The organism is Rhizorhabdus phycosphaerae (genome assembly GCF_011044255.1).
Taxonomy (GTDB): Bacteria; Pseudomonadota; Alphaproteobacteria; order Sphingomonadales; family Sphingomonadaceae; genus Rhizorhabdus; species Rhizorhabdus phycosphaerae.
This window is the reverse complement of record NZ_CP049107.1, coordinates 111,355-225,328: the sequence shown is the minus strand read 5'-3', so window position 1 is coordinate 225,328 and position 113,974 is coordinate 111,355. Positions and strand designations below refer to the sequence as shown.

The following is a 113,974-nucleotide window of genomic DNA, read 5'->3' as shown; positions in this document are numbered from 1 at the left end:
GCGACAAGAAGCCTGTGGGGACCGTCGTCTTCGGCCGTGCGATCAAAGGTGCCGATCCCGAGGACATCGCCGCCGACAAACGCCATTTCGGCGATCTCGGGCGCGGCGGGGTCCGGCTTCAGGCGGCGCTGTGTGCGCTTGAATTGCTTATGCCGGGGGCTTCGCTCGAAGGGGCCCCGTAAAGCTTTGCGGCACGCTCCTCGAAGGCACCGATCATCATCCGCAGCGCCCGATCGAACACCTGGCCTGCGACCATCTCGAACAGTCGCGACTTGAACTCGAACTCGATCGAGAAGTCGACCACCGTCCCGCCCTTGCCGTCGGACGCGAAGGCCCAATCGTTGCGCAGATATTTGAGCGGTCCGTCGAGATAGTCGACGTGGATGCTCTCGGGGCGCTGCTTGGTGACCTTCGACGTGAATTTCTCGCGCAGCGCCTTGAACCCCACCATCAGGTCGGCGACCATCTCGGTCTCGTCATCCGACCGGACGCGGACCGCCGACACCCACGGCAGGAACTGCGAATAGGAGGCTACGTCGGCGACCAGATCGTAGATCTGCTCCGGCCGATAGGGCAGCGTGCGGACTTCGTGATGCCTCGGCACGTCAGGCCGCCGGCTGCGCCTTGCGCGCGAGTTCCGCATTGCGGGCGTCGCGCATCTTCGCGAAATCCTCTCCGGCATGGTAGCTGGACCGCGTGAGCGGCGTTGCCGCGACCAGCAGGAAGCCCTTGGCGCGCGCGATCGCCGCATAAGCCTCGAAGGTCTTGGGCGGCACGAACTCCGCCACCTTGGCATGCTTCGGCGTCGGCTGCAGATATTGGCCCATGGTAATGAAGTCGATGTCGGCCGAGCGCATGTCGTCCATCACCTGATGGACCTCCAGCCGCTCCTCGCCCAGCCCGACCATGATGCCTGACTTGGTGAAGATGGTGGGATCGAGCCGCTTGACGGATTCGAGGAGGCGCAGCGACGCATAATAGCGCGCACCCGGGCGGATCGTCGGATAGAGCCTCGGCACCGTTTCCAGATTATGATTGTAGACGTCGGGCCGCGCCGCCACGATCATCTCGATCGCCGCATCCGCCTTGTTGCGGAAATCGGGGGTCAATATCTCGATCGTCGTGCTCGGCGTGGTGCGGCGAAGCGCCTCGATAACCTTCACGAAATGCCGCGCGCCGCCATCGGGCAGATCGTCGCGATCGACCGAGGTCACCACGATATGCTCGAGGCCGAGTTCGGCCGCTGCGTCGGCGACATGCTGCGGCTCGAGCGGGTCGACCGCGCGGGGCATGCCGGTCTTCACATTGCAGAAGGCGCAGGCCCGGGTGCAGGTATCGCCCAGGATCATCACGGTCGCGTGCTTCTTGGTCCAGCACTCGCCGATGTTCGGGCAGGCGGCCTCTTCGCACACCGTCGCGAGGTTGAGGCGGCGCATCAGCGCCTTGGTGTCCGCGAAAGCCTTCCCCATGGGCGCTTTCACGCGGATCCAGTCAGGCTTGCGTTGCTTGGCGGCAGGCGGCGTAGGCAGAGGTTCGCTCATGCCCGCTCAGATAGGCGATGAGTCGGCTACTTGCCAGCCCCCTTCACCGCGACTAGGCCATTGGCCATGACTGACTTCACCGGATTGATCGACGGCTATCGCCGCTTCAAGAACAATGGCTGGACACAGCAACGCGAGCGGTGGAGCCAGTTGGCCGACGGGCAAAGCCCCAAGCTGATGGTGATCGCCTGTTCCGACAGCCGGGTCGATCCCACGATCATCTTCGACACTTCGCCGGGCGAAATCTTCGTCGTGCGTAACGTCGCCAACATGGTCCCGCCCTTCGAGACCTCGCCCGGCCACCATGGTGTGTCGGCGGCACTCGAATTCGCCGTGACCCAGCTGGAAGTCCCCGAGATCGTCGTGCTCGGCCATCAGAGCTGCGGCGGGTGCGCCGCGGCATTGAGCCAGCGCTTCCTCGATTCCGAGCCGGGCAAGGGCGGCTTCATCGCCGACTGGGTATCGCTGCTCGACGACGCACGCGAACGTGTGCTGGCGGAACATGGCGATAGCGATTCCGCGCAGAAGGCCATGGAGTTCGAAGCCGTGAAGGTGTCGATCGCCAATCTCCGGACCTTTCCCTTCGTGCCCAGTCGCGAACAGGCGGGCAAGCTGGTGATCCACGGCGCCTATTTCGCAGTAGCCGATGGAGTCCTGCATCTGCTCGACGAAACGACCGGAGAGTTCGCTCCAGCCTGAAGCCGACCGCCGGAACGGCGCCGCGAGCCAGACGTTTAGCCTTCAGCATATCGTTCATGTTGAGGAGAGTTCCGATGAGCCTTCGTATCTTGCTCGCCACGGCGGCAATTGCCGCCCTCATTCCCGCAGCCGGCCAGGCGCAGCAGAGCCAGACCGCGGTGGCAGCGACAGCGGAAGTGCCGCAGACGCAGGCGCTCAACAACGGCGTCAACGAGGCGATCGTGGAGACCAAGACCGCCAATGCGGTGGCCGTGGCGCAAGCCGACATCAACCAGCAGGACTATGAGGCGGACAAGGCAGCCTATGCCAGGGCGATGCGTCAATATCGCCGCGATGTCGTCGCTACCGACGCGACCTATGTTCGCCAGCAGGACGCCTATGCGATGGCGATGCGCGACTGGCGGGCGCAGGTCGTGATGTGCAAGAAGGGCCATCAGAGCGCCTGCAAGCTGCCGACCCCGGATCCCCGCAACTATATGTGATCCCGGCGACGCCGGATGAAGAAAGGGCCGGTCCCGGCGGGATCGGCCCTTTCTCTGTTCAGCGTGTGAGCTTCTTGTAGGCGCCGGATCCGGGCCGGTCGGCAGCGTCACCGAGGCGGCGACGCTTGTCCTCCTCATAGCTCTCGAAATTGCCCTCGAACCACTCGACATGCCCATTGCCCTCGAAGGCGAGGATGTGGGTGGCGAGACGGTCGAGGAAGAAGCGATCGTGGCTGATCACCACGGCGCAGCCCGCGAAATTCTCCAGAGCATCCTCGAGCGCGCGCAGCGTCTCGACGTCGAGGTCGTTGGTCGGTTCGTCGAGCAGCAGGACATTGCCGCCCTTGCGCAGCATCTTGGCCATGTGGACGCGGTTGCGTTCACCGCCCGACAGCTGGCCGACCTTCTTCTGCTGGTCGGCGCCCTTGAAGTTGAACGCGCCGACATAGGCACGGGTCGACATCTCGAACTTTCCGACGGTCATGATGTCATGCCCCTCGGAGACTTCCTCCCAGACATTCTTGTTGGCGTCGAGCGCGTCGCGGCTCTGGTCGACGAAACCGAGCTTGACCGTCGGGCCGATGTCGATCGAGCCGGCATCCGGAGTCTCCTGGCCCGTGATCAGACGGAACAATGTGGTCTTGCCGGCGCCGTTCGGACCGATGACGCCGACGATGCCGCCCGGCGGCAGCGTGAAGTCGAGCCCCTCGAACAGCTTCTTGTCGCCATAGGATTTGGTCAGGCCCTTCGCCTCGATCACCTTGCCGCCCAGGCGCTCGGGGGTCTGGATGACGATCTGGGCCTTGCCGGGGGCACGGTTGTTCTGCTTCTCGACCAGTTCGTCGAACGCCCGGATACGGGCCTTCGACTTAGTCTGGCGTGCCTTCGGGCTCTGCCGGATCCACTCCAGCTCTTCCTTGATCGCCTTCTGGCGACCGGCATCCTCGCGCTCTTCCTGCTCCATGCGCTTCGACTTGGCGTCGAGCCAGGAGGAGTAGTTGCCCTCATAAGGAATACCGCGACCGCGATCGAGTTCGAGCACCCAGCCGACGACATTGTCGAGGAAGTAGCGATCGTGGGTAACGAGGATCACGTTGCCGGGATAATCGATCAGATGCTGTTCGAGCCAGGCGACGCTTTCGGCATCGAGGTGGTTGGTCGGTTCGTCGAGCAGCAGGATGTCGGGCTTCTCGAGCAGCAGGCGGCACAGCGCGACGCGGCGCTTCTCACCACCCGACAGGCCGGTGACGGGCAGGTCGCCGGGCGGACAGCGCAGCGCTTCCATCGCGATTTCGAGCTGGTTGTCGAGCGTCCAGCCATCGGCGGCGTCGATCTTCTCCTGAAGGACGCCCATCTCTTCCATCAGAGCGTCGAAGTCGGTGTCGTCCTTCGGATCGCCCATTTCGGCCGAGATCGCGTTGAAGCGGTCGATCATGTCCGCGACCTCGCGGACGCCGTCCATGACGTTCTGCTTGACCGTCTTGTCCGGATCGAGCTGCGGTTCCTGCGCCAGGTAACCGACCCGCAGGCCGTCAGCGGCCCAGGCCTCGCCCGAATATTCGGTATCGATGCCTGCCATCACCTTCATCAGGGTCGACTTACCTGCACCATTGACGCCGATGATGGCGATCTTGGTTCCCGGCAGGAACTGCAGGTGGATATTGTTGAACAGCGGCTTGTTGGCGCCGGGGAAGGTCTTCGTCAGACCCTTCATCACGAAACTATATTGCACGGCCATCGGTCGCGGACCTCGTTGGGCTGTATCAGGCAGGAAAATGTCGGTCGCCCCTAACCGACGCAGGCCCGATTGGCAAATGGGGAGCGGCTCGTTAGCCTCCGCGACCATGAAGATTCTCCACCGCATCGCGCTGCTCTCCGCCGTCCTCCCATCCCTGCCCGCCCTGGCCCAGGCGGTAGCGCCGGTCGAGGATGTCGCACCGTTGCGCGCCGCCGCGCTGGGTGATTCGCTCGCCTGGGACATCACCGAACAGCTGACGACCGAGATAGGCCCGCGGCAGGCCGGCAGCGACGCCGAAGCCCGCGCGCGGGACTGGGCGGTGGCCAAGCTGAAGGCGCTCGGCTTCGCCAATGTCCGGATCGAGACGTTCGAAGTGCCATGGTGGGAGCGCGGGACGGCCAAGGCGCGTGTCGTGGCGCCCTTCCCCCAACCGCTTACGCTGACTGCGCTGGGCAACAGCGCGGCAACCCCGTCCAAAGGCCTCACCGCGGAAGTCATCGCGTTCGACAGCCTCGACGCGTTGCGCGCCGCGGCGCCGGCCTCGATCAAGGGCAAGATCGTCTTCGTTACGCATCGCATGGCCGCGACGCAGGACGGCTCGCATTATGGCGTGGTCGGCGCGATCCGACGGAGCGGCCCCTCGGTTGCATCGAAGCTCGGCGCGGCTGCGATCATGATCCGGTCGATAGGAACGGACAACCACCGCGTGCCCCACACCGGCTCTCAGAGCTGGGCCGATGGGGCGACGCCGATCCCTGCGCTTGCGCTCGCCAACCCGGACGCCGACCAGCTCGAACGGATACTCAAGCGCGGCAAGCCGGTCATGGTCTCGCTGGAGGTGACCGCCAAGACCGCAGGAAAGCGTATGTCCGGCAATGTCATCGCCGAAGTTCCCGGCCGCGATCCGGCTGCGGGCCTTGTTGTGATCGGCGGACATCTCGACAGCTGGGACGAGGGTACCGGCGCGATCGACGATGCCTCGGGCGTCGCCATAACCACCGCCGCAGCCAAGCGGATCATGGATGCGGGCCAGCCCTTGCGAACCATTCGTCTGGTCTGGTTCGGATCGGAAGAGATCGGCCTGTTCGGTGGAGCGGCCTATCGCGAGGCGCATCGGAGCGAAAAGCATCATGTCCTGGCCGAATCCGATTTCGGCGCGGATCGCGTCTGGCGCTATCAGACCACCGTGTCGCCGGAAGCGCTACCTTCCATGAAGCGGCTCGGCGCGGCGCTCGCTCCGCTCGGCATCGTGGCTGGGGGCAAGAATGGCGATGCATCGGGTTCGGATATCTCCGAAATCCAGAAGCTCGGCATTCCGGTGATCGAACTTGCACAGGACGGGACGCGCTATTTCGATCTCCATCACACCGCCGACGACACGCTCGACAAGATCGATCCCGCCCAGCTTCGCCAGAATGTCGCCGCCTGGACTACCATGCTCTCGGTCGTCGCGAACGACCCGGTCGATTATGGCCCGGTTGCGCCCCGTTGACTTCCGCTCACCAAGGTTAATTGTTGCGCCCGGGCAAAGGGCCCGAAACAATCGCTTCATAGCTGTGCTCTTGCGATCGCAAAAAAAATGCGACGCTCGCAGGAGAAAAACCATGTCCATGATCATTGCACTGGGGATGATGGCCTTGTCCGCTCCCGCCACCGATGCAGCGCATCACCATGCCACCACGATCGAACATCGGGGCGTGCCGATGGACGTGCGCTATCGTGCGTCGGTCGACCTCGCCACCAAGCCGATGGGCGTTTCCCCGCCGACACGGGCGGGCATCGGCCGCTGCGCCTGGGTCGCCACGATCGCCGTCGAACGACAGATGGCGCCCGCCGGCACCACCGCCAGCGGACTGACGCGCATCGTTTCGTCCGATTACAAGATCAAGGGCAGCCGCGCCGGCAGCTGCATGACGAGCAAGTCGGCGATCGCGCAGGAGGTCGCTGCGCGTGATGCCGAAATCCGCTCGCATGTGCTGGCTGTTGCCGAACGCGACAAATCGACCCTGCTGGCAGAGCTGGAAAGCGGCTTCGCTGCCACGCGCGAACTGAGGTGAGACACGGCCGGATCGTGCTTGCAGCCGCCTTGGCCCTTGGCGGTCATTCCGTCGGGGCTCCGGCCGCCGGCCTCGATCCGGCCCTTTCCGTCACCGCGACGACGGACGAGCGGCGGCGCGGGCTGGGCTGGAGCGACGGCAGGCCGAGCGTCACGGCGCGCGGCACGATATCGCCGATCGAAGGCACCAGCCTGACGGCCAGCGCCACCAGCCTGCGCCGCAGCGCGCGGCATGACCAAGCGGCGTGGCTTGTCGATGCCACGCTAGGTTACAGGCATAGTCTGGGCAGCGTCGATTTCGACGGCCAACTGACCTACCACGCCTTCCCCGGCCGGTCGGCGCTCGATTATGTCGAGCTTGGCGGCGGCGCTGCGACACTCGTCGGTCCCGTCCAGCTCGAAGGCTTCGCCCTGTACGCACCCAAACAGCAGGCGATCGGTGGCGACAATCTCTATCTCGCCGGTGCAGCCTCCATGGCCATCATCGGAACGCCGTTCAGCCTGCGCGCGCAGGTCGGGCGTTCGAGCGGCAGCACTGATGATCCGGTCCGAGCACAACGCCTTCGCCCGCGAGGCCGCTATTGGGACGCATCGCTGCGGCTCGATCATGTCCAGGGGCCGCTGCGCCTGTCGATCGGCTACACCGACAGCTTCGGCTTCGCGCGTCCCGCCCTTCCCGGGCCGCTGGGCCGCAACATGGGTGCGCGCGTTCTGGTTTCGGCAGGCTTCGACCTGGGCGGCTGACGCCCTTCGTTCATTGCGGCCCGACGAGGAGGTCGGGCGATCCCTCGCTGGCGCGCGTCTCGACGACCGGCAGCTCTTCTATATCCTTGTCGCCCGTCTCGATGTTGAGATCGCGGAACTTCCGCCCGGTCACGAGCACCCGGCCCTCGAAGCTAGCGACGAACTTGTTGTAATTCTCCACCGCGCTGTTGAGGCCGCCACCGACCCGGCGCAGATGCTGCGCGGCAGTGTACAACCGCTCGTGCATCTCCTTGCCGAGCCGACCGATCGCGCGAGCCTCCTCGGCCATCTTCTCCTGTCGCCAGACGCTGGCGATGGTGCGCGCCAGCGCGACGAGGTTGATCGGCGTGGCGATCAGGACGCGGCGCTGATGCGCCCAGTCCCACAGCTCGGGGTCCTGCTCCATCGCGGCGGACAGGAAATGCTCTCCGGGAATGTACATCACGACATAGTCGGCGGCCTCGCCGAAGCGATCCCAATAGCTCTTCTGTCCCAACTGGCTGGCATGGGTGCGCAGGGCCGCAGCATGGGCCTTGAGGGACGCAGTGCGCGCGACCTCGTCGACCTGCTCGGCCGCGTCCATATAGGCGTTGAACGAGCATTTGGCGTCGATGATCAGCTTGCGCCCACCCGGCAGCCGCACGACGACGTCGGGGCGCAAGCGGCCATCCTCGGTATCGACCGAAACCTCGGTCGCGAAATCGGCATAGGGTGACAGGCCGGACTGTTCGAGCACGTTGCGCAGCGACTGCTCTCCCCAACGGCCCCGCGCCTTGGGGCTGGCGCGCAGGGCATTGACGAGCTTCGCGGCCTCATCGCGGACCTGACCCTGCCCTACCCGCACCTGCTCGACGGCCTCGCGCAGCCCGGCATAGCTGTCGACCCGCTCCTTCTCGACGCGCTGTAGCCCCTCCTCATAGCGCTTCAGCGTGGTTTCGACCGGCGTCAGCAGCGCCTTGAGCTGTGCCTCGCTCTTCTCGCCCGCCTGATGGAAGCGTTGATCCGCGCGCTCGAGAAACTGCCGCTGCGCCTGATCGAGCAGCCGGCTGCCGACCTCGGCGAACTGGGCCGACAGTTGATCCTTGGCCTCCTTCATCTGCGCGATCTGTGCCTCGAACGCCTCGGCGCGCGCGCTCCTCTCGGCGGCGAGCGCCGCCGCCTCGCGTTCGGACCGCGCAAGCGCCTCGCGCGCCGCGTCGAGTTCGCGCCGAAGGGTCGCAATATCGCCCGCCTGACTGGCAGCCATTCTTCCACGCACCACCCAGCCCAGGGCGAGACCGAGGAGCAGGAACAGGGGCAGAGCAAGCAGAAGATCGAGCGATGACATGGATTTTTCCCTGGAACAGAAAGCGAACCGTGCCGCCGCGCCATTCGGAATGCAAGAGCAACTGCGCTCTTTCCATTGGCGCAGCAGGGGCTAATATCGCCGCGGGGATTTAACGGGGGTCATTGCATGGCTGAACAAGGCCGGAAGGCGTCGCTTGGCGCGCGGGTTGCGGCATTCTGGCCGACGGCGCGCAAGACGCTGCGGCAGATCGGCACGACGCGCCTGATCGTGACGGCGATCTTCCTGGTGCTCGGCCTTATGTTCGCGCGCTACAGCTGGAACATCATGCTGGCCCGCGACGCCGAGCGCGCGCTTTACGACGTGCGCGCTCTCCTCGCCGCACCGCATGTCGAAACCGACCAGCGCATCGTGATGGTGACCTTCAACGAGGAGACGCTGCGGCTGACCGGACGGCGATCGCCGCTCGATCGTGCCATGCTGGCCAACGCTCTCGTCCAGCTCGACAAGATGAAGCCCAAGGCGATCGGCATCGATATTCTGATCGACCAGCCGACACCCGAAGACCAGACACTGATCGACGGCTTCCGGACGATGAAGACGCCGACCTATCTGGGGCTCGCGACGAACAAGAGCAACCCGGCCTTCATGACCTATGACCAGGAGATCTTCCTGCGGGATTTCCAGAAGAAGACCGCCCCCGGCAACGTCCATTTCACCAGCATCCGGCTGGAGGCCGACCAGGATGGCGTGATGCGCAGCTGGCCCGGCCAGCCTGCCGACCTTCCGCCGCTGATGGCCAATTCGCTGACACAGGGTTTTCCCGAATATCGCGACCATCAGGGCTCGATCCGTTATCGCCTGCCCGTCAATTACGAACGCCCCGTGTTCGACAAGCTTCCGGTCGAGTTGATCGCCAATCCCGATCTGCTCGAAGCTTTCAGGCCCCAGATCGAGGGGCGTTACGTCCTCATCGGCGGCAACATCCCCGACGTCGACCAGTTCACCACGCCCGCCTCACGTATGAAGGACCCGCAGACGGGCCGTGTCGGCGAGACGACGATCGGCCTCGAAATCCACGCCACCCTGCTCGGGCAAATGCTCGACCGCTTCATGTTCAAGCCGATCCCCCAATGGGGCCTTTGGCTGATCGCGATCGGCGTCGTCCTGCTCGGCGCGCTGACGGCCATGGGAAATCTCCGCCTTTGGAAGCTCGCACTGCTGTTGATCGTCCAGGCCGGCGCCGTCGTCGCCCTGCCCTTCTTCTGGCAGTTCCATGGCATCGACACGCAGGGGCTTCCGGTGTTCGGCTGGCTGCTCGGCTGGATCTTCTCCTTCTCGGCCGTTGGCACGGCAGCGCGCGGCATCGGTTCGGAGCAGCGCAACTTCGCCCAGTCGGCGCTCGGCAAATATCTGCCGGGCGACATCGCCAAGGACATCATGAAGAATCCCGAGCGGCTCCAGCTGCACGGCGAGAAGCGTGAAATCTATGCGCTGTTCAGCGATCTCGAGGGCTTCACCAAGCTGAGCCACCAGATCGAGCCGGAGATGGTCGCCTTCCTGCTCAACAAATATCTCGACGTCCTGTCGGAAACCGTCCTTCAGCATGGCGGCACGATCGACAAATTCGTCGGCGACGCGATCGTCGCCTTCTGGGGCGCGCCGATCAGCCGGCCCGACGATTGCGAGCGCGCCGTGCGCTGCGCCGTTGCGATGTACGAGGCCGGCGAGCAGTTCCGGCGCGAGGCGCCCGAGGGGGTGCCGCCGATCGGCGTAACCCGCGTCGGCGTCCATTTCGGCGAGGCAATCGTCGGCAATTTCGGCGGCGAGGGCCGCATCCAGTACACCGCGCTCGGCGACTCGATGAACACAGCGTCTCGCCTCGAGGGCGCCAACAAATATCTGAAGACCAAAACACTGGTCAGCGACACCGTCGTCGAACGCTCTACGCTGAAGAGCTTCCGTCCGGTGGGGCGCATCACCGTCTCGGGCCGCTCGACCCCGATGGAGGTTTTCGAGCCCGTGCTCGATTATTCCGAAACGGCTGTGCAACAGTTCACAGACATCTTCCGTAGGTTCGATACAGGGGATGAAAGTGCGCTGGCGGATTTCGAAGCGCTGGCCGAACAGAATCCCGAGGATAAGGCGCTCAGAAATCTGATAGAGCGGCTTCGTGAAGTAGGACCAGGAGGGTATAGTGCTCTGGACAAATAATCGCCGGTCGCAGGCAGCTGTTGCGACACTCATGGCCGTGCTGCTCGCGGGGACTGCCGCAGCCGCACCGCTCGTCGTGCGTTCGTCCGGCCCGTCGGCCAAGACCTATCCCGCCGGCAAGGCCCTCGCGGACAATGCAAAGCTCACCTTGAAGGCGGGCGATACCATCGTGCTGCTCGACGGCAAGGGCACGCGCACCCTGTCCGGCCCCGGCACGTTCAGCGCCAGCGCCTCGACCGTAGCCGCGGCCAGCACCGGCTCGACCCTCAACGCGCTCGTCTCGGGCGGCGGCGAGAAGCGGGCCCGGATCGGAGCCGTGCGCAGCGCCAGCGGGATCGACAAGGGCGGCAAGGTGCCCAACCCCTGGTATGTCGACGTGACGCGCAGCTCGAACATGTGCATCGCCGACCCGGCTAATGTGACCGTCTGGCGCCCCGATGCGTCCAAGGCGACCACGCTCACCATCGCCGGTCCCAATGGCAGCACCACGCTTGATCTGGCCGCCGGTCAGGCGATGGCCAGCTGGCCGGCCGCCGCCGCGATCAGCAGCGGCAGCCAGTATAAGCTCAGCTGGGACGGCGCCAAGGCCCCGACCAATGTTAAGTTCATCGTCGTCCGCCCGGCCACGACCGACATGACGGGCATCGCCCAGTCGCTGATCGAGGGCGGCTGCAAGGAACAGCTCGACCTCGTCATCGAAGCCGCGTCGGGCAACGCCTCGCACGGCTGATCGCCCGATCAGTGCTCGAAAAGGCCGGGGCGATCTTCGCTCCGGCCTTTTTTCATGCCTGCCCGCCGGCAACAAGGGTCTGCCAGACGGATTGCGCAGCGGGGGACGCTTGATCTAGAGCCGCGCCACACATTCTGCTGGAATTGACATGACGCACCCCGCACCGTTCGGCGCCCCACTCTCCCTGTTCGACAGCCTGAGCCGCTCGCTGCGCGTCTTCGAGCCGATCGACCCGACGATGGTACGGCTCTACAGCTGCGGCCCGACGGTTTATAACTTCGCCCACCTCGGCAATCTGCGCGCCTATGTCTTTACCGACACGCTGCGGCGGACCCTCAACTGGAAGGGCTGGCCGGTCAACCACGTCATCAACATCACCGATGTGGGGCATCTGACGTCCGACGCCGACGAAGGCGACGACAAGATGGAGGCCGCTGCACGAAAAGCGGCCAAGACGATCTGGGAGGTCGCTGCCTTCTACACAGAAGCTTTCAAGGCCGATCTTGCCGCACTCAACATCGTCTCGCCGACGATCTGGAGCGTGGCAACCGACCACATCCAGGACATGATCGACTTCGCCCGCGTCATCGAGCGCGGCGGCGCAACCTATGAGCTGCCCAGCGGCCTCTATTTCGATACGTCGAAGGTGTCCGACTACGGGCGGCTCGCAGGAAGCCGGGGACCCGAGACGGTCGGCCGCATCGCCGAGGTCGAAGGCAAGCGCAACGCTGCCGACTTCGCGCTGTGGCGACGCTCGGCCGACGGCGAGCGGCGGCAGATGGAGTGGATGTCGCCCTGGGGCCCGGGCGCGCCGGGCTGGCACCTCGAATGCTCCGTGATGAGCATGAAATATCTTGGCCGCCAGTTCGACATTCACACCGGCGGCATCGATCATCGCGAGATACATCACTGCAATGAGATCGCCCAGAACCAGGCCTTCACCTGCAGCGATGCCTCAGGTGCCAATTTCTGGATGCACAATAATTTCCTGGTCGATCGCGGCGGCAAGATGTCGAAATCGAAGGGCGGCTTCGCGACGCTGTCCAGCGTCACGAGCAAGGGCGTGCACCCCCTCGCCTATCGGCTGCTCTGCCTGTCGGCGCATTATCGGTCCGAGCTCGAATTCTCGCCCGAGGCCCTGTCCGCCGCGCTGACGCGCCTCGGCCGCCTGATCCTCGCCGCCGAAGCCCTGCGGGAGAAGGCGGGGAGCCCCGACTGGCTGCGCGTCATCGAAGAGATCGGTGCTACCAAGGGCGCGCCATTCGCCTACCAGCGCGCGATCGTGGAAGAGGGCCTTGGCGCCAAAGCGCGCGATCTGCTCATCAAGTTCGACGAGGCGCTTTCGGGGGATCTGATGGTTCCGCAAGCCCTCCCACTGCTCGAGACCGCGCTGACCGAAAAAAGCATTCCGGCGGAGGAGCGGTTGCGCGTCGTCGCCAGCATGGATCTGGCTCTCGGCCTGAGCCTCCTGCGGATGCGTCGCATCGACCTACGCCTGAAGCCGGATGGCGCGACCATCGAGGAAGAAGAGATCGAGCGGCTGCTCGACCAGCGCCAAGCGGCCCGGGCCGCCAAGGATTATGCCGAATCCGATCGCCTCCGCGATCTTCTGGCCGAGTCCGGCGTGGTGGCGATGGACGGCGCCGGCACCATGCGCTGGGACTGGCGGATCGAGCTCTGAATTTCCGTTGCGGAATCAATTGGCCTGGGCGCTCAAAAAGAGCCTGTTCGGCGTCGTGGAAATGCAATAGCAATCCTCCATTCTTCGGTCGCAGCAGGGGCGCGACGCGCAAGAGGGGGCACATATGGCGACCAAGGCATCCGATCTCTTCATCCAATGTCTGGAGGAAGAGGGCTGTGAATATATCTTCGGCGTTCCCGGCGAAGAAAATCTCGACATGCTGGACAGCCTGTCCCGCTCCAAGAAGATCAAGCTGATCCTCACGCGGCACGAACAGGGTGCCGGCTTCATGGCAGCCACCTATGGGCGCCACACCGGCAAGACCGGGGTTTGCATGGCGACGCTCGGGCCGGGTGCGACCAATTTCGTGACCGCGGCGGCCTATGCCCAGCTCGGCGGCATGCCGATCCTGATGGTGACCGGCCAGAAGCCGATCAAGAAGTCCAAGCAGGGCCGCTTCCAGATACTCGAAGTCGTCGAGATGATGAAGCCGATCACCAAATTCACGCATCAGCTCGCCTCGGCCGACAATATTCCGAGCCGCATCCGCGAGGCCTATCGCCTGGCCGAAGAAGAAAAGCCGGGCGCGACCCATATCGAGTTTCCCGAGGACATCGCCGACGAGCATACCGACTCGCGTCCGTTGAAGGCCTCGCTCGCGCGGCGCCCTGAGGCCGAGGACAAGGCCGTGCGCGCTGCGGTGAAGATGATCGAGGACGCGAAATCGCCGATCCTCGTCATCGGCGCCGGTGGCAACCGCAAACAGACCGGCCGGATGCTGCTCCAGTTCATCGAGAAGACCGGAATCCCCTTCGTCACCACCCAGCTGGGCAAGGGCGTGATTGACGAATGCCATCCGAAGTTCCTCGGCTGCGCGGCGCTGTCCGCCGGCGACTTCGTCCACCGGTCGATCGAGCATGCCGACCTGATCATCAATGTCGGCCATGACGTGATCGAAAAACCGCCCTTCTTCATGCAGAATGGCGGAACTCCGGTCATCCATGTCAGCTCGAAGACCGCAGAGGTAGACCCCGTCTATTTCCCGCAGGTCGAGGTGATCGGCGACATCGCCAACGCGATCTGGAAGATGCAGAAGGACATCGTCCCCTCGGGCCGGTGGAATTTCGACTTCATGCATAAGGCCCGCCAGGCCGAGGTCGCCCACACCGAGTCGCTCGAAGACGACACCCGCTTCCCGATCTTCCCGCCCCATCTGGTGCGCGAAGTGCGCAAGGCGATGCCCGCCGACGGCATCATCTGCCTCGACAATGGCGTCTACAAGATCTGGTTCGCCCGCAACTATCCGGCACGCCAGCAGAACACCGTGCTGCTCGACAATGCGCTGGCGACGATGGGCGCGGGTCTGCCGTCGGCCATGGCTTCGGCGATGGTCTATCCCGACCGCAAGATCATGGCGATCTGCGGCGACGGCGGCTTCATGATGAACAGCCAGGAGATGGAGACGGCGGTCCGGCTCGGGCTGAACCTCACCGTCCTGATCCTCAACGACAACAGCTACGGCATGATCCGCTGGAAGCAGGCGAATATGGGCTTCAAGGATTGGGGCCTGACCTACAACAACCCGGATTTCGTCAAATATGCCGAAAGCTACGGTGCCGACGGCTATCGCGTCGAGAGCGCCGAGCATCTGACGCAATTGCTCAAGAAATGTCTCGATACGCCAGGCGTGCATCTGATCGATTGTCCGGTGGACTATTCGGAGAACGACCAGATTCTCAACAAGGACATCAAGACGTTGAGCAAGCAGCTTTCCTGACGGCCGGCCCCGTCATCGCCGCAGGCGATGGGCGGGGCGCCCGATGACCCGAATGGACGGACCACTGCGATGAAGCTCAAGGACACCTACCCCCTGTACCTCGCCAACGAGGCGCAGCAGCCGAACACCGACCTGAAGGTGACCGACAAGTTCACCGGCGAGGTCGCGACGCGGGTTGCGCTGGCCGACGCCAAGACGATCGACGCGGCGATCGGCTGGGCGGTGAAGGCCGCCGAGCCTATGGCGAAGATGGCGAGCTATGAGCGCCAGGCCGTGTTGCAGCACTGCGTCGACCGCTTCACCGAACGGAAGGACGAACTGGCCTATGCGCTGTGCATCGAGGCCGGCAAGCCGATCAACGACTCGCGCGGCGAAGTCGGACGGCTGATCGACACCTTCCGGATCGCGGCCGAGGAATCGGTCCGCATGACCGGCGAGGTCCAGCCGCTCGACATCAGCCCACGCGCCAAGGGCTATCAGGGCATCTGGAAGCGCGTGCCGATCGGCCCCTGCTCCTTCATCTCGCCGTTCAACTTCCCGCTGAACCTGGCCGCGCACAAGGTGGCGCCAGCCATCGCGGTCGGCTGCCCCTTCGTCATGAAGCCGGCAAGCCGGACGCCGCTCGGCGCGATCATCATGGGCGAGGTGCTCGCCGAGACCGACCTGCCCAAGGGCGCTTTCTCGATCCTGCCTGCATCGCGCGACGGGGCCGATCTTTTCACCACCGACGATCGCCTGAAACTGCTGTCCTTCACCGGATCGCCCGATGTGGGCTGGGACCTGAAGGCCCGCGCCGGCAAGAAGAAGGTCGTGCTGGAACTCGGCGGCAATGCTGCCGTCGTCATCGATTCCGATGCCGATCTCGATGACGCCGTAGCGCGCGTGGTCTTCGGCGCTTTCTACCAGTCGGGTCAGTCGTGCATCGGCGTGCAGCGCATCCTGGTCCACGACGCTATCTATGACGCGTTCAAGGAGAAGCTGGTCGCCAAGACGAAGACGCTGATCGCCGGCAATCCGCACGACGAGAAGACCTTCGTTGGACCGATGATCGACGTCAAGGAAGCCGAACGGCTCGATGGATGGGTTCAGGAGGCGACCGCCAAGGGTGCGACCCTGCTCTGCGGCGGCGGTCGCGACGGCGCGATGCTCGAGGCGACCTTGCTCGAAGGCGTGTCGCCGGACACCAAACTCAACCGCGAAGAAGCTTTCGGGCCGGTCGCCTTCCTGATCCGCTTCAGCGAATGGAGGGAAGCGCTCGACATCGTCAACGACTCCAAATTCGGGCTGCAGGCAGGCATCTTCACCCGCGACATCTTCAAGATCCTCGACGCCTGGGACGACCTCGACGTGGGCGGTGTCGTGGTCAACGACGTGCCTAGCTACCGGGTCGACAACATGCCCTATGGCGGGGTCAAGGATTCGGGTCTCGGACGCGAGGGCGTGCGCTTCGCGATGGAGGACATGACCGAGATCCGGAACCTCGTCATCCGGCGGCGACCGCACTGACAAGCGTTTGAATGATTGCACTTTGAACGCGAAAGAGAGATACGTCACGGCATCGTGATCGCCCAGGGGCAAATGGTGGCGTAACGAAGGGGCATCGGCAGTTAGGGAGCGCCGAATTGGGGGGTAAAGTCTCGAGCAGACTGTCCGTCATGTACGGACTGGTCGTGGCGGGTATCCTCGCCGTGGCGGCGCTTGCCTTCGGCATAAGCGGTGCAGCAGAGCGTGCCGTTGCCGCTTCCGCGTCCCCCGCTACTGCCACCGTTCACATGGGCGTGGCGTCCTGCTCCGGCTCGACCTGCCATGGCCGCAGCGAGCCGACGGGCAAGGTCGTCCGCCAGGACGAGATCCTTATCTGGCAGAACAGTTCGAGCAGCACCGGCGCGCACAGCCGTGCCTTCGCCGTGCTCGCCTCTTCGCGCGGCCAGGCCATTGCCGCGAAGATGGGGATAGGCTCCGCGACCTCCGCCGCCGAATGCCTTGGTTGCCATGCCGACCCTGCCCCCGCCGGTGCGCGCGGTCCGCGCTGGCAGGTCAGCGACGGCGTCGGCTGCGAGGGCTGTCATGGAGCGTCGCAAAACTGGCTCTCCAGCCATTATGCCGTCGGCCAGACCCATGCTTCGAATGTCGCCAAGGGGCTCTACCCGCTTGATCAGCCCCGCGCACGCGCCGAAAAGTGCCTGGACTGCCATCTCGGCAGCGACCGTCCCGGCCAGTTCGTCTCGCACCGGATCATGGCAGCGGGACATCCGCGCGTGTCCTTCGAGGTCGATCTCTTCTCGGCGCTCCAGCAGCATCATGACGAAGACGCAGACTATGTCCGGCGCAAGTCGCGCATGGACAATGTCCAGCTCTGGGCCGTCGGCCAGGCGTCTGCAGTCAGCCGTATCACCAGCCTGTTCGCCAATCCGCGCCTCGGCAGCGACGGCGTCTTCCCGGAAATCTATTTCTTCGACTGCCACAGCTGCCACCGGCAGATCGTCGACGGGCCAAATGGAAAGGCCAATTGGGTCGCCAACCCCGGGCGCCCCATCCCGTCGGGCATGCCGCCGTTCAACGACGAGAACATGATCATGCTCTCGGCAGCTTCGAAGGTGCTGTCGCCGGGAGCGGCGGGCAAGTTCGATGCGGCATCGCGGAGCTTCCATGCCGCGCTCGCGAAGGACCGGACGAGCGCCGTCGCTGCGGCGCGCACGCTCGGCAGCGCGGCGTCTGCGCTGGCCGACAGCCTGTCGCGCAGCCCGATCTCTTCCTCGCAGACTTTCGCGATCGTCGATGCCATCGCGGGAGAGACCGTGGCCCCGCGCTTCACCGACTATGAGGGCTCCGCGCAGGCGGTGATGGCGCTCGACACGCTGCTGAACGGGCTGGTCCGCCAGGGCCATGTCAGCGAAGCCCGGGCCAAGTCGGCCCGTGGCGCCATCGACCGGGCATATAAGGCTGTCGGCAACAGCAATGCCTATAAGCCGGCAGAATTCCGCGCCGCTCTCGGCCAGGCCGCTGCGGCGATCAGGGCTCTCAAATGATGCTTCGTTCCCGTTCGGTAGCCGCTCTCACCAGCCTCGCCTTCGTCCTTGCTTCCTGCGGCGGTGGCGGCGGTGGCAGCGCCCCGACACCCACGCCGACCCCGACGCCCACGGACAGCCGCCTTTACGCCGCGCCCGTCCAGGAATCGCTCACGGCGGCCGATGTGCAGAAGGTGCTGGCCCAGGCGATCGAGGAAGCGCTCGCCCGCAACAAGCCTTCGGTGATCGCGATCACCGATCGCGTCGGCAATGTCCTCGCGGTCTATCAGATGACCGGCGCGCCGACGGTATTTATGGCCAAGACGACCCACCGCGTCGTGACGCCGACCGACGTCGAAGGGCTTGTGATCAATGGCTCCCCAGCCGCCAATCCGCTGGCGGCCGGTGCGATCGCCAAGGCCATCACCGGCGCTTATCTATCCTCGTCGGGCAATGCCTTTTCGACCCGCACCGCGAGCTTCATCGTTCAGGAACATTACCCGCCAGGAAACAATCAGTTGGCGGCCGGCCCGCTGTTTGGCGTGCAGTTCAGCCAGCTCCCCTGCTCCGATTTTGCCAGCCGCTACAAGGCCGCAGGCGGTGCTGCCGCACTGATCGGCCCCAAACGTTCGCCGCTTGGCCTTGCCGCCGATCCCGGCGGTTTCCCGCTCTATAAGAATGGCGTCGTGGTCGGCGGCATCGGCGTGATGTCCGACGGGCTCTATGGCTATGACCCCAATGTCGATGACATCGACACCGACGACGACGAGTATATCGCGACGGCGGGCACTATCGGCTTCGAGGCGCCCGAGGCGATCCGCGCCAATAATATCCAGGCGGTGGTACAGCTTCGCTACAGCGATGCATCGACCCCGAATTTGAAATCGAACCCCAGTGCCGCCCGCGCCTTCTCCGCCTTCGCCGGAACGGCAACCGGGTCGCTCGTTTCCATCCCGGGCTACTATGCGCAGGGGGTGACCCCGACGATTCTCGCCGGCGTCGCTTATGGCTCGGAAGCGTCGGGCTATCGGCCGGTTACCGCCGCCGAGCGCAGCGCCGGCACCACGGTCGACAATGTCGACGCCTATATCCTGACGGACGGGAACGGCAGCAATCGCTACCCCGTGCGCGGCGGTACCGATGGTGCGGAAGTCTCAAATCCGCTCACCACTGCCGAAGTAAAGGCGGTGATCGAAGAAGCCTTCAAGGTGATGAGCCGGGCCCGGGCGCAGATCCGCAAGCCGCTCGACAGCCGGGCACAGGTCACCATCTCCATCGTGGATACGCGCGGGTCGATCCTCGCCATGGCACGGTCGCCCGACGCGCCCGTGTTCGGCACCGATGTCTCGCTGCAAAAGGCACGAACGGCGGCCTTCTTCTCGGGTTCGCATGCGGCGCCGGACCTGCTGGGCAATCCCAGCAGCGATGTGCAGTCCTTCGTGCAGAAGGTCCGCACCTTCCTCAACGATCCGCAGGCTTTGACCGGCAAGACGGCCTTTGCCGACCGGTCCGGCGGCAATCTGTCGCGCCCCTTCTTCCCGGACGGCGAAGTCGATCGCCCCAACGGCCCGCTGTCTCGCCCCCTCAATCAGTGGAGCCCCTTCTCGACCGGGCTTCAGAGCGCGCTGATCTTCACCAATCTGGCGCAACATCTCGGCTTCGTGCTGGGCGCATCGGCTCAGGACACGCGGCAGCGCTGCACCTTTTCGCCCGACGTCTCCGGCGCGTCGCAGAACCGCCTCCAGAACGGCATCCAGATCTTTCCGGGCTCGGTGCCGATCTATCGCGGCAACACGCTGGTCGGCGCGATCGGCGTTTCGGGCGACGGCATCGATCAGGACGACATGATCTCCTTCCTGGGCCTCCACAATGGCGGCGCACGCGTGGGCAGCGTCGGTAACGCGCCCAAGGACATTCGCGCGGACCAGATCGTCGTGGCGATCGGCGCCGGCGTCAGGCTGCGCTATGTGAACTGCCCGTTCGCCCCCTTCCTCGACACGTCCGATCAGGACGTCTGCGGCGGCAAATGATGGCAGCGGCGCTATCCACCCTCCTGCTTCAGGCCGCGGCGCTGGCTTCGGCAGCGCCGGACAGCGGCAACACCATGGCCCCCGCTTCGACGACGGAGGGGACCAGCGGCGCCAGCGACGAACGCCTTCTGGCAACACCCTCGGCCGTTTCGCCCGACCAGCCCGGCACGACCGTCGATGACGCGCTGATCGATGGGCGCCGCCGCCCCGGCTATGTCCAGACGCTCCCGCCCGCAGTGAAGCAGGAGAATGTCGGCGCGGTGGCAGCGCCCCCGCCCGAGGCCTTCCCGACCGACCAGTTCCCGATCCCCGACCGCTGGCGTCTGGTGAAGGCGCTGTGCCCGGACAAGAATTTCGTTGGGTTGCAGGCGACCTGCCATTCACCCTTCGATCCCTATCACCAGAATGGCCTGAAAGGCGACCGGCCGGTCCAGCTCGACAAGAAGCCCTTCTTCCTGCCGATCACCGGAGACGACTGGTTCTTCGGCCTCAACGGCGTGTCGGACACGGTCGTCGAGCCCCGCTCCTTCCCTACCCCGGTCGCAGACCAGACCAGCTCCTATCCGGGTGCGATCGACACATTCGGTCGTCAGAAGAGCCTGGTCCTGGCGCAGACCTTCATCCTCGGCGCCGGCCTGACCAAGGGGTCTACCGCCTACAAGCCACCGGACGTCGAGTACCGCATCGCGCTCGCCTATCAGGTCAATTACGTCAACGTGGAGGAACGGCGCGTCCTGCACGTCGAATCCACTCGGCCATCGCACCGCACCGACAGCTTCCTCGGCCTGCAGGAACTGTTCGTCGACAAGCATCTGGGCAACCGCTCGGACCGCTTCGACTTCGACTCGATCCGCATCGGCATCCAACCGTTCAACTTCGACTTCCGCGGTTTCCTGTTCCAGGACAACCAGTTGGGCGTGCGCCTGTTCGGCAACCGCGACAACAACCGCTACCAATATAATGTCGCGCTGCTCTGGCGGCTCGAGAAGGACACGAACAGCGGCCTGAACGACATCACGCGCCGCCCGCGCAACGATTATGTCTTTCACAGCAACCTGTTCGTCCAGGATTTCCCGATACCGGGCCTGACCTCGCTTGCCTCGTTCACCGCCAACTGGAACCGGGACACGCGCCGTGTGACCGACCATAATGGCTTTCCGACGCGCCCGGCCCTGCTGGGGGACCAGCGTCCGCGCGAATATGACGTCTATTATGTGGGCTACAGCCTCGACGGACGGCTGAAGCGGTTCAACCTGTCGAGCACGATCTATGGCGCGTTCGGCAAGGACCGGAACAGCTTCTTCACCTCGCGCCCGGCCAAGATCCGTTCGCTCTTCGCAGCGGCCGAGCTCAGCTATGATCTCGACTGGATCCGCATCCGCGGCTCCGGCCTGTTCACCTTGGGCGACGGCGATCCCAAGGACAATACCGAGAACGGCTTCTCGGCGATCTTCGAAAATCCGATCTTCGCCGGCGCCGATACCAGCTACTGGATCCGCCAGGCGGTCCCCTTCGCGGGCGGCGGCGTCAATGTCTCGATCTCGCCGCGCAACGGCCTGATCAACGACTTGCGCACGACGAAGGAAGAGGGCCAGTCCAATTTCAACAATCCGGGCACGATGCTGCTCGGCGTCGGCGCGGATTTCGACCTCGCACCGCAACTGCGCCTGTCGACCAATCTCAACCGGCTTTGGTTCGAGAATACGGCGACGCTGCGTGAGCTGCGCAACGAGGGCAGCATTCCAAAGTCGATCGGATGGGACCTTTCCGGCGCGCTCATCTGGCGCCCGTCGATGATCCAGAACGTGGTCTTCCGCCTGTCGGGCGCGGTTCTCGATCCGTCGAAGGGCTTTGCGGACCTGTTCACCAATTCACGCGGGGACAACCGATATTATTCGGTGCTGTTCAACGCGATCCTGACCTACTGAGGACGTACATGGGGGCTTTGGGATCGATGGTCACGATGCGATGGGCGGCTCGCGGCGCATTGGCGCTGGCGGCGGCGGTCGCCGCGATGGTCTCGCTCCCCTCAGTGGCGCCCGCTTCGGAAGGCGAAAAGCCCGTCGCGCGGGTCTATCCCAAATTCGGAGACGCCCCGCGCACGCAGGACTGGACCCAGGCCGATGCCAAGAGCGACGGCTGCATTTCCTGTCACACGGCGAGCGATCGCAAGACGATGCACCAGACCGAGGCGGTCGTGCTCGGTTGCGTCGACTGCCATGGCGGCGATGCTTCGGTACGGGTGCAGCCGGGACTGCAGGTGGCCGATTCGGCCTATGTCCAGGCGCGCGACAAGGCGCACGTCCTGCCCAAATATCCCAAGGGCTGGCATTGGCCTTCGTCCGCCAATCCCAAGCGCAGCTACACGCTGCTGAACAAGGAAGCGCCCGAATATATCCGCTTCGTCAATCCGTCGGACTATCGCGTCGCGCGTCAGGCCTGTGGCGCCTGCCATAACGAGATCATCCAGGCGGCCGAACGCTCGCTGATGTCCACCGGCGCGATGCTGTGGGGCGGCGGCGCCTATAACAACGGCATCGTTCCCTATAAGAACTACCTGTTCGGCGAGGCCTATACCTCGGACGGCCAGCCCGCGCAGATCAAGTCGCCCGGCAGCCCGGTCGGCACGGTGACGCCCGAGCAGAAGGCGCGCGGCGCCCTGCCGGTCATGTATCCGCTGCCCACCTGGCACGTGATCCCACCCGGCGACATCTTCCGCGTGTTCGAGCGGGGCGGACGGACGATCAACAGCACATTCGCCGAAATCGGCCTGCCGAACATCAGCGGCAACATCCAGCGGCTCGAGGAACCGGGCCGGCCCGACCTCAAACAGTCGAACCGTGGCCCGGGCACCGGCCTGCGCGTCGCGATCCCGGTCCTCAACATCCACAAGACGCGCCTCAACGACCCCTTCATGTGGTTCATGGGCACCAACGATCAGCCTGGCGATTATCGCAATTCGGGCTGCGCCGGTTGCCACGTCGTCTATGCGAACGACCGCGAACCGAAGCACAGCCTGATCTATGCCAAATATGGTCGGGACGGGCAGACCGCGACGGTCGACCCGACGATCAAGGACAAGCTCGAACCGGCAGGCGACGGTCATGGCGAAGAGCATGGCGGCGGCGGCCATCATGGTGCCCCCTCGCCCGATCATGACCGGGACGGGCATGGCGACGGCGCCTCGCACGATGCCAAGGGCATTGCGGGCCATCCGGTGGGCCCGATGAAGGAAAAGGGCCACCCGATCCAGCACGCCTTCACCAAGGCGATCCCAACCGCCCAGTGCATGAACTGCCACATGCACCAGCCGAACATCTTCCTGAACAGCTATCTCGGCTACACGATGTGGGACTATGAGTCCGACGCGCCGCTGATGTGGCCGGAGAAGCAGAAGAATCCGACCATCGCCGAGCGCCATGCGGTGCACGAGCGCAATCCAGAGGCTGCGGCCGCGATCGGCAAATGGGGCGATCTCGACTTCCTGCGCAACGTCTATGACGACGTGAACCCGAAGGCGAAGGACACCCAGTTCGCCGACTATCACGGCCATGGCTGGAACTTCCGCGCGATCTACAAACGCGACCGCGAGGGCAATCTGCTCGACGCCGACGGCAAGATCGTGTCGCCCGACGACCCCGAGAAGTTCCGGAAGAACGGCACCGGCATGTTCGCCGAGATCGGCGAACAGAAGGGCAAGGCGGTCCACATGATGGACATCCACGCCGAAAAGGGCCTGCAGTGCGCCGACTGCCACTTCGCGCAGGACAGCCATGGCAATGGGCTGATCTATGGCGAAGTGGCCAATGCGGTCGAGATCGGCTGCAAGGACTGCCATGGCACCCCCGACGCCTTCCCCACCCTGCGGACGTCCGGCCCTGCGGCGCCTCCGGGCGGCACCGACCTGTCGCTGCTGCGCAACCAGGATGGCAAGCGCCGCTTTGAATGGACGGTCGACGCCAATGGCGAACGCGTCCTGATCCAGCGGTCGATCGTCGATCCCAAGCTCGAGTGGAAGGTCTCGCTGGTCCGGGAGTCGGTCGACCGGTCGAGCGCCTATTTCAATCCCCTCGCGGCCCGCTCCAAGCTGATGGGCAAGGCCGGCGTCGAGACCGGCAAGTTCAGCTGGGGCCCCGGCATCGCGCCCGAGGACCGCGCACACAACGCCGACAATATGGCCTGCTTCACCTGCCATCTGTCCTGGACGACGTCGTGCGGCGGCTGCCACCTGCCGATCGAGGCCAACTGGAAGACGACCACGCACAAATATGAGGGCGTCGAGACGCGCAACTTCGCAACCTACAACCCACAGGTGGCGCGCGACGAGATGTTCCAGCTGGGCATCCACCAGACCACCAAGGGCAACATCATCGCCCCGATCCGGTCGACATCCGCGCTGGTCCTCTCCTCGACCAACCTGAACCGCGAGCGGATCTACATCCAGCAGCCGCCGATCTCCTCGGCCGGCTATTCGAGCCAGGCCTTCGCGCCGCATTTCCCGCACACGGTCCGCAAGACCGAGACGAAGCGCTGCACCGACTGCCACCTGTCGCAGGACGACGATAACAATGCGATCATGGCGCAGCTCAACCTGCTCGGAACGAACTTCGTCAATTTCGTCGGCATGAACGCCTGGACCGGTCTGGAAAAGGGCATCGAGGCGATCCGCGTCACCGAATGGAGCGAGCCGCAGGCGGTGATCGGCTCCTATCTCCACAAATATGCCTATCCCGACTGGTACAAGCAGCATCTGTCGCATGATCGCGAGCTGATCGAGTGGGTTCGCGGGACGCGCTTCGGCAAGAAGCTGTCGGGCGAACCCGACGCGGTCGAGGAATTTGCCAACACGCACCATCCGACCGGCGGCGCGGCCCGCTGTGTCCAGCTTCGCGGCGAATATTTCTTCGTAGCCGAGGGCAAGGGCGGTTTCCGCGTCTATGACGTCGCCTCGATCGCCAACAAGGGCACCTCGCAGCGCATCCTGACCGCGCCCTTCTCGCCGCTCGGGCAGGACACGCATGTCGCCAGCAACAACGCGACCTGCATGGCGCTGCCCACCGGCCAGCCCATCTCGACCGAGCGCAACGATCACATCGTCAAATATTACCCCGAGAACCAGGAACAGAAGATGGGCGAGATTTATCGCTACGCCTTCGTGACGGACTCGGTGGAAGGCCTGATCGTCGTCAATGTCGAGACGCTGGCCGACGGCGAACCGCGCAACAACTTCCTGAAGCGTACGGTGACCTGGAACGCCAACAACGTCCTGGCCGGCGCGCGCCACATCACGCTGGGCGGCAACTATGCCTATATCACCGCCAATGTCGGCCTGGTCGTCGTCGACCTGAATGATCCCAAGGCGCCCAAGCTGGCCACGACCATCCCGCTGCGAGACGCGCGGGCTTCGGCGCTGCAGTTCCGCTATCTGTGGGTCACCACCGCCGACGGCCTGCAACTGGTCGACGTCACCCATCTCGAACGGCCGGTGCTGGTGCCCGACGCGACCGTGCCGCTGGCGAACGCGCAGCGTGTCTATCTGGCGCGCACTTACGCCTATGTGGCCGCCAAGCAGGATGGTCTCGTGATCGTAGACATCACCCGTCCTCTCAAGCCGAAGATCTACCAGAAGGTCAGCTTCGACGGACGCCTGAACGACGCCGAGGACGTCATCGTCGGTACGACCAATGCGTCGCTCTTCGCCTATGTCGCCGACGGGCGGAACGGTCTGAAGGTGCTGCAGCTGACTTCTCCGGACAGCCAACCGAATTTCTACGGCTTCTCGCCCGCGCCGAAGCCCGAGTTGATTGCCTGGGCAAAGACGCCGACCCCGGCCCTGTCGCTGTCCAAGGGTCTCGACCGCGACCGCGGCGTCGACGAGAGCGGCAACCAGATTGCGATCTTCGGCCGCATCGGATCGCGCCCGTTCAAGCGCAACGAGATGGAGAAGCTCTATCTCAACTCGAAGGGCGTCCCCTGGAAGGTCAGCGATGTCGCCGATCTGAACGATTATGTTCCGAACAGGACGCTGGCGAAGCGCTGAGGTTTCGCGCCCCTATCGCCTGAACGCCCAGCCGCCGCCTCGAGAGACTCAGGCGCGCGGATGGGCGTTGCGATAGACGTCCATCAGATGTGCGGTGTCGACGCCCGTATAGACCTGCGTCGAAGACAGGCTTGCATGGCCCAGCAACTCCTGCAGCGACCGCAGATCGGCGCCGCGGCCAAGCAGATGCGTGGCGAAGCTGTGGCGCAGTGCATGCGGCGTGGTCTTCTCGTCGAGGCCGAGCCGCACGCGAGCGGCCCTCACCGCGCGGCGGATGAGTTCGGGGGCCAGCGGCCCTCCCCTCGCGCCACGAAAAAGCGGTGCGTCCCGGCTGATCCCATGGGGGCATAGCCGGACATAGAGCTCGATCGCCTCGCACACCGGAGGCAGCAGCGGCACGACGCGGGTCTTGCCGCGCTTGCCGGTGACCTGAATAGCGTCGCCAATGGGCAGGATCGAGCCGGTCAGGCCGACCGCCTCTCCGATGCGCAGTCCGGCCCCGTAGAGCAACAGCAGCACCGCCTGGTCGCGCGCAGCGATCCAGGGCGCCGACGCAGAGTCCGCCGCATCTTCGACGATGTCCTGTACGTCGCCGGGGGCGATCGGGCGGGGCAGCCCCTTCTTCGTCCGGGGGCCGCGTATGTTCACCCGCTTCGACGAGCCCGAGACCTCGCCCACATAAGCGAGGAAGGCGCGAACGGCCGAGAGTTCCCGTGCGGCAGAGATATTGGCAAGCCCATCCGAACGGCGCTCGGCAAGAAAGCCCCGCAGGTCGCCACGCTCGAGCCCGGCCAGCGCGCTCGCGTCGACCGGCCGGCCGAAATGCTGCCCGAGAAAAGCGATCAGCCGATGCGCCGTCGCGACATAGGCGCGAACCGTATGCACAGAGCGGCGGCGATCGCGCAAAAGATGCTCACCCCATTGGGCCGCGAGCAACCGCGCGGGATGATCCTCGAGGGAAGCGAATGTCCGCATGTGCCGAGCATAGGCCCAGCCGGGACGTCAGGGAAGCAGCCAGCGTGCAACCAGGCGTGACAGCATCGCGCCGAGGAAACCGAGAAGCTCCGACCCAGCACGGTTGTCGAATCCCATCGGCCGGCGCTGACCGAGTGCAAGAATGCCGCCCGGCAAAGGGCCGTCTCCCGGCAGCCGGATCAACGCTTCGGCGCGAATGAGCTCGGACGCCGGCCCGAACAGGGGATGTCCCCGGTCGACGCCGCGCATGACGACCGCATCCACGCCCTCGATCGACCGCTCGATGAGGCGCCGTTCGACGAACTGGACACCCGAAGCATCGGCCCGCACGCCGGCGTCCTCGACGAACAAGGCCATGGAAACCGCGTCCAAGCCCAATATGTCGGGCCAGTTCTGCGTGACGATGTGAATGAGGTGATCGAGGCTTCCCGCCTCGGTCGCTGCCAGCACGGCTGCATGGATCGAGGAAACCGCGCCGGAATGGCCGCGGGCAAAGGCGATGAGGTCCTGATTGGCCTCTTCGACCTCGGCTACCCGCCTTTTGAGCGACGCCATCGCGCCGACTTCGAAGTCGATCACGCTTCCCATGGCCGCAGTCTAACCGACAATGGTTAACGCACAATGGCGATAGCGCGATTTCGCATGTCCGTAAGGGAAGTGCTGCTTTTGAAAGACTGGCAGCACGTTGCTCAATGCCCGGCCTTCTGCTGCTCCCACTGCCGGAATTTCTGTACCATGCAACCGGTCATCCCGCCGGCACCGGAGGCGGAACAGGAGCCGATGCCGCTGGCGCCCGCGTCGAGAAGGCGGTGCCGCTCACGCGAAACGCCTTCGACCGACATGTCCGAAAAATCGAAGCCGGGATCGCGCAACGCCTCGGGGATACGGTAGCGCTCGCTCCCCTGCCCGCGCCGACAGACCAGTATCTCACCGGCCTTGCCCCGCTGGCAGTCGGTCGCGGCGGCGATGGCCTTGTCGAGCGGCATCGCCGCCGGCGCGTCCGCCAGCAGAAGCAGGAGAGCGATCAGAGGATGCTCTGTCCGGTCTTCGCCCAGTCGGCCATGAAGCCCTGGATGCCCTTCTCGGTCAGCGGATGATTGAACAGCGCGCGGATGACCGAGGCAGGCGCGGTCATGACGTCGGCGCCGATCTTCGCGGATTCGAGCACATGCACGGGATGGCGGACGCTGGCGACGAGGATCTCGGTACCGAAATCATAATTGTCGTAGATCTGGCGGATGTCGGCGATCAGCTGCATGCCGTCGAAACCGATATCGTCATGGCGACCGACGAAGGGCGAGATGAATGCTGCGCCCGCCTTGCCGGCCAGCAGCGCCTGATTGGCCGAGAAGCAGAGCGTGACGTTGACCATCGTCCCGTCATCCGACAGCGCCTTGCAGGTCTTCAGGCCGTCGATCGTCAGCGGCACCTTGATGCAGACATTGTCCGCAATCTTCCGCAGGATCTCGGCTTCCTTCATCATCGTCGCATGGTCGAGCGCGACGACCTCGGCGGAAACGGGACCATCGACGATCTCGCAGATCTCGGCGATCACGTCGACGAACTGCTTGCCGGACTTGGCGATCAGCGACGGATTGGTGGTGACGCCATCGAGCAGTCCGGTCGCGGCCATCTCGGCAATGTCGGCGGTGTCTGCGGTATCGACGAAGAACTTCATGAAGTGCGGTCCCTTTGGATGAGCGGCTGTTGCCGACGCCTATAGCGATGCGGCCCGCCGCCGACTAGCTCTTCCCCGGCGTCCGGCTTCCCATTGCAGGGCCCGCCCGACCTCCCTATCCACGCGGGGATGGCCCGTGCCCATGTCCTCCTGCTCAATCCCGCCCTGGGCCCGCTCGATTATCGCACGGACCGCGAGCATCCGGTCGAACCGGGGAGCGTCGTACTTGCGCCGCTGGGCCCACGCCAGCTGGTGGGTGTGGTCTGGGAAGAGGAGACGCTGCCGTCGCACGACCAGGTCGGCGACAACCGGCTGCGGCCGCTGCTCGGCGTCTATGACGTGCCCCCGATCGCAGCACCGCTTCGGCGGCTCATCGAGTGGACCTCGAGCTATTATCTAGCCCCGCCCGGCGCCGTCCTCCGCATGGCGCTGCCCTCGTCGAGCGCGCTGGACGGTGCGCGGACGATCACCGAATATCGGGCGACGGGCGAGCGCCCCGGCCGGATGACGCCGCAGCGCGAACAGGCGCTCGACCGCATCGGTCAGCGCCAGGGATTGATCCGCGAGTTGGCGACGATCGCCGATGTCTCGGACGCCGTCATCCGCGGGCTCGTCAAGACGGGTGCGATCGAGGCGGTCGAGGTTTCGATCGACACGCCTTGGCCGGTTCCCGATCCCGATCATGCGCCACCGCATCTTTCCGACGAACAGCAGCTGGCAGCGGGCATGCTAGCCGATGCGGTCGTCGCGCGCGATTTCCATCCCTTCCTGCTCGACGGGATCACGGGGTCGGGCAAGACCGAGGTCTATTTCGAGGCGATTGCAGCGGCCCTGCGCGAGGATCGACAAACGCTTGTCCTGTTGCCCGAGATCGCTCTGACCGAACCCTTCCTCAAAAGGTTCGAGGCGCGCTTCGGGCATCTTCCGGTGGCCTGGCACAGCGAGCTGCGGCAATCCCAGCGGCGGCGCGCCTGGCGCGCCATCGCCAGGGGAGAGGCGCGCGTCGTGGTCGGCGCGCGCTCGGCGCTGTTCCTGCCCTATCGCAACCTGGGTCTGATCGTCGTCGACGAGGCGCACGAGACCAGCTTCAAGCAGGAGGACGGCGTCCTCTACCATGCACGCGATGTGGCCGTGATGCGCGCAAAGCTCGAGGCGATTCCGATCGTCCTCGCTTCGGCGACGCCCGCGATCGAGACGCGCCAGCAGGCGGCGATCGGCCGCTACACCGAGCTCAGGCTTACCTCGCGCCACGGCGTCGCGGAACTCCCGACGATCGAGGCGATCGACCTGCTGAGCGACCCGCCACCGCGCGGCCGCTGGATCGCACCGTCGCTGGTCCGCGCGCTGTCGGAACGGTTGGAACGCAAGGAACAGAGCCTCCTTTTCCTTAACCGCCGGGGCTATGCGCCGCTGACCCTGTGCCGTACCTGCGGGCACCGTTTCCAATGCCCCAACTGCACCGCGTGGATGGTCGAGCACCGTCTTCTCGGGCGCCTGCAATGCCATCATTGCGGCCATGTGATGGCGCCCCCGGCGGAATGCCCCGAGTGCAAGGACGAGGACAGCCTCGTCGCATGTGGGCCCGGCGTCGAGCGCATCGCCGACGAGGTGGCGATGCTCTTTCCCGAGGCCCGGATCGCCATCGCTACTTCCGACACGCTGTCGACGCCGGCGAAGGCGGCGGAGTTCGTCGAGCGGATGGAGGCGGGCGACATCGACGTCGTCGTCGGTACCCAGCTCGTGACCAAGGGCTATCATTTTCCGGAGCTGACCCTTGTCGGGGTCATCGACGCCGATCTGGGCTTGTCCGGCGGAGACCTCCGCGCCGCCGAGCGCAGCTTCCAGCAGATCGCGCAGGTCGCCGGCCGGGCAGGCCGCGGCGAGAAGCCCGGCCATGTCTATATCCAGACGCACTCGCCCAAGGCGCCGGTCATCCAGGCGCTGCTATCGGGCGACCCGCAAAGCTTTTACGAAGCCGAGACGGAGGCCCGCCGCATGGCAGAGGCGCCACCCTTCGGACGCTATGCCGCGATCATCATCTCATCGGAGAAGCTCGACGAAGCCACCGTGACCGCGCGATTGATCGGGCGCACCGCACCTGCTGTCGACGGGATGCATGTCTACGGCCCTGCGCCGGCGCCGCTGGCCATGCTGCGCGGACGCCACCGACAGCGCCTGCTCGTTCATGCCCGCCGCTCGCTCGACGTCCAGCAGGTCATTCGCGACTGGCTGGGCAACCTCGAATGGCCGCGCGGCGTGCGTGTGGCGGTCGATGTCGATCCCTACAGCTTCCTGTGAACAGCGCCGCCGGACGCCCCTTGAAGTTAGGGCCGCCAAGTGCTGAAACCCGTCCATGAAAGCCGGGGGCCTTTTCACCATTAGAATGATTCTGGCTGCGGCCGCTCTGATCGGGGCCGGCGTGCTGCTCGGCGATCCTGCCTTGGCCTCGACGGCGGGGCCGGCGCAAAGCGGCGCGCTCGACCGCGCGATGACGACGATCGCCAGCGACGGCCGCCCGCTGTCGCTGTCGCTCCAGATTCTCGTGCTGATGAGCCTGCTCACGGTTCTGCCGTCGCTGGTGCTGATGATGACGAGCTTCACCCGCATCATCATCGTGCTCTCTCTCCTCCGCCAGGCGCTGGGCCTTCAGCAGACACCGCCCAATCAGGTGCTGGTCGGGCTGTCGCTGTTCCTGTCGCTGTTCATCATGAAGCCTTCGATCGACCAGATGAATGCCACCGCCTTCAAGCCCTATGGCGCAGGTCAGATCACCATCGAGGAGGCGATCACCCGCAGCGGTTCGGTCCTGCACCGCTTCATGGTGCTGCAGACGCGCCAGACGGACCTGAAGCTGTTTGCCGACCTGGCCCGGGCGCCGCGTTTCGCCCGTCCGGCGGACATCCCTTTCTCGATCCTCCTGCCCGCCTTCGTGACCAGCGAATTGAAGACCGCGTTCCAGATCGGCTTCCTCATCTTTCTGCCATTTCTGATTATCGATCTCGTCGTGGCGTCGACGCTGATGTCGCTCGGCATGATGATGTTGTCACCCGCAATAATTTCGATGCCATTCAAGCTGTTGCTGTTCGTTCTTGTCGACGGATGGGCACTTACCATGGGCTCGCTCGCGGCGAGTTTCGCGACGTGACGGCGACGATCCACATGTTCGGGAGCGATCATGGATAGCGCTGCCTCCCCCGAATATTTCATCGGCGTCGCACAGCAGGCGATGTGGGTGCTGGCGCTGATTTCAACCCCCGTGCTGATCCCGGCGCTGATCGTCGGCATCCTGCTGGGCATGATCCAGGCCGCCACCTCGATCAACGAACAGACGTTGAGCTTCGTCCCCAAGTTGATCGTCGTCGGTGCGGCGCTTGCCATCTTCGGCGGTGCGATGCTGATGCTGCTGGCCGATTTCACCCGCGAGCTGTTCGCGCGGATACCGGACATGCTGCGGTGATACCCCAGGGCCTGGCCGGGGTCGAAACCCAGCTGTGGCTGTGGATGATCGCCATGATCCGCCCGGGTGCGGCATTCATCGCGGCGCCGGTTTTCGGCGCGCCGCAGGTGCCGGTCCAGATTCGCGCAGTAGTCGCGCTGGCGCTGGGCATCCCCGCCTTCGCGAGCACGCCCTTCGTGCTGCCTCTGGGCGGGATCGTCAGCATCGACGGCGTCTTCCTGGTCGCGGGTGAGGCCCTGATCGGGCTGGCCCTGGGCTTCGCGGTTCAGATCGGTTTCTCGACGGCGCTGCTCGCCGGGGAGGTCGTCAGCAATGCGATGGGCCTCGGCTTCGCGGCGATGATGGATCCCGCGACCGGCGCGACCTCGCCGGCCGTCTCGCAATATCTGTCCCTTCTCGCGATGTTCCTCTTCCTCGCCACCGGCGGTCATCTCCAACTGGCGGCGATTATCGTCGAGAGCTACCAGGCCCTGCCCCCGGGCCAGGGTGGCCTGGGCGGAAGCAGCATCCAGGGCCTCGTCCTGTTCGGTGGAGAGCTCTTCTCGGCGGGGCTGGCGATCGCCCTGCCCGTCGGCTTCGCGATCATCCTGGTCCAGCTCGTCATGGCGATGCTCGCACGCTCGGCACCGCAGATGAACATCTTCGCGGTGGGCCTCCCCGCGACGCTCATGGCGGGGATCGTCCTGATCGCAATCGCCTCCCCGGTGATGGCCGACGGCATCGCCTCCTCGCTCCAGCGCGGCCTCGCTGAGGCGCGCCTGCTCGCCGCCGGGAAATAGGCGATGGCAGAGGGTCCCGAGGACGACGAAAAGACAGAAGCCCCGACCGCCAAGCGGCAGAAGGACGCTGCGGACAAGGGTGACGTTCTCCAGTCCCGCGAGCTCGGTACAGCGCTGGTGATGATCGTCGGCGCGGCTTGGATCGCCATGGCGGGTCCGTGGATGCTCGGCTCGCTGCGACAGATGCTCACCAATGGGCTATCCTTCGACGCAGCCTCGCTCGAGCGCTTCGATCCGGTCTCGGCCTTCCTGTCGCTCGTCGTGACCGTCGCCCTTCCCCTGATCGTGCTGCTCGGGCTCACCTTGGCGGCAGCGATCGCCGCTCCGGCGCTGCTGGGCTCGCTGGGGTTCCGCTGGTCGGCGATCGGTTTCAAGGCGAACAAGCTTAACCCGGCAGCGGGATTGAAGCGGATGTTCGGAACCCAGGGCCTGATCGAGCTCGGCAAGTCCCTGCTCAAGATCCTGGTCCTCGGCGCAGTCGGCTACTGGCTGCTGATGGACCAGATCGCCAGCATCGTGACGCTTGGACGCCAGGATCTCAGGACCGCGCTCGACGAGTTGGGTTCGTCCTTCACCTTCGCCGTGCTGATCATGACGCTTGCTCTGGCGGTCGTCGCCGGAGCCGACATTCCGGCGCAGATCTTCCAGCGCGCCAAAAGACTGCGCATGTCGAAGCAGGAAATCAAGGAAGAGGGTAAGCAGACCGAAGGCTCGCCCGAAGCGAAGGCGGCGATCCGGTCGAAGCAGTTGCAGGCTGCCAAGGGATCGGCCCGCAAGGCGGTTCTCGATTCGACCGTAGTGCTCACGAACCCGACCCATTTCGCGGTCGCGCTGCGCTATCGCCCCGGATTCGACGCCGCGCCGGTGGTGCTCGCACGCGGACGTGGCGCGACCGCGCAGGCCATCCGCGAACTCGCGGTCGAGAATTCGGTCCCCCTCCTTTCCTACCCCCAGCTGGCACGCGCCATTTACTACACCAGCCGGTCGGGCCAGATGATCCGCGAGGACCTGTTCATCGCGGTCGCCGCCATCCTGGCCTTCGTCTTCAATCTCGACCGGGCGATGGCCGAGGGCATCGTCCAGCCCGACGTCGACGTCCCCGCCGGCGCCCGCTTCGACGAAGAAGGCCGCAAGATCGGCTGATCACGGGCCAACGGCCGAATCCACCGCAACATGGTTAGCGCGCGTTAGGAAAATTAAAGGGATTGAACGGCTAAATCCTCCGCCCGACAGGTCGTTACCGGCCATAGCGAGGTGGTGAAGAAAAATGGTTAGCTCGGTCGGTTCATCGATCCTTACCTCGCTGGGCGCATCCAGCATCGACACCGCATCGCTTGTCGATCAGCTGGCGCAGGCCGCGATTTCCGACAAGCAGAAGGCACTGACGACCCGCGAGACCGCCAACACGGCGAAGATCTCCGATCTCGCCAGCGCTATCAGCTCGATCAACGCCTTTTCCAGCTCGCTCTCGACCCTCATTTCGGGTGGCACCCTCTATACCCAGCCGACCAGTTCCAACAGCTCGGTGCTGCAGGCCTCGGCGTTGGCCGGAGCACGTCTCAACGGGCTTTCTGCATCGGTACGGGTGGAAAAGCTCGCCATGGCGCAGACTATGACGGCAGCGCCCCTCGCTGGCGTATCGAGCACCGTCGGGACCGGCACGCTGGAACTCAAGGTCGGCAGCCAGACAAAGACGATCACGATTGGTTCGACCAACAACACGCTGGCCGGGCTCGCGCAGGCGATCAAGGACAGCGGGCTCGGCGTCACCGCCAGCATCGTCAGCGACGCGACCGGCGCGCGGCTGGTCGTCAAGGGCTCGACGGGCGCAGCCAATGCCTTCTCGCTCAAGATGACAAGCGGAACCGCAGGCGAACTCGACCGCTTCGCTTATGATCCGGCAACCTATGATCCCGATGCCATCACCGGCCTGACGCTGCAGCAGGGCGCGCAAAATGCCGAACTGATCGTCGATGGCGTGACCGTCAGCAAGGCGACAAACAGCATCACCGACGTGATCGACGGTGTGAAGCTGGACCTTCTGTCGGCGTCGCCCGGCACCACGATCACGATCGGCTCGACACAGCCCGTCGACGCGATCAAGCAGGCAGTGGGCGACTTCGTAGACGCTTTCAACGAGTTGCGAACGACCCTGCGGACCATGACCGGTACAGACGGATCGCTGCGCAGCGATACCGGCATCCGCACGCTCGTCCAGCGGCTAAGTTCGCTGACCTCGACCCGCCTGACCTATGCCACCGATGGCAGCCCGACGACGCTGGCGGAGATCGGCGTCTCGACCAATCGCGACGGCAGCCTGACGCTCGACAGCGGGCGTCTTTCTTCGATCATGGCCAGCAATCCATCGGCGGTGGAGGCCATGTTCAACCCCGGCCAGCGCAGCGACAATCCGCTGATCCAGATCACGAGCGCCGTCGGCAAGACCAAGGGCGGCGTGTACACCGTGACCAATGCAACGCCGGGAACCAGCTCGTCGGCCGCATCGGCGACGCTGAACGGCGGTTTCACCCTGCCGCTGGGCGCCACCGGCGTCCAGGCTTCGTTCACGTCGGCGGCCTCGGGCCTGTCCTTCGACGTCCTCGGCTCGGTCAGCAGCGCAACCATTACCATCGATACCGGCCTGCAGGGGGCGCTCGACGCGATCAAGAGCGAGCTCACTGCGTCCTCGGGACAGCTCACCGCCTCACAGAGCCGGCTCGAAACGGAAAAGGCCGCAATCAGCGAGGACAAGGAGAAGCTGACCGCGAAAGACACGGCTTACCGGGCCCAGCTGACGGCGCAATATACCCGCATGCAGTCGTCGCTGTTCGCCCTGACCTCGACCCAGAGCTACCTGACGCAGCAGATCAAGCTGTGGACCAACGACAGTTCAAGTTAAGCCAAACCCCGCGATCAAGAGGGCTGATGCATGTATATGAGTAACGGTTACGGCGCCACGGGCGGCGCGAAGATGGCCTATCAGAACGTCGATATTGAAGCCCGTGTCCTCGCGGCCACACCCCACCAGCTGATCGGCATATTGTTCGAAGAGCTGACCAAGGCGCTGGAAATCATGGTCGCAGCGCAGCGCGTCGGCAATCGCGCCAAGATCATCGATAAACAGGCCCGCGCCTCCAACATCCTGCTGGCGCTCGAAACCAGCCTCGACTTCCGCAATGGCGGTGAGATCGCGGTCAATCTCGCCCGCATCTATCGCGAGGCGCGTCGGCTGGTGCAGCTTGGCGGCCGCAGCCATGACCCGGAAGCAGTCGAACGCGCAGGCGCGCTGCTGAAGGACATTGTCGAAGCCTGGGAACAGATCGGCTGATCTTTACCCCGCATTAACCCCGACGGAGGCATCCTGCCTCCGTCAGGAGACCGAGATGGCATTGTTCGACCGCAAGACCGTGCAGGACGCCGCGCCCTTCAAGGAGCGGCGCGTCAAGGGCAAGGTCGTGCGCTTCTCCGCCGATGCGACGGCCGAACATGTCCCTTCGCCCGCCCATGCGCTGCAAAAGATGCTGGCGGAACGTACCGCCGACGGCTTCATCACCGATCCGGCAGCACGTCACCGCGCCCTGGCGAAGTTCGTCGGAACCGCTGTGCTGCTGTGGGGGGGCATGGCGGCAGCGCTCGTCTCTATGATGGCGGTGACCCGCTGACCGCCGGTCACGCGTCGTCGAGTTTTGCGCCGTCCACAATCTGAACCAGGCGATCCCTCTCCGCTTCGTCGCGGCGACGCTCGGCCTTCGTCCGGCTGAAGCGTGCGCGATTGGCTTCGGCCCGCGCCTTCGCCTCGATCCGTGCCTTCGCCTTGCGTGCCTTGTTGAGATTGACGACGTCGCCCATGGCAGGATTGTGCCCCGGCGGCGGAAATGAAGCAATCCCGGCGGCGGCTTCCACAGCGGATCGCGCGTAAAGCGCTTCCACCGCCGACGATCAGCGCTTAAGGCGCCCCTGATGCATGACGACGAACTTCGCCGCTGGGTGGAAAGCGCTCTCGGCCATGTCCCCCGGGACCTGCCGATGTTCCGGCGCGCCCTGACCCATGGCAGCTATGGTCCGGTCCATTATGAGCGCCTCGAATTTCTCGGCGATCGCGTGCTTGGCCTGATTACCGCCACCTGGCTCTACGAAATCTATGGCGACGAGCCCGAGGGCAAGCTGTCGCGCCGCTTCAACACGCTCGTCAGCCGCGAGGTCTGCGCCGAGGTCGGCCGCGAGATCGGGGTCAGCACCTATATGCTGCTCGGCAAGCAGGCGCGCGACGATGGTGCGGCGCAGAGCGACAATGTCGTCGGCGACGTGGTCGAGGCGCTGATCGGCGCGCTCTATCTCGAAGGCGGGCTCGAAACGGCACAACGCTTCGTGCGCAAGGCCTGGGCCAGCCATGTCACCGGCCAGGCGCAGGCCCCGAAACATCCCAAATCCGCTCTGCAGGAATGGGCCGCCGCCCATCGCTGCAAGCCGCCCGTCTATACGATGGGCAGTCGGATCGGGCCGCACCATGCGCCCCGCTTCACCGTCACCGTTTCGATTGCGGGCAAGGCCGAGGCCAGCGCCGAAGGCAGCTCGAAACAGGAAGCCGAAACCGCCGCCGCCAAGGCGCTGCTGGAGAAATTGTCATGACCGAGCGCTGCGGCTTCGTCGCCGTCGTCGGCGCCCCCAATGCGGGCAAGTCCACCCTCGTCAACGCGCTGGTCGGCCAGAAGGTCGCGATCGTCAGCCCCAAGGCGCAGACGACGCGCACCCGGCTGATCGGCGTCGCGATCGCCGGCGAGAGCCAGATGCTGCTGGTCGACACGCCCGGCATCTTCGCGCCGCGCCGCCGGCTCGACCGCGCGATGGTCGCGGCCGCCTGGGGCGGTGCGCAGGACGCCGACCTGATCGCCTTCGTGATCGATGCCAAGACGGGCATCACCCACCGCATCGCCGACCTGCTCGACACGCTTGCCCAGCGACGCGAGCCCAAACTGGTGATCCTCAACAAGGTCGACATCTGTACCAAGGAAAGCCTGCTCGATCTTGCCGTGCGGCTGCAGGACAAGCTGGCGCCTGAGGCGATCTACATGGTGTCGGCCGCGACTGGCGACGGCATCGAGGATCTGCGCGCGGCGCTGGCGGCGCGTGTGCCCGAGGGGCCATGGCATTTTCCCGAAGAGCAGGTGTCCGACGCCACCGACCGCATGCTCGCCGCCGAAGTCACCCGCGAGCAGCTGTTCCTCCAACTGCACGCCGAACTCCCCTATGACTCGGCGGTCGAGACCGAGAAATATGAGGAGCGCAAGGACGGGTCTGTCGCGATCCACCAGCAGATCCTGATCGCACGCGACAGCCAGAAGGCGATCATCCTCGGCAAGCGCGGCACGCGCCTCAAGGAGATCGGCTCGCGCTCCCGCGAGGAGCTGGAAAAACTGCTCGACCGCAAGGTCCACCTGTTCCTGCACGTCAAGGTCGCCGAGAAATGGGGCGAGGATCGCGGTCTCTACCGCGAGATCGGGCTGGACTGGGTCGACTGAGCGAGCGGCGCGCTCTTAGACTTCGCGGTCCGATCGCCCCAGGCGATGATGCACTCCATCGGCGGCTTGCGACGCAACAGTCGCTCGATCCGGGTGGCTGGGCGTATCGGCACCCATAAACCATCCGACCGCGCATGGTCGGCTAGACTGGCGCTCCACACCGGTTCGAATCCTGCCGCGCGCGCCTGTTCGTCGGGCCATGCATCCCAGCGAACCTGGTGCATGACGATGACCGCCCGGCGCCAAGCGACCTGGCCGCCTCCACTGCTTCGCGGGCGGCCTTCTTGGTCACGACGCGCCGCTTATGGCCATCGCACCGCACGAACAGACGCGTGTCGCCCCGCGTGACCAGCAGGTCGACGACGGAGAGATCATCGTTCTCGACCCGCTCGACATCGCAGCAGCGCTCCGTAAAAAAGCGCGCAGCCTCGTCGCCCAGATCGCGATCTCGCTTCCGCTCCCAATAGCCTACGCCGGTTTCGAGGTATCGATCCTCCCACTCCCACCAGTCGCGCTCATAGGCCTGCTCGCGCCGCCGCCTGCGCTGCCCGGTCAGGCGGCCTATGATGCCGCCGATCATGGAAGCGCCGAAGGCGGCCGGTATCATCAGCGCGAAGAAGAGGATAACCACCACCACGCCTGTCCCTACGCCCGATGCGCTGCCAACGACCCCGGGGAAGAACGACGTTGCGAGAACTGCGGCGACCAACAGCAGAAGCAGCCAGAGGCTCACCATCAAAATCCAGTCGAGCGTGTCCGCAACAAGCCCCGTGATCGCTACGAAGCGCTGGCGCTCGGGCGTCAGCCTGTAATCGGCAGGCAAGCCATAATCCGCAGGGATCGGCTCGCGGAAGTCGTCCTCGTCTTCGATGTCGTCCATGCCCCTCTCCGAACAGAGAGAGAACAACCTTACATGGGCGGTGGGCTATCGCAAGCCATCCGCTGACGTGGCGGATGTTCACCCGCCCAGAATCTGATCCACCCATAAAGGAACGAGCAGACTCGCCTTGCCCAGCCGCGTCTCGTCAAACCAGCCACTGCCGGCCGAGCGCTCCAGATTGAGCTCCAGCGTCTCGATCCCCGCATGGCGCGCCATCTGCACGAAGCCCGCCGCCGGATAGACCGCGCCCGACGTCCCGATCGAGACGAACAGATCGGCCTCGGCCAAGGCCGCCTCGATCCGCTCCATGGCGTAGGGCATCTCTCCGAAGAAGACGATATCGGGCCGCAGCCTGTCCTGCGCGCCGCACTGGCCGCAGACCGTACCGTCGAGCATTGCCCCGCCAAACCGCGCCCGCCCGCCGCATTCCTCGCACAGCGCCGACATCAGTTCGCCGTGCATGTGCAGCAGCCGCGTCGCCCCGGCCCGTTCGTGCAGATCGTCGACATTCTGCGTGACGATCAGCAAATCCCCCCGCCACTCCCGATCAAGCCGCGCCAGAGCCAGATGCGCGGCATTCGGCTCCACCGCCCGCAACGCCGCCCGCCGCTGGTCGTAGAAATCGAGCACGAGCGCCCGATTGGCGGCCAGCGCTTCGGGCGTGCATATGTCCTCGACCCGATGGTTCTCCCACAGACCGTCCGAGGCGCGGAAGGTGTTGAGGCCACTCTCGGCAGAGATGCCCGCTCCGGTCAGGATGACGATATTTCCGACTTTTCTCATCGACAGCACATTCAATGGTCAAAACCCGTGAGCAGATCGCGGTCCATATTACCTTTCATCAAGATTTAAGAAAAGTCTATAACTTACGGAAGTAGCTTGACTATCCCACATCTTCACGTTCTCGGAATCTGGTCGATCCCATGCCGCGTGCGGCGGTCATAGGCTTCCTGCAGCGCCTCGATCCGCTTCTGCGTCCGCTTGGCGACGTCCTTGATGCTGCCGCAAGTCGCCTTCGCGGCGGCCTGGACGAAGTCGTTACGGTGGTCGAAGGCGATGCGGGCATGGCCGGCTTCGTGGGTTTCGAGTCCCTTGATCGTGCGGTACCAGAAGGAGGCCGCCTCCACTGTGACGCCTTCGGTGGTGACGAGGCGCGGCAGGGTGACCTTGATGGTGAGGCGCGTCACCGGATCGGCGACGATACAGTCGTTACCTCGCCGAGTCTGGCGCCAGCCGACGCGGATGTGCCAGGCGGTGTGGGCCACCGCATCGCCGGTCTGCGGCGCACGGCTGCGCATCGATCGGTAGATTTCCTCCGGGGTGCGGCCCTCTACGTCATAATAGTCGAAGCTGACATTGGGGATGCCGGCGAAAGCCGAGGTGATCGGCGCACCGCGCAAGGGCATATCTGTCGCGCTCGCCAACAACAATGCGGCACTGGCCGCGATCGCGCACCTCATTCGCCGCCCTTGGGTCCCCAGAAAATCACCCAGGTGACGAAATCGTCGCTGAAATCCTCGAAACGATGGAAGGCATGCGCCTCGACGAAGATCGCGTCCTGTGCCTTGACCGGCCGGCGCTCACCATTCTTCACGAACCAGCCCGAACCCGAAGCGACGATATAGAGTTCGTCCTGTTCGTGCGGCGCCTGATCATCTTCGCCCCGCGGCGCATAGACGCCGATGCGCATCGACCCGTGCCGGAAGGGATAGGTGAAGAGGCGCCCCTGATCGTCCGGCAGCGTGGCCAGCGCGGCGTCGAGTGAGAATTGCCAGTCCTGCGATGTCATGATCGGTCCTCGCCAGCGCCCTCCGCCACATCAGTTGAGCATGTCCCGGCCTGTGAGGCCAGAGCTATCGACCGCGCTGCGCTCGCGGAGCGCTTGCGTCCTGCGCGGACGGACGCCATGAAGCGCGCGGATCGAAAAGGGACAGGGCATGGCCGCAATCGGAATCTTGGGCGCGCAGGGACGGATGGGCCAGGCGATCGCCGCCGCCGCGCCGGCGATGGGCGCGACGCTGGCAGGCGGGGTCGACGTCGGCGGAGCGGTGTTCGGCGACCATGGCGACGTCGCGACGCTCGCCAGCCATTGCGACGTGCTGGTCGATTTCTCCGCTCCCGTGGCGCTTGCCGGCCATCTCGCCGCCGCCCGCGCCGCCGGGGTTCCGATCGTGATCGGTACCACCGGCCTTCAGCCCGAGCATCATGCGCTGGTTAATGAGGCCGCCGCAGCAGGGCTGGCCGTGCTCCAGTCGGCGAACACCTCACTCGGCGTGAACCTGCTCGCGCATCTGGTACGCGAGGCGACCGCGCGGCTCGGCTCCGACTGGGACATCGAGATTGTCGAGATGCACCACCGCCACAAGGTCGACGCGCCCTCGGGCACGGCGCTGCTGCTTGGCGAGGCAGCGGCGGCGGGACGCGGGTCGAACGCGGCGACGCTCAACCGCTTCGACCGGATCGGCCACGGCAACGACCGTCCGCGCGAAGAGGGCACGATCGGCTATGCGTCATTGCGCGGCGGTTCGGTCGCGGGGGACCATATGGTGGTCCTCGCCAGCGACAATGAGCGGATCGAACTGGGCCACCGCGCCGAGAACCGAACGATCTTCGCGCGCGGGGCGGTCAAGGCCTGCCTGTGGATGGTCGGTCAGGCGCCCGGCCGCTATTCGATGAACGACGTGCTGGGCCTGTGAAGAAGGCCGACGTCTTCGAATTCTATCGGCGGCTGGCGGAAAATGATCCCGCGCCGGTGACCGAGCTCCACTACGTCAATCCCTATACGCTGCTGGTCGCGGTCGCCCTGTCGGCGCAGGCGACCGATGTCGGGGTGAACAAGGCGACCGGCCCGCTCTTCGCCAAGGTCACCACGCCGGAGCAGATGCTCGAACTCGGCGAAGAGGGGCTCAAGCAGCACATCAAGACGATCGGCCTGTTCAACACGAAGGCGAAGAACGCCATCGCCGCGGCCCGCATCCTCGTCGACCAGCATGGCGGCGAGGTACCGCAGGATCGCGAGGCGCTCGAGGCGCTGCCGGGCGTCGGCCGCAAGACCGCGAACGTCGTCCTGAACACCGCCTTCGGCGCCGAGACGATCGCGGTCGACACGCATATCTTCCGCGTCTCCAACCGCACCGGCCTCGCACCGGGCAAAAATGTCCTCCAGGTCGAACTCAAGCTGGAGAAGGTCACGCCCAAGCCCTTCCTGCAGGGCGCGCATCACTGGCTGATCCTGCACGGCCGCTATATCTGCAAGGCGCGCAAGCCCGAATGCTGGCGCTGCCCAGTCGAGGATCTATGCCGGTTCAAGCCGAAGACTCCGGCGCCGCCTGCGCCCAAGGCCTGAACGAAGGGCGGCATTTTCAAGGCGCGGCGCGGACGATATCGTCTTATGATCATGGACCGAAGGATCGATGATCTGGGAAAGGATGTTCCGATGCGTGGTCGAACGAAGCGTGCCCTGGCCCTTGCCGTCGCCCTGCTCTGCGCCGCCGGATCGGCCGGCCAGAGCCGCCCGCTGAAGCCAGAGCAGGAAGCGAAGATCAAGCCCGACGGCAAGGTCGAGGACTGCATCCCCCTCCGCTCGATCCGCAACACGCGCGTCCGCGACGACCGCACGATCGACTTCTACATGAACAACGGCAAGGTCTATCGAAACACCCTGCCCTATGCCTGCTCGGGCCTCGGCTATGAGGAGCGCTTCGGCTATGCGACCTCGCTGCCGCAGCTCTGCTCGGTCGACATCATCACCGTGCTGCGCACCCCGCCCATCCCGATCGGCGCCTCCTGCGGCCTTGGCAAGTTCCAGCCGATCAGCGGCGCGCCGAAATAGCGGCAGAGGACCGGCTTGCCGCCAATTAGCTCTGGCGGTGCCCCTTTCCCTTTGCTAAGCGGCCCCCAACGCACCCGTAGCTCAGCTGGATAGAGCGCTGCCCTCCGAAGGCAGAGGCCAGGGGTTCGAATCCCTTCGGGTGCGCCATATTTCCAAAGATTTAGCAGCAGTTGATAGCGCCCGTGCTGAAGTACGGAAAACGCCGTTCTGCTGATTACCGCGATCCTCAAGCGGGCCGTCGTCAGCCGCTCGACCATGTACCGCAACATGCAATACATGACCGCCCCAGAAACTTCGAGATCAGCATAGGCCGCGCTGAATGGCGCGGGTCCGCCATCAACGACTGGCTAAGCGATCCGTCGTTCTATCGCGCAGGCGCGTAAACGCTGTCGCTGGTCCGGCGAAGAATGGGAACGCGAACTGGCTGCCGGCCCGAATGCGAGGCTGGCAGGCGATTGGGCACCGACGACCCCGCAGCGGATCAGGTGCGAGCCTAATCCTTAAACTGATCCCTCACCTCCACCATGGTGGGCTTAGGGCGGCGGTCGAAGAGCAGGGCGAGGACGTCGGGCCGCGAATAATGGCCGCTGCCGTCCAGCCACATCTTGGCGTCGGAGCAGTCGTCCAGATCGATCTCCGCCACGACGAGCCCTTCTTCAAGCCCCTTCTTCGGTCCCGCCACGGCGGCGGCAAAAGGATGGAAGACCGCCGAATAGCCGGCACCGACCGCCAGCATGTCGGCCGAGCCGAACTCCTGCTGCAGAAAATCCATGATCTCCTGGGTCACCGGGCTGGATGCGCATACGACGAAGCATTGCGCGGTGAGCGCGTGGTTGCGCATCATGGCATCGATCTGAATGTCGGCGACGGCCTCGAACCCGGCCATGGTCGACAGCCCCGGCCACAGCGCCGCATGAATCTGGACCTGCTGCTCGGCGATGGCCTGCCGCGCCAGGTTCATGGTGTGCTCCCAGCAGCAGAGCGCGCCGACCCGGCCCGCGGCGGTGGGCTTCACCCAAAGGCCCGATCCGTCACCCTGCCCCCAGATATAGCGTTCGGCATAGGTCGGCTTCAGCTTCCGGTGAACGCCCACCAATTCGCCGTCCTTGTCGATCAGGATGGCACTGTTGAAGCAGGTGCGCCCGCCCTCGGCCCGCTCGCTTGCGCCCATGACGACGACCACGCCGGCGTCGCGGGCCGCCGCGCGGATGCAGGCGATTTCCGGCCCGTTAACTTCCACCGATGCATCCTGATAGCGACGATTCATGGCCACCTGATGCAGCGGCGGATAATTGTTGATCCAATAGGGGAAGCCGGGAAGGTAGACCTCGGGGAAAACGATCAGATCGATCCCGTCGGCTCCTGCCCGCCTGATCCATTCCGCAGCCTTTTCGGCGCTCTCCATCGGCTTCATGAAAACCGGCGAGACGTGGGCCGCAGCTACCTTCACCCTCTGAGACATCGCTAACCCTCTGCTGCGTCGCCCCTGGCAAAGGGGGGACAATGTTTACCGTTCTTCGGACGTGGCCATGGCACCTTCGGTGGCTTGCGCCTCCGATTCTTCCGTCTGAAACGCATATTCGCGCATGGTCACATGATAAGCGCGCAGAATATGACCCGCCATGATCGCGCTGGCCCAGGCTTCGTCGCGCGCTTCGAACGCCAGCAGCAACTCTTCATGGTCGGCATGGCTGCGGCGGAGCCCCACGCGGTCATAATGGCGCGCGGTGCGGTGGAGGATGCCCTGCTCGACGATCATCCCGCGTATCTTGGCCAGCCGATCGGACTTGGCGATCGACAGGATCAGATTGTGAAACAGGCGATTGTTCTCGACGAAGGTCAGCGAATCGAAATCCGGCTTTTCGATCGCATCCCGAATGAGGTTGGTATAGCTGCGCAGCGTTTCGATCTCTTCCGCCGTGACGAAGCGTGCCGCCCGCCCTGCGGCGTGGCTTTCGAGCAGCATGCGGAGGGTGAAGATCTCCTCGACCTCCTCGGGCGACCAGTCCGGAACGAAGGTGCGCTGCGTGTCGGTCCTCCGGACCAGCATATCAGCCTCGAGCCGGCGCAGCGCATCGCGGATCGGCGTTCGCGACACACCGCACATCTCGGCCAGCTCTTCTTCCTTGAGCTGGGTCATCGGTGCCAGCTCACCCGACAATATCTTGGCCCGTATCGTATCGTAAGCAAGGTCGGACGCACGCGACATCAATAGTCTCCTGAATCGCGCGCTACATAGACGAGCCGATCGCTCTCCGAAATCACATCCGTGTTTTTACGCTGATCATCGATGATACTGGCCCCTTGGGGACCTGAATCTCGCGCGCCGGCGCCCCGACCGACCGCAGGGGCGGAAAGAGGGGGGCCCACCCGTTCCATTCTTACTCTGCCGCGACCGCCATGGGCGCCACCTGCCAGCGCGGCTGGATCGGTGCGGGAAGGCCCGTCTCCTCGATGGACCGCGCCCGCAACTCTTCGATGGGAGCCCCATAATTGAACACGGGGATGCTGCTGCCGCGCTCGGCGCGTAATTGGGCGCGCAGTTCCTCCGTCGCGGCAAGATCGACGACCCCGCCCGCATCGGCCACGACGCCATAGGCGCGCGCGCCGGCCGGAGTGACCAGTCCCCTGCGGATTTCCAGGCCGACGAGTTCGGCATCGCGTTCATAGGGATCGCCCCAGCCCGCGCCGCCCCAGGTGATGAAGTGCAGTACATCGCCCGCCTCGACGGCAACATCCTCTACCTTGTTCCCGACGACGACCGTCGTGCCATCGGTCTTTTCGAGGATCTTTCGCGCGCGCCGGCCGGGTTCGCCACCGTTCACGCCCCAGGGCGGAACGAACCAGCGATCGTCGTGAATGGCGATCAAACCGGCCTCCAGGAAGCGATAGGACATGCGGATGCCGTTGCCGCCGCGGTGAAGACCTGCGCCGCCCGAGTCAGGCTCGGTCTCGTACCGCTCGATGATCAGCGGGAAATAGCGCTCGAGGAACTCGTTCGGCACGTTGGTGAAATTGGGGAACAACGAGTGGCCGTCCGGGCCGTCGCCGATCGGCCGGCCGGGGATCCCCCCGAAGCCAATCTGGAACAGCTGGAAATATTTCCCGGCCGCATCGGTCCCCGAATAGAAGAGATGGGGCGAAGAAGAGAAGCCCGCGGCTGTCAGAAACTCGGGCGTCTTCTGGCCGAGCAGCCCGCCGAGAATGTCGAACATACGGCCGAGCGCGTGGGTGCGGCCCGACAGTGCCGCAGGGAACCGCGGCTTGAGCAGCGAACCTTCGGGGATCCGCACGTCGATCAGGTCATAATAGCCGTCGTTGAACAGGATCTGCGGGTCGAAGACCATGATCATGTAGATGCCGAAGAACATGCGCATCATGTTCTCGTTCAGGAAAAAGTTGATCGATGCCCGGCTTTGCGGATCGGTACCGTCGAAATCGAGAACGACGCGGTCGTTCTCGCGCCACATCGTGCACTTTATCTTGTAGGGCCCGTAGCCGAGCCCATCGTCGCAGATATAGTCCTCGAAGCTGACCTTTTCCTCGCTGATCGCGGTGTCGATCAGCTGCTTCATCGCGCGATGGTTACGCTGGAGCAGTTCCTCGCAGGCCGATACGAACACGTCGTCGCCGAAGCGCTCGGCGATTTCGACGACCCGGCGGGCGGCCACGCGGCAGGAGGCGATCAGCGCGTTGAGATCGGCCATGCACCAGTCGGCGGTGCGCACCTGCGCCATTATCAGATTGACGACGTCTTCCTGATATTCGCCCTTCCGCCAGATCTTAACCGGTGGCACGCGCACGCCCTCCTGGAAGATAGACGTTGCGTGGATCGGCATCGATCCGGGGACCATCCCGCCAATGTCGGACTGGTGCCCGAACATCGAGGTGTAGGCTATCAGCCGTCCATCCTTGAACACCGGCAGCAGCACCAGCCAGTCGTTGGAATGGCTGATCGCACCGCCGACCGAATAGGGATCGGACAGCATGATCATGTCCCCATCCTCCAGCGTCCCGGAATAGCCATCGAGGAACGGGCCGATATAGCTTCCGAATTGCCCGACGATCATGCGACCCTTGTGATCGGCGATGAGCGGAAAAGCGTCGCCCTGCTCGCGAATGCCGGGTGACATCGCGGTGCGCACGAGGGTGGTGTCCATTTCCACCCGCGCATTCCTCAGCGCGTTCTCGACGATGTCGAGCGTCACGGGATCGATGGCCACGGTCTTGAACGGTTGCGGGCTGGTTTCGATGATCTGAGCCATTGCTTTTACCCTTCGCGAACCGGTCAGGCCGGGATGATGAGCAGGTTGCCGTAGTCGTCGACGCGGGCGATGTGCTTGGTTTCGATGAGCGTGGTCGAGTCCATCTCGATCACGATTGCGGGTCCCGGGATCACGTCGCCGGCACGCAGGCGCGCGCGATCGTAAATCGCGGCGGCCCGTGGGCCGCCATCCATCCAGAGTTCGTGATCCCGTATCTTCGCCGCGCGCGGATCACCGTCGCCCCGTTCGAGAGCGATCGACGGCAGTTCGAGCGCCCGTCCCAGCGCTACCGCACGGAGATTCACGAGTTCGTGCTCCGCATCCATGTTGAAGGTGAAGAGACGACGATGCTCATCGTCGAACCGGCGGGCGAGGCCGTCGATCCCCGCTTCCCGGATCTGATCGATGGTCGCCGTCATCGGCACTTCGAAGGCCTGTCCCGAATAGCGGACATCGATTTCGAAGCTGGTCTCGATCGTGTCGGGAGCGAGCCCGTCGGCGATCAGAGTGTCGCGAACCTGGCGTTCCATATCTTGCAAGATAGCGATCACTTCTTCCCCCGTGATCGCCGAACGGAGGCGCGAGAGCGAGCGGGCGGTTTCTGTCCGCATGCGGGTGGTAGCGTCACCGAGCGCACACAGGACGCCAGGCGATACCGGCGAGACGGCCGGATAGCTCCCCATCAGACGGGCGACGGCGTTGACGTGCAACGGGCCCGCGCCGCCGAATCCCATCAATGCGAACTCGCGCGGATCATAGCCCTGCTGGACAGAGATCATGCGCAGCGCACCGAACATATTCTCGTTGACGATATCGATGATGCCGCGGGCGGCCTCAGTCAGGCCGATACCCAGGGCATCGGCGATCGTCTGCACGGCGCGCGCCGCCCCGGCACGATCCAGCTTGAAGCTGCCGCCGAGAAGATTTTCCGGCAGATAGCCGAGTACGACATTGGCGTCAGTCACCGTAGGAAGCGTACCGCCCTTGCCATAGGCAACCGGTCCCGGAACGGCGCCGGCCGACTGGGGGCCGACGCGCAGGGCCTTGGTGAGTTCGGGAACATAGGCGATCGAGCCGCCTCCAGCCCCGACTGTTTTCACGTCGAGCGAAGATGCGCGGACCGAAAGGTGGCCCACTTCGGTCGTCCGCACCCGGCGCGGCTCGCCACCCTCGATCAGCGCGACGTCGGTGGAAGTGCCCCCAACATCCAGCGTCAGGATATTCTTCAGGCCGGCGTTGCGCGCCACCCACAAGGCTCCCGTTACGCCGCCCGCCGGCCCGGACATCAGCAGCGACACAGGCTGCTCTTCGGACTTCTGCGAGGACATCAGGCCGCCATCGGAGCGCAGAAGCGCGAGTTGCCCCTTCATCTCGACGCGTTCGAGCTTATCGCGCAGATTGCGGACGTAGCGCCCGACAACGGGCCGCACGGCGGCGTTGGCGACGGTCGTCAGCGTTCTCTCATATTCCTGCATTTCCGGGAGCACCTGATGGCTCAGCGAGATCGGCACACCGGGCATGACGTCCTGGGCGATGCGCTCGACGACCCGTTCGTGCTCGCCGTTCAAATAGGCGTTCATCAGGCTCACCGTCAGGGCTTCGACCCCATTGGCCTTCAGCGTCTCGAGCTTTGAACGAATCTCTTCCTCGTCCAGCGGACGCAGTTCCGTCCCCTTGGCGGTCATCCGTCCCTTGATCTCGACTGTGTCCTCGAGCTTCGCCAGCGGCTCGGGTTTCGGCCATACGATCCATCCGGCGAGTCCACCGGGCACAAAGCTTCGGGCGATCTGCAGAATCTGGCGGTAGCCCTCGGTGGTAACGAGGCCGACCCGGGCGCCTTTCCCTTCCAGAACGGCGTTGGTGGCGACAGTGGTGCCATGAAGAAAAATTCCGATTTCCTTGGGCGAGATTCCGGCCTGGGCGCACACGGCCTCGACGCCGCTCAAGATGCCCTCGGAACTGTCATGGGGAGTCGACGGCGTCTTGTGCCGCCAGAACTGACCCGACTGGTCTTCAAAGAGCAGAAGGTCGGTGAAAGTTCCTCCAACGTCTACGCCCAAGCGATAGCCCATTCGACGCCCCTCTTCGTGAATTGCTTTCCGGAAACAACGACGTCGACCCGCCGAACGAGCGACGATCGTGGTCCCCGACATTCAAACCCACCACCGAAGCCCGGACGGTCTGGAACGTAAAAGTGACGGCAGACACTTGTGGGCAGCACCGCCTCAGGCGCCTCGATGCCGAACTGGCCTCAGCGGTATTTTGTACACATAAATTGAGACTCGCTGCTTGACAAGGGCGTAATATAGCGACCTAATGAGTCACGCTTACAGGATAAGTATACACTCTTGAGGGTGCGATTGTCCGTGTCGAACGCTCGAACGCTCTACGACAAGATTTGGGAAGCGCACTCCACGCCGCTTGGCGATAGCGGCGACTCGCTCCTGTACATCGACCTCCATCTGCTTCATGAAATCTCGAGCCCGCAGGCTTTCGCCGGTCTGCGTGAAGCGGGCCGGCCCGTGCGCCGCCCTGCTAGGACACTGGCCGTGTTCGACCACAATATCCCGACCGCCGATCAGGCCCTCGGACTTGCCGGTGTGCAGGATGAGGAAGCGCGCGTGCAACTCCAGACCTTGGAGCGCAACACGGCTGAAGCCGGAATCGAAGCGTTCCGCATGGGCGATCCCCGCAACGGGATCGTTCATGTCGTGGGGCCCGAACAGGGACGCACGCAGCCTGGCATGACGATCGTCTGCGGCGACAGCCATACATCGACCCATGGGGCTTTCGGGGCGCTGGCCCACGGCATAGGCACGTCGGACGTGGAGCATGTCCTGGCCACCCAGACGCTGCGGACGCGCAAATCGCGCAACATGCGCATCCGCTTCGCGGGCAAGCCACCGGCCTATGTCGGTGCGAAGGACATGGCGCTTGCGATGATTGCGTCGATCGGCACCGGCGGCGGCACGGGAGCGGTCATCGAATATGTCGGCGAGGCCGTGTCGGCCCTGTCGATGGAAGGGCGGATGACGCTCTGCAACATGACGATCGAGGCAGGTGCGCGCGCGGGGCTGGTTGCTCCCGACGAAAAGACGTTCGACTATCTCGCCGGCAGGCCTTCTGCCCCTCACGGCGCGGACTGGGAGGCCGCCCTCGCCTATTGGCGTACCCTGTCCAGCGATGCCGACGCCCGGTTCGACGAAGAGTTCGTCATCGACGTTTCGTCGCTTGCCCCGCAGGTGAGCTGGGGCACCAGCCCGGAAGATGTCATCGCCATAGACGCGACCATTCCCGATCCGGGTTCGATCGACGACCCCGATCGCAGGGCCAGCAAATCGCAAGCGCTCGATTATATGGCGCTGAAGGCGTGCGAGCCGATCGCCGGCACGCCGATCGACCGCGTGTTCATCGGCAGCTGCACGAACAGCCGCATCGAGGACCTCCGCGCGGCAGCAGAGGTGGTCCGCGGCCGCACCGTCGCCGCCGGGGTTCGTGCGCTTGTCGTACCCGGCTCGGGCCTTGTGCGGGCGCAAGCGGAGGCAGAGGGCCTCGACAGCATTTTCGTCGCGGCCGGACTGGAATGGCGAGAGCCAGGCTGTTCGATGTGCCTCGGCATGAATCCCGACCGGCTGATGCCGGGGGAACGCTGCGCATCGACGTCGAACCGCAATTTCGAAGGTCGACAGGGCCGCGGTGGACGCACCCACCTGATGAGTCCGGCGATGGCGGCTGCAGCGGCGGTAACCGGCAGGATCACGGATGTCCGGAAGCTGATGTCATGAAGCCCTTCACCCGTCATTGCGGTATCGCCGCCCCCTTGCCCCTCGCCAATGTCGACACCGATCAGATCGTTCCGAAGCAGTTCCTCAAGACCGTCGAGCGCAAGGGCCTAAAGGCTGCGCTGTTCTACGATCAGCGCCACGCGCCTGACGGAACGCCTGTACCGGGTTTCGTGCTCGATCAGGCGCCCTGGAACGAGGCGACTATCCTCGTGGCGGGCGACAATTTTGGCTGCGGGTCGAGCCGCGAGCACGCGGCCTGGGCACTGGCCGACTTCGGCATATGCTGCGTGATATCCAGCCGGATAGCGGATATCTTCTATAACAACAGCATCAATAACGGCCTGCTGCCCATCACCGTCCCCATCGATCTTCTCGCGCATCTGATGGATTTGGCGCAATCGGGGGCGACGCTTTGCGTCGATTTGGAACGGCGCACCATCTTCCATGGCGAAGAGGCTCACCCTTTTGCGATCGACGAGCGGGTAAGGACCCGGCTGCTCTCGGGTCTCGACCCGATCGGGGAAGCGCAAGCCGAGGAAGCCGCCATCGCCGCGATAGAAGGCCGTCTCGCGGCGGCCACTCCATGGCTCCCCCATTCTGCGGAGGCAGAGGGCCATGCAGCATGACATAACCTCACCGATGCGGCGTGTCCGCCCCCGCGCCTGCGTCGTCGACAGCGGGCTGGTCCATGGCATGATGCAGCGCTGCCAGTCCCAGACGCCCTCCTCGCTCAACGATCAGTTCGGGATCAGCTGGAATACCTGGGCCAAGCTTCGCAAGGGCCAGCCTATCCGCAGGTCACTCGCTTTGCGCCTCGTTTCCAGAGTTCTGGCGGATGAAGGACAGCGCGCCGATCCGTTGCTTTTTCTGAACGACGAGGCGGCTTCATCGTGAACGAAGCAGCAGCCGCTCCCTCCTATTTTACAAGCCCGGGAGCATTAGGCCGCCGATGACAAACGGATTTCCCTTTACTTATGGCCCGTCGCTGCGCTGTGGCGCCGCATCGACCGCACAGATGGCCGAGTTGCTTCCGCCCGGTCCCGTCCTGTTCGTCACCGACAAGCAACTTCTGGCGCATGGATTGGCGGATGTCGCGCTGGCCGCGCTGGAACGCAGTGGACGAAGCGTATCCATCTTCGATTCCGTCGAACCGGACCCTTCGGATGCAACCGTACTCAAAGCAGTCGCCCAGGGTCGAGACGCGGGCGCCGTGGCTGTTGTCGGATTTGGCGGAGGCAGCCCCATGGATGTCGCAAAGGTCGCCGCTTATCTGCTGGCCAATGACGAGCCGCTGGAGGCGATCTACGGTGTCGGCAAGGCGACCGGACTAGCTGCGCCTTTGATCTTGTGCCCGACCACCGCAGGCACGGGATCGGAAGCGACCCCGATCGCTATCCTTACCACCGCAGATGGCCGCAAGCTCGGGATAGTATCACCCGCGCTCTATGCGCAGTGGGCGCTGCTGGATCCGAGCCTCACCATCAGCCTGCCCCCGTCGATAACGGCAGCCACGGGCATAGATGCCATCGTGCATGCCATCGAAGCCTACACCTCCGCGAGGCTAAAGAACCCGATATCGGACATGCTCGCCCGGCAGGCTCTGCAGCTGCTGGCGGGGAACATGCGCAAAGTCATCGCAGACGGATATGATCTGGCGGCGCGCGAAGCGATGCTATTGGGGAGTCATCTCGCCGGTATAGCCTTCTCCAACGCTCCCGTGGCGGCGGTGCACGCTCTCGCATATCCGCTGGGAGGGATTTTCCACGTTCCGCACGGGCTCTCCAATGCGCTGATGCTCTGCCATGTTCTGCGGTTCAACATCCCGGCAGCGGAGCAGGCCTATGCCGAGCTTGCGCCCTTGATCGATCCAAAGCTCGCCACGCTCGACCGGGGCGAGCGGGCGCAGGCATTCGTCTCCGCGCTTTCGCAAATGATTGCCGACATCGGCCTGCCCGACAAGCTGTCGGCGGTGGGCATAGGCGCCGAACATCTCGATCTTCTGGCGGAGGAAGCCATGCTCCAGACGCGTTTGCTGATCAACAATCCCCGACCGATAGAGCGTGACGAAGCTCGCGCGCTCTACGAAGCTGCGCTGTGAGCGCCGCCTCGCCGATGCCGGCGTGGAAACCGGCGCTTTGGGGCACTGGCCAGGTCGCGATCCAGACCTACCGCGACATCCCATCGCTCCTGCTGCTTTTCTACATGACTCAGCTGCTCGGCATTTCGCCCGCCGTTGCCGGCCTCGCGATCTTCGTCCCGAAACTTGTCTGGTCGACAACCTGCGACTTCGCGGTCGGCGCCCTGAGCGATCGCTATCGAGACCGCTTTCCGCGACGGTTGCTGCTTCTCGTCGGCGCCGCGCTGGCGCCGGTCGCGCTGATCGCCCTGTTCATACCGCCGGGTGGACTGGAAGGTGACAAGGCGCTGCACGTCGCCCTCGTCTTCACCGCCTATGTCACGATCTTCTCGATCTTCTCCGTTCCGCACCTGTCGATCGGCGCAGAACTGACGCACGTGCCCGAGGAACAATCTCGCGTTATGGGATGGCGGACCACGTTTCTGGCGTTCGGGGTGATGATGGGCGCCGGCTTTGCACCGTGGCTGATCCAGCGCTTCGGCAGCGGCTTCCAAGGTTATCAGATCATGAGCGTCGTCATGGCCGGGATCTGCTCGGTGGCGCTCATCCTGTCCTTTCTCGGGTCGCGCGAGGCCCCGATGGTGCGCAGCCACGCCACCAAGAGCAGCAAATGGGAAGCGCTGAAGCGGAACCGTCCCTATCGTTTTCTGCTCGCAGCCTTCTTCGCGCAGATGATCGGCCAGGGCGCGGCCTATGCGACGCTCACCTATCTTCTGGTGTTCAAACTGGCCCTCCCGGATCCGTTCGTAGCGCTGAGCATCTCGGTGGTTCTCACCTGCACGGTGCAGATGCTCGAGCAACCCCTGCTGGTACGGATAACGAACCGGTTCGGGTCGCGTGCGACCTTCATGGCCGGAAGCGTGGTGTACAGCGCCTCGCTCGCCTGGATGGGGCTTGGCCCGCCGGGCTCGCTCATGTCCTTCTACGGAGCATCGATCGCGCTTGGAATGACCAATGCCATCACCTGGCAGAGCGCCTTCACCCGGCTGAGTGAGCTGATCGCCCAGGATGCAGATCGGCATGGTGGAGACTCGCACGCTGGTTTTCTCTCGAGTCTCTTCGTTGCCGGCGAGAAAGTGGCCTTTTCGCTCGGCGGAACCGCTCTGGCCGGCTCCCTGCTGAGCTTGAGCGGCTTCGTGGCGGGGAAGACCGAACAGTCTCAAAGCGCGATATGGGGCATCGCCCTGATCTTCGCGCTGACCCCGGCGGTCTGCAACGCAGCAGCCATCGCGCTGATGCACCGCAGCCGTCACGCCGATGCCGATGGGGCACGGATGCAGGGAGCCTACGAGCAGTGAGCCGGCACGTGAAGAAAGCTTATGTCGATCTGCCGGAAGGCCAGATCCATTATGCCTCGACAGAAGGTGCAGGAACTCCGCTGGTGTTCCTGCATCAGACGGCGAGCAACTGGCAGATGTGGTCCAGGACCATCGACGCACTCGCAGATCTGAACGCGCCGATGATCGCGTTCGACACACCCGGCTTCGGCGGAAGCTTCGATCCGCCCGAGGCGCCCGGCATGCCCGACTATGCCCGCTGGATCGCTGAAGCGCTGCGCCAGCTCGGGATTGGGCCGGTCCATCTGATCGGCCACCATACGGGCGCGGCGATCGCCTGCCAGCTGGCCGCTGACGATGCAGTACTCGTCCGCACGCTGACGATGTTCGGCCCGATCACCTGCACTTCCGAGGAAAGGGAGGAATTGTCGCGCCATGCCGGACCGCCTTTCACCCCGGAGGCGACCGGAGCCTATGTGCGCGACAATTGGGACTATCTGGTGGCCGGCGGAGCCGCCGCCGATCCCTTGCTGATCCATCGCGAATTGACCGGAATGCTGCGCGCACATGTCGCGCGTTCGCACGCCTATGCGGCAGTTTGGGCACAGGATTTCAGCGCACTGTTCCAGACGCTGGCCCAGCCGCTGCAGATCATCTGCGCCCCGGACGACGATCTCTGGCCATTTTTCGCCCGCGCCCGGGAGATCAGACCCGACGCCACGGCGGTCGTCCTTCCGGGCGGCGCCAATTTCGAACCCGATCTTGAGCCACAGGCGACGGCGGATGCGATCCGCAGCTTCGTCTTGCTCCACCGCTAAGCGAACGAGACCATCATGGCAGAAACGCCCTCTATCACCCCCACCCTCGCCCAACGGATCGCAGCGCCGGAGCTGCTGATCGTTCCCGGCGTCCACGACATGATCGCGGCGCGGCTGGCGCGAAAGGTCGGGTTCGATGTCCTTTATGGCAGCGGCTTCTGGCTCACGGCTTCGGCGCACGGCATTCCCGACGCCGGCATCGTTGGCTATGCCGAAATGCACGAACGCATCGCCCGCCTGGTCAAGGTCAGCGAAGCCACGGTGATCGCCGACGCCGATACCGGCTATGGCGGCCTGTTGAACGTCCACCACACGGTTCGTGGTTTCGAAGAAGCCGGCGCGGCCGCGATCCAGATCGAAGACCAGGTGTTTCCCAAGAAGTGCGGGCATACGCCGAACCGGCAGGTCGTGTCGGCGGAAGAGATGGCGGACAAGATCCGGGTCGCCTGCGAAGCACGACGAAGCCCCGACACGTTGATCATCGCGCGGACGGACTCGCGCGAAAGCGAAGGACTCTCGCGCTCCATCGATCGTGCCCAGCTTTACGCGGAAGCCGGTGCGGACATGCTGTTCGTGGAGGCGCTGCACGATGTCGACGAAATGCGAACGGCCTGCCGCGAGATCGTGGCGCCGATGATGGCCAACATGTCCAACGGCGGCTACACGCCGATGCTCGGCGCAGCGGAGTTGCTCGACATCGGCTATGCTGCAGCCATCTATCCAGCGCTCAGCGGGCTGGCCTCGACCCATGCGATCGAACACGCCTATCAGGAACTGATGGACAAGGGTGATCCGCGGCCATCGCAGGTCGGCCTCGCCGACTTTCGAGGTTTTTGCGAAATGATCGGTTTTCCCGAGGTCTGGGCATTCGACGCAAAGTGGGCGCGACAATAATCGTATACATATTTCTTGTATGTGATAATTTTTTGGGGGAAATGGGCCTGATATTTCGATTTTGTACTCAATTAGATATTGCATGATTGCCAATTGCGCCTGACACTTTCTTCCGACGCTGATCTGATTCCAGCATGGAAGGAGCGGTTGACATGGCTACCGGCGCCCTGAACCCCGGCAAACAGCTCGAACATGGCATACTCGCAATGCCGACGAATGAAGAGGAGAGCCGCCAGCTCTTCGTCACGTCGCTAAAATTCCACCTGGCTACGAAAGTGGCTCCCGGCAACAAGCTGGCATACGAGCAGCGCGCCCTCCCGGCTTTCGTGAAAGAGCGGGGCAGCGAACCGGCCAATCGACACGAGATCCGTCACCTCATGGACAACGACCCCTATTTCCGGATGTGGGGTGCCATGCAGCGGACCAGCCAGGAAATGATGTGGCATTCGGTCCAGTTGTCCGTCGAGCGGCAGAACGCCGATATCCAGAACCGTGGCAATGCGGTGGCTGCACCTTTGGGTTCGCTGACACTCCATCCGGAGATGCCGGTTCCCGCTTATGTCAGCGCGGTCGACATCCACTGCATGCCCGGCAACTATCACGGCGAGTATCAGCAGGACGACCTCGCCAACGGTGCGGTCTATGATCGCGCGGTATGGCTGTACGTGATGGGCCGCATGGGGCCGCTCAACGACGACATGGGCCAGTCGCTGTCTAGCTATCTCCAGCAGAATCGCCCCGATTTCAAGCCGAAGCGGATCCTCGACATGGGCTGCGGCGTCGGCCACTCGACGCTGCCTTATGCCGACAAATTCCCGGAGGCGGAACTGCACGGCATCGACGTCGGGGCCCCGATGCTCCGCTACGCGCATGCCCGCGCGGAATCGCTCGGCAAGCGGGTGCACTACAGCCAGCAGAACGCCGAAGCGACGGACTTCCCCGACGGCCATTTCGACCTCATCGTCAGCCATATCCTGGTCCACGAGACCAGCCACAAGGCGATCCGCAACATCATGAAGGAGGCCTATCGCCTTCTCGCGCCGGGCGGCCTGCTGGTCCATCTCGAAACCCCGCCCTATGGCGCGATGAGCGAGTTCGATGCTTTCCTGCTCGATTGGGACACGCGCAACAACAACGAACCCTTCTGGGGCGGCAGCCACGAACTCGACCCCTCGGAACTGGCGGAGATCAGCGGCTTTGGCGCCGACGCGGCCTTCGAACATCTCCAGCCATCCGCCTTCGAGGAAGCCGCCCAACGACGGACGCAGAAATTCCAGGCCGGCGACTTTGGCGGTGGCGGCGCCTGGTATCTGTGGGGCGCGGAGAAGAAGGCATGATCGAGCTTCCCCGTCAGGCCAAGGGTGACCGCCCGATCTATCTGGGCGACAAGACGACCGACAATCTGCTGTCCATGCTCCTCGCACTTGCCGGCGAGGTGGTCGTGCTGCGAGAGCGGCTGGACAGTGTCGAGCGTATTGTAAGCGAGGATGACTCGCTCAAGGCCAAGGTGGATGCCTATCGCCCTTCCCCCGACGTCGAGAAGGAACGCGATGCATGGCGGGCGCAGTTTCTCGACATCGTCCTGCGTCCGCTGAAGCAGGACTATGAGGATCTGGAATCGCAGTCAGGTGCGAAAGGCTATGACGAAGCGATCGAGATCGTGACCGCCGTCGACTGATCCTGTCGACGCTTATCCGCTTCCGCCGGAGGGTAGCCATTTGACCAGCATCAGAAAGGGCTATGCGGACAGCCGCGACGGCCAGATCCACTATCGGACTGCGGGCGCAGCGGACGCGCCCGCGCTGCTCTTTCTTCACCAGACCGCCAGTTCGGGTGCAATGTACGAGAAGGTCATGGCCTTGATGGCGGATCGCCGCCGCTGCGTGGCCTTCGATACGCCCGGCTTCGGCGGTTCCTTCGCACCGGCGGGCCAGACCTCGCTGCGCTATTATGCCGAGCGGCTGATCGAGGCGGCCGACGCACTGGGCGTCGATCGCTTCGATTTGTGCGGGCATCATACCGGCGGGTGCATTGCGCTCGAGATTGCCGATCTTGTCGGAACAAGGCTGCGCAGCCTCACGCTGATCGGTCCGGTGATTGCGTCGGCGGCCGAGCGGGAAGAATTCAGCCGAACCTTCACCGAGCCATTTTCGGTCTCGGCGGACGGCAGCCACTTGCAGACGGCCTGGGACTATCTCGTCACCATCGGCGCGCACCAGACGGTCGCCCTGCACCAACGAGAAATGATCGACCATCTGATCGGCGTCGAGGCGATGCCCAAGGCCTTCTCGGCAGTGTGGAAGCAGAACTCCGAGGCACTGCTCTCGGCCGTGTCGGTTCCGCTTCTTCTGATGATTTCGGACGACGATGCGCTCTGGCCGCTCTTCCACCATGCCACGGAGCTTCGCCCGGATGCAGAGGTAGCCATGGTCAAAGGCATGGATTTCCAACCCGATGTCGATCCCGAAGGGGTGGCGCAGAGCCTGGCCCGATTCCTCGACCGCGCCGGATAACGCGCAATCGCGCGGAGGCCGCCGCCGGGCGGCCTCCCACAGGCTCACGCCTGCTTGCCGATGTCCTTCTGCAGCGCTTCCAGCTTCTTGAACTGGGCCTGCATCGCCGCTTCCTGCGACGATTTGAAACCGGCATGCTCCGCCTTGATCCAGTCGTGCTGAACATCGCGCTGCCGGTTCATATTGTTGATCCGCGGCATCACATAGCGGGCAAACAGCTCGTAGGACTTCAGCTTCGCCTCGAACGGCGCCCAGTTGAGGTCGCAGATAAGGTAGGAGCCGAAACCACCACCGCTGGCGTTCCACAGTTTCTCGATTTGCTCGACGACATCGTCCGGGGTACCGATTGCGGCGAGCCCGGTATCGATCATATAGGTTACGGGATCGTCCATATGCTCTTCGGGGACGATCGGAAGCGTGCCGATCGTCTTGTAATAGTCGATCCAGTCCTTCAGCCCATATTCCATATCGCGCCGGGCCTGCTCGCGGCTCTCGGCAATATGGGCGAATCCCACCATCCGCCACTGCCGGCGATCCATCTTATGGCCGTGCGCCGTCGCGATGTCGCAGGCGATGTTCCAGTTCCGCTCGGCAGCCTCCATTGCGGCGGGCGACGTCGCGCTGATCGTCATCATCGATGTGCCATAGCGACCAGCGGCCATCGGGCCGGACGGGGACACGACGCAGGCGGTGCTGATCTCGACCGGCTCATTATTATAGGGCCGCATCTGCAGGCTCGCATTTTCCAGCGTGAACCACTCGCAGGAATAGCTCACCGTCTCGCCGCGCATCAGTGCGGTGATGCAGGCCAGCGCCTCTTCCATCCGGTCGCGCTGCTTGCTGACGGGGATGCCCATCATCTTGGCATCGGACGGCAGCGATCCCGGACCGCAGCCGAACATGACGCGGCCGCGCGTCATGTGATGCAACTGCATCCAGCGATCTGCGAGGATCATCGGATGATGATAAGGCAGGGAATTGACGCCCGTTCCCAGCCGGATCGAGCGCGTCCGTTCCGCCATGACGGCAATGAACAATTCCGGCGAAGCGATAAGCTCGCCGCCGCCCGAATGATGCTCACCAATCCACGCCTCGTGGAAGCCCAGCGCGTCGAGATGCTCGACGACCTTCATGTCGCGATCGATACAAAGCGTAGGATTCTCGTGGTTCATGTGAATGGGCGGCAGAAAGATGCCGAAGCGAAGATTTTCGAGCGCGACGGTCGTGGTCATATTTCAAACCCTTTCATTGTCCCGTTGCCCGGCCTGTCGATAGACTTCATCGGGCTTCCTCAATCGACGCCATGCCGCCGATTCACTGGTACAGTCGATTTGTATCCATTAGGAAGATTGTTTCTATCCCTTATTTCCTAATCGCGTAGCTTTCCACATTTCTGAAAAATCGATTTAACTCTTATATTTCATATAAATAGATCATAGTTTTGTTGCCGAGTTACTCACGTGACGGACCGCCAGCGGAGCGACCTTCTTGACTATCATGTACACCAACATGATGTTTTCGCTGAATCTCACGGCAAAAGAGGAGCCCCCCATGTCCGACCTTCCGATCGCGCCCCGTCTCGACTCCAGCACGGCGTTGATCATCGTCGATATGCAGGAGGGTTTCCTGCGGGACGACGCGGCAATGGCGCGCCTCGGCTTCAATCTCGGCCTTTTGAGAGAGGCTCTCGATCCGTGTGTCCAGCTTCTCGAAGCAGCGCGCAACGCCGGAGCGCTCGTCGTCTTCACGCGCTACGTCTACAAGCCCGACTATTCCGACGGGGCGATCATGATCGAGCTCAACCCGGGCCTCAAGGCCGAGGGAGCGCTGAAAGCCGGGGAATGGGAAGTGGAGATCAGCCCCGCCCTCGCGCCCCGAGCAGGCGAAGCCATCATCGACAAGAGCAAGCCGAGCGCCTTCTATGGAACCGACATGGACCAGGTTCTGGAGAAGAATGGCATAGAGCGGGTGATCGTCTGCGGCATCACCACCAATTGTTGCGTCGAAAGCACGGTGCGCGACGCCAGCCATCGCGACTATCAGACCTGGCTCGTGACCGACGCGGTCGCGGAGTCCGCGCGCGATCGGCACGACTATGCGATCCAGTGCATGACCATGCTTTTCGCCCGTGGGACGACAGTGGCCGAGGTCTGCGCCGCCTCTGCCTGAGTGCCTCACTGCTCGCACGTCAGCGCTGCTTCTCCGTAGAAGCCGCTGGCGTCGAGCGCCGACGCGACCTCGTCGGCTTTGAGGTCGGGCGCAAAATTGGCACCCCCGCTCAAGATTGTGACCTGCGCATCCGGACGGACCGCACAGGTCCGATTGAACAGGCCGAATAGCAGATCGTCCGGAGAACTGATCAGATGCAGTGGGCAAGTCAGGGAACCGAGCTGCGCGGCGACATCCTGCTCCCAGACAGCCCGATAGGCATGGGGCCGAGATGCCCAGCCCCGCAGCATGTCGATCATCTCCCGATGCAGCAGGTCGATGTCCCGGTCCGCCCCGCCGACCCGGAGATATTCCCAGTTCTTGAGAAGATATGCGCCGCTTCGATTGGGACGAAATGGCGCCCCGAGGCGACTGGCATAATGGTTCCGCTCTTCCTGCGTGAGGGCAGCCGGTCCGAACAGCGTAAGGCTCTGCGTTCTTTCCGGGCGGGCCGCGGCATAGGCCAGCGCGATCGCCGCACCGGTGTGATGCCCGACCAGATGGACCCGTCCGGAGCCGGCGAGCTGATCGATCGCCTCGGCGAGCCATCGCGTATAGTCGGCCATCGTCGGATCCTGTACCGGGTCGAAACTGGCGCCGAAGCCGGGCGTGTCCAGAGCCCATAGCGGCTGCGGAGCCAGCAGGCGTTCCATGACCTTCGTCCACATCCGTGACGAACTCGCCGTTTGATGCAGAAGCACGATCGGAACGCCGCAGCCCTGGCGGCGCACGAAGTGCATCTGCCCATCGCGAAGATCGAGATAGCCGCGCTGCAGGGTAGCCCCGCAACGAAAATCGGGGGCGGGCTCAGCCATCGAAAAAGCTCCTCATTGCGCCTGTGACGCTGTCGATGATGTGTTCGCGCTCAAGCCGGATCATGTCCGCAGCGCCCGCCACCGAGAGGACCATGCGCCGCCCGCCCGGAAGGGGAGGCAGCAGCCAGGCAAGGGCCCCTACCCCGGTCGAAAATTCGCTGTCCCCCTCGCCAAAACCGCGTTCGCGCACCACGGACACCTGCTCCATCACGTGCCGCAGGTCGGCATGATAGGCGGGATCGCGCATTCTCCGGTTGGCGCGTTCGACATAGCGGGCGATCATGTCGTCCCTGCGCCCCGACAGCGCCACGATGCCGATCACCGTCGTGAGCAGCGCGGTCCGGTCTCCGGCCGAGACGGTGAGCGCAAGCGGCTTGGTGCCGCGCTCGACATGCAGGAACTGCATTTCGAGGTCGGTCTGCGTGGACAGCGAGACGGTTTCCGCCGTCTCGGCGCCCACCGTCCTGATGAACTCGAGCAATCGACGGTCAGGGCCGAGCGCATCGAACAGCCAGCCACCGAGCAGCGCCACCCGCATGGTCGGAAGATAGGTGCGCTCGAAGGTGTCGTAGGCGAGATAACCCAAGGAGACGAGCGTCTTGAGCAACGCAACCGTGCTCGATTGGGGCCAACCCAATTTGCGCACCACATCGGTGGCGCTGAGCGGCAGGCGACATGTGTCGAACAGCTCCAGAATTTCGAAGACCCGCGACGCGGATTTAACGCTGCCATCATCGGTCATGCTCTGACTTCCATATATATGGAATTATCCATCGCCAATATGATTACATTTGACTCGCCGCCTGTCCAGCGGGAAGCTGCCAGGACCGGCGCACGGCCGGCAGAGCACGGAGGTTGCATGAGCGGCGGCTATATCGACATCGTCTGCAATATCTTCACGCCGGAGGCGGTGGTCGGCGGCATGACCGGCATCGACGATGCCTTCAAAGCCAAGGTCCGGATGGACCCGGCCATGCGCGACGGGATCACGATCGAAGATTATCTGCGGCGGATGGACGCGGCCGGGATCGAACGCTCACTGCTCATCGCCGTCCGGGCCGGCGACCTGAACGTGCGCCTGTCATGGGAAGTACCCTATGAGATGATCGCGGAGATCTGCCAGCGCTATCCCGACCGGTTTTCGGGCCTGGCCGGGATCGACCAGACCCGCGGCATGAAGGGCCTCCGCGAACTGGAGCAAGCCGTCAACGATTATGGCTTCGTCGGCGCTCACTGGTATCCGCACTGGTTCGGCTGCCCGCCCGATGCTCCGCAGATCTATCCCTATTATGCCAAGTGCTGCGAACTCGACATTCCGATCATGATGCAGGTCGGGCAGAACCTGGTCTACTCCAGCGAACGGCGGCTGCCTTCGGTCGCCCGTCCCATCCTGCTCGACCAGGTCGCGATCGACTTTCCAGAACTCGTTCTGATCGGCATCCACGTCGGTGTTCCGTGGACCGAAGAGATGATCTCAATGTGCTGGAAGCACGACAATGTCTACACGGCGGGCGACGCCTATGCGCCGAAGCACTGGCCGCAATCCTATGTCCATTATGCGAACACCTATGGGCGCGAGAAGGTGCTGTTCGGCACGGACTTTCCCGTGATCGACCCGATCCGGGGCGTGCAGGAAGTCGATGCGCTGGGCTTCCGCCCGGAATCGCACCGGCTTCTGATGCGCGAGAACGCGCTACGCATCTTCAAGAAAATCCCACGCTGAGGTCGCCATGAGCTATCCGGTCCGTACCGCGCAAATTCCCCAGAACTACGTGTCCATGACGGCGCTGGGGTCGGTTCGCGCCACCGCTCTACGCGACCCCGCCCGCAAGGCGGTGGTGTGCGGGGATCGGACGCTCAGCTACGGCACGCTCGTCGACCGGTCGGAACGACTGCGGGATGCGGCGATCACGACGCTAGGCCTGACCAAGGGCCAGAACGGCGCCATCGTCGCGCGCAACTGCATCGAATATATCGAGGTGGCGCTCGGCCTTCCCGATGCCGGCGTCGCGCTGGCCACGGTCAACCCGCGTTTCACGCCCAGCGAGATCAAGGCGGTTGTCGAAAGCGCCGAAGCCAAGGTCATCTTCACCGATAGCGAAACGGCGCCGGCCGTCCGCGCAGCAGGCTTCGACCCGTCGATCCCCATCATCGAATTCGGTGAGGAATATGAGGCGCTGATCGCATCGCCGCCGAAGCCGGAAAGCCTGCCCGTCATCGAAGAATGGGACGTCTGGACCATCCCGTTCACATCCGGCACGACGGGGCTGCCGAAAGGCGTACTGCTCTCCCACCGTTCGCGCCTGCTCTTCGGCCTGATCAGTGCCGCCGAGTTCGGATGCTTCGGCCCGGATGACAGCTTCCTTGTGGTTACCGCCCTGGCCTTCGGCGGCGGCCTGGCCTATCCGCTGGCCTCGTTGGCATCGGGCGGCTGGTTCGAGATACTCGACCGCTTCGACGCGAAGACGACGCTCGCCAAGCTCAAAAGCGGCGACTTCACCGGGATCTTCCTGGTTCCCACCCATTTCCAGATGATCTTCGAACTGCCGGCCGACATATTGGCGGCCTATCGCCACCCGAAAATCCGGTCGATCATTTCCAGCGCCGCAGCCTTGCCCCAGGCAATGAAGGAAAAGATCGTCGACTTTTTCGGCAACGACGTGCTGCACGAATTGTACAGTTCGACCGAGATGGGCGTGGTCTGCAACCTGCGTCCGCGCTTCCAGTTGCTCAAGGACCGGTGCGTTGGCACTCCCGAGCCGCACGCCCGCGTCAGTATCCGCCGCGAGGACGGCAGCGAATGCGACCCGGAAGAAGTCGGCGAGCTCTGGGTGTCCTCGCCCACGCTCTTCAACGGCTATTATAATCGGCCGGAGGAAACAGCCCAGGCGAGCAAGGATGGCTGGGTGAGCGTCGGTGACCTTGCCAAGCGCGATGCGGACGGGTTTCTCTATATCGTCGACCGCAAGAAGGACATGGTCATCACCGGTGGCGTGAATGTCTATCCGCGCGAGATCGAGGAGGTGCTCGTCAGGCACCCCGACATCCTTGAAGTCGCCGTGATCGGGCTTCCCGACGAGCGCTGGGGCGAGCGGCTGCTGACCGTCGCCGTGCCCCGCGAGGGTCGCTCGCTGAGTGCCGCCGATATCACGGTATTCTGCGAGGGCAAGATCGCGTCGTTCAAGATCCCGAAGGAACTGGCACTGATCGACGAACTACCGCGCAACGCCAACGGCAAGGTGCTGAAGACGGAGTTGCGCAAGCATTTCATGTCGCAGTCCGCATGACGACCGACGCGCTTGCGGCCTTGCGGGCTGCGCTGGGTGAAGATCGGGTCATCATCGACCAGGATAGCCTCGCGCTCGCCGGGCAGGACATTTTCTATCGCGGCGATCCCGTCCTCGCGGTGGTGCGGCCCGGCGGGGCCGAGGACATCCGCCGCCTGGTCGACATGGCGCGGGAACACAAACTGCACCTCGTCCCGCGCGGAGGCGGCGCGAGCTACACGAGCGGCTATCTGTCGTCCCGGCCGGATCGCGCAGTTCAGGTCGACCTGCGGGACATGGACGCCATCCGGGAGATCAACGATCGCGATCTCTACGCCATCGTCGAACCCGGGGTGACCTGGCAGGCCCTGGACGAGGCGCTGGCGCCATCAGGTCTTGAGGTTCCGTTTCGCGGACCGGTGTCGGGTCGGGTCGCCACCATCGGAGGCGCGATCGCGCAGAACGCGATATTCTACGGGACGGGACGCCATGGGACAGCCGCCGATTCCGTGATCGGGATCGAGGTGGTCACGGGCACGGGTACCATCCTGCGTACCGGCAGTTTCGGGGTCGAGACGTCGCTGCCCTTCCTGCGGCATTTCGGTCCCGACCTGACCGGCCTCTTCACTTCCGACGCCGGCGTGATGGGCATCAAGACGGCCATCGTGCTGCGCCTGCGCCGTCGTCCACCGGCGCGGGACGTGGTGAGCTTCGCGACGGCCGACCTTGCCGCTCTGTTCGATTTTCTGGAAGCGATCGGTCGTGACGGCCATGCCAGCCAGGTGATGGCGCTGGACGTGAAGCTGGAAAGCGAGCGGGTGCGGCAGACCGGGCTCAGGGCAAAGATCGATTATCTACGCGCCTTGCTCGGCGGCGGCGGATCGCTGGCGAAACGGGCGGCTGAAGGCGTCGCCATGGCGCGCGCCAGCCTTCGCGCCGCACCGGGCCGCGGCATGGCGGTACATATATTCGTCGAAGGCGAGGATGATGCCGAATGCCGGAGCCGTGTCGCAGCTGCGACCGCGCTGGCGCGGGAAAGAGACCTGGTGGCCGCCGACCCGGCCGTGGCCAGGGCCATGCTCCGAATGCCCTTCGGTCCGGTAACCGGCTTGGCGGGTGCTCCGGGCGAACGCTGGGTGCCGATCCATGCCATCCTTCCGCATTCACGCGCCCTCGAGGGCATGGCTGTTGTCGAAGCCCTCGTCAGCGAGCGCGCGGAAGGCCTCGCGGAACATGGGATCAAGGTGCGCCATCTGCTGGCGACGCTCGGCGGCGGCGCGGTTACTCTCGAGCCCATGTTCCTTTGGCGCGATCGATTGACTCCTTTTGCGGATCAACTGCTCCGCGGTCAGGGCGGGAGTTCTCCAGCCGACGCACCTGCCCGGCCAGCCGCAGAAGCCTTCGTCGCGTCGCTCCGCAAGGAGATGATTGACAGGCTCGATGCAATCGGCGCGCTCCACACGCAGCTCGGGCGGGCCTATCCCTATCAGCAGCGCTTGGCTCCGGAGACCGCAGCTCTGTTTCGCGCGATCAAGCGCGAGCTCGATCCGGACAATATCATGAATCCGGGTGCGCTTGGCACGGAGCCGCCGACGCCCTGACGGAAGCGTGATCTCGAAAGCGGTCAGCTACACCCCTGCAGCCCGAAACAGCAGTGCCGGTCGCCCCGAGCGACCGGTTCCCGGGCCTACGCTCGCTTCGCCGCTCCGGCCTATCGCTGGGATTCCAGATAGCGGCGCTCATCGCCATAGGTCGGCAAATGCGCCATGGTACCGCCATCGACCGGGAAGACATGTCCCGTCAGATAGCTTGACGCGTCGGACGCCAGGAACGCGACCATTTCTGCAACATCCTGCGGACCGCCCATGCGCGGCAGAAGGGCCGCGTCTTCGTTATAGGCGACAATCTCCCGCGGCACGAGCCGGTCGAGCGTCGGCGTGCGCATCATCGACGGAGCCACGGCGTTGCAGCGTATGCCTTCCCGGCCATGGGCGGTGGCGACAACCTCGGTCAGCATGTGGACCGCCGCCTTCGAGACACTATAGGCAGGCATGCGATTTGCCGCGCGCAAGCCGTAGATCGACCCGGTATTGATGATGCTTCCCCCACCGGCACGGCGCATGGCAAGCACGCCATAGCGACAGGCGAGCATTGTTCCGCGAACCGTCACTTCCATCGTGCGGTCCCAGATATCGACCGGCACGTTCAGCACGTCGTTGTCCTTGGCGAGCGCCTCGTCGGACAGCAGGGCGGCATTGTTGTGCAGAATGTCGAGGCGGCCGAACCGCGCCTCGGTGGCCGCGATCGCGTCGCGGATGCTGACCTCGTCCCCGATGTCGCACAGAATGCTTGCGGCCGAACCGCCGGCCTCGACGATCTCGGCGACCACCGTCTCGGCGCGGGCGAGGTCTATGTCGGTAACCATCAGCTGCGCACCCCTAGCGGCCATGGTCAGCGCCGAAGCCCGGCCGATCCCCGAGCCTGCGGCGGTAACCATCGCCACCTTGCCGTCGAGTAGCATCGCGTTCATCGAAACTCCTTGGGGTTGTCCCTGTGGGATAGTCAGGAAATGGTCAGCCCGCCGTCGACCGTCAGGACGGCGCCGGTGACGAAGGAGGCCGCGTCGGACAGCAGCCAGACGATCGCCTCGGCCAGTTCTTCGGGCTCGGCGACCCGGCCGATAGGGTGCCCGGCTGCAAGAAACCGTTCGCGTGACGGATCGGCCTCCACCCACTCGGCAAGCATCGGCGTGCGCGTTCCACCCGGGCAGACGGCATTGGCCCTGATGCCCTGGGCAGCGTAATCGATGGCCGCACTCTTGGTCAGGCCGATCACCCCGAATTTGCTGGCGATATACTGGACCTGATCGGGCACGGCGACGAGGCCGGCGACCGAGGACAGGTTGACGATCGAACCGCCGCCGCCTTTGAGCATCAGCTTGATCGCCGGTTGCATAAGATGAAACATCCCGGTCAGATTGACGGCGATCACGCTGTTCCAGGTTTTCAGCGCGCAATCGGCGAGCGGCGCCGCGGCGCCCGTCAAACCGGCAGCACTCACCAGGCCATCGAGCTTCCCGAACCGGGCCTCGGTCGCAGCGACGATCGTGGCGCAGGAGGACGCGTCGACGACGTCCAGCGGATGCGCCATGGCGCGGTCGCGCCCCAGTTCTGCAGCGACCCTTTCGGCTGCAGAAACGTTCTTGTCGCCCAATACGACTGAGGCCCCCCGCTCGACGGCAAGAGCCGCGGCAGCCCGGCCGATGCCGGAACCACCTCCGGAGATCAGGATGACGCGTCCGTCCAGCGAAATTCGATTGTCCGCTTTCACATTTCCCTCCGGACGTCGGGTGCAGTCGCCGAGGCGATCAGTTCCACTCGGTGAAGGTGTACTCGACGTCCTGAAGGATCTCCGCTGGCGTCAGGACGAAGGAGAAGTTGCCGTACCAGGCATTGGTCACCTTGTCGGTCGGGATCCGATGGATGGCCGAGGTTCCCGGATAGCCCATCCGCGCCCAGCCCCTGCCCTTCCACAGGAAATCGAGCTTGAAATCAGCGGTCTGGGCATGAACGACCTGCCGCCGCGCAGGCACCTTGGGATCGGGCGACGGGATATGGCGGACCATGATCCAGCTCGACAGGTTCGGCAGTTCGTCGACCGAACCCTTCTGGTCGGTGATGGCGGCGACCTCCATCATCGTCCGCCCATATTTCTCGAGCTTGCCGTAGACCTCGTTCGCGTGAATCTCGAGCCGGCCATCGTCGCACAGCAGCTTCGGCATCCCGTATATTTCGCGGCCCGTGAACGTCGCAGTGTCGGTCGACGTCCAGATATAGGGGATGTGCATGCCGCGCTTCCCCTCGAACTCGACCTCATGGCAGATCAGCGCCTCATGATAATGGAGGCTGTGCGGTGGTTGGGAACCGTCCACGACGATCGCGTACACACGGTCGCTGCCGACCGCCGTAAGCGGTTCCGGGGTCATGTAGAGCACCTCGTCGCGCGGAATTTCGAGCTCAACGATGACCGTATGGTATTTTTCCATGTAGTAGGGGCCGGGCGCATAGGGAGGCGACCATGTCGGCATCACATGCCCGTGCCGCTGATAGGAATCGCCCATGAAACCCTCCGTCTTACGCGCTGCCGACTAAACCCATGAGAAGGGAAGCGGCGGCGGCACGAGGGCCACCGCCGCGCCCGGACTTCAGAAGCGGAAGCGAACTTCCAGACCATAGTTTCGCAGATCGGCCAGCGAGAACGCATTGGCCGTGCCGGCGATGATCGGCGCGATTTCCTTGACGTACCGCTTGTTGAACAGGTTGCGACCCCACAGCGTGAGATCCCACTTCTCCGTCTGGATACCCAAGCGGCCGTTGACGACCGAATAGGGCGTGCGAGCGAAATCGGGGTCGTTGATCGTGTTATATTCGGTACGACCGGTGCGGTTATATTCGACACGACCGATAAAGGACTTGGTGTCGTCCAACGGAATATCGACGGACGAACCCAGCGTGAGCGTCGTTTCCGGCACATAGGGCGGCGTCTTGCCGACGGCAGCCGGATTTGCCGTGAGCTTGCGGATCTTCGCGTCGATATAGCCGAACGCACCGAAGAAGGTCAGCCATTTGGTCGGCCGGACGGTGGCGTCGATCTCGAGGCCCTTGATCCGCGACTTGTCGATGGATTCGATCGATTCCACGAAGGCGATCGGGTCGAAAACATATTGCTGGTTGTTCTTGACGTCGGTCCAGAACAGGGCGGTGTTCAAGGTCAGCACCCGGTCGAACAATTCGCTCTTGAAGCCGACCTCATAGGTCGTCGCGACTTCCTTCTTGAAGGTGTCCTGGGTGATGATCGCCGCCTCGGCCCGGGCCCGCGCGGCAGCAGCGCTGAGAGTGGGATCCTGCTGGCGGAACAGGGTGACCCGGCTCAGCACCGCGGTTTCACGCGTACCGATCGGATTGAAACCGCCCGACTTGAAGCTGCGACCCCAGCTGGCATAGGCCGACGCATTGTCTCCGATCTTGTAGGTCAACGTGGCCTTTGGCTGGAACTGCTTGAAGGTCTTGCTGATGCCGTCGGCGCACTGGGCAGCGGTCTGCCCGGTGATGCGGACGCAGGCATTGTAGCTGGCGCCGCCCAGGAAAGGATTGGGCTGATCCGGCCCGATCGATCCCGTGCTACGCTTTTCGATATCGTAGCGTCCGGCCAGTTCGAGCGACAGCTGCTTGGTGAAGTGCATCGTGACGTTCGCAAAGGGCGCGTAATTCTTGCCGACGAAGCGATCCTCGACAAGGTTCGTGGTGGGATAGGCGCTATTGAGGCCGAAGATGCGGACCGGGAACGGAATGGCATTGCCGCCGCCGACCAGGGTGCGCTGTCCGGCGGCGTTATAGCCGACATAGCCCACCAGCTCCGCCGCAGTGATCCCGGCCGGAAGCGCGCCATTTAGCGTGTTGCCGATCCTGTAATCGCGCTTGTTCCACACGAACTCGCCGCCGACCTGCCATTCCAGGAAATCGCCCGGCTTGGACGTCAGGCGCAGTTCCTGCATGAACTGCTTGGTCTTGATGACCAGATTTTGCGTGCGGTCGCCGAAGATCGGAGTCCAGCCGAAATAGTTCGTGGTCGGATCGGAAGCGTTGCCATAGGGGTAATTCTTGCCGCTCGAGAACTGACGGACGTTCGAATAGCCGGTGATCGACGTGAGATCGGCGCTTTCGAAGTCGTAGTTCATCATCAGGCCGGTGCTGAAGATATCGCGCTCGTAGCGGCCGGGAACGTCCGAAACGAAAGGAATATCGAGGTTCTTGTTGGCGCTGATGTCGGTGATCGGGATGCCGTGGACGAGCGTTCCGTTCGGCGACAGACCGGGCACTGCCTGGATCTTTGCCGTGTAGGTCACGGCGCCGCCTGTCGCATGCGAAAACAGAATCCGGCCGTCGGCGGTGAAGGGTCCACCATCGTCCCAGCGGAGGCGCAGGCGCCCGACCTCTTCCTTGAATCGCTGCGTTTTCTCACCGGTGTTGACGTTGGTGTAGCTGCCGTCCGTGCCGGTGAAAGCACCCGAAATGCGGGCGGTCAGGCCAGGCAATATCTGCCCGCTCAGGCTGGCGTTCGCATTGTAGGTCCCGAACTTGCCATAGGAGAACATACCGCTGCCGGTAAACTCTTCGGTGGGCTTCTTCGTGGTAATGATGATCGCGCCGGCGGAAGCGTTCCGGCCATAGACCGTGCCCTGCGGGCCCTTGAGAACTTCGATCTGCTCCAGGTCGAACAGGGCCGAGTTAAACTCGGCCGGGCTGCCGATCTTGACGCCATCGATAAGGATCGCGACCGAGGGCTCGGCGTTGCGGATCGACGCCTGACCACGGACGTTGATTAGAAAGTCACCGGCATTGACCGAGCTGACAATGTCCACATTAGGTGTAAGTTGAAGGAAGTCGGTGGGCTTTTGAATACCTGCATTTACAATGGATTCTGAATCGAAGACAGAAATCGAAACCGGAGCTTCAATCAATTTGCTGTCACGCTTCAAGCCCGTGACAACGATGTCTCCTTCCGAAATCTCACTCCGATCAGCGGAGGCCGATGAAGCTTCGCTCTGAGCGAAAGCGAACGATGAAGTCGACATGAGTGCGAGCGCAAGAGCTGATGCACTCACCTGCCGAAGGTGATGGAAGTTCAACATATACCCCCCTTTTCTGCCATGCTGACAATAAAGCGGGCGCCGTCCCTTTTCGAACTGGGCCGCCCATCACCGGTGTTCAGCGAATGCGCCGCAACATCGGACGCCGCGAAGAGTTGTACTCAACGCCATGGGTGTCAATCGCTTTTTAGGGTGCTTTGACAAAATATGGATACAATTTTTCTGTGGACCCGGATTTTCGAGCTGAAACGGACACCAAATGCAGCTTCGAAGCGCCCATGTTGAACGGAAGAGGGCGAATAGAGCTAAACCGCTAAACCCAACGACGTCTCTGCCCGAGTCAACTTCCACATATGTGTATTCTTTGCCGCTATACTGCGGCACTGATTCGCGCCAAGCTCCATGCCAATTCCGAATCATGTATACATAAACGCACGAGGGCGGAGATGGCGGGGACGGGAAGCCGACGCAGAATTCTGGTCGTTGGAGGGAGCCGGGGAATTGGCGCGGAGATCGTACGCTCATTCGCCCGAGACGGTGACGAGGTGTTGTTCACCTATGGCTCTTCGGAAGGCGCGGCTCTTGCGCTGGCGGCGGAAACGGGTGCGACGGCGCGCAAGGCCGATGCCTCCGACCGGAACTCGATGGCCGCGCTGATCGGAGAGGCCGGCCCGTTCCACATATTCGTCTACAACGCGGCGGTCCTTATCTATTCCTCCGTTTTCGACGTCGAGGCTGCCGACGCCGATCGACTTTTCGATGTCAATGTCCGTGGTGCCTATCACAGCTCCGTCGAGGCCGCCCGATCCATGCCCGATGGCGGGCGGATCGTGCTGATCGGTTCGACCAATGGCGACTGCGTTCCGTTCCCGGGGATCGCCGCCTATGCAATGAGCAAGGCCTCGCTTCACGGGCTCGCCCGAGGTCTCGCACGCGAGCTTGGCCACCGCAGCATAACGGTGAACGTGGTTCAGCCGGGGCCCACGGATACCGAAATGAACCCCGCAGACGCCCCGCACGCGGCGCAGTTGCACGGCGCCATGGCGATCAAGCGCCACGGCACGCCGCAGGAGATCGCGGCTCTCGTCAGCTATCTGGCCGGAGATCAGGCGGGTTGGATCACCGGAACCAGCCAGACGATCGATGGAGGCTTCGGCATCTGATGCACATATGGCTTTCGGCCAGAGAAGCTGCCGGATTTCCATTCTCGCCAATTTGACCCAAGGCGAGGGCAGATATTCCAGAGGCGCTCGAGCCGCTGGACGCGCTCGGTTGTCGTTGATCTGCTTGGCCTGCTGCCGGTTCTGTGGCCACCGCGATAGTTTTTTCCATCCACCGGAGGTCCATCGCACGACAAAGGGAGTTCGGCTGCGCGTTCAAGCTCGAGGTGATGAGAGGCGCGCGCGGATGCAGGCCCCCGCCCCTCACGCTGTCAGCCAGTCGAACGCCTCGCTCGTCTCCGCGAAAAACTCTACCCCCTCGCGCGAGGTCAGCCGTTTCGCCTGCAGCCTCGCGAGGCTTCTCGCGGTCACGAATGCCAGACGTCGTGAACGGACATCGTCGCTGCCGACGAGCTTTGCGAACTCGCCGACGCGCTCCTGACTCTGGATGTCCATGTCCCGTATGTCGCATAAGGTAAGGTGATCGTTAGGCTTGCACGCCAGCGTAGCGATGGCCTCGATCAACTGCGCGCGCATCTCGACGATCGTGGCGCTCTCGAAAAAGCCACCCATGGTCAGCCGGATCAGCTTCAGATCCTTTTCCACATCGACGACGAACCAGCCTTGCACGATCGCACCAATCCTCTGCGCGTTTCGCTCGGAAGCGGACGCGAAACGACGCCCGCCGATTCGCGGCATTGTGCACGCGAAATCCTGACAAACAGGAAGCATCCCCCGAAAATCTGCTGGTCGGTTGCGTCGCCGGAATGTCCTCAGCTCTCGCGCCACCTCGCCACCGCCGCCTCATAGTCCGCCCGCGCATCATCAAGATCGTCACGCGACCTTCCGATTCTCTGCCTGTGTTCGTCCACGAGGGCACGACGGCGTTTGCGAAGCTCCTCCAGTTCGGCATCGATCGCCTCCAGCTCGCTTGCAAGCGAAGCTTCGGCCCGCTCCAGTTCGGCCTCCGCCTTGTCGAGTGCCGCCCGACTGGGCCTTGGTGCGGGCGGCCGAGAGGGCTTCCTCATGTCCCTGCGGCGCGCGGGTGTCGGATTGGCAAGCGCGGCCATATTGTCGGCGGAGCTACCCCGGCGCAGCTTCACGACCTTTCCAGGATCGGCGAGAGGCGCAGCGGTCAGAGCAGGATCGGTAACCTCCTCCGCGCGGCCCGACGCAAAAAGATTCTTGTCGCTGCCCCAGGCCTCGAGCGCAGCCGTGCGGCTGGGCGTTGCGACATAGGCGTCGTGGAAACCAATCGCCGTGCGGAAGACCTTGAGCTTTCTTGCCATGCGTCCTCGCTTGTTGATGACGTCGGAACGTCGGCACCCGTGCGATGAGTAAAAGCCCATTCGGCCCGGTTGGTTTCGCATACTATATGGGCGGGCGAAGGAAGAACTGCCCAATCCCCCGTAGCTGCATGAATCGCTGGCGAAATCCGGCGCCTTCCATAAGGTGACGCCGTGGCCTGGCTGGGGGGTGGCGTGCGTTCATATCGGAAGGGGGGAGTGACGGGCGATCGCCGACGCCGCGCGTCCCGTGCCGATCAGGCAGCGTCGCGATGAGCATGAGCGGCAGCGCGATGGCGCGGATCGTCGGCATCCAGACGATCGTCCAGTTCGTGATCGACTTTTCGGCGAGCCTGATCGTCGCGCGGCTCTTGTCGCCGCACGAGCTCGGCGCCTTCTCGATCGCGCTCGCCGCCGTGGTGATCGCGGCCACGCTGCGCAGCGCCGGGGTCAACATGTTCCTGATCGCCGCGCCCCGGCTCGACCGGCCGATGGTGCGCACAGCCCTTGGCATGGCGATGCTGACGAGCTTCGCCTTCGCCGGGCTCATTTTCCTTGCCGCGCCCGCGATTGCCGCCTTCTACCGCGAACCGACCATCGCCGACGTGCTGCGCATCGTCACCCTGTCTTATCTGATGGCGCCCTATCAGGTGCTGAGCCACGGCCTGCTCACCCGCGCGCTGCGCTTCAAGACCATCCTCCTCGCGACGCTGGCCGGCGCGGCGGCGGGAGCTGCGACCTCGGTGGGGCTGGCCTATGCCGGCTGGGGCAGCCTCGCCATGGCCTATGGATCGGTCGTCAACGGGGCGGTGGCACTCGGCCTGTCGGTGATCGCGCGTCCGCCCGACTTCGTGTGGCGTCCGTCGCTGTCCCATTGGCGCTCGATCTCCTCCTTCACCGGCTGGGTGCTGGGCGGGGTCCTGCTCGGGCAGGTCGGGCCCCGACTGAACGAACTGTTCGTCGGCCGCTCGCTGGGGATTGCGCCCGCAGCCTTTCTCGACCGGGCGGAGATGCTGCCGCGCATGTTGTGGAACTATGCCGCACCGCCGGTGCTCAGCATATTGTCGCCGCTGGTCGCGCACGAGCTGCGCAGCGGGATCGACGCCCATGCGACGCTGCTGGTGCGGATGCGGCTGTTCGGCTGCATATTCTCCCCGATCCTGATCGGCATCGCGACCCAGTCCGCACCGATCCTGATCGGCCTCTATGGCTGGCAGTGGCAGTCGTCGATCGCACCCGCGCCCTGGCTATGCATCGCAGCGGCGATAACCGGGCAGTTCGTCGTGCTCAACGCATCGCTGTCGGGGCTCGGCAAGGCGCGCGAGCTGTTCGTGCTCGGCCTTGCCGAACAGGCGGCGCGCGTCGCCATGCTGGCGATGCTGAGCTGGACCAACATCGTCTATGTCGCGATCGGTACAATAGGGGTCTCGCTGGTCTATGCCGCCGCCGCAATCCGGCTGGGCATGGCGCTCGGCCTGTTCTCGCTGCGAGAGATGCTGGCGAGCCTCCTTCCCTCGGCGGCGATCTGCGCGGTCGTCGGCGCTGCGGGTATTGCCATTGATGTCGCACGGGGCGGCGGCATCCCGCCGCACCCCATCCTCGCCGTGTTCGAGGCCGCAGGCCTTTTGGCGCTTGTCTGGCTGGCTGCGGTGTTCCTGTTCCAGCGGTCGGTGCTCACCGCCCTGTGGAAGGTCGCCCGGCATTGAGCGACGACCGGCCGATCCTGCTCGTCGCCAACGCCCTGCCCCCGCTCGTGGGCGGCACGCCAATGGTCTATGACCGTCTCGCGCGCGCCTGCGCACCGCGCCTTCACGTGCTCACCGCCTGGCGTGACGCGGACGAAGGCAAGCCGATTGCGGGCTGGCGAGAGAGCGACGCCGGGAAGAGCTATCCGATCCATCGCATCGCCTGGCTGCGTCCGCCGCGCATCGAGGCATTCCGTCGCCGCATCGGCCTGCTCGACCTGCTGCTCGTCGACCTGCCGGTCATGCTCTACGTGCTGCTGCGCGTCCTGTTTCTCGCAACGCGCATCCGCGCGAGCGCGATCGTCGTGGGCGAGTTGCAGGGGCTCGGCTGGCTCGCCATCCTGCTCGGGCTTTTCTCGCCATGGCGCATCATCCTCTACACCCATGGCGAAGAGGTCGTGCAGAAGACCTACAACCGCCTCGCCCGCCTGCGCGGGCCGGCGCTTCGCGCAGCCGACCACGTCATCACCGTATCCAGCTTCACGCGCGACCGGCTGATGAGCGATTTCGGCGTTGCGCCCGAACGGATCGACCTCGTCACGCCGGGGGTCGATCTCGATCGGTTCCAGCCGGGAACGGTCGGGAGCGACGACAAGCCCTTCGTCCTCGCGGTGGGGCGGCTGATCGAGCGGAAAGGCTTCGACCGGCTGATCGAGGCGTTCGCTCTGATCGCCGGTGATTTTCCCGAGGTCGATCTGGTAATCGCCGGCAAGGGACCGGAAGAGCAACGGCTGCGGGCGCTGGCGGCCGCCTCTCCGGCCGCGCCGCGGATCCGCTTCCGGGGTGCTGTCGACGATGCGACGCTGGTCGGGCTCTACGGGGCCTGCACGCTGTTCGCGATGCCGAACCGCACCTTGCCCGATGGGGACACCGAAGGCTTCGGACTGATCTTCCTCGAGGCCAATGCCTGCGGCAAGGCGGTCATCGGCGGACGCGCGGGCGGCGCAACCGACGCGGTGGTCGACGGCGTGACGGGGCTGCTGGTCGACGGTGACGACCCCGCATCGATCGCGGCGGCGCTGCGTCGCTTGCTGAGCGACCCGGACGCGCGCGTCGCAATGGAACAGGCCGGGCTCGCGCGGGCGCGGACGCTGGGATGGGACGCAACCGCGCGCAGATTTCTCGAGGCGGTCCGATGACGAACAAACGCGGCAAACAAGCGAATTGGTGGCAGTCGAAGACCTATGTGGCGCTGCTGCTGCTGCTCATGGCGCTGCCTTTGCTGTGGCCACCCTTCCCCCCGCTCGACGACGTGCCGACGCATATGGGGCGTTTCCATATCCAGGCCGGCATGGCGGGTGCGTCGACGCTTTCCTCGATCTTCTCGATCGACTGGATGCCGGTCGGCAATCTCGGGGTCGACGCGCTGGTCTATGTGCTGCAGCCGCTGATGGGGGTGGAGCCGGCGACGAAGCTGGTGGTCATCCTGATCCCGTTGCTCTCCGCCGGCGGACTGCTGCTGATCGCACGCGAGGCGCATGGCGAGCTGCCTGCCTCGGCAGCCTTCGCCCTGCCGCTGATCTACAATTACGCCTTCCACTACGGCTTCATCAATTTCTCGCTGGGCGCTGCCCTCGCCTTTCTGCTGTTCGGCCTCGTGCTGCGCTATCAGCGGCTCAAGCTACCGGCGGTCTGGCGAACGCTGATCCTGCTCGGCAGCCTGCTCATCTATTTCGCGCATATCTTCGGCTGGGTCGTCTTCGGCCTGCTCGTCGTCGGCAACGCGCTCTACCGCCATGTCACGAGCTGGAGGATCAGCCTCGCAATGGTGCGCGCGGTGGTCCTCGAATGCCTGCTGCTCGCCCTGCCGCTTATCCCGATCGTCGCGTGGCGCAGCGGCGACAACCAGGGAGAGACGAGCGCCTTTTTCGCCCTCTTCGACAAATGGGGCTGGATCGAAAGCGCGATGCGCGATCGCTGGGTCAAATGGGAGGGTCTGTCGGCGCTGTTCTGCATGGGGCTGATCGGGCTAGGGCTCGTCGGCGTGATGCGGATGAGCCGGCGCCTGCTGCTCGTCTTCCTCGTCATGGCGGCCTTCTACATCTTCATTCCCTATGCCTTTTTCGGCCTGATCTATGCCGACATGCGGATCGCGCCGCTGATGCTCGCCATCGGCCTGCTCGCCCTCGCGCCCCGGCCGGCCTGGGGACGGACGGCCGCGTCGGCCATCGCCCTGCTCGCACTGGCCTTCGTGACCGCGCGCAGCGTGGCGACGACGATCAGCTATGCGCGCTATGCCGAGGATCATGCGCGCTGGCTGAAAGTGCTTCCCAGCATCCCGCGCGGTGCACGCGTCGTCGCCCTGGTCGCCCCGCCCTGCCCGCGCGGCTGGAACGTGCCCCGCATCATTCATCTGCCGAGCATGGCGATCGTCCGACGCGATGCCTTCGTCAACGACCAGTTCGACATGCCGGGCGCGCAGCTGGTGGCGGTGGGGCCATCCATACCGCGCGACTTCGCCTATCACAGCAGCGCACAGGTGCGCCTGCCCGGATGCGAGCGGCCCGAACCGCTCCTCGCCGACCGCATCGCGCAGATCCCGCGCGGCGCCTTCGACCATCTCTGGCTGCTGGGGGTCGATCCGGCCAATCGCCCCAGGGCGGACTGGCTACGCCCGGTCTGGTCGGACGACCGGTCGGCGCTGTACGCGATCGTTCGACAGAAAACATCTTCCGCTGCTAAGGCGGGTCCGAGGGGATAGTCAGTGGGGGCTGCACGATGAGCATGATCGAAACCAAGAAGGCGCCGCGCCGCAAGCTGTCGGCGCCCGACGTCTCGCTGGTCATCCCGACCTATAACGAGAAGGCCAATATCGCGCCGCTGGTCGAAGCGGTGCGCTCGGCGCTCGGCGACATTCCGTGGGAAATCATCATCGTCGACGATGACAGCCCCGATCAGACCTTCGCCGAGGTGTCGCGCCTGGCGCGCGAGGAGCCGCGGCTGCGCTGCCTCCGCCGCGTCGGTCGGCGTGGCCTGTCCTCGGCGGTGATCGAGGGCGCACTGGTTGCGAACGGCAGCGCGATCGCCGTCATGGATGCCGACTTCCAGCATGACGAGCGCATCCTGAAACAGATGTACGAGAAGCTGACCTCGACCGGCGCCGACATCGTCGTCGCGACCCGCTATGCCGAGGGTGGCGGCATCGGCGAGTGGGACGCCACGCGCGCGAAGATGAGCGACTTCGCCACGCGCATGGCCGGCATGTTGGTCGGCAATCAAACGAGCGATCCGATGAGCGGTTTCTTCATGGTCCGCCGCGAGATCTTCGCCAGCGTGATCTATGACCTGTCTCAACAGGGGTACAAGATCCTGCTCGACATCATCAGCTCGTCGCACACCCCGCTGAAGATCGAGGAAGTCCCCTATGTCTTCCGCGCGCGGCAGGAGGGTGAGAGCAAGATCAGCGTGATGGTGCTCGCTCAGTTCCTGTTCCTGATCATCGAGAAGCTGACTCATGGGCTGATCCCGCCCCGCTTCGCGCTGTTCAGCATCGTCGGCGGCTTCGGTCTGCTGGTCCACCTCGCCATCCTCAACGGCCTGAAACTGGCCGGCTTCACCTTCATCGCGGCGCAGCTCACCGCAACCTTCATCGCGATGGTGTCGAACTTCGTCATGAACAACGAGTTCACCTATCGCGACCGCCGCTTGACCGGCCTCTCCTTCCTTGCCGGCCTGATCCTGTTCTGCGTCGTCTGCAGCTTTGGCGCCCTCGCCAATGTCGGCGTGGCGGAGATCGCGATCCACCAGTTCGGCAACTGGTCTCTCGCCGGTCTGGCGGGCGCGATCATGGGCGCGGTATTCAACTTCTCGGCGGCGACTAGCCTGGTCTGGCGCCGACCGCGCAAGAGGGTCGTTTCGGTCGCCGCCTGAATCGGCCCAGCCGGAGCAACTTTGCGACCGGGTGAACATTGCCATGGCACCAGCCGTTCGTTTCGGCGTTGACGCTGACGGGGACGGACTGCCGCTTGCCTCACGGCGATCGAAAACAAGGCTATGATGTCGAGCGACCTTTTCCGGACGGATGACAATTGCTGGCAGGTCGAACGTGCGAACCGTTTCGGCGTGATCATCGACGCCGCCGATTATTTCCGCGTGGCCCGCGACGCGATGATGGCGGCGCGCGAGCAGATCATCCTCGTCGGCTGGGATGTCGATCCGCGCATCCTGCTGGACCCTGACGCCGCCGATCGCGAGGAGCCGAACTGCCTTGCGGAGTTCATCCCCTGGCTCGCGAAGCGGCGGCCCGAGCTCCGGATCAACCTCCTGATCTGGAACATGGGCTTCCTGAAGATGCTCGGCCGTGGCCTGTCGGTGTTCACCCTCGCCCGCTGGCGGCTGAGCCGCCATGTTTCCATACGCTTTGACAGCAGCCATCCGATCGGCGGCACCCATCACCAGAAACTGCTCGTCGTCGACGACAGCCTGGCGATGTGCGGCGGGATCGACATGACCTCCGATCGCTGGGACACACCCGATCATATCGACGGCGATCCGCGGCGCGTTCGGCCGAACGGAAATCCCTATCGGCCATGGCACGACACCGCCGGACTGGTCGAGGGGCCGGTTGCAAAGGCTTTGGGTGATCTTGCGCGCACCCGCTGGCATCGCGCGACGGGCAAGCATCTGCCCGAGCCGACACCCCATGACACCAGTTGGCCAGCTATAGTCGAACCGTTGCACCGTGACATCGACGTCGCCATCGCGCGGACTGAGCCGCGCGCCGACGATCATGAAGAGGTGCGCGAAATCGAGCGGCTCTACGTCGACATGATCGCCCGCGCGCGTCGATTCATCTATGCCGACAATCAATATTTTGCGTCGCGGCGCGTAGCCGAAGCGATAGCGAAACGGCTCGAGGAGACTGATGGCCCGGAGATCGTCATCATCAATCCGGTCAGCGCCGACGGCTGGTTGCAGGAAGCCGTCATGGGCAGCGCGCGGGCCGAGCTCTTCTATGCGCTCGCCGAGATCGACCGCGACGATCGCTTCCAGATCTACACGCCGGTCACTGCGGCCGGACGGCATATCTATGTCCATTCCAAGCTGATGATCGTCGACGACGTCATCCTGCGCGTCGGGTCCTCCAACATGAACAACCGCTCGATGGGGCTCGACAGCGAATGCGATATCGCGATCGACCGAAGCGCGAACGGGCAGCCCGATCCTGCGATCACCAGCCTGCGCGAGCGGCTCCTCGCCGAACATCTCGGCACCACCGAACAGGCGGTACGAGACGCCTTTCAGCGAACCGGATCGCTGATCGGGACGATCGAATGCCTGCGCGGGTCGGGCAAGACGCTGAATCCCTTCGAACCCGAGAAGGTCAACGACACCACCTATGCGATCGGCGCCAGCGGACTCCTCGACCCGGAGTCGGTCGACGAGCGCTTCGAACCCCTGTCGAGCCGGGGACTTTTTCGGGGATTTCTGCGGCGCGGAACCCATCAATTGATCGACACTATTCGCGAGCGGCGACGGCTGCGGCGCGAGCGCAACCGGGGGCGCTGGCGACGCAAGTTCCGCCGGATCGTCGACGCCGCGCGCGGCGAGCGCGATTGACGGAAACGGGTCGCTCGCTCACTGTCGTATACCAGCTTCGACGAGGTCAGCGCCCGCCATGTTCGCTTTTCGGAAGATCATCCCATTCCTGGCCGCTGTAGCGCCGCTGGCCCTGCTGCCTGCAAAGGTCTCCGCCGCGACCGGAACCATAGCTCCAGCCCAGCATGCCGAAGCGCTCAAGATCTGGAAGGCGATGATCGCCATTCCGACGGTGCAGGGCCGGGGCGAGATGCGGCGCATGGCCGACTATATTGCCTCACAGCTGCGCGAGGCTGGCTTTGCCGCCGACGACATCGTGATCGAGGGGCAAGGCGACGCGGTCTCGCTCGCCGCGCGCTATCGCGGGACCGCCAAGGGGAAAGACAAGGCCATCCTGCTGTCCGGCCATATGGACGTCGTCGAGGCGCGGACATCCGACTGGACTCGCGATCCCTTCACCCCGGTCGAGGAAAAGGGCTTCGTCTATGGGCGCGGTTCGCTCGACATGAAGTTCGGCGACGCCGTTCTGGTTTCTACTCTGCTCCAGCTCAAGCGCGAAGGCTTCAAGCCGCGGCGCGACATCCTGCTGCTGCTGTCGGGCGATGAGGAGACCGACATGGCCACGACGGCGCGCCTTGCCGAGCGATACGCCGGGGAAGGCGAGCTCCTGCTCAACGCCGATGGCGGAGGCGGCCAGCTCGACGAACAGGGCAAGCCAGTCGCCTTCTATGTCCAGGGCGCCGAGAAGACCTATGCGGATTTCGAGTTTACCGTCACCAATCCCGGCGGGCATTCGAGCCGTCCCGGCCCGTCCAACGCCATTGCCGATGTAGCGGCGATCGCCCAGCGGATCGCTGCCTATCGATTTCCGGCGCGCACCAACGACCTGACCGCCTCCTATCTGCAGCAGGCAGGCGAAAAGCTGGGCGGCGAGATGGGAGCGGCCCTTCAAAACTTCGCGAAGAACCCAGACGATAAAGCCGCTCTCGCGAAACTGCGCGCCGATCCCGAATGGGTGGGCCAGACCGGCACGACCTGTGTGCCGACGATGATTTCGGGAGGCCATGCCCTCAATGCCTTGCCGCAAAAGGCGACGCTGTCGGTCAATTGCCGCATTTTTCCCGGCGAGTCTGTCGAAAGCGTGCGCGACAGGCTGCGGGTTGTGGCGGCGGACGACAAAGCGACGATCACGACATTGGGCGCCCCCCTCGCCAGTGATGCATCGCCGCTGCGTTCCGATCTGATGAAGGCCGTTCGCAAGGGAATAGACCTCAGCTATCCCGGCCTGCCGATATCGGGCGTTATGTCCGCCGGGGCGACCGACAGTCTCTACTTCCGGGCAAAGGGCGTGCCGAGCTATGGCGTGCTGGGCATGTTCCTGCGACCAGAGGATGATTTCGCGCATGGCCTCAACGAGCGGGCGCCGATCGCCAGCCTGGACCCGGCCCTTGCGCTCATGCGGACGCTGATCACCGATCTGGCGCGATAACCCCGTCAGCGCACCGTTGCATCCGGGGAGCCCGCGCTGCCCCGGGCGCGCTCCTAGTTGGTGAAGCCGACCGTCAGGAAGCTCGGCACCGGGCCGTTCCAGCCATCGTCGGGCCCATCGTCCTGTCTGTCACGGCGATCATCGCGGCGGGGGCGACGATCGTCACGCCGGGCTTCGCGCGGCGGCGGAACCGCGCGCTCGGGACGTTCCGCCCGCTCTGCGCGTTCGGGACGCTCCGCACGCTCAGGGCGTTGCACGCGCTCGGGTTGTTCCGTCCGGTCTGCGCGGGCCACATCCTCGCGCGGGGCCTTGTCCCGGCGACGGTCGCGTCGCTCGCGGGGAGCGGCAGTGGCTTCCTCGCTCGGAGCATCGGCGCCAGCGACACGAGGGCGCCTCGGCAGGGGGGCGCCGGTCAGCTTTTCGATCGCCGCAATCGCCTCGGCGTCTTCGGGCGTGACCAGCGTGATCGCAGTACCCGTGGCACCGCCACGACCGGTGCGACCGACGCGGTGGACATAGTCGTCCGGATGCCAGGGCACATCGAAATTGAAGACGTGGCTGACACCCTTGATATCGAGGCCGCGGGCCGCGACGTCGGACGCCACGAGGATGTTGATCTCACCACCCTTGAAGCGGTCGAGCTCGCGCAGCCGCTCGGGCTGCTCCATGTCGCCGTGAATCTGTCCCGCCTTGAAACCGTGGCGCGCCAGGCTCGACGCGAGATCGCGTACCGTCGTCTTGCGGTTCGAAAAGATGATCGCGGTGGTGACGGTCTCGCTGCGCAGCAGGCTGCGCAGCGTCTCGCGCTTGGCACGGCTCGACGTTTCGACGAGCGACTGATCGATCGACAAATTGGTGCTCGCAGGACGCGACACCTCGATCTGCTTCGGGTTGGTAAGGAATTTGTCGGCGAGCTTCTTGATCGGCGCCGGCATGGTGGCCGAGAATAGCAGCGTCTGCCGTTGCGCGGGAAGCTTCGTGCAGATTTCCTCGATGTCCGGGATGAAGCCCATGTCGAGCATCCGGTCGGCCTCGTCGATCACGAGCAGGCTGCAGCCCGTCAGCAGGATCTTGCCCCGCTGGAACAGGTCCATCAGCCGGCCAGGCGTGGCGATCAGCACGTCGACGCCCTTCTCGAGCGCGGCCACCTGCTCACCCATGTTCACACCACCGATGAGGAGTGCCATGTTAAGCTTGTGATATTTACCATATTTCTCGAAATTTTCGGCAACCTGCGCTGCGAGTTCACGCGTCGGTTCGAGAATGAGCGAGCGGGGCATGCGGGCCCGGCTACGGCCATGCGCCAGAATATCGATCATCGGCAGGACGAAGCTGGCGGTCTTTCCCGTGCCCGTCTGGGCGATGCCGATCAGGTCCTTCATCATGAGGACGGGCGGAATCGCCTGCGCCTGGATCGGCGTGGGCTCGGTATAGCCAGACTCCACTACAGCGCGGAGAAGTTCGTCGGAAAGGCCGAGATCGGCAAAGGACATGAAGTTATCCGGAAAAGCGTACGGAACCCAATTCCGCACAGAGCGGGCGATTGGGCGTATGAGCACGATTTGTCAAGGATTTTGCGGGCCGACGCCCCTCAGGCATCGACCACGAGCTTGCGGAAGCGGCGAATTTCGCACTGCCCTCCGGACCGGGTGCGAATTACGTCGCGCCCTGCGCAGATGCGGCCGTCTTCGGTCGGCAGGATGTAGAAGCCCGAATAATAATCGAGCGCGGGACAGCGCGACGAAAATTCGGCACGCATCCGCTGCCCTCCCCGCAAGGCGAGATCGATCGCGTCATCCGCGACGACGGCAGCGCCGGCTATGGTCGCCATCGTCACGCATTTAGGACCCTTTTTTTCTTTCCACTTCAGAGGTTTCTGAGGCGTTCTGCTGGGAACGCGGACCACCAGCGTCTGCTGTATCGTCATTTGCGCGAGCAGCGTCGGCGCGGCCTGCGCGAAACCGGGCAGCCACGGACATAGCGCCGCAGCCGAGGCCAGCGGCACTCCAACGCTCAGGACTCGCGGCAAGCGGCCGATTTTCACGTCCGACGTTCCACCCTTTTCACCGAACCCCTTTGGTGCCGAGCCACCCATAAAGCCGATCCTCATCGGCGCAACCGTTTGAACGACCGATGAACTACCGCACCTGCCGTCAAAGCTGTCGGTTGTGCTGGCTAATCGCGCCGACGCTGCATTATGTTCCCGCCATGCCGCCGCTCAACCGCCCCGACGCCGATCTCATCGCTCGCCTGCGCGATATGCTGGGGCCGCAGGGCTGCGTCACCGACCGCGACATCATCGCGCCCTGGCTGACCGACTGGCGCGGACGCTATCGCGGCGAAAGCCTCGCCCTGCTCGCCCCCGCCACGCTGGACCAAGTGGCGGCGATCGTCCGCATCGCGGCCGAAGCGCGCGTCGCACTGGTACCGCAGGGAGGCAATACCGGAACCGTGGCCGGTGCGACGCCCCCCGCCGATGGCTCGGCGCTGCTGATTTCGCTGCGTCGGATGAACCGGATACGCGCCGTTTCCGCGACCGATAATGCCATCATCGCCGAGGCCGGGGTGATTTTGGCCGATCTGCACGCGGCGGCTGCAGCCGTCGACCGGCGCTTTCCCCTGTCGCTCGCGGCGAAAGGGTCCGCGACCGTGGGCGGGCTCGTTTCGACCAATGCTGGAGGAACGCAGGTCCTTCGCTTCGGGCCGATGCGCTCGCTTGTCCTGGGGTTGGAAGCAGTCCTCCCCGACGGGTCCGTTTTCGAGGGGCTGGCCACGCTGCGCAAGGACAATCGCGGCTATGACCTGCGCCAATTGCTCACCGGCGCCGAGGGCACGCTGGGCATCGTCACGGCAGCGGCGGTGCGCCTCGTTCCCGCCATCGGTGGCCGGGCGGTCGCCTGGGCCGGCCTGCGCAGCCCGGCCGATGCCCTGCGCCTGCTCCGTCGGATCGAGGAGATATCCGGCGAAGCGGTCGAGAGCTTCGAGCTCGTCCCGGACGATGCGCTCACACTGGTGCTGCGCAATGTTCCGGGCATGCGCGCCCCGCTTTCCTCCCCATGCCCCTGGAACGTGCTGATCGAAGCCGTCGGCGCGCGCGGCGCCGGAGACCCTGCCACGGCCCTGGAGTCGACGCTGGCCGACGCGATCGGGGACGGGCTCGTCATCGACGCGACGATCGCGTCCAGCGAAAGCCAGGCGGAAGCGCTGTGGGCGTTGCGGGAATCCATCTCGGAAGCGGAGAAGCTCGACGGTCCTTCGCTGAAGCACGACATTTCCGTGCCGGTCTCCCAGATGCCCGTCTTTCTGGAGCGCGAGCGACGCGAGATCGAAGCCCGGTTTCCGGGTTCGCGCATCATCGCCTTCGGGCATCTCGGCGACGGCAACATCCATTTCAACCTGCTTCCGCCCGCCGATGCCGGCCGCGAAGACTGGATCGCCGCCCATGGACGCCAGGCGACCGCGATGGTCCATGATCTCGTCGCCGCTTCGGGCGGTTCGCTGTCGGCAGAGCATGGGATCGGGCAGGCCAAGCTGGCGGAGTTTTCACGCCTTGGAGACCCCGTCCGCCTGGCCATGCTGCGCGCTATCAAGCAGGCAATCGATCCGTTGGGCATCATGAACCCCGGAAAGCTTGTTCCGCTTGCGCCAGAGGCCAAGGATCAATAGACGCCGGCTCGATCATCCGGGCCCGCAACCCGCGAAATCATCCACCTCTCAACCGGATTTCAGGAGATTGTCGATGGCGACTGCCCCGGCCAACGCTCTGCCCCTCTTCTACAACGAACTGCAGCCGCTCTCGAGCCAGCTTCACGCCACCTGGAAGGCGCGCACGCTGGAAACCGCCGAGTTCTTCGCCACCGCCCATGCGGTGCCGCTGACCGTCGAGGAATTCATCTCGGCGCAGCGCTTCTACCCGATCGTGTTCTCGGCCGGCCCCGATCCGGTGCCGCTGGCGCTGTTCGGCCTCAATGAGGGCGTGAACGTCTTCGTCGACGAGAAGGGCATGCCCACCCGCGACATCTATATCCCCGCCTATGTCCGCCGCTATCCGTTCATGCTCGCCCGGCTTCGCCCGGATAGCGACGATCTGTCTCTGTGCTTCGACGGCACGTCGGGCGTGATCGGCGAATTCGAGGACGGCATGCCGCTGTTCGACGGCGAGGAACCGGCCGAGGCGACCAAGAACACGCTCGCCTTCTGCGAACAGTTCGAGCAGGCCGGCATGCGCACGGGCATGTTCATGCAGGAGCTGATTCAGAACAAGCTGCTCATCGACGGCGAAGTGACGATCGAACCCGAAGGCGGCCAGCCCTTCGTCTATCGCGGCTTCCAGATCATCTCCGAGGACAAGCTCAAGGAGCTTCGCGGGGACGTGCTGCGCAAGATGGTGCAGAGCGGCCTCCTGCCGCTGATCTACGCCCACCTCTTCTCGCTGTCGCTGATTCGCGATGTGTTCGGCATGCAGGCCCAGCAGGGCAAGGCACCTCCGGTCACCCCGGCCGACGCACAGGCGTGAGGCAGAACGAGAGGAAAGTGCTGCGGGATTAAGGAAATTCCCAATATGGGTCGAACTTTCCTTGAAACCTCAAGGCAAGCGGCCTATCTTGTGAATGTGCGGTGGTCGTGCCCCCCTTTCGCGGCCCCGTACGACGCATCCCTCGGGATGCGTTCCTCCCTGAACCTTGGCCACCTCGTGCGAAAGCACGAGGTGGTTCTTTTATGTGCTCGGGAGCTTATTCTGCGGCGATCGGCATTTCGGGCCGGAACATCGATTCCAGCCGGCTCGCTATCGTAGCGAGCAGACGGCCGCAGCCGTCGACGTTCGGCCCTGGAAGATCCAGCGCAGCGTCGAGATAGAGCGACCGGTCATATTCGATCTGGATCGCATGGACGTTGCGCCGCGGCCGGCCATGCCGGTCTATCGTATAGCCGCCGGCATAAGGATGGTTTCGGGCAGCGACGAGTCCGACGCTTTCGATCACCGCCATGACCAGGTCGACCGCCGCCAGCGACGCGCCTGCGCCGAAGCGATCGCCGACGACGATGCGCACCGGACCGTCGGCATGCCGGACGGGCAGCGGCGGCATCGAATGGCAGTCGATCAGGATCGCCGCTCCGAAGCGCTGGCGGATGAGATCGAGACGCTGCGCTATCGCCGCATGATAGGGCGCGTGGATATCCGCTATACGCTCGCGGGCCGCCTCCAGAGGGATACGGCGGCGCCACAGCTCGCCGCAGGAAGGAAGCCGCCGCGGGAACAGGCCGAGCCCGGCGCGGACCTTCCCGCTCAGCAGCAGATCCTCGGCCGCCAGCGTGCCGTCAACCATCCCCGGATCGATCTCGCGCGGGTCGCGGTTGAGGTCGATCGCGGCGCGCGCGACCCGTGCGACGATAGCGCTCGCGCCCTGCGCGACGGCGGGCTTGACCAACTCGTCCGCAAAGCGATCCTCGAGCGCCTTGAGCCGCTCCACAGGCACCCTCGCCGCCTCCAGGACAGCTTGGGGATAGTCGCGCCCGGCATGCGGCACGGTCAGCAGCACCGGCGACACCGGGACCGCCGGGCCGATGAGAGCGAAGGGGGCGCCGGACTCCATTCCGATACGCTAGAGTCGCCCTTCCGGCCACGCAACCGCTGCCGCTACGAAAGGCTGATCGACGATCGCTTTTTTCGCCAGCATCTGGAAATTGTTAAGCGGTTCGCGCATAAGTGGGCGGCAGGACCGGCATGAGGCCGGCATGCAGGATGTGACCGCCATGATCCGGATTTTGCTGGCCGAGGACGACGACTCGATGCGCGAATATCTCGCGCGGGCACTCGAGCGTTCGGGCTATGCGGTAACCAGCGTCGACCGGGGAACGGCAGCGCTTCCCTTGCTGGAGCAGGACAGCTTCGATCTTTTGCTGACCGACATCGTGATGCCCGAAATGGACGGCATCGAGCTGGCGCAGCGCGCGAATGTGATGGCGCCCAACATGCGGGTCATGTTCATCACCGGATTCGCTGCCGTGACGCTCAAGGCCGGCGCAACCCCGCCCGACGCCAAGGTTCTTTCGAAGCCGTTCCATCTGCGCGACCTCGTCATGGAGGTCGATCGCATGTTCCAGGTAGGCAGCGCGACAGGCGTTTAAAAAGAAACGACATTGGGGGGTTGCGCACCCCCTGAGGCTCCGCTAGGGAGCCCCGCATTGGGCGTGTAGCTCAGTGGTAGAGCACTGTGTTGACATCGCAGGGGTCGCAAGTTCAATCCTTGCCACGCCCACCATAAACCCCGTCAATCCTCTGGATTGGCGGGGTTTTTGATTCCGGTTTCGGATTTGCCGCACTGCCCTTTGGGGAAGGCGCGCATCCGACCCGGCTTTTGTCACGTTCCTTGGGTGCACTTCCTGATCCGGAAGTGTTCCAGAAGGATGCAGACGATGAAAATCACGTCAGGAAAGCTCTTCCGCGCCGTCGCAGGCGCCACACTCATGGCCTCGGCGGCGGTGCCGCTCTCGGTCGCACAGGCCGCCGATCATCACGGAGCCCATCAGGGGACGGTCGTGGACGGCGCCGTCGCTTCGCCCGACCACACCACGCTGGTCGCCGCGGTCAAGGCCGCCGGCCTCGTCGACACGCTGTCGGGAACCGGCCCGTTCACGATGTTCGCGCCTACCAACGCAGCCTTCGCCAAGCTGCCGGCCGGGACGGTGGACACGCTTCTGAAGCCGGAGAACAAGGCGACGCTGACGTCGATCCTCACCTATCACGTCGTGCCGGGCAAGCTGATGGCGGCCGACATCGCCGCCAATGCAGCGGCGCATGGCGGCAAGGCAATGCTCAAGACCGTCCAGGGCGAGACGCTTACGGGCTGGAAGGATTCGGCCGGCGCCTGGTGGTTGACCGATGCCAAGGGGGGCAAGGTGAAGATCACAGCCGCCGACATGGCCAAGTCGAACGGCGTCATCCACGTTATCGACGGCGTGCTGATGCCCTGAACCTGAGACCTGTTCCGAGGGAGCGCCGTCGGGCGCTCCCTCATTTCTCTGTTAGAGACGGTAAGTTCAGCCTGTTCGGTAATAGGCCGCACGGAAGCTATCGGCGAAAGCCTTGAGTCGTCCGTCCGCAATCGCTTCGCGCAAGTCCGCCATGAGCGACTGATAGAAGCTCAGATTATGCTCGGTCATCAGCATTGCGCCGAGAATTTCACCGGCGCGGATCAGGTGGTGAATATAGGCGCGGCTGAACTGCGCGCAGACGGGGCAGCCGCATGTGGGGTCCAGCGGCCCCTGATCTTCGCCGAAGCGCGCATTGCGGAGATTGATCGGGCCCTCACGCGTGAAGGCCTGCCCATTGCGCCCCGACCGTGTCGGCAACACGCAGTCGAACATGTCGATGCCGCGTTCGACCGCGCCGACGATATCGTCGGGCTTGCCCACCCCCATCAGATAGCGAGGCTTGGCTTCGTCCAGCTGCCCCGGCGCAAAGTCGAGCGTGGCGAACATCGCCTCCTGCCCCTCCCCGACCGCCAGACCGCCCACCGCATAGCCGTCGAACCCGATGTCGAGCAGCGCATCGGCCGAAAGCTTGCGCAGCCGCTCGTCCAGCGCTCCCTGCTGGATGCCGAAGACGGCCGCCCGCTCCGCATGCTCGCCGCCCGCATCGAAGGCCGCGCGTGAACGCCGCGCCCAGCGCATCGACCGCAGCATCGCCTCTTCCTGCTCGCGCTCCGTCGTCGTCGTGGGCACGAGTTCGTCGAATGCCATGATGATGTCAGAATCGAGCAGGCGCTGGATTTCGATCGACCGCTCGGGCGACAGCATGTGCGACGAGCCGTCGAGATGGCTCTTGAAGGACACGCCCTCCTCGCTGCGCTTGGTGAGGGCCGACAAGCTCATCACCTGATAGCCGCCGCTGTCGGTCAGAATAGGCCGATCCCAGCGCATGAAGTCGTGCAGCCCACCGAGCCGGGCCACGCGCTCCGCGCCCGGCCGCAGCATCAGATGATAGGTGTTGCCGAGGATGATGTCGGCACCCGTTGCACGAACGTCCCCCGGTTTCATGGCCTTCACCGTGGCAGCCGTACCGACCGGCATGAAGGCAGGGGTGCGGATATCGCCGCGCTGCATGCGGATCGTGCCCGTGCGGGCCTTGCCGTCGACGGCGTGAATGGCGAGTTCGAAACGCGGATTTTCCATGCGCGGCCCATAAGCCGGTGGGCTTCGTGTGCCAAGGCTTGCGCGGAAAGCCGCGGTCGTGCACGCCGTTCCGCCATGGAACTCGGCCTCGATAGCTACGCCATCCTCACCGCCGTGGCGTTCGTCGCCGGCTTTATCGATGCGATCGCGGGGGGCGGTGGGCTTCTCACCATTCCCGCCATGCTGTGGGCCGGAATACCGCCGATCGCCGCGCTCGCTACGAACAAGCTGCAGAGCAGTTTCGGCTCGGGCACCGCCTGTTGGAATTTCAGCCGCAAGCGGATGATCGACTGGCGGACCTATGGCCCCACGGTGGCGATCATCGCCGCCCTGTCGGGGGTCGGGTCGATCGTGGTCCAGGCGATCGGGAACGACGCGCTGAACCTGATCGTCCCCGTGCTGTTGCTGGCGGTCGCGGCCTATATCGTGCTGTCTCCGCGCATGCACGACGAAGACGCCCATCAGCGGCTCAGCGTGCGCGCCTATATGCCGGTCGGCGGAGCGATCGGCTTTTACGACGGGTTCTTCGGGCCGGGCACGGGCAGCTTTTTCGCGACGACTCTGGTCTCGCTGCGCGGCATGGGGCTGACGCGCGCGACCGCCCATACCAAGGCGTTCAACTTCGCGAGCAACCTCGGCAGCCTGGTCATATTCCTGTTCGCCGGGCACATCCTGTTCCTGCTCGGCCTGTGCATGGCGATCGGGACGACCGCCGGCGCCCTCGCCGGGTCGCACATGGCGATGCGCTTCGGTGCGCGCGTGATCAGGCCCCTGCTGGTGACGATCTCGCTCGCGATGACGGCACGCCTGCTCTGGAACGCGCTGGCCTGAAATCCGGGTGACAGCGCCGCTGCCATCCTCGGTTCGGCACGCGCCGCCCTCATGTCGACCACGAAGCGCTTGCCTTAGCCATGGCTTGGATTCCATAGCTGGAGGATCAACCAGGAGAGTTGGCGTTGGAAGAAGACAACACCCCCGCAACGGACTCGCAGTCGGCAAGCTCGACCGGCAAGACCAAGTCCGTGCCCAAGATCACCAAGAAGACTGCCGTGATCGGCGCCGCCGTCGGCATCGGCTCGGCTGCGATCGTAGCCGCCCTGCTCTACGCCAACCGCGGCAACGGCAAGTCCTGAGCGCTCGCGCCCTCTCGCGGGTCTTCACGATCGGCTATGAGGGGGTAACCCAGCCGGAGTTCATTGCCTGCCTGCGCAAATCCAAGGTGAAGATACTGGCCGATGTCCGCGCGGTGCCGCTGTCGCGCCGTCCCGGATTCTCCAAGAATATCCTGGCCGCAGGCCTGCGCGAGGCCGGTATCGACTATGTCGGGTTCAAGGCGCTCGGCACACCTCCCGAAGGACGCGCGGCGGCGCGACGCAACGACCTGGAGGCGCTCAGCCGCATCTATGCCGGGCAGCTCGAACTTCCGGAGGCCATGGCGCAAGCCGCGATGCTCCGCGACCTGGCCGAGCAGCGGAGCGTCGCCCTGCTCTGCTTCGAACGGGCGCCCGCCTGCTGCCATCGCTCGCTCCTGGCACAGGCCCTGTTCGCCGACGCAGAGATCGTCGACCTGTTTCCGTAACGTCGCCGCCATTGCCCCGACGGTGATCGAGCGTTAACCTGGCAACGAACCAAGGAGGGGACAATCACATGAGCGACGCCATCGCCACCGCCGAAGCCTTTCTCGCCGAATGGGCGAAGGGCCGCGACGCCATCCGCCAGTCGATCCGCGACTATTTCACGCCCCAGACGACCTGGGAAAATGTCGGCATGTCCCTGACCACGGGCATCGACGAGGCACTGGCGGCGCTCGACGGGTTCGAAGCCAATCTGGGCATGGTCGCGATGACCGTGGACATGCACTCGATCGTCGCGCTCGGCGACAAGGTGCTGACCGAGCGCGTAGACCACATCCTCACGGCCGACGGGTCGGTCGCCGCGTCGATCCGGATCATGGGGATCATCGAAACGAGCGGCGGGAAGATCACCGCCTGGCGCGACTATTTCGACACGGCCGGCCTGCTCGGCGGCGGCTGACGGCCGGAGATTGCCCCGGGCGGGAGCCCGAATCTGGGGCTGCGCGTTGAGGCACCATGCCTTTGTCGGCAATCTGCAACTTCCGCTATGACGAAGAGCCGGGCGAACTCGGCATCGCGTTCGTCGGCGGGCGTGTATCGCTACGTTGAGGTTCCCGCGTCGGCCCAACGCTTTTCAACGAGCGCATCAGGGACCAGCTTCCCTTCCGCCAGCTTCGCGGGGGAAGCCGTTACGGTCCGTGTCCGTAACGGAAATCGAGTTGATGATGGCAGGCGCTCGGGAACAGCCACATCGACCGGATCGTTTCAGCCCCTCCAAATAGAGGAACGCTGATCATGAAAAGCCACGTCCATTTCGTATCGGCCGCCGCGCTGATGCTGGCGTTGTCGGCCTGTGGGGACCGAACCCAGGCCACCGCCGATGCCGCCGCAAACCAGGCCGAGCAGGTCGCGGACAGCGCAGGCGCCATGGCGTCGAACGTCGCCCTCGACGCGCAGCAGGCCCTGTCCCCGACGCCGGCCGGACAGGAGTTCATCGACCGTATGGCGAAGTCCGATGCCTATGAGATCGCAGCGGCGAAGCTGGCCGTAACCAATGCGTCGTCCCAGGCAGTGAAGGACTTTGCCGCCGAGATGATCAAGGCGCACACCGACTCGACGGCCAAAGTGAAGGCTGCTGCGGGCCTGGCCAATCCGCCGCTCACCCCTAACGCCGCTTTGACGGCCGATCAGCAGGAAGATCTGGCCGAACTCGGCAAGAAGAAGGGCGCCGCGTTCGACGAGGACTATGTCGACGAGCAGGTCGACGCGCACGAAGATGCCGTCGTGCTGCTGCGCGACTACTCGGCCAAGGGCGACACGCCTGCGCTGCGCGACGTGGCCGGTGAGTTGCTGCCCGTCGTCCAAGGGCATCTCGACCACGCCAAGCGCCTCGAGAAGTAAGGCGGCGGCCCCTATTGCTGGCTGTTAGATCGTCAGCACGATCTTCCCGACATGGTCTTCTTCGAGGCGCCTGTGCGCGTCGGCGGCGGAGGTCAGCGGGAAGGTCGTGTCGATCACCGGCTTCAGCCGCCCCTCCTCGACATGCGGCCAGACCACGGACGCTATCTCGTCGGCAACACCGGCCTTGAAGGCAAGATCCCTTGGTCGCAGGGTCGAGCCAGTCAGCGTCAGGCGTTTCTGCATGATCTTCCAGATCGGAATTTCTGCCTTTGGCCCGCCCAATATCGCGATCGAGACATGGCGGCCATCGTCGGCGAGGCAATCGATGTTTCTCGGCAGATAATCCCCGCCGACCATGTCCAGAACCACGTCGACGCCCCTGCCCCCGGTCAGCCGCGCCACCTCTGCCACAAAATCCTGCGTGCGATAATTGATCGCCGCGCTGGCCCCCAGCTTGACCGCCGCCGCACATTTGTCGTCGGATCCCGCCGTGACGATCGTCCGCAGCTGGAAGATGCGACCGAGGAGGATCGCCATCGTGCCGATGCCGCTCGTCCCGCCATGTATCAGGACGGTGTCTCCGTCGGCCGCATAGGCGCGCTCGAACAGGTTGCTCCACACCGTGAACAGCGTCTCGGGGATCGCTGCCGCCTCGACCATCGACAAGGTGTTCGGCACGGCCAGACAGAGTGACGCATCCGCCACCGTATATTCCGCATAGCCGCCCCCGGCCACCAGCGCGCAGACTTCCTGCCCGAGCAGTTCCGGCATCACATCGCCACCACAGGCGACGATCTCGCCGGCGATCTCCAGACCCAGGATGGACGGCGCGCCGGGCGGTGGCGGATAGCGCCCCGTCCGCTGCGCGACATCGGGCCGGTTGACGCCCGCTGCGGCGACTCGGACCAGCACCTGCCCGCGCCCCGGCACCGGCACCGGACGCCTGACCGGTACCAATATCTCGGGGCCGCCGGCCCCATCGGGGTCGATCGCCCACATCGTCACAGGAATTTCGCCCATCTTCCCCCCGATCAAGGCGCCCAGGCCACCCGATTCACCATCGGGTTTATTGACATGCGGTCCGTCAGGGTCAACTTTGAGGACATGGAGCCTGACGATCTTTTCGCAAAGCGGCCCGACGATCCTCTGAACCGGCTGGTTCGCCAGGATCTCGACCCCTTGTCGGTCGCCGAACTGGAAGCCCGAATTGCCCTGCTCGAGGGCGAGATAGAGCGCTGCCGCGAACGTATGAAGACGGCCGTTAACCATCGCGCAACGGCCGAAAGCCTATTCAAGCGATGACGGCGCGACTGCCGGAAAGCGACGCTCTATCGCGCCCGGCAGCAGGGTGGTTCTTGATGAACGGCCTTGGGCACCCGACATATGGTGTAGCGGCATGGCTCGGCCCATGCCGAACGGAGTAGAACGACGATGCCATCCTTCGCCCGCGAACTCGAACAGACGCTGCACAATGCGCTGAGCGCAGCCAGCAGCCGGCGCCACGAATATGCGACTCTGGAGCATCTGCTCCTGGCGCTGATCGCGGACGAACATGCATCCAAGGTGATGACCGCCTGCGGCGTCGACCTGTCGGAACTGCGCAACGCGGTGACCAACTATCTCGACACCGAGCTGGACGCGCTCAAGGTGGAGGGCGAGACCGACCCCTCGCCGACCAGCGGCTTCCAGCGCGTCGTGCAGCGTGCGATCCTCCACGTGCAGTCCTCGGGCCGCGAAGAGGTCACCGGCGCCAATGTTCTCGTCGCGCTGTTCAGCGAGCGCGAGAGCTATGCCGTCTTCTTCCTGCAGCAGCAGGATATGAGCCGCCTCGATGCCGTCAGCTATATCAGCCATGGCGTCGGCAAGGCCGGTCAGCCGACCGAGCAGCGCGAAGTGAAGGGCGCGGAGGAAGAGAAGGCGCAGGCCAAGACCGACGGCAAGAAGGGCGAGAGCGCGCTCAAGCAGTTCTGCGTCAACCTCAACGAGAAGGCCAAGTCGGGCAAGGTCGATCCGCTGATCGGGCGCTCGGCCGAGGTCGATCGCACCGTGCAGATCCTCTGCCGCCGCTCGAAGAACAATCCGCTCTATGTGGGCGATCCGGGCGTCGGCAAGACGGCGATCGCCGAGGGCCTGGCGCGCAAGATCGTCGAAGGCGACGTGCCCGAAGTGCTGCTCCCCGCCGTCATCTATTCGCTCGACATGGGATCGCTGCTCGCCGGCACCCGCTATCGCGGCGACTTCGAGGAGCGTCTCAAGCAGGTCGTGACCGAGCTCGAGAAGCTGCCGCACGCGGTGCTGTTCATCGACGAGATCCACACCGTCATCGGCGCCGGTGCCACGTCGGGCGGCGCGATGGACGCCTCCAACCTGCTCAAGCCGGCCCTCTCGGGGGGCTCGATCCGCTGCATTGGATCGACCACCTACAAGGAGTTCCGCAACCATTTCGAGAAGGACCGCGCACTGCTGCGGCGCTTCCAGAAGATCGACGTGAACGAGCCGACGATCGAAGACACGATCAAGATCGTCGCCGGCCTGCGCTCGGCCTTCGAAGAGCATCACAACGTCAAATACACGCCCGACGCGATCAAGGCGGCGGTTGAGCTGTCGTCGCGCTACATCAGCGACCGCAAGCAGCCCGACAAGGCGATCGACGTGATCGACGAGGTCGGTGCCTCGCAGATGCTGGTGCCCCCCGCCAAGCGCAAGAAGGTGATCACGCCCAAGGAGATCGAGGCCGTCATCGCGACGATGGCGCGCGTCCCTCCGAAGACCGTGTCGACCGACGACAAGAAGGCGCTCGGCACGCTCGAGACCGATCTGAAGCGTGTGGTGTTCGGTCAGGACAAGGCGATCGAGGTGCTCAGCTCGGCGATCAAGCTGAGCCGCGCCGGACTGCGCGACCCGGACAAGCCGATCGGCAACTATCTCTTCTCCGGCCCGACCGGCGTCGGCAAGACCGAGGTGGCGCGCCAGCTCGCCTCGATCCTAGGCATCCCGCTTCAGCGCTTCGACATGTCCGAATATATGGAGCGTCATTCGGTCAGCCGGCTGATCGGCGCCCCTCCGGGCTATGTCGGCTATGACCAGGGCGGCCTGCTGACCGATGCGGTCGATCAGCATCCGCACAGCGTGCTGCTGCTCGATGAGATCGAGAAGGCCCACCCGGATCTGTTCAACATCCTGCTGCAGGTGATGGACAACGGCAAGCTGACCGACCACCACGGCAAGACGGTCGACTTCCGCAACACCATCCTGATCATGACGACCAACGCCGGTGCGTCCGACATGGCGCGCGAAACGCTGGGCTTCGGATCGCTCACCCGCGAGGGCGAGGATGAGGAAGCGGTGAAGAAGCTCTTCACGCCGGAGTTCCGCAACCGGCTCGATGCGATCGTGCCGTTCGGCTATCTGCCGGCCGAAGTCGTCTCGCGCGTGGTCGAGAAGTTTATCCTGCAACTCGAGCTGCAGCTAGCCGACCGCGAGGTGCACATCAGCCTCGACGATGAGGCCAAACAGTGGTTGACGACCAAGGGCTATGACAAGCTCTACGGCGCCCGGCCGATGGGCCGCCTGATCCAGGAGAAGATCAAGCAGCCGCTCGCCGAGGAGCTGCTGTTCGGCAAGCTCGTCCACGGCGGCGAAGTAAAGGTGAAGTTCAAGGACGAGGCTCTCTCGTTCGAGATCGTCCCTGCCGCGCCGAAGCGCCCGAAAAAGGGCGGAGGCGCAAAGGCCAAGGTCAAGGCCTGATCTTCTTTAACAGCCTTTGAAAGGGCCCGTCTCGCGAGAGGCGGGCCTTTTCTGTAGTGTACCGAAACCCATTGGGTGGGCTCGGACTACCCTTAACCTTATCTTCCGACCTCATGGTGCAGGATCGCGCTTCCGACCCGCCAGGTGGCGCGCCGGGAGGAGCGATCACATGCGCTACGAACTGATCGTCATCGGCAGCGGACCGGCGGGTCGCCGCGCCGCCATCCAGGCCGCGAAGCTGGGCAAGTCGACCCTGGTGATCGAAAACCGCTACCGGGTCGGTGGCGTGTCGGTGCACACCGGGACCATCCCGTCGAAGACGCTGCGTGAGACGGTGCTGAACCTTACCGGCTGGCGCGAGCGTGGCTTTTACGGCCGCGCCTATCGGGTCAAGAAGGACATAGAGGGCAAGGACCTCAACGCCCGGCTGCAGATGACGCTCGACCATGAGATCGACGTGCTCGAGCATCAGTTCACCCGCAACGGCGTTCGCACCATGGAGGGCACCGCGCGCTTCAGGGGGCCGCACGAAATCGAAGTCACCGGACCGAAGGGCGAGGTCCAGTTGGTCGAAGGTGAGAAGATCCTGATCGCGGTCGGCACCATGCCCTTTCGCCCGACGTCGATCCCGTTCAACGGCACCAACATCCTCGACAGCGACGACCTGATCACCGAACCGGCCATCCCGCGCAGCCTGACGGTCATCGGCGCTGGCGTTATCGGGATCGAATATGCGACGATCTTCTCGGCGCTCGACGTCCCCGTGACGCTGATCGAGCCGCGCGACACGTTCCTCGACTTCGTCGATCGCGAGATCATCGACGACTTCGTCCACCAGCTCCGCGATCGCGGCATGGCGATCCGGCTCGGTGCCAAGCTCGATCGCGTCGAGATCGATGCGAAGGGCTGGGCCGTGTCGATTCTCGAAGACGGCCGCCGGATCCGGTCGGAGATGCTGCTCTATGCCGCAGGCCGCATCGGAGCCACGGCTGCGCTGCAGCTCGACCGCTGCGGGCTCGAAGCCGACAGCCGCGGCCGGTTGAAAGTCGATCCGGCGTCTCTGCAGACGTCGGTGCCGCATATCTATGCGGCCGGCGACGTCATCGGCTTTCCCAGCCTGGCCTCCACTTCGATGGAACAGGGCCGCATCGCTGCCTGCCATGCCTTCGGCGCGCCGATGCCTCCCGCCCCCGCCTATTTTCCCTATGGTATCTATGCGGTGCCCGAAATCTCCACCGTCGGCCTGACAGAGCAGGAGGTCCGTGATCGCCGCATTCCTTATGAATGCGGCATCGCACGCTTCCGCGAAACCTCGCGGGGCCATATCATGGGCACGCAGTCGGGCATGATGAAGATGATCTTCGCGCTGGAGAGCCGCAAGCTCCTGGGCGTCCACATCATCGGCGAGAGCGCGACCGAGTTGATCCACATCGGCCAGGCCGTGCTCAACCTGGGCGGCACCATCGACTATTTCGTCGAGAACACCTTCAATTATCCGACGCTCGCCGAGGCCTATAAGATCGCCGCGCTCGACGCCTGGAACAGGATGCCGCGCTGCGACGACCACATGCAAAGCGCACTGGAGCTGGCGCTCCCTGAATTGCAGCGTATCGCCGTAGAGGGGCCGCGTGCCGCCTGAGGGCAATCGGCCCTTTTTTCGCCGCTGCCATTGATCTGCGCCGGTGGGCGCCACATGTTGAGTCGGACAGCGTCCAGGGATCCGACAGCCGCATGAACTCCGCCATCATCGACGCCAGCGCCGTCACTCTCGCGCTGGGCAAGCCTCCTGCGCGCGTCGAGATATTGCGGCAGATCGATGTTCGCATCGACCGGGGCGACACGGTCGCCCTGCTTGGTCCCTCTGGCTCGGGCAAATCGTCGCTGATGTCCGTCCTGTCGGGCCTGGAGCGAGCGGATTCGGGCACGGTGCTGATCGATGGGCTGGATTTCGGCACGCTCGACGAGGATGCGCTCGCCGCAGCGCGGCGCGGTCGGATCGGCATCATCCTGCAGGCGTTTCACTTGCTGCCCACGATGACCGCGCTCGAGAATGTCGCGGTCCCGCTCGAACTGGCGGGCGAGCCGGCTGCATTCGACCGAGCCCGCGAAGAATTGCAGGCGGTCGGCCTCGGTCATCGCTGCGACCATTATCCGGCGCAGCTGTCCGGCGGCGAGCAGCAACGCGTCGCCATCGCGCGCGCTATCGCGCCCCGCCCCGGACTGCTGTTCGCCGACGAACCGACCGGCAATCTCGACGCTGCCACCGGCGAGGCGATCATGGACCTGCTCTTCGCCCGCCAGCGCGAGACCGGCACCACGCTCCTCGTCATCACGCATGATCCCGCCCTCGCCGCCCGCTGCGCGCGGGTGATCGAGATGCGCGACGGCGCGATCGTCACCGACCGCCGCGCCGCATGACGACGGCATGGCGGCTCGCGCTCCGCGACATGCGGGGCGGCCTGAAGGGTTTGCGCCTTCTCATCCTCTGCCTTTTCCTCGGGGTAGCGGGGCTTGCCGGAGTCGGCAGCCTGGCCTCCGCCATCACCGCCGAGCTGGACGGGCGCGGGCGCGAGATATTGGGTGGTGACATCGAGATGCGCGTGGCGCAGCGCGAAGCCGACGCAGGCGAGCGCGCCGCCTTCGCCGCCTATGGCCCAACGTCCGAGTCGATCCGGCTGCGTGCCATGGCCTCCCGCGCCGATGCAGGCGCTTCGGTGCTCGCCGAGCTCAAGAGCGTGGACCGCCCCTGGCCGCTCTACGGGCGCTTCACCGCCCAGGCCGGGGCGCTGGCGCAACGCCCGACTGGCCGCGACGCGATCGTGGCCCCCGCCCTCGCCGAGCGCCTGTCGCTGAAGATAGGCGACAGCATCCGGGTCGGCGAAACCAGTCTGCGGGTAGCGGGGCTGATCGACCAGGAGCCCGATCGCGTCGGGGAGGGCTTCGCCTTCGGACCAACGATCCTCCTGTCGCGCGAGGCGCTCGACGCAACCCGCCTGCTCCAGCCCGGAAGCCTCTTTACCGCCCGCTACCGCATAAGGCTCTCAGACGATCGCGACGTCCGCGCGCGCTCTGAGCAGCTCGACACCCGCTATCATGCGGCGAACTGGGAAGTCAGCGACCGCACCAACGCGGCGCGCGGCCTCCGGCGCTTCGTCGACCAGCTCGGCCAGTTCCTGACGCTCGTCGGGCTCACCGCGCTCATCGTGGCGGGGATCGGCGTGGGCAATGGCGTCGCCTCCTGGCTCGACCAGCGCCGCACGTCGATCGCTACGCTGAAGATCGTCGGGGCCTCCTCTGCGCTGATCGTCCGCATCTATCTGCTGCAGGTCGCCATCGTCTCGCTCGGCGCCGTGGCGGGAGGGCTCGTCATCGGTGCGGCAGTGCCGGCGGTGGTCGGCTGGGTCGCAGGCGATGCGCTGCCTGTCGCCCCCAAATTGGCGCTGTTTCCCCTGCCCCTGGCGATCAGCGCGCTATATGGCCTGCTGGCGGCCCTGCTCTTCAGCCTCGCGCCGCTCAGCCGCGCCGGCCGGGTGAGCCCCGCGGAGATATTCCGCGCGAGGATCGAGCCCTTCGGCCTGCCCGGCTGGCGGGTTCTGGTCCTGATGATCGGCGCCGGCGCGGCGATTGCCGCATTGGCTGTGGCGACCGCACGGCAACCGGAGTTGAGCGCGGGCTTCCTGGCCGGTGCGGCTGCCCTGTTCGGCCTGCTCTGGGTGGTCGGCCGCCTCGTTCGATTCGTCGCGCGCAAGCTGCCGCGTTCACGCCATATGCTGCTGCGTCTCGCCGTCGCCAATCTCCACCGCCCCGCGGCCCAGACCGACCGGCTGGTGGTCGCGCTGGGCCTGGGTCTGACGCTCTTCGCGATGATGGCGATCATCCAGTCGAACCTCACCCATCAGATCGAGCAGACGGTGCCCCGGACCGCGCCCAATTTCTTCGCGCTCGATATCGGCACCGACGAACTGGATCGCTTCCGCTCCACCGTGGAGCGCCAGGCGCCCGGCGCGACGATCGTTACCGTGCCGTCGCTGCGCGGCACAGTGACCAGCGTGCGCGGGACCCCCGTCACCGCTCTGAAGCCGCTGCCCAAGGGGGCGTGGATCCTCAATGGCGACCGGGGCCTGACCTATGCCGCCCGCCTCCCCGAAGGCAATGAGATCGTCGCGGGCTCCTGGTGGCCGGCGGACTATGCGGGGCCGCCACTCGTCTCGATCGACGAACAGGCCGCCAAGGCGCTCGGCCTGAAGCCCGGGGACAGCCTGGGCTTCTCGATCCTCGGCGTGGAGATGGACGCACGCATCGCCTCTATCCGCCGGATCAACTGGGAGAGGATGGGATTCAACTTCGGCATCGTCTTCGCGCCCGGCGCGCTCGAGGGTGCGCCCCACAGCTATATGGCGACGATCGCTCTGCCCGATGCGCGCGAAGCCGCCGTCAGCCGCGCGGTCGTCGGCGGTTTCCCCGCCGTATCCCTGATCCGCGTCAAGGACGTCGCCGGACAGGTTGGCGAGATTTTCGGCCAGCTCGCAACCGCGATCCGTGCGGCGGCAGCGGTTACCCTCGCCGCAGGCATCGCCGTGCTGATCGGCGCCATCGCTGCGTCGCGGCGCGCCCGGCTCTATGACGCGGTGCTGCTCAAGCTGCTCGGCGGCAGCCGGACCCAGATATTGCTGGCACAGGCGATCGAATACGCTCTCCTTGCCGCCGTGATCGCGCTGCTCGCGCTCGGGGCGGGCAGCCTCGCCGGATGGTATGTGGTCACGCAAATCTTCGAGCTCGCCTGGGCGCCCGACTGGGGTCTCGTCGCGGTCACCTTGCTGGTGGGGGCGGTCGGGACCCTGGGCATCGGTCTCGCCGGATCGCTGCCGATCCTCAACGCCCGCCCGGCGCAGGCGCTGCGCTCGCTCTGAGCCGAGCGGCGAGGATCAGCCGCGCAGCTGCGCTCGCGCCTCGGCCAGGGCTTCGGGCGTGTCGACGTCGAACAGGATCCCCGGGTCGTCGCAGTCTATCAGCAGCGGCACCCTGTCGCCCAGCAGGGAGCGCCCGCCCGCATCGCCACGCAGTTCCGCGAGTGCGGGGAAATGCGACCTCCCCCACAGGACCGGATTTCCGGGTCGTCCCGCATGGCGTGGGCGGACGACCGTATCTGGCGATGCATGCTCCACAAGCCGGTCGATCGTATCGCCACGGACAAAGGGCATGTCGGCCAGCGCGACGAGAACGGCGTCCCAGTGCGCGGGAATCGCGGCCACTGCGGCAGCGAGCGAACGGCCCATGCCCTCGGCGTGATCCGCCACCTCGACCAGCATGGCGCGCCCTTCCAGCAACGGAGCGATCGACGAGCCAGGCGCGACGGCGGCCAGGATCGAATCGACTGTCGGACGCATCAGCGTCTCCAGGCCATGGGCGATCAGCGCCCTGCCTCCCAGATCCATGCGCAGCTTGTCGTCGCCCATCCGGCGGGCGCTTCCTGCCGCCAGCAGGATCGCCCCGACGATCACGCCCGGCGCAAGGCGGCCGTCGCACCCGCGAGGATGGAAAGCGCGATTTCCGCAGGGGTCGCCGCGCCAATTGCGATTCCGGCCGGGCCGTCGATTCTTGCCAGCGCGTCGTCATCCCAGCCTTTGGCTGAAAGACGCTCGACCCGCTTGGCATGGGTGCGCCGCGAACCGAGCGCGGCGATATAAAATGCCTCGCTGCGCAACGCCGCCTCAAGCGCGGGATCGTCGATCTTGGGATCATGAGTCAACGTCACGATCGCGGTCGCGCTGTCCGGCTTCCACTCTTCGAAGGCTTCATCAGGCCAACGCGTGTCGACGTCGATTCCGACGAAGCGTTCGGCGGCTGCGAAGCTGTCGCGCGGATCGACGACATGGACCCGATAGCCGAGCTGCCGGGCCAGCGGCACCAACTGCTGGCTGACATGGACGGCCCCGACGATCAGCATGCGCAGAGGCGGCGCATAGACGTTCACGAAGTAATCTTCCGCCGGTTCCTGCACCTGATCGACAATGCTCGACAGGCCTGTCACGAGATCGCTCGACACGGTCACCGCCCGACCGGCCCTTCGCTCGTCCCGCAGCTTCGCAAGAAGGGCGGCCGGGATATGGGCATCGTCGACGGTCTGGATCAATATCTCGATGCTGCCCCCGCAGGCCAGGCCGAAGGTCCAGGCATTGTCATCCTGCACGCCATAGTCGCGCCGTTCGAAGCCACCACCCGCCGCCAACAGCGCCTGTGCGGCGACGAGCACGTCACCCTCGACGCAGCCGCCGCTTACCGAGCCTTCGAACAGTCCGTCTTCGCGAATGACCGCATGCGATCCCCGGCGGCGCGGGGCGGAGCCCCAGGTCTGAACCACGGTCGCGATCGCCACGCCATGGCCCTGCTCCCGCCAGGAGAGCGCCTTGGTCAAAAGTTCATCAAGTTCGTCTAGCATGGGTCCGTCGGGGGGTTGCCCGCAGCAGGGCTGCGGGGCATGGAATCCCCTTCTCATCACGCAGGCTCCTGCCCAAAGCAAGGATATTGAATGACGGACGCCACCCTCGATGTCGTCGGCATCGGCAATGCCATCATCGACCTGTTGGCCCATGCCGACGACAGCTTCCTCACCCAGCAGAATCTCGCCAAGGGCGCGATGACGCTGGTCGACGAGGACACCGCCGAGCGGCTCTATGCCGCGATGGGCCCCGTCACCCGCGCATCGGGCGGTTCGGCCGGCAACACCATCGCCGGGCTGGGATCGCTGGGCGCGAAATGCGGCTATATCGGCAAGCTCAAGCAGGACGAGCTCGGCGCTGCCTATCGGCACGACCTGCTCGCCGCCGGCGTTCGCTTCACGACGCCGATGGCGACCGACGGCCCCTCCACCGCACGCTGCATGATCTTCGTGACCTCGGACGCCGAACGCACGATGAACACCTATCTCGGTGCGTGCGTGAACCTCAATGCCGACGACATCGATACCGAGATGGTGGCCGCCGCGAAGGTCACCTATCTCGAAGGCTATCTTTATGACGAGCCCCACGCGAAGGAGGCCTTCCACCGTGCTTCCGACGTGGCGCACGCCGCCGGCCGGAAAGTGGCGCTGTCGCTGTCCGACGCCTTCTGCGTCGAGCGTCACCGCGCCGACTTTCTCGACCTGATCGCCAACCGGATCGACATCCTCTTCGCCAATGAGAGCGAACTGCTCGCGCTGTTCCAGGTCGAGGATTTCGATGCGGCTATCGAACAGCTCAAGCCGATGGTCGAGATCGCCGCAGTCACCCGCAGCGCGCAGGGGTCGGTTGCGATCCGGGGCGACGAACGGGTCGAAAGCCCCGCCGCGCATGTCGAGCGGGTGGTCGACACCACCGGGGCCGGTGATCTCTATGCCGCAGGCTTTCTCTACGGGCTGACGCAGGAGCTACCGCTTGCCGAATGCTGCCGCATTGCGGGACTGGCGGCCGCAGAGGTCATCTCGCATTTCGGTGCGCGTCCAGAAACACCGCTGCGCGAATATGCCGGGCTCGACTGAGCCCGGCTATCCCTCCGAATTGGAAGGCAACAAAAAAGGGCGGCCAAAGGGCCGCCCTAATTCGTTTGGAGAGGTTGGAACGCTTAGAAAGCGTTGCCGTACTTCTCGTTGCCGACGAAGCCCATCTTCTCGACCTGGGCCCGCTTGGTGACCGCGAGAACGCGATCGACCAGATCGTAGCGAGCCTGGGCGTCCGGCTCCAGGTGGAGCTCGGGGACCGGGTTCATCGTCTGGGTGATGTCGAGATACTGGCGCAGACGCACCAGATCGATCGGCGAACCATTCCAGAGAACCTCGCCCGTAGGCGTGATCACGACCTTGTTCTTGATCGGATCGACCGGCGGCGGGTTAGTCGGACCGCTGTCGACCGGAAGGTCGAGCTTCACCGCATGGGTCTGGATCGGAATGGTGATGATGAACATGATCAGGAGCACCAGCATCACGTCGATCAACGGCGTGGTGTTGATGTCCATCATCGGTTCGCCTTCGGCAGTTCCCGCTGACATTGCCATGATGACTACTCCTTGTAAGCGGGCTTAGAGGCGCGGACTGGCGAAGCCAGCCGGCGGTTCCGAGATGAAGCCCACGCGGGTGAACCCGGCGCGCTGCATCGCGAACACCGTACCGCCGATGCAGCGATAGGGCGTGTTCACGTCACCACGGATATGCACTTCCGGAAGTTCGAGGCCGGGAGCGTTGGGGCCGCCCTGCTTGTCGATTTCCTTGCGCAGCTTGACCACGGCACGGTCGATCAGTTCCGAGGAGTTCACCTTGGTGAGCCCCCAGTAGACTTCGCACGAGCCGTCAGGCGCCGCACGCACCGAGAGCGCGACGTTCTCGGGCTTCGTCGTCGTGGGTTCGAACACGACGCTCGGAAGCTTGACGGGCACCGTTTGAATGACGACCGGAACCGTGATGAGGAAGATGATCAGAAGCACCAGCATGACGTCGACGAGCGGCGTCGTGTTGATGTCCGACATAGGGGCGCCGTCTTCGGCGGGGCCGGCACTCATGGCCATCGGCACTAATCCTATCTACTTGCTCGACCCGATGAAGGTCCGGCTCGTTCGCCGTTCCCTGGGCCAGACGTCTTTCGAGACGTGGGCGGGAGCACGTGGCTCCCGCCCTGGACGTCGGTCGATTACTTCTTGACGGCCGGGGCCGGAGCGGCCTTGACCGTGGTCGCCGGCTTAACGGCGCCGGCCGAAACCATGTAACCGTGCAGGTCGGTCGAGAAGGCCGAGAGCTGCTCAGCGACGACCTTGTTGCGACGGATCAGCCAGTTGTAGCCAAGCACGGCCGGAACGGCCACGGCCAGACCAAGCGCGGTCATGATCAGAGCCTCACCGACCGGGCCGGCGACGGCGTCGATCGAGGCCTGACCGGCAGCGCCGATCTTGATGAGCGCGCGATAGATGCCGATAACGGTACCGAACAGACCGACGAACGGAGCGGTCGAACCGACGGTAGCGAGCACCGCGAGACCGTTGCCGAGCTTCGAGTTGATCAGACCCTGGCTGCGCATCAGCGAGCCGGTCAGCCACTCATGCTGGTCGACCGGGTCGGTCAGCTTGGTGTGCTGTTCCTGAGCGAGGATGCCGTCGTCAACGATCTGACGATAAGCCGAGTTCTTCTCGAGCTTCGCCTGGCCGTCCTTCAGGCTGGGGGCCGACCAGAAGGACACGCGCGCCTTCTTCGCCTGATTAAGGATCTTCTGCTGCTCGAGCAGCTTGGTGAACATGATGTACCACGAAGCCGCCGACATGACGACGAGGATGAGGAAGGTCGCCCAGGCAATCGTACCGCCCTGCTCCAGAGCGGCCATCAGGCCATACGGGTTCGAACCTTCGGCTGCGGGACTAGCCATAAACTGAATTTCCTTCTCTGAAACTGTCTGTTGTATCCGGTCGTAGACGTCGGGCCACCCGCCGGGTCAGCCCGACAAAAGCTCAATCCCTCGGGATCTGCCAGCGAACGCGATTGCGGTAGGTGAACGCCATCGGCTGGCCATTGCCGTCGAGCTGGGGCTTGAAACGCGCCCGGCGCAACAACATCTGGCAAGCTTTCTGGTCAAGCGACGGGAAGCCGCTCGAGTTCGTCACCGAGCAATTGGTCGCCTTGCCATCGGGGCCGACAGCCAGCTCGAAGCTGGTCGTGCCCTGATTTTCGGCGCGGAGATCGGCAGAGGGATAATCCTCGGGGGTAACCCACTCGCCCGGGGTGCCACGCGGTTCACCCCGACGCGAAACCGCCGGAGGCGGAGGCGCGGGCGGAGCGGCCGGCGTGATGACCGGCGGCGGAGCAACCGGAACCGACACGATCGGCGGAGCGACGGTCGGGGCCACCTGGACGATCGGAGGCGGCGCCACGACGGGCGGCGGCTCGATCTTGGTCTCCGGCGGCGGAGGCGGCGGCTGATCCGGAGGCGGAGGCGCCTCTTCTACGACGTCGAACGTCTTAAGGTCGCGCGCGACCTTCTTGACGACGTTATACGCAAGCCCGGTGACGAAGGCATATCCGATCACTGCATGGAGCAGGACCACCAGCCCAATCGACACCACCTTGCGGGTGCTAAGGGTTTGATCGCCATAAGCCATTAAGGAACGACACTCCCTCCAATCCAAAGCCAGCAATTGTACCGGCACGCACCAATGGGAGTGCCATTAGCGCCCGGCCCTTCACCCGCCAGACATAGTTATAATATTTAGCGGAGGTGTGTCCTTATCGCGACAGTTCGACGGAAGCAATAAGCGAAACGGCGCATTGGATGCCCTTTTCGGGCGTGACGGGGCGGCTCGAACAACGCTATCCACCGCTTCACATCCGCCGGAACCACGGAGCATACCATGCGTATGGACTGCATGACGCGATCACGATTCACCGCTGGCATGATAATTGCTTTGTCGATGACTGCAATGCCGTTCTCGGGGGCACATGCCCAGTCCGTCATGCCGTCGACGCAGGTGTCGGCGGGCGCCGGAATCCGGCAGCTTTCCTATGCCGATTTTGCGGATCTCGCCCTGTCGGCGCAGGTCGTGGCGGGGGTGACGATCACCAAGGCCGAGCGCCTCAAGGGTGATCTCGCGCCCGGTTTGCAGGCAGGTCATGCCCGTTTTTTGATCGAAGCACAGACCGCGATGTTGTTGCGCGGCGCGGAAGGTTTGCCGGGCACAGTAAGCTATATCGTGGACCTACCGCTTGATGACCGAGGCCGCGCGCCCAAGCTGAAAAAAAACCGCGTGGTGGTTTTTGGAAATCGGGTTCCGCAACGTCCTCAGGAGCTTCGCCTCACTTCACCTTATTCTCAGGTCGACTGGACGCAGGGGACCGAATCGCTTCTGCGGTCGATTCTCACCGAGGCGACGGCGCCCACCGCTCCTCCGGTGATCAAAGGGGTCGGCAACGCATTCCACGTGCCTGGCGCCATCCCCGGCGAGAGCGAATCCCAGATCTTCCTGACGACGCCTAATGATCGGCCGATCTCTCTGACGATCCTGCGGCGACCGGGCGAGCAGCCGCAATGGGCCGTAGCGCTGGGCGAGATGGTCGACGACAGCGCTTCCGCTCCAGCACCCAATTCGCTCCTCTGGTATCGCCTTTCCTGCTTCCTGCCGTCTGCAATGCCCGAACGGAGCACGACTTCGCTCGGCGCCGCCGACGCACAGGCCGTGCGGGAGGATTATGCCTTCGTGCTGAAGCAGCTCGGCCCCTGCGGGCGCACTATAGCCCGGTGAGGCAGGAGGTCAGAAGGACGCGAGTTCGACCCCGACAGAGGCGCAGTCCGGATAGACGTCGGGCTTGCTCGTCGAGATTCGCAGCGCCGTAACGCCCGCACGCGCAGCGACGAGGGCATAGACCCCGCGCGCCAGCGTTTCCTGGAGATTGTAGCGACGAGCCTTGGCCAGCGACAATATCTCGGTCCGCAGGAAGTCATAGTCCCAGGCGCACTCGACCTCGTCACGCGACGCGAAGCTGGCTTCGTCGAGCCACACCTCAACCGTCACGAAAACGCGCTGCGGGTTGCCGACCTCGAAATCGTGGAAGCCGATGTCGATCGGCACCGCAAAATCGCGCAGGACAATCCGGCGCGTGCGCGGCGCCAGGGCCTCGGGCACGAGGCCGTCGAGCTGGGGGAAATTCATCAATCCTCCTGAGCGAGATATTGCACGTCGCGCGACAGACCTAGAAAGCGTTGTCCGCCATCGAGGGTGATCGTCTGGCCGGTGATGGTGGGAACCGCGATCAGGAAACGCAACGCTTCGACGATCTGCCCGACCTCGATCCCCCTGCCCAGTGCGTTCAACGCATGCACCTTTTCGAAATTCTCGCGGCTCTGCGGACCGGATACGAGGGTGACCGAAGGTGCGATCGCATTGACCCGAATCCCCCGCCCCGCAAGCAGGCGGCCGAGAAGCTCGTGCACCCCGGCAAAGGCGATCTTCGATATCGTGTAGGTAAAGAAGTCGGGATTGAGCTGGGAAAGCTTGGCGTCGAGGATATTGACGACCATCGCCCCCTGCCCCGGCGGGACTGCCTGCGCGAAGGCACGCGACAACAGCGCGGGCCCGCGGGCGTTCGCCGCCATGTGCATATCCCATGCCTCGATACTGAAATCGTCGAAGGCGTCAAAGACGAAGGCGGAAGCGCTATTCACCAGCAAGGCCGGGGGCGGCATGCCGTCCAGCGCCGCGATCACGCGCTCCGGCCCACCCGGCTCGGCAAGGTCCGCCTGGACGATGCGCGCACCGGGGCAGCTATCCGCCAGCGCCTGCGCCTCTTCCTCGCTGTGACGATAATGGATCAGCGGCGTCCAGCCATCCGCTGCCAACGCCCGCACCAGTTCCGCCCCGATCCGCTTGGCACCGCCCGTGACAATGGCGGTCCTCTTTTCCCCGAACTCAGCGTTCATCGACATTCCATCCGGCCAGACTGCGATCCATGCCCCACGCTATGCCCGATCCACAGCCGCTCCCCAACTTGTCCACAAGGTCACCCACAGCTCAGGCCTTCGCCGACGGGCGGGCGGAGATGGCCTCGTGCCAGCGGCGCAGCGCGGGCCGGCCTTCGAACGGATCGGCCAAGCGTGTCGCCAGCCCGAAGTCGATCACGATGAGCAGCGCGATATCAGCCATGCTGAAGCTGTCGGTGGCAATGAAGCTCCTTCCCTCCAGCCGCCGGTCCAGAACGTCCGCGAATGCCCCCCACATCAGCCGGCCTCGCTCGACCAGCGCCTCTATTTGTTCGATGCGTGGCCATTCGCCGCCTACGGCCCGGCCATCGAACGCCGGGGCCCTGTTGCGGAACGCGATCGCGACGGATTGAAAGCCGTCATGCTCGATGCGCCGCAGCCACGCCTCGATGAGGCCGATCTCCGCCGGGGTTCGACCGAACAGGCACGGTTCGGGATGCAGGGCTTCGAAATAGCGGCATATCCCCAGCGAGTCGTCGATCAGCGTACCGTCGTCGAGCAATAACGCAGGCGTCTGCCGCTGCGGATTGACTGCGGCATATTCGGCCGAGAGCTGAGCGCCCGTCCTCAGGTCGACGGCGACACGTTCGACCTCGATCCCCTTCTCAGCGAGAAAGATGCGCACGCGGCGCGGACTGGGAGCCCAGTCGGAGTCGAACAGCTTCATGAAATCATCATCCGATTCTGCTTCACATTCGGCCGCGAGACGGTAAAGGCGCCGCTCCATCCGAACAAGGATTCCCAATCGCGTTGATCAGCATCGTGCCCCTCACCTCGGTCGCTCCGTCCGCCGTCGAGAATTTGCTCGACCTTGCCTTCGGCGCCGACCGACATGGACGCACCGCTTATCGGCTGCGCGAGGGGATGGACGCCAGCCCGGCGCTCAGCTTTGCCGCGCTCGACGAGGAACAGCGGCTGCTGGGCAGCATCCAGTGCTGGCCGATCGAGATCGCCGGACCGGACGGCGCCGTCGAGCCCCTGATCCTCGTCGGGCCGGTTGCCGTCCATCCTGACCACCAGCGCGACGGTATCGGCCGTAAGCTGGTCGATACCGCCCTGGCACAGGCGAACGGCACGGATTCGGAACCGATGATGCTCATCGGCGACGCCGAATATTATGGCCGCTTTTTCGGCTTCCGCGCAGAAGCGACCGCAGGCTGGGAGCTGCCGGGACCGGTGGACCGCGACCGTTTGCTGGTGCGGCTGCGCCCGGGGCAGAAGGTGATGCGAGAAGGCGTGCTTCGGCCACGGATGCTCCCGACGGCTGCGACGGACCGACAACTCCGCCCGGCGTGATGCCGCATATTGGGGGAAGCCGCCTCTTGTAGAGCGCTGGCTTAAGGGGCACATCGCCGCCATGCCCGAAAGCAACCCCGCCCCGGACTTCGCCGCAGCGTCGCTGCAGGAGATCGCCCGCTACGCTGCGGAAAACCGCCTGCCCCCCGTCGAACGCTGGAATCCGCCGCATTGTGGCGACAGCCACATGCGCATCGCGCGCGACGGCACCTGGTTTCACGAAGGCTCGCCGATCGGCCGCCCGGCGATGGTCAGGCTCTTCTCGACGATCCTCCGGCGCGAGGAGGATGGTAGCTATGTTCTGGTGACGCCGGCCGAACGCCTGTCGATCGGCGTGGACGACGCCCCTTTCCTCGCGGTCGAACTGAAGTCAGAGGGCTCAGGCCGCGATCGTCGCCTGGCCTTCCGCCTGAACACGGACGACGTCGTCGTTGCGGATCGGGAACATCCTCTGGAGATATGCCAGCGGGACGATGGCCCCCACCCTTATCTGGAGGTGCGGGGCGGGTTGAAGGCGCTGATCAACCGGCCGGTCTATTATGCCCTGGTCGACCTTGCCTTGGAGGAAGAAAACGAGCCGGTGGGCCTGTGGAGCAACGGGGCCTTCTTCCGCCTGGGGGACGAATGAGCGGTCTGGCCGAACGGCTCCGCCGGAGCCTGGCGGATGCGCCCGATCTTCAGCAAGAACCCATCATCGAACAGGAGGAGCTCGTCTCCGACCTGCGCAGCCTGGTGCCCGCCGCCATATTGATGCCGATCATCGAGGCGCCGCGCCCCCGCGTGTTGTTCACGGTCCGCCACGCCGGGCTCCGTGCGCATGCCGGCCAGGTGGCGTTTCCCGGGGGGCGCCTCGATCCCGAGGATGCCGGTCCGATCGACGGCGCCCTGCGCGAGGCCTGGGAAGAGGTCGCCTTGCCGCCAGACCGCGTCGACGTGGTCGGCACGGCGCGCCCCTACGCCACCGGCTCGGGTTATCTGATCACGCCGGTCATCGGCGTCATTCCCGACGGCCTCGATCTGCGCCCGCACGAGGCGGAGGTTGCCGGTCTGTTCGAAGTCCCTCTCGATCATCTCCTGTCAGATGCCCATCATCTGAGGAAGAGCGGCACGCTGCGCGGGATCGAGCGGCACTATTTCGAAATCGACTGGCCCAGCGAGCGCATCTGGGGGGTGACGGCCGGGCTGATCGTGGCCATGGCACCGCGCCTGCGGGCGGCTGTAGGGCTCGCGGCATGACGCGCCTGCCGGATACGGACTGGCGCCGCGCCGAAGGGCTCGATCGCCTGATGGAGGCTCTAGGCGCATCGGACGGAATGATCCGCTTCGTCGGTGGAGCGGTGCGCGACAGCCTGCTGGGCTTGCCCGTGAAGGACGTCGATTGCGCAACCCGCTGGCGTCCCGAGGAGAGTATGAACCGGATCGTCGCCGCAGGCTTCAAGGCGATTCCCACGGGTCTTGCCCATGGGACCGTCACCGCGCTCATTCCCTCCGGCCCGGTCGAGGTCACGACGCTGCGACGCGATCTGTCGACCGACGGCCGGCACGCGACGGTGGCGTTCACGGATGAATGGCGCGAGGATGCGGCACGCCGCGACTTCACCATCAACGCGCTGTCCGCCGATCCTGTGACCGGCGAGCTGTTCGACTATTTCGACGGACTCAACGATCTCCGCGACGGCAGGGTCCGCTTCATCGGCGACGCCCTGCACCGTATCGCCGAGGATCATCTCCGGATCCTGCGCTTCTTCCGCTTCCACGAGCGATTCGGCCGGGGAGAGCCGGATGCGGAGGCGATGCAGGCCTGCGTTGCGCGGGCGAACGATCTCATGGCCCTGTCGCGCGAACGGATCGCCGACGAACTGCTCAAGCTGCTCGGCGGCACCAACCCCGCGCCGACGATCGCGCTGATGCTCGACAATGGCCTGTTTCGTCCGATCATTCCCGAAATCGATACGGACGGCGCCGATCGCCTCGCCCGCCTCGTCGCACGCGAGCAGCTGAGCGGTACCCGTCCCGATAGCCTGCGCCGCCTCGGTGCGCTGCTGCCGCAGGATCCGGAGACCGCGGTTGCCATCGCCCGCCGCCTCAAGCTCTCGAAGCTGGCGACGCGCCGACTGGAGCTTGGCGCGAGCGCCGCGACCGGCCCAGCCCGCGCGCTCGCCTATCGCTTCGGCGACGATGTCGCGATCGATCTGCTGCTGCGCGGAGAGGTCGATGCGGAGCATCTCGGCCTCGATCAGCTGAGTGGGTGGGAAAGACCGCGCCTGCCGCTGGGCGGAGGCGAACTGATCGCCATGGGCCTGCAG

The 113,974-nt window shown here is 64.7% G+C and carries 109 protein-coding genes and 2 tRNA genes (2 of these 111 running past the window's edge); 71 read left to right on the top strand and 40 right to left on the bottom strand.

From position 1 onward, the window contains the following. Positions 1-182, top strand: the final stretch of a protein-coding gene (locus G6P88_RS01130; protein WP_165321446.1) for a CinA family protein. It extends 355 nt beyond the left edge of the window; 182 of the gene's 537 nt are visible here — the last part of the coding sequence; its start codon lies off the left edge, out of view; its stop codon occupies positions 180-182. Here the strand turns inward: G6P88_RS01130 and G6P88_RS01125 are convergent. Further along, on the bottom strand, positions 119-604 hold the full coding sequence (locus G6P88_RS01125; RefSeq protein WP_165321445.1) for a type II toxin-antitoxin system RatA family toxin: 486 nt from the start codon (positions 602-604) through the stop codon (positions 119-121). The two genes, G6P88_RS01130 and G6P88_RS01125, sit on opposite strands and share 64 nt — an antisense overlap. Before the next feature lies 1 nt (position 605). Further along, positions 606-1,541 (bottom strand): lipoyl synthase, encoded by a 936-nt coding sequence (gene lipA, locus G6P88_RS01120; protein WP_165321444.1) that lies wholly within the window; start codon positions 1,539-1,541, stop codon positions 606-608. A 66-nt stretch (positions 1,542-1,607) separates the two neighbouring features. Here lipA and G6P88_RS01115 point away from each other — a divergent pair, with 66 nt between their 5' ends. Together G6P88_RS01115 and G6P88_RS01110 are read left to right on the top strand one after the other, a co-directional pair. Then, the gene (locus tag G6P88_RS01115; protein ID WP_165321443.1) at positions 1,608-2,240 is read left to right on the top strand and encodes a carbonic anhydrase; all 633 of its coding nucleotides are present in this window, start codon (positions 1,608-1,610) and stop codon (positions 2,238-2,240) included. 74 nt (positions 2,241-2,314) lie between these two features. Then, a complete protein-coding gene (locus G6P88_RS01110) occupies positions 2,315-2,722 on the top strand; it encodes a hypothetical protein (protein WP_165321442.1) in 408 nt (135 codons plus the stop codon). A gap of 58 nt (positions 2,723-2,780) precedes the next feature. On the opposite strand, the gene ettA is transcribed toward G6P88_RS01110, so the two are convergent. Then, positions 2,781-4,460 (bottom strand): energy-dependent translational throttle protein EttA, encoded by a 1,680-nt coding sequence (ettA, locus tag G6P88_RS01105; RefSeq protein WP_165321441.1) that lies wholly within the window; start codon positions 4,458-4,460, stop codon positions 2,781-2,783. Positions 4,461-4,536: 76 nt separating this feature from the next. On the opposite strand from ettA, the gene G6P88_RS01100 reads away from it, so the two are divergent. The 3 genes from G6P88_RS01100 (at position 4,537) to G6P88_RS01090 (ending at position 7,260) form a co-directional block, all read left to right on the top strand. Beyond that, entirely contained in the window at positions 4,537-5,952 is a 1,416-nt protein-coding gene (locus G6P88_RS01100) for a M28 family peptidase (RefSeq protein WP_165321440.1), read from the top strand. A 112-nt stretch (positions 5,953-6,064) separates the two neighbouring features. Continuing rightward, positions 6,065-6,517, top strand: a complete 453-nt coding sequence (locus tag G6P88_RS01095; RefSeq protein ID WP_165321439.1) for a hypothetical protein — start codon at positions 6,065-6,067, stop codon at positions 6,515-6,517. Then, positions 6,514-7,260 (top strand): TorF family putative porin, encoded by a 747-nt coding sequence (locus G6P88_RS01090; protein WP_206335831.1) that lies wholly within the window; start codon positions 6,514-6,516, stop codon positions 7,258-7,260. Before G6P88_RS01095 ends, G6P88_RS01090 begins: the two co-directional genes overlap by 4 nt. Before the next feature lie 10 nt (positions 7,261-7,270). On the opposite strand, the gene G6P88_RS01085 is transcribed toward G6P88_RS01090, so the two are convergent. Beyond that, positions 7,271-8,587, bottom strand: a complete 1,317-nt coding sequence (locus G6P88_RS01085) for a DNA recombination protein RmuC (RefSeq protein ID WP_165321437.1) — start codon at positions 8,585-8,587, stop codon at positions 7,271-7,273. Between the two features lie 126 nt (positions 8,588-8,713). On the opposite strand from G6P88_RS01085, the gene G6P88_RS01080 reads away from it, so the two are divergent. The 9 genes from G6P88_RS01080 (at position 8,714) to G6P88_RS01040 (ending at position 26,025) form a co-directional block, all read left to right on the top strand. Further along, positions 8,714-10,759 (top strand): adenylate/guanylate cyclase domain-containing protein, encoded by a 2,046-nt coding sequence (locus G6P88_RS01080; RefSeq protein ID WP_165321436.1) that lies wholly within the window; start codon positions 8,714-8,716, stop codon positions 10,757-10,759. A gap of 31 nt (positions 10,760-10,790) precedes the next feature. Then, positions 10,791-11,489, top strand: coding sequence for a hypothetical protein (locus tag G6P88_RS01075; protein ID WP_226946673.1), 699 nt, complete (start codon positions 10,791-10,793; stop codon positions 11,487-11,489). Positions 11,490-11,637: 148 nt separating this feature from the next. Next, positions 11,638-13,170, top strand: coding sequence for a cysteine--tRNA ligase (gene cysS / locus G6P88_RS01070; protein WP_165321434.1), 1,533 nt, complete (start codon positions 11,638-11,640; stop codon positions 13,168-13,170). A 124-nt stretch (positions 13,171-13,294) separates the two neighbouring features. Beyond that, positions 13,295-14,947 carry an acetolactate synthase large subunit gene (locus G6P88_RS01065; RefSeq protein WP_165321433.1) on the top strand — a complete coding sequence of 551 codons (1,653 nt, stop codon included), beginning with the start codon at positions 13,295-13,297 and terminating at the stop codon, positions 14,945-14,947. A 69-nt stretch (positions 14,948-15,016) separates the two neighbouring features. Then, positions 15,017-16,453, top strand: coding sequence for an aldehyde dehydrogenase family protein (locus G6P88_RS01060; RefSeq protein WP_165321432.1), 1,437 nt, complete (start codon positions 15,017-15,019; stop codon positions 16,451-16,453). 149 nt (positions 16,454-16,602) lie between these two features. Continuing rightward, positions 16,603-17,976, top strand: coding sequence for a multiheme c-type cytochrome (locus G6P88_RS01055; RefSeq protein WP_165321431.1), 1,374 nt, complete (start codon positions 16,603-16,605; stop codon positions 17,974-17,976). Beyond that, positions 17,973-19,985, top strand: coding sequence for a heme-binding protein (locus tag G6P88_RS01050; protein WP_165321430.1), 2,013 nt, complete (start codon positions 17,973-17,975; stop codon positions 19,983-19,985). Before G6P88_RS01055 ends, G6P88_RS01050 begins: the two co-directional genes overlap by 4 nt. Then, on the top strand, positions 19,985-21,913 hold the full coding sequence (locus G6P88_RS01045) for a hypothetical protein (RefSeq protein ID WP_226946805.1): 1,929 nt from the start codon (positions 19,985-19,987) through the stop codon (positions 21,911-21,913). Before G6P88_RS01050 ends, G6P88_RS01045 begins: the two co-directional genes overlap by 1 nt. Positions 21,914-21,948: 35 nt before the next feature. Next, entirely contained in the window at positions 21,949-26,025 is a 4,077-nt protein-coding gene (locus tag G6P88_RS01040) for a multiheme c-type cytochrome (RefSeq protein ID WP_165324820.1), read from the top strand. Positions 26,026-26,073: 48 nt separating this feature from the next. On the opposite strand, the gene G6P88_RS01035 is transcribed toward G6P88_RS01040, so the two are convergent. From G6P88_RS01035 to fsa, 4 genes are all read right to left on the bottom strand, one after another. Beyond that, the gene (locus tag G6P88_RS01035; protein ID WP_165321429.1) at positions 26,074-27,000 is read right to left on the bottom strand and encodes a tyrosine recombinase XerC; all 927 of its coding nucleotides are present in this window, start codon (positions 26,998-27,000) and stop codon (positions 26,074-26,076) included. 27 nt (positions 27,001-27,027) lie between these two features. After that, positions 27,028-27,588: a DUF484 family protein gene (locus G6P88_RS01030; RefSeq protein WP_165321428.1), complete on the bottom strand. Its 561-nt coding sequence runs from the start codon at positions 27,586-27,588 to the stop codon at positions 27,028-27,030. 101 nt (positions 27,589-27,689) lie between these two features. Further along, positions 27,690-27,986: a hypothetical protein gene (locus tag G6P88_RS01025; protein WP_165321427.1), complete on the bottom strand. Its 297-nt coding sequence runs from the start codon at positions 27,984-27,986 to the stop codon at positions 27,690-27,692. A 38-nt stretch (positions 27,987-28,024) separates the two neighbouring features. After that, the gene (gene fsa / locus G6P88_RS01020) at positions 28,025-28,678 is read right to left on the bottom strand and encodes a fructose-6-phosphate aldolase (protein WP_165321426.1); all 654 of its coding nucleotides are present in this window, start codon (positions 28,676-28,678) and stop codon (positions 28,025-28,027) included. Between the two features lie 129 nt (positions 28,679-28,807). Between fsa and G6P88_RS01015 the strand changes: the two genes are divergently transcribed. From G6P88_RS01015 to G6P88_RS00980, 8 genes are all read left to right on the top strand, one after another. Next, positions 28,808-30,976 (top strand): primosomal protein N', encoded by a 2,169-nt coding sequence (locus G6P88_RS01015; protein ID WP_165321425.1) that lies wholly within the window; start codon positions 28,808-28,810, stop codon positions 30,974-30,976. Between the two features lie 55 nt (positions 30,977-31,031). Further along, positions 31,032-31,823, top strand: a complete 792-nt coding sequence (gene fliP, locus G6P88_RS01010; RefSeq protein WP_226946672.1) for a flagellar type III secretion system pore protein FliP — start codon at positions 31,032-31,034, stop codon at positions 31,821-31,823. Positions 31,824-31,853: 30 nt separating this feature from the next. Further along, a complete protein-coding gene (gene fliQ / locus G6P88_RS01005; protein ID WP_165321424.1) occupies positions 31,854-32,135 on the top strand; it encodes a flagellar biosynthesis protein FliQ in 282 nt (93 codons plus the stop codon). Further along, the gene (fliR, locus tag G6P88_RS01000) at positions 32,132-32,914 is read left to right on the top strand and encodes a flagellar biosynthetic protein FliR (RefSeq protein ID WP_165321423.1); all 783 of its coding nucleotides are present in this window, start codon (positions 32,132-32,134) and stop codon (positions 32,912-32,914) included. Before fliQ ends, fliR begins: the two co-directional genes overlap by 4 nt. A 3-nt stretch (positions 32,915-32,917) precedes the next feature. Then, the gene (gene flhB, locus G6P88_RS00995) at positions 32,918-34,057 is read left to right on the top strand and encodes a flagellar type III secretion system protein FlhB (RefSeq protein ID WP_165321422.1); all 1,140 of its coding nucleotides are present in this window, start codon (positions 32,918-32,920) and stop codon (positions 34,055-34,057) included. A gap of 124 nt (positions 34,058-34,181) precedes the next feature. Continuing rightward, positions 34,182-35,813 carry a flagellar filament capping protein FliD gene (gene fliD, locus G6P88_RS00990; protein WP_165321421.1) on the top strand — a complete coding sequence of 544 codons (1,632 nt, stop codon included), beginning with the start codon at positions 34,182-34,184 and terminating at the stop codon, positions 35,811-35,813. A 36-nt stretch (positions 35,814-35,849) separates the two neighbouring features. Further along, positions 35,850-36,242 carry a flagellar export chaperone FliS gene (locus tag G6P88_RS00985; protein WP_226946671.1) on the top strand — a complete coding sequence of 131 codons (393 nt, stop codon included), beginning with the start codon at positions 35,850-35,852 and terminating at the stop codon, positions 36,240-36,242. A 55-nt stretch (positions 36,243-36,297) separates the two neighbouring features. Continuing rightward, complete coding sequence (locus G6P88_RS00980) at positions 36,298-36,576, top strand: hypothetical protein (RefSeq protein ID WP_165321419.1); 279 nt, start codon at positions 36,298-36,300, stop codon at positions 36,574-36,576. Between the two features lie 7 nt (positions 36,577-36,583). Here the strand turns inward: G6P88_RS00980 and G6P88_RS00975 are convergent, their stop codons facing one another. Next, entirely contained in the window at positions 36,584-36,763 is a 180-nt protein-coding gene (locus tag G6P88_RS00975) for a DUF4169 family protein (protein WP_165321418.1), read from the bottom strand. Positions 36,764-36,874: 111 nt separating this feature from the next. On the opposite strand from G6P88_RS00975, the gene rnc reads away from it, so the two are divergent. Together rnc and era are read left to right on the top strand one after the other, a co-directional pair. Beyond that, on the top strand, positions 36,875-37,543 hold the full coding sequence (gene rnc / locus G6P88_RS00970) for a ribonuclease III (RefSeq protein ID WP_165321417.1): 669 nt from the start codon (positions 36,875-36,877) through the stop codon (positions 37,541-37,543). Continuing rightward, positions 37,540-38,433 carry a GTPase Era gene (gene era / locus G6P88_RS00965; protein WP_165321416.1) on the top strand — a complete coding sequence of 298 codons (894 nt, stop codon included), beginning with the start codon at positions 37,540-37,542 and terminating at the stop codon, positions 38,431-38,433. The genes rnc and era overlap by 4 nt, the downstream gene beginning before the upstream one ends. A 142-nt stretch (positions 38,434-38,575) precedes the next feature. On the opposite strand, the gene G6P88_RS00960 is transcribed toward era, so the two are convergent. From G6P88_RS00960 to G6P88_RS00945, 4 genes are all read right to left on the bottom strand, one after another. Continuing rightward, positions 38,576-39,313, bottom strand: a complete 738-nt coding sequence (locus G6P88_RS00960) for a hypothetical protein (protein ID WP_165321415.1) — start codon at positions 39,311-39,313, stop codon at positions 38,576-38,578. A gap of 78 nt (positions 39,314-39,391) precedes the next feature. Beyond that, positions 39,392-40,096: an NAD-dependent deacylase gene (locus G6P88_RS00955; protein ID WP_165321414.1), complete on the bottom strand. Its 705-nt coding sequence runs from the start codon at positions 40,094-40,096 to the stop codon at positions 39,392-39,394. Between the two features lie 113 nt (positions 40,097-40,209). Further along, positions 40,210-40,719, bottom strand: coding sequence for a DUF922 domain-containing protein (locus G6P88_RS00950; protein ID WP_165324818.1), 510 nt, complete (start codon positions 40,717-40,719; stop codon positions 40,210-40,212). 50 nt (positions 40,720-40,769) lie between these two features. Then, on the bottom strand, positions 40,770-41,102 hold the full coding sequence (locus G6P88_RS00945) for a cupin domain-containing protein (protein WP_165321413.1): 333 nt from the start codon (positions 41,100-41,102) through the stop codon (positions 40,770-40,772). 148 nt (positions 41,103-41,250) lie between these two features. Here G6P88_RS00945 and dapB point away from each other — a divergent pair, with 148 nt between their 5' ends. From dapB to G6P88_RS00925, 4 genes are all read left to right on the top strand, one after another. After that, entirely contained in the window at positions 41,251-42,009 is a 759-nt protein-coding gene (gene dapB / locus G6P88_RS00940) for a 4-hydroxy-tetrahydrodipicolinate reductase (RefSeq protein ID WP_165321412.1), read from the top strand. After that, positions 42,006-42,659, top strand: coding sequence for an endonuclease III (nth, locus tag G6P88_RS00935; protein WP_165321411.1), 654 nt, complete (start codon positions 42,006-42,008; stop codon positions 42,657-42,659). Before dapB ends, nth begins: the two co-directional genes overlap by 4 nt. A gap of 90 nt (positions 42,660-42,749) precedes the next feature. Further along, entirely contained in the window at positions 42,750-43,145 is a 396-nt protein-coding gene (locus G6P88_RS00930; protein ID WP_165321410.1) for a hypothetical protein, read from the top strand. A 70-nt stretch (positions 43,146-43,215) separates the two neighbouring features. Further along, positions 43,216-43,292: transfer RNA gene (locus G6P88_RS00925), tRNA-Arg, on the top strand. Positions 43,293-43,638: 346 nt separating this feature from the next. Here G6P88_RS00925 and G6P88_RS00920 read toward each other — a convergent pair. The 4 genes from G6P88_RS00920 to G6P88_RS00905 form a co-directional block, all read right to left on the bottom strand. Beyond that, positions 43,639-44,595 carry a carbon-nitrogen hydrolase family protein gene (locus G6P88_RS00920; protein WP_206335830.1) on the bottom strand — a complete coding sequence of 319 codons (957 nt, stop codon included), beginning with the start codon at positions 44,593-44,595 and terminating at the stop codon, positions 43,639-43,641. Between the two features lie 57 nt (positions 44,596-44,652). Beyond that, entirely contained in the window at positions 44,653-45,354 is a 702-nt protein-coding gene (locus G6P88_RS00915; RefSeq protein WP_165321408.1) for a GntR family transcriptional regulator, read from the bottom strand. 172 nt (positions 45,355-45,526) lie between these two features. Next, on the bottom strand, positions 45,527-47,410 hold the full coding sequence (locus tag G6P88_RS00910) for a hydantoinase B/oxoprolinase family protein (RefSeq protein WP_165321407.1): 1,884 nt from the start codon (positions 47,408-47,410) through the stop codon (positions 45,527-45,529). Positions 47,411-47,433: 23 nt separating this feature from the next. Further along, on the bottom strand, positions 47,434-49,482 hold the full coding sequence (locus G6P88_RS00905) for a hydantoinase/oxoprolinase family protein (RefSeq protein ID WP_165321406.1): 2,049 nt from the start codon (positions 49,480-49,482) through the stop codon (positions 47,434-47,436). A gap of 294 nt (positions 49,483-49,776) precedes the next feature. On the opposite strand from G6P88_RS00905, the gene leuC reads away from it, so the two are divergent. The 10 genes from leuC (at position 49,777) to G6P88_RS00855 (ending at position 58,834) form a co-directional block, all read left to right on the top strand. Then, positions 49,777-51,195 (top strand): 3-isopropylmalate dehydratase large subunit, encoded by a 1,419-nt coding sequence (gene leuC, locus G6P88_RS00900; RefSeq protein WP_165321405.1) that lies wholly within the window; start codon positions 49,777-49,779, stop codon positions 51,193-51,195. Next, on the top strand, positions 51,192-51,821 hold the full coding sequence (leuD, locus tag G6P88_RS00895) for a 3-isopropylmalate dehydratase small subunit (RefSeq protein WP_165321404.1): 630 nt from the start codon (positions 51,192-51,194) through the stop codon (positions 51,819-51,821). The genes leuC and leuD overlap by 4 nt, the downstream gene beginning before the upstream one ends. Further along, positions 51,811-52,089 (top strand): hypothetical protein, encoded by a 279-nt coding sequence (locus tag G6P88_RS00890; RefSeq protein ID WP_206335829.1) that lies wholly within the window; start codon positions 51,811-51,813, stop codon positions 52,087-52,089. The genes leuD and G6P88_RS00890 overlap by 11 nt, the downstream gene beginning before the upstream one ends. 55 nt (positions 52,090-52,144) lie before the next feature. Then, entirely contained in the window at positions 52,145-53,293 is a 1,149-nt protein-coding gene (locus G6P88_RS00885) for an iron-containing alcohol dehydrogenase (protein WP_165321403.1), read from the top strand. Continuing rightward, positions 53,290-54,630, top strand: coding sequence for an MFS transporter (locus tag G6P88_RS00880; RefSeq protein ID WP_165321402.1), 1,341 nt, complete (start codon positions 53,290-53,292; stop codon positions 54,628-54,630). The genes G6P88_RS00885 and G6P88_RS00880 overlap by 4 nt, the downstream gene beginning before the upstream one ends. Before the next feature lie 8 nt (positions 54,631-54,638). After that, a complete protein-coding gene (locus tag G6P88_RS00875; RefSeq protein ID WP_165321401.1) occupies positions 54,639-55,427 on the top strand; it encodes an alpha/beta fold hydrolase in 789 nt (262 codons plus the stop codon). Positions 55,428-55,442: 15 nt separating this feature from the next. Continuing rightward, on the top strand, positions 55,443-56,321 hold the full coding sequence (locus G6P88_RS00870) for an isocitrate lyase/PEP mutase family protein (RefSeq protein ID WP_165321400.1): 879 nt from the start codon (positions 55,443-55,445) through the stop codon (positions 56,319-56,321). A gap of 152 nt (positions 56,322-56,473) precedes the next feature. After that, complete coding sequence (locus G6P88_RS00865) at positions 56,474-57,658, top strand: class I SAM-dependent methyltransferase (RefSeq protein ID WP_165321399.1); 1,185 nt, start codon at positions 56,474-56,476, stop codon at positions 57,656-57,658. Beyond that, positions 57,655-57,999 carry a hypothetical protein gene (locus tag G6P88_RS00860; protein WP_165321398.1) on the top strand — a complete coding sequence of 115 codons (345 nt, stop codon included), beginning with the start codon at positions 57,655-57,657 and terminating at the stop codon, positions 57,997-57,999. Before G6P88_RS00865 ends, G6P88_RS00860 begins: the two co-directional genes overlap by 4 nt. Before the next feature lie 40 nt (positions 58,000-58,039). Continuing rightward, positions 58,040-58,834 (top strand): alpha/beta fold hydrolase, encoded by a 795-nt coding sequence (locus tag G6P88_RS00855; RefSeq protein WP_165321397.1) that lies wholly within the window; start codon positions 58,040-58,042, stop codon positions 58,832-58,834. A gap of 44 nt (positions 58,835-58,878) precedes the next feature. Here the strand turns inward: G6P88_RS00855 and G6P88_RS00850 are convergent, their stop codons facing one another. Further along, on the bottom strand, positions 58,879-60,066 hold the full coding sequence (locus G6P88_RS00850) for an LLM class flavin-dependent oxidoreductase (protein WP_165321396.1): 1,188 nt from the start codon (positions 60,064-60,066) through the stop codon (positions 58,879-58,881). Positions 60,067-60,385: 319 nt separating this feature from the next. Between G6P88_RS00850 and G6P88_RS00845 the strand changes: the two genes are divergently transcribed. Then, complete coding sequence (locus G6P88_RS00845) at positions 60,386-61,003, top strand: cysteine hydrolase family protein (RefSeq protein WP_165321395.1); 618 nt, start codon at positions 60,386-60,388, stop codon at positions 61,001-61,003. Between the two features lie 5 nt (positions 61,004-61,008). Here the strand turns inward: G6P88_RS00845 and G6P88_RS00840 are convergent, their stop codons facing one another. Together G6P88_RS00840 and G6P88_RS00835 are read right to left on the bottom strand one after the other, a co-directional pair. Then, positions 61,009-61,857: an alpha/beta fold hydrolase gene (locus G6P88_RS00840; RefSeq protein ID WP_165321394.1), complete on the bottom strand. Its 849-nt coding sequence runs from the start codon at positions 61,855-61,857 to the stop codon at positions 61,009-61,011. Further along, positions 61,850-62,599 carry an IclR family transcriptional regulator gene (locus G6P88_RS00835; protein ID WP_165321393.1) on the bottom strand — a complete coding sequence of 250 codons (750 nt, stop codon included), beginning with the start codon at positions 62,597-62,599 and terminating at the stop codon, positions 61,850-61,852. Before G6P88_RS00835 ends, G6P88_RS00840 begins: the two co-directional genes overlap by 8 nt. 117 nt (positions 62,600-62,716) lie before the next feature. Between G6P88_RS00835 and G6P88_RS00830 the strand changes: the two genes are divergently transcribed. From G6P88_RS00830 to G6P88_RS00820, 3 genes are read left to right on the top strand one after another with little or no spacing between them, the layout of a single operon-like run. Beyond that, the gene (locus G6P88_RS00830; RefSeq protein WP_165321392.1) at positions 62,717-63,580 is read left to right on the top strand and encodes an amidohydrolase family protein; all 864 of its coding nucleotides are present in this window, start codon (positions 62,717-62,719) and stop codon (positions 63,578-63,580) included. A 7-nt stretch (positions 63,581-63,587) separates the two neighbouring features. Further along, positions 63,588-65,144: a class I adenylate-forming enzyme family protein gene (locus tag G6P88_RS00825; protein WP_165321391.1), complete on the top strand. Its 1,557-nt coding sequence runs from the start codon at positions 63,588-63,590 to the stop codon at positions 65,142-65,144. After that, the gene (locus G6P88_RS00820) at positions 65,141-66,724 is read left to right on the top strand and encodes an FAD-binding oxidoreductase (RefSeq protein WP_165324816.1); all 1,584 of its coding nucleotides are present in this window, start codon (positions 65,141-65,143) and stop codon (positions 66,722-66,724) included. The genes G6P88_RS00825 and G6P88_RS00820 overlap by 4 nt, the downstream gene beginning before the upstream one ends. 110 nt (positions 66,725-66,834) lie before the next feature. Here the strand turns inward: G6P88_RS00820 and G6P88_RS00815 are convergent, their stop codons facing one another. The 4 genes from G6P88_RS00815 to G6P88_RS20410 form a co-directional block, all read right to left on the bottom strand. Beyond that, complete coding sequence (locus tag G6P88_RS00815) at positions 66,835-67,653, bottom strand: SDR family NAD(P)-dependent oxidoreductase (protein WP_165321390.1); 819 nt, start codon at positions 67,651-67,653, stop codon at positions 66,835-66,837. Positions 67,654-67,685: 32 nt separating this feature from the next. After that, a complete protein-coding gene (locus G6P88_RS00810; protein ID WP_165321389.1) occupies positions 67,686-68,453 on the bottom strand; it encodes an SDR family NAD(P)-dependent oxidoreductase in 768 nt (255 codons plus the stop codon). Positions 68,454-68,490: 37 nt separating this feature from the next. Next, complete coding sequence (locus G6P88_RS00805; protein ID WP_165321388.1) at positions 68,491-69,243, bottom strand: acetoacetate decarboxylase family protein; 753 nt, start codon at positions 69,241-69,243, stop codon at positions 68,491-68,493. 84 nt (positions 69,244-69,327) lie between these two features. Further along, entirely contained in the window at positions 69,328-71,757 is a 2,430-nt protein-coding gene (locus tag G6P88_RS20410; protein ID WP_282097772.1) for a TonB-dependent receptor, read from the bottom strand. Positions 71,758-72,218: 461 nt separating this feature from the next. On the opposite strand from G6P88_RS20410, the gene G6P88_RS00795 reads away from it, so the two are divergent. Further along, positions 72,219-72,935, top strand: a complete 717-nt coding sequence (locus tag G6P88_RS00795; protein WP_165321386.1) for an SDR family oxidoreductase — start codon at positions 72,219-72,221, stop codon at positions 72,933-72,935. Positions 72,936-73,196: 261 nt separating this feature from the next. Here the strand turns inward: G6P88_RS00795 and G6P88_RS00790 are convergent, their stop codons facing one another. Together G6P88_RS00790 and G6P88_RS00785 are read right to left on the bottom strand one after the other, a co-directional pair. Further along, positions 73,197-73,562 carry a hypothetical protein gene (locus G6P88_RS00790; protein ID WP_165321385.1) on the bottom strand — a complete coding sequence of 122 codons (366 nt, stop codon included), beginning with the start codon at positions 73,560-73,562 and terminating at the stop codon, positions 73,197-73,199. A gap of 143 nt (positions 73,563-73,705) precedes the next feature. Further along, positions 73,706-74,221, bottom strand: a complete 516-nt coding sequence (locus tag G6P88_RS00785) for a hypothetical protein (RefSeq protein WP_165321384.1) — start codon at positions 74,219-74,221, stop codon at positions 73,706-73,708. 269 nt (positions 74,222-74,490) lie between these two features. On the opposite strand from G6P88_RS00785, the gene G6P88_RS00780 reads away from it, so the two are divergent. The 6 genes from G6P88_RS00780 to G6P88_RS00755 all read left to right on the top strand — a co-directional run bounded on the left by G6P88_RS00780 (position 74,491) and on the right by G6P88_RS00755 (position 82,990). Next, positions 74,491-75,924, top strand: a complete 1,434-nt coding sequence (locus tag G6P88_RS00780) for an oligosaccharide flippase family protein (protein ID WP_165321383.1) — start codon at positions 74,491-74,493, stop codon at positions 75,922-75,924. After that, the gene (locus G6P88_RS00775; RefSeq protein ID WP_226946670.1) at positions 75,921-77,102 is read left to right on the top strand and encodes a glycosyltransferase family 4 protein; all 1,182 of its coding nucleotides are present in this window, start codon (positions 75,921-75,923) and stop codon (positions 77,100-77,102) included. The genes G6P88_RS00780 and G6P88_RS00775 overlap by 4 nt, the downstream gene beginning before the upstream one ends. Then, complete coding sequence (locus G6P88_RS00770) at positions 77,099-78,664, top strand: hypothetical protein (protein WP_165321382.1); 1,566 nt, start codon at positions 77,099-77,101, stop codon at positions 78,662-78,664. Before G6P88_RS00775 ends, G6P88_RS00770 begins: the two co-directional genes overlap by 4 nt. A 17-nt stretch (positions 78,665-78,681) precedes the next feature. After that, positions 78,682-79,833, top strand: coding sequence for a glycosyltransferase (locus G6P88_RS00765; RefSeq protein WP_165321381.1), 1,152 nt, complete (start codon positions 78,682-78,684; stop codon positions 79,831-79,833). A gap of 123 nt (positions 79,834-79,956) precedes the next feature. After that, positions 79,957-81,522 (top strand): phospholipase D-like domain-containing protein, encoded by a 1,566-nt coding sequence (locus G6P88_RS00760; RefSeq protein WP_165321380.1) that lies wholly within the window; start codon positions 79,957-79,959, stop codon positions 81,520-81,522. A 58-nt stretch (positions 81,523-81,580) separates the two neighbouring features. After that, positions 81,581-82,990, top strand: coding sequence for a M20/M25/M40 family metallo-hydrolase (locus tag G6P88_RS00755; protein ID WP_165321379.1), 1,410 nt, complete (start codon positions 81,581-81,583; stop codon positions 82,988-82,990). Between the two features lie 53 nt (positions 82,991-83,043). On the opposite strand, the gene G6P88_RS00750 is transcribed toward G6P88_RS00755, so the two are convergent. Continuing rightward, positions 83,044-84,483 (bottom strand): DEAD/DEAH box helicase, encoded by a 1,440-nt coding sequence (locus tag G6P88_RS00750; RefSeq protein WP_165321378.1) that lies wholly within the window; start codon positions 84,481-84,483, stop codon positions 83,044-83,046. Between the two features lie 98 nt (positions 84,484-84,581). Further along, complete coding sequence (locus tag G6P88_RS20230) at positions 84,582-84,821, bottom strand: hypothetical protein (protein ID WP_226946669.1); 240 nt, start codon at positions 84,819-84,821, stop codon at positions 84,582-84,584. 377 nt (positions 84,822-85,198) lie between these two features. Here G6P88_RS20230 and G6P88_RS00740 point away from each other — a divergent pair, with 377 nt between their 5' ends. Continuing rightward, entirely contained in the window at positions 85,199-86,656 is a 1,458-nt protein-coding gene (locus G6P88_RS00740) for an FAD-binding oxidoreductase (protein ID WP_165324813.1), read from the top strand. A 73-nt stretch (positions 86,657-86,729) separates the two neighbouring features. Further along, the gene (locus G6P88_RS00735; protein WP_165321377.1) at positions 86,730-87,506 is read left to right on the top strand and encodes a SapC family protein; all 777 of its coding nucleotides are present in this window, start codon (positions 86,730-86,732) and stop codon (positions 87,504-87,506) included. A gap of 217 nt (positions 87,507-87,723) precedes the next feature. On the opposite strand, the gene G6P88_RS00730 is transcribed toward G6P88_RS00735, so the two are convergent. Beyond that, entirely contained in the window at positions 87,724-88,584 is an 861-nt protein-coding gene (locus G6P88_RS00730; protein ID WP_165321376.1) for an N-formylglutamate amidohydrolase, read from the bottom strand. Between the two features lie 160 nt (positions 88,585-88,744). On the opposite strand from G6P88_RS00730, the gene cpdR reads away from it, so the two are divergent. The 3 genes from cpdR to G6P88_RS00715 all read left to right on the top strand — a co-directional run bounded on the left by cpdR (position 88,745) and on the right by G6P88_RS00715 (position 89,965). After that, complete coding sequence (gene cpdR / locus G6P88_RS00725; RefSeq protein ID WP_165324812.1) at positions 88,745-89,119, top strand: cell cycle two-component system response regulator CpdR; 375 nt, start codon at positions 88,745-88,747, stop codon at positions 89,117-89,119. Positions 89,120-89,178: 59 nt separating this feature from the next. Continuing rightward, positions 89,179-89,253: transfer RNA gene (locus G6P88_RS00720), tRNA-Val, on the top strand. 154 nt (positions 89,254-89,407) lie between these two features. Beyond that, positions 89,408-89,965, top strand: a complete 558-nt coding sequence (locus tag G6P88_RS00715) for a fasciclin domain-containing protein (protein ID WP_165321375.1) — start codon at positions 89,408-89,410, stop codon at positions 89,963-89,965. A 66-nt stretch (positions 89,966-90,031) separates the two neighbouring features. Here G6P88_RS00715 and tgt read toward each other — a convergent pair whose 3' ends face one another. Further along, positions 90,032-91,165: a tRNA guanosine(34) transglycosylase Tgt gene (gene tgt, locus G6P88_RS00710; RefSeq protein ID WP_165321374.1), complete on the bottom strand. Its 1,134-nt coding sequence runs from the start codon at positions 91,163-91,165 to the stop codon at positions 90,032-90,034. 75 nt (positions 91,166-91,240) lie between these two features. Here tgt and G6P88_RS00705 point away from each other — a divergent pair, with 75 nt between their 5' ends. The 5 genes from G6P88_RS00705 (at position 91,241) to G6P88_RS00685 (ending at position 94,140) form a co-directional block, all read left to right on the top strand. Beyond that, a complete protein-coding gene (locus tag G6P88_RS00705) occupies positions 91,241-91,996 on the top strand; it encodes a TSUP family transporter (RefSeq protein WP_165321373.1) in 756 nt (251 codons plus the stop codon). Positions 91,997-92,121: 125 nt separating this feature from the next. Continuing rightward, complete coding sequence (locus G6P88_RS00700) at positions 92,122-92,298, top strand: hypothetical protein (RefSeq protein WP_165321242.1); 177 nt, start codon at positions 92,122-92,124, stop codon at positions 92,296-92,298. After that, positions 92,295-92,744, top strand: a complete 450-nt coding sequence (locus G6P88_RS00695) for a DUF488 domain-containing protein (RefSeq protein WP_165324811.1) — start codon at positions 92,295-92,297, stop codon at positions 92,742-92,744. Before G6P88_RS00700 ends, G6P88_RS00695 begins: the two co-directional genes overlap by 4 nt. A 68-nt stretch (positions 92,745-92,812) precedes the next feature. Next, on the top strand, positions 92,813-93,199 hold the full coding sequence (locus G6P88_RS00690; RefSeq protein ID WP_165321372.1) for a limonene-1,2-epoxide hydrolase family protein: 387 nt from the start codon (positions 92,813-92,815) through the stop codon (positions 93,197-93,199). A 335-nt stretch (positions 93,200-93,534) separates the two neighbouring features. After that, complete coding sequence (locus G6P88_RS00685; protein ID WP_165321371.1) at positions 93,535-94,140, top strand: DUF4142 domain-containing protein; 606 nt, start codon at positions 93,535-93,537, stop codon at positions 94,138-94,140. A 24-nt stretch (positions 94,141-94,164) separates the two neighbouring features. Here G6P88_RS00685 and G6P88_RS00680 read toward each other — a convergent pair whose 3' ends face one another. Next, positions 94,165-95,160 carry an NAD(P)H-quinone oxidoreductase gene (locus tag G6P88_RS00680; RefSeq protein ID WP_165321370.1) on the bottom strand — a complete coding sequence of 332 codons (996 nt, stop codon included), beginning with the start codon at positions 95,158-95,160 and terminating at the stop codon, positions 94,165-94,167. Between the two features lie 84 nt (positions 95,161-95,244). Here G6P88_RS00680 and G6P88_RS00675 point away from each other — a divergent pair, with 84 nt between their 5' ends. The 5 genes from G6P88_RS00675 (at position 95,245) to G6P88_RS00655 (ending at position 102,797) form a co-directional block, all read left to right on the top strand. Further along, positions 95,245-95,442 carry a DUF1192 domain-containing protein gene (locus G6P88_RS00675; RefSeq protein ID WP_165321369.1) on the top strand — a complete coding sequence of 66 codons (198 nt, stop codon included), beginning with the start codon at positions 95,245-95,247 and terminating at the stop codon, positions 95,440-95,442. Positions 95,443-95,571: 129 nt separating this feature from the next. Further along, a complete protein-coding gene (gene clpA, locus G6P88_RS00670; RefSeq protein ID WP_165321368.1) occupies positions 95,572-97,887 on the top strand; it encodes an ATP-dependent Clp protease ATP-binding subunit ClpA in 2,316 nt (771 codons plus the stop codon). A gap of 169 nt (positions 97,888-98,056) precedes the next feature. Beyond that, on the top strand, positions 98,057-99,526 hold the full coding sequence (gene sthA / locus G6P88_RS00665; RefSeq protein WP_165321367.1) for a Si-specific NAD(P)(+) transhydrogenase: 1,470 nt from the start codon (positions 98,057-98,059) through the stop codon (positions 99,524-99,526). A gap of 92 nt (positions 99,527-99,618) precedes the next feature. Beyond that, complete coding sequence (locus G6P88_RS00660; RefSeq protein ID WP_165321366.1) at positions 99,619-100,305, top strand: ABC transporter ATP-binding protein; 687 nt, start codon at positions 99,619-99,621, stop codon at positions 100,303-100,305. Then, entirely contained in the window at positions 100,302-102,797 is a 2,496-nt protein-coding gene (locus G6P88_RS00655) for an ABC transporter permease (RefSeq protein WP_165321365.1), read from the top strand. Before G6P88_RS00660 ends, G6P88_RS00655 begins: the two co-directional genes overlap by 4 nt. Before the next feature lie 15 nt (positions 102,798-102,812). Here the strand turns inward: G6P88_RS00655 and G6P88_RS00650 are convergent, their stop codons facing one another. Together G6P88_RS00650 and G6P88_RS00645 are read right to left on the bottom strand one after the other, a co-directional pair. Continuing rightward, complete coding sequence (locus tag G6P88_RS00650; protein ID WP_165321364.1) at positions 102,813-103,388, bottom strand: nucleotidyltransferase family protein; 576 nt, start codon at positions 103,386-103,388, stop codon at positions 102,813-102,815. Continuing rightward, positions 103,385-104,326: an XdhC family protein gene (locus tag G6P88_RS00645; RefSeq protein ID WP_165321363.1), complete on the bottom strand. Its 942-nt coding sequence runs from the start codon at positions 104,324-104,326 to the stop codon at positions 103,385-103,387. Before G6P88_RS00645 ends, G6P88_RS00650 begins: the two co-directional genes overlap by 4 nt. A gap of 90 nt (positions 104,327-104,416) precedes the next feature. Here G6P88_RS00645 and G6P88_RS00640 point away from each other — a divergent pair, with 90 nt between their 5' ends. Further along, positions 104,417-105,403 (top strand): adenosine kinase, encoded by a 987-nt coding sequence (locus G6P88_RS00640; RefSeq protein ID WP_165321362.1) that lies wholly within the window; start codon positions 104,417-104,419, stop codon positions 105,401-105,403. A gap of 83 nt (positions 105,404-105,486) precedes the next feature. Here the strand turns inward: G6P88_RS00640 and G6P88_RS00635 are convergent, their stop codons facing one another. The 4 genes from G6P88_RS00635 to G6P88_RS00620 all read right to left on the bottom strand — a co-directional run bounded on the left by G6P88_RS00635 (position 105,487) and on the right by G6P88_RS00620 (position 108,000). Continuing rightward, a complete protein-coding gene (locus G6P88_RS00635; protein ID WP_165321361.1) occupies positions 105,487-105,915 on the bottom strand; it encodes an ExbD/TolR family protein in 429 nt (142 codons plus the stop codon). 24 nt (positions 105,916-105,939) lie between these two features. Then, the gene (locus G6P88_RS00630) at positions 105,940-106,422 is read right to left on the bottom strand and encodes an ExbD/TolR family protein (protein WP_165321360.1); all 483 of its coding nucleotides are present in this window, start codon (positions 106,420-106,422) and stop codon (positions 105,940-105,942) included. A 122-nt stretch (positions 106,423-106,544) separates the two neighbouring features. Continuing rightward, a complete protein-coding gene (locus G6P88_RS00625; protein WP_165321359.1) occupies positions 106,545-107,270 on the bottom strand; it encodes a MotA/TolQ/ExbB proton channel family protein in 726 nt (241 codons plus the stop codon). Positions 107,271-107,352: 82 nt separating this feature from the next. Then, the gene (locus tag G6P88_RS00620; protein ID WP_165321358.1) at positions 107,353-108,000 is read right to left on the bottom strand and encodes an energy transducer TonB; all 648 of its coding nucleotides are present in this window, start codon (positions 107,998-108,000) and stop codon (positions 107,353-107,355) included. Between the two features lie 309 nt (positions 108,001-108,309). Between G6P88_RS00620 and G6P88_RS00615 the strand changes: the two genes are divergently transcribed. Further along, positions 108,310-109,137: a hypothetical protein gene (locus G6P88_RS00615; RefSeq protein WP_226946668.1), complete on the top strand. Its 828-nt coding sequence runs from the start codon at positions 108,310-108,312 to the stop codon at positions 109,135-109,137. A 9-nt stretch (positions 109,138-109,146) separates the two neighbouring features. On the opposite strand, the gene G6P88_RS00610 is transcribed toward G6P88_RS00615, so the two are convergent. The 3 genes from G6P88_RS00610 to G6P88_RS00600 all read right to left on the bottom strand — a co-directional run bounded on the left by G6P88_RS00610 (position 109,147) and on the right by G6P88_RS00600 (position 111,099). Continuing rightward, on the bottom strand, positions 109,147-109,545 hold the full coding sequence (locus tag G6P88_RS00610; RefSeq protein WP_165321356.1) for a dihydroneopterin aldolase: 399 nt from the start codon (positions 109,543-109,545) through the stop codon (positions 109,147-109,149). Continuing rightward, complete coding sequence (locus tag G6P88_RS00605; protein WP_165321355.1) at positions 109,545-110,312, bottom strand: SDR family oxidoreductase; 768 nt, start codon at positions 110,310-110,312, stop codon at positions 109,545-109,547. Before G6P88_RS00605 ends, G6P88_RS00610 begins: the two co-directional genes overlap by 1 nt. Positions 110,313-110,403: 91 nt before the next feature. After that, entirely contained in the window at positions 110,404-111,099 is a 696-nt protein-coding gene (locus G6P88_RS00600; RefSeq protein ID WP_226946667.1) for a glutathione S-transferase family protein, read from the bottom strand. Between the two features lie 23 nt (positions 111,100-111,122). On the opposite strand from G6P88_RS00600, the gene G6P88_RS00595 reads away from it, so the two are divergent. The 4 genes from G6P88_RS00595 to G6P88_RS00580 all read left to right on the top strand — a co-directional run. Next, positions 111,123-111,668, top strand: coding sequence for a GNAT family N-acetyltransferase (locus tag G6P88_RS00595; protein ID WP_165321354.1), 546 nt, complete (start codon positions 111,123-111,125; stop codon positions 111,666-111,668). A gap of 61 nt (positions 111,669-111,729) precedes the next feature. Continuing rightward, a complete protein-coding gene (locus tag G6P88_RS00590) occupies positions 111,730-112,296 on the top strand; it encodes a DUF1285 domain-containing protein (RefSeq protein WP_165321353.1) in 567 nt (188 codons plus the stop codon). After that, positions 112,293-112,904 carry a CoA pyrophosphatase gene (locus tag G6P88_RS00585; protein ID WP_165321352.1) on the top strand — a complete coding sequence of 204 codons (612 nt, stop codon included), beginning with the start codon at positions 112,293-112,295 and terminating at the stop codon, positions 112,902-112,904. The genes G6P88_RS00590 and G6P88_RS00585 overlap by 4 nt, the downstream gene beginning before the upstream one ends. After that, positions 112,901-113,974 carry the 5' portion of a CCA tRNA nucleotidyltransferase gene (locus G6P88_RS00580; RefSeq protein WP_165321351.1) on the top strand. Its footprint extends 132 nt past the window's final position, so the window shows 1,074 of its 1,206 coding nt (coding positions 1-1,074); the start codon lies at positions 112,901-112,903; the stop codon falls past the right edge of the window. Before G6P88_RS00585 ends, G6P88_RS00580 begins: the two co-directional genes overlap by 4 nt.

Bases quoted from the DNA above. Each gene is read 5' to 3' on its own strand.
- lipA (WP_165321444.1), bottom strand. From the start codon at position 1,541: ATGAGCGAACCTCTGCCTACGCCGCCTGCCGCCAAGCAACGCAAGCCT.
- G6P88_RS01115 (WP_165321443.1), top strand. From the start codon at position 1,608: ATGACTGACTTCACCGGATTGATCGACGGCTATCGCCGCTTCAAGAAC.
- G6P88_RS01110 (WP_165321442.1), top strand. From the start codon at position 2,315: ATGAGCCTTCGTATCTTGCTCGCCACGGCGGCAATTGCCGCCCTCATT.
- ettA (WP_165321441.1), bottom strand. From the start codon at position 4,460: ATGGCCGTGCAATATAGTTTCGTGATGAAGGGTCTGACGAAGACCTTC.
- G6P88_RS01100 (WP_165321440.1), top strand. From the start codon at position 4,537: ATGGGGAGCGGCTCGTTAGCCTCCGCGACCATGAAGATTCTCCACCGC.
- G6P88_RS01095 (WP_165321439.1), top strand. From the start codon at position 6,065: ATGTCCATGATCATTGCACTGGGGATGATGGCCTTGTCCGCTCCCGCC.
- G6P88_RS01085 (WP_165321437.1), bottom strand. From the start codon at position 8,587: ATGTCATCGCTCGATCTTCTGCTTGCTCTGCCCCTGTTCCTGCTCCTC.
- G6P88_RS01080 (WP_165321436.1), top strand. From the start codon at position 8,714: ATGGCTGAACAAGGCCGGAAGGCGTCGCTTGGCGCGCGGGTTGCGGCA.
- G6P88_RS01075 (WP_226946673.1), top strand. From the start codon at position 10,791: ATGGCCGTGCTGCTCGCGGGGACTGCCGCAGCCGCACCGCTCGTCGTG.
- cysS (WP_165321434.1), top strand. From the start codon at position 11,638: ATGACGCACCCCGCACCGTTCGGCGCCCCACTCTCCCTGTTCGACAGC.
- G6P88_RS01065 (WP_165321433.1), top strand. From the start codon at position 13,295: ATGGCGACCAAGGCATCCGATCTCTTCATCCAATGTCTGGAGGAAGAG.
- G6P88_RS01060 (WP_165321432.1), top strand. From the start codon at position 15,017: ATGAAGCTCAAGGACACCTACCCCCTGTACCTCGCCAACGAGGCGCAG.
- G6P88_RS01055 (WP_165321431.1), top strand. From the start codon at position 16,603: ATGTACGGACTGGTCGTGGCGGGTATCCTCGCCGTGGCGGCGCTTGCC.
- G6P88_RS01050 (WP_165321430.1), top strand. From the start codon at position 17,973: ATGATGCTTCGTTCCCGTTCGGTAGCCGCTCTCACCAGCCTCGCCTTC.
- G6P88_RS01045 (WP_226946805.1), top strand. From the start codon at position 19,985: ATGGCAGCGGCGCTATCCACCCTCCTGCTTCAGGCCGCGGCGCTGGCT.
- G6P88_RS01040 (WP_165324820.1), top strand. From the start codon at position 21,949: ATGCGATGGGCGGCTCGCGGCGCATTGGCGCTGGCGGCGGCGGTCGCC.
- G6P88_RS01035 (WP_165321429.1), bottom strand. From the start codon at position 27,000: ATGCGGACATTCGCTTCCCTCGAGGATCATCCCGCGCGGTTGCTCGCG.
- G6P88_RS01030 (WP_165321428.1), bottom strand. From the start codon at position 27,588: ATGGGAAGCGTGATCGACTTCGAAGTCGGCGCGATGGCGTCGCTCAAA.
- G6P88_RS01025 (WP_165321427.1), bottom strand. From the start codon at position 27,986: ATGCCGCTCGACAAGGCCATCGCCGCCGCGACCGACTGCCAGCGGGGC.
- fsa (WP_165321426.1), bottom strand. From the start codon at position 28,678: ATGAAGTTCTTCGTCGATACCGCAGACACCGCCGACATTGCCGAGATG.
- G6P88_RS01015 (WP_165321425.1), top strand. From the start codon at position 28,808: ATGGCCCGTGCCCATGTCCTCCTGCTCAATCCCGCCCTGGGCCCGCTC.
- fliP (WP_226946672.1), top strand. From the start codon at position 31,032: ATGAAAGCCGGGGGCCTTTTCACCATTAGAATGATTCTGGCTGCGGCC.
- fliQ (WP_165321424.1), top strand. From the start codon at position 31,854: ATGGATAGCGCTGCCTCCCCCGAATATTTCATCGGCGTCGCACAGCAG.
- flhB (WP_165321422.1), top strand. From the start codon at position 32,918: ATGGCAGAGGGTCCCGAGGACGACGAAAAGACAGAAGCCCCGACCGCC.
- fliD (WP_165321421.1), top strand. From the start codon at position 34,182: ATGGTTAGCTCGGTCGGTTCATCGATCCTTACCTCGCTGGGCGCATCC.
- G6P88_RS00985 (WP_226946671.1), top strand. From the start codon at position 35,850: ATGAGTAACGGTTACGGCGCCACGGGCGGCGCGAAGATGGCCTATCAG.
- G6P88_RS00980 (WP_165321419.1), top strand. From the start codon at position 36,298: ATGGCATTGTTCGACCGCAAGACCGTGCAGGACGCCGCGCCCTTCAAG.
- G6P88_RS00975 (WP_165321418.1), bottom strand. From the start codon at position 36,763: ATGGGCGACGTCGTCAATCTCAACAAGGCACGCAAGGCGAAGGCACGG.
- rnc (WP_165321417.1), top strand. From the start codon at position 36,875: ATGCATGACGACGAACTTCGCCGCTGGGTGGAAAGCGCTCTCGGCCAT.
- era (WP_165321416.1), top strand. From the start codon at position 37,540: ATGACCGAGCGCTGCGGCTTCGTCGCCGTCGTCGGCGCCCCCAATGCG.
- G6P88_RS00960 (WP_165321415.1), bottom strand. From the start codon at position 39,313: ATGGACGACATCGAAGACGAGGACGACTTCCGCGAGCCGATCCCTGCG.
- G6P88_RS00955 (WP_165321414.1), bottom strand. From the start codon at position 40,096: ATGAGAAAAGTCGGAAATATCGTCATCCTGACCGGAGCGGGCATCTCT.
- G6P88_RS00950 (WP_165324818.1), bottom strand. From the start codon at position 40,719: ATGCCCTTGCGCGGTGCGCCGATCACCTCGGCTTTCGCCGGCATCCCC.
- G6P88_RS00945 (WP_165321413.1), bottom strand. From the start codon at position 41,102: ATGACATCGCAGGACTGGCAATTCTCACTCGACGCCGCGCTGGCCACG.
- dapB (WP_165321412.1), top strand. From the start codon at position 41,251: ATGGCCGCAATCGGAATCTTGGGCGCGCAGGGACGGATGGGCCAGGCG.
- G6P88_RS00930 (WP_165321410.1), top strand. From the start codon at position 42,750: ATGCGTGGTCGAACGAAGCGTGCCCTGGCCCTTGCCGTCGCCCTGCTC.
- G6P88_RS00915 (WP_165321408.1), bottom strand. From the start codon at position 45,354: ATGTCGCGTGCGTCCGACCTTGCTTACGATACGATACGGGCCAAGATA.
- G6P88_RS00910 (WP_165321407.1), bottom strand. From the start codon at position 47,410: ATGGCTCAGATCATCGAAACCAGCCCGCAACCGTTCAAGACCGTGGCC.
- G6P88_RS00905 (WP_165321406.1), bottom strand. From the start codon at position 49,482: ATGGGCTATCGCTTGGGCGTAGACGTTGGAGGAACTTTCACCGACCTT.
- leuD (WP_165321404.1), top strand. From the start codon at position 51,192: ATGAAGCCCTTCACCCGTCATTGCGGTATCGCCGCCCCCTTGCCCCTC.
- G6P88_RS00890 (WP_206335829.1), top strand. From the start codon at position 51,811: ATGCAGCATGACATAACCTCACCGATGCGGCGTGTCCGCCCCCGCGCC.
- G6P88_RS00885 (WP_165321403.1), top strand. From the start codon at position 52,145: ATGACAAACGGATTTCCCTTTACTTATGGCCCGTCGCTGCGCTGTGGC.
- G6P88_RS00870 (WP_165321400.1), top strand. From the start codon at position 55,443: ATGGCAGAAACGCCCTCTATCACCCCCACCCTCGCCCAACGGATCGCA.
- G6P88_RS00865 (WP_165321399.1), top strand. From the start codon at position 56,474: ATGGCTACCGGCGCCCTGAACCCCGGCAAACAGCTCGAACATGGCATA.
- G6P88_RS00860 (WP_165321398.1), top strand. From the start codon at position 57,655: ATGATCGAGCTTCCCCGTCAGGCCAAGGGTGACCGCCCGATCTATCTG.
- G6P88_RS00850 (WP_165321396.1), bottom strand. From the start codon at position 60,066: ATGACCACGACCGTCGCGCTCGAAAATCTTCGCTTCGGCATCTTTCTG.
- G6P88_RS00845 (WP_165321395.1), top strand. From the start codon at position 60,386: ATGTCCGACCTTCCGATCGCGCCCCGTCTCGACTCCAGCACGGCGTTG.
- G6P88_RS00840 (WP_165321394.1), bottom strand. From the start codon at position 61,857: ATGGCTGAGCCCGCCCCCGATTTTCGTTGCGGGGCTACCCTGCAGCGC.
- G6P88_RS00835 (WP_165321393.1), bottom strand. From the start codon at position 62,599: ATGACCGATGATGGCAGCGTTAAATCCGCGTCGCGGGTCTTCGAAATT.
- G6P88_RS00830 (WP_165321392.1), top strand. From the start codon at position 62,717: ATGAGCGGCGGCTATATCGACATCGTCTGCAATATCTTCACGCCGGAG.
- G6P88_RS00825 (WP_165321391.1), top strand. From the start codon at position 63,588: ATGAGCTATCCGGTCCGTACCGCGCAAATTCCCCAGAACTACGTGTCC.
- G6P88_RS00820 (WP_165324816.1), top strand. From the start codon at position 65,141: ATGACGACCGACGCGCTTGCGGCCTTGCGGGCTGCGCTGGGTGAAGAT.
- G6P88_RS00815 (WP_165321390.1), bottom strand. From the start codon at position 67,653: ATGAACGCGATGCTACTCGACGGCAAGGTGGCGATGGTTACCGCCGCA.
- G6P88_RS00805 (WP_165321388.1), bottom strand. From the start codon at position 69,243: ATGGGCGATTCCTATCAGCGGCACGGGCATGTGATGCCGACATGGTCG.
- G6P88_RS20410 (WP_282097772.1), bottom strand. From the start codon at position 71,757: ATGTCGACTTCATCGTTCGCTTTCGCTCAGAGCGAAGCTTCATCGGCC.
- G6P88_RS00795 (WP_165321386.1), top strand. From the start codon at position 72,219: ATGGCGGGGACGGGAAGCCGACGCAGAATTCTGGTCGTTGGAGGGAGC.
- G6P88_RS00785 (WP_165321384.1), bottom strand. From the start codon at position 74,221: ATGGCAAGAAAGCTCAAGGTCTTCCGCACGGCGATTGGTTTCCACGAC.
- G6P88_RS00780 (WP_165321383.1), top strand. From the start codon at position 74,491: ATGAGCATGAGCGGCAGCGCGATGGCGCGGATCGTCGGCATCCAGACG.
- G6P88_RS00770 (WP_165321382.1), top strand. From the start codon at position 77,099: ATGACGAACAAACGCGGCAAACAAGCGAATTGGTGGCAGTCGAAGACC.
- G6P88_RS00765 (WP_165321381.1), top strand. From the start codon at position 78,682: ATGAGCATGATCGAAACCAAGAAGGCGCCGCGCCGCAAGCTGTCGGCG.
- G6P88_RS00760 (WP_165321380.1), top strand. From the start codon at position 79,957: ATGATGTCGAGCGACCTTTTCCGGACGGATGACAATTGCTGGCAGGTC.
- G6P88_RS00755 (WP_165321379.1), top strand. From the start codon at position 81,581: ATGTTCGCTTTTCGGAAGATCATCCCATTCCTGGCCGCTGTAGCGCCG.
- G6P88_RS00750 (WP_165321378.1), bottom strand. From the start codon at position 84,483: ATGTCCTTTGCCGATCTCGGCCTTTCCGACGAACTTCTCCGCGCTGTA.
- G6P88_RS20230 (WP_226946669.1), bottom strand. From the start codon at position 84,821: ATGGCGACCATAGCCGGCGCTGCCGTCGTCGCGGATGACGCGATCGAT.
- G6P88_RS00740 (WP_165324813.1), top strand. From the start codon at position 85,199: ATGCCGCCGCTCAACCGCCCCGACGCCGATCTCATCGCTCGCCTGCGC.
- G6P88_RS00735 (WP_165321377.1), top strand. From the start codon at position 86,730: ATGGCGACTGCCCCGGCCAACGCTCTGCCCCTCTTCTACAACGAACTG.
- G6P88_RS00730 (WP_165321376.1), bottom strand. From the start codon at position 88,584: ATGGAGTCCGGCGCCCCCTTCGCTCTCATCGGCCCGGCGGTCCCGGTG.
- cpdR (WP_165324812.1), top strand. From the start codon at position 88,745: ATGATCCGGATTTTGCTGGCCGAGGACGACGACTCGATGCGCGAATAT.
- G6P88_RS00715 (WP_165321375.1), top strand. From the start codon at position 89,408: ATGAAAATCACGTCAGGAAAGCTCTTCCGCGCCGTCGCAGGCGCCACA.
- tgt (WP_165321374.1), bottom strand. From the start codon at position 91,165: ATGGAAAATCCGCGTTTCGAACTCGCCATTCACGCCGTCGACGGCAAG.
- G6P88_RS00705 (WP_165321373.1), top strand. From the start codon at position 91,241: ATGGAACTCGGCCTCGATAGCTACGCCATCCTCACCGCCGTGGCGTTC.
- G6P88_RS00690 (WP_165321372.1), top strand. From the start codon at position 92,813: ATGAGCGACGCCATCGCCACCGCCGAAGCCTTTCTCGCCGAATGGGCG.
- G6P88_RS00685 (WP_165321371.1), top strand. From the start codon at position 93,535: ATGAAAAGCCACGTCCATTTCGTATCGGCCGCCGCGCTGATGCTGGCG.
- G6P88_RS00680 (WP_165321370.1), bottom strand. From the start codon at position 95,160: ATGGGCGAAATTCCTGTGACGATGTGGGCGATCGACCCCGATGGGGCC.
- G6P88_RS00675 (WP_165321369.1), top strand. From the start codon at position 95,245: ATGGAGCCTGACGATCTTTTCGCAAAGCGGCCCGACGATCCTCTGAAC.
- clpA (WP_165321368.1), top strand. From the start codon at position 95,572: ATGCCATCCTTCGCCCGCGAACTCGAACAGACGCTGCACAATGCGCTG.
- sthA (WP_165321367.1), top strand. From the start codon at position 98,057: ATGCGCTACGAACTGATCGTCATCGGCAGCGGACCGGCGGGTCGCCGC.
- G6P88_RS00660 (WP_165321366.1), top strand. From the start codon at position 99,619: ATGAACTCCGCCATCATCGACGCCAGCGCCGTCACTCTCGCGCTGGGC.
- G6P88_RS00655 (WP_165321365.1), top strand. From the start codon at position 100,302: ATGACGACGGCATGGCGGCTCGCGCTCCGCGACATGCGGGGCGGCCTG.
- G6P88_RS00645 (WP_165321363.1), bottom strand. From the start codon at position 104,326: ATGCTAGACGAACTTGATGAACTTTTGACCAAGGCGCTCTCCTGGCGG.
- G6P88_RS00640 (WP_165321362.1), top strand. From the start codon at position 104,417: ATGACGGACGCCACCCTCGATGTCGTCGGCATCGGCAATGCCATCATC.
- G6P88_RS00635 (WP_165321361.1), bottom strand. From the start codon at position 105,915: ATGGCAATGTCAGCGGGAACTGCCGAAGGCGAACCGATGATGGACATC.
- G6P88_RS00630 (WP_165321360.1), bottom strand. From the start codon at position 106,422: ATGGCCATGAGTGCCGGCCCCGCCGAAGACGGCGCCCCTATGTCGGAC.
- G6P88_RS00625 (WP_165321359.1), bottom strand. From the start codon at position 107,270: ATGGCTAGTCCCGCAGCCGAAGGTTCGAACCCGTATGGCCTGATGGCC.
- G6P88_RS00620 (WP_165321358.1), bottom strand. From the start codon at position 108,000: ATGGCTTATGGCGATCAAACCCTTAGCACCCGCAAGGTGGTGTCGATT.
- G6P88_RS00615 (WP_226946668.1), top strand. From the start codon at position 108,310: ATGACTGCAATGCCGTTCTCGGGGGCACATGCCCAGTCCGTCATGCCG.
- G6P88_RS00610 (WP_165321356.1), bottom strand. From the start codon at position 109,545: ATGAATTTCCCCCAGCTCGACGGCCTCGTGCCCGAGGCCCTGGCGCCG.
- G6P88_RS00605 (WP_165321355.1), bottom strand. From the start codon at position 110,312: ATGAACGCTGAGTTCGGGGAAAAGAGGACCGCCATTGTCACGGGCGGT.
- G6P88_RS00600 (WP_226946667.1), bottom strand. From the start codon at position 111,099: ATGGAGCGGCGCCTTTACCGTCTCGCGGCCGAATGTGAAGCAGAATCG.
- G6P88_RS00590 (WP_165321353.1), top strand. From the start codon at position 111,730: ATGCCCGAAAGCAACCCCGCCCCGGACTTCGCCGCAGCGTCGCTGCAG.
- G6P88_RS00585 (WP_165321352.1), top strand. From the start codon at position 112,293: ATGAGCGGTCTGGCCGAACGGCTCCGCCGGAGCCTGGCGGATGCGCCC.